General features: G+C 38.7%; 92 protein-coding genes, 7 tRNA genes, 3 rRNA genes, 1 other RNA gene and 1 pseudogene (2 of these 104 running past the window's edge). 89 read left to right on the top strand and 15 right to left on the bottom strand.

Annotated features, from left to right (window positions below; translation table 11 throughout):
• The 3 genes from trmB to BV60_RS0117040 all read left to right on the top strand — a co-directional run.
• A protein-coding gene (gene trmB / locus BV60_RS0117050; protein WP_029323674.1) for a tRNA (guanosine(46)-N7)-methyltransferase TrmB crosses the window boundary here: on the top strand, positions 1–189 show its 3' end. 450 nt of this gene lie to the left of the window's left edge; only the last 189 of its 639 coding nucleotides appear in the window; its start codon lies off the left edge, out of view; it ends in the stop codon at positions 187–189.
• A gap of 55 nt (positions 190–244) precedes the next feature.
• A complete protein-coding gene (gene trxA / locus BV60_RS0117045) occupies positions 245–568 on the top strand; it encodes a thioredoxin (RefSeq protein WP_029323672.1) in 324 nt (107 codons plus the stop codon).
• A 163-nt stretch (positions 569–731) separates the two neighbouring features.
• Positions 732–1,673, top strand: a complete 942-nt coding sequence (locus BV60_RS0117040; protein WP_197029588.1) for an SH3 domain-containing protein — start codon at positions 732–734, stop codon at positions 1,671–1,673.
• Here the strand turns inward: BV60_RS0117040 and BV60_RS0117035 are convergent.
• Positions 1,664–2,116, bottom strand: a complete 453-nt coding sequence (locus BV60_RS0117035; protein WP_029323670.1) for a hypothetical protein — start codon at positions 2,114–2,116, stop codon at positions 1,664–1,666. The two genes, BV60_RS0117040 and BV60_RS0117035, sit on opposite strands and share 10 nt — an antisense overlap.
• A gap of 31 nt (positions 2,117–2,147) precedes the next feature.
• Here BV60_RS0117035 and murI point away from each other — a divergent pair, with 31 nt between their 5' ends.
• From murI to nrdG, 3 genes are all read left to right on the top strand, one after another.
• Complete coding sequence (gene murI / locus BV60_RS0117030) at positions 2,148–2,978, top strand: glutamate racemase (protein WP_029323669.1); 831 nt, start codon at positions 2,148–2,150, stop codon at positions 2,976–2,978.
• Between the two features lie 132 nt (positions 2,979–3,110).
• Complete coding sequence (gene nrdD, locus BV60_RS0117025; RefSeq protein ID WP_029323668.1) at positions 3,111–5,327, top strand: anaerobic ribonucleoside-triphosphate reductase; 2,217 nt, start codon at positions 3,111–3,113, stop codon at positions 5,325–5,327.
• Between the two features lie 85 nt (positions 5,328–5,412).
• Positions 5,413–5,943: an anaerobic ribonucleoside-triphosphate reductase activating protein gene (gene nrdG, locus BV60_RS0117020; protein ID WP_029323667.1), complete on the top strand. Its 531-nt coding sequence runs from the start codon at positions 5,413–5,415 to the stop codon at positions 5,941–5,943.
• Between the two features lie 3 nt (positions 5,944–5,946).
• Here the strand turns inward: nrdG and BV60_RS0117015 are convergent, their stop codons facing one another.
• Together BV60_RS0117015 and rsmA are read right to left on the bottom strand one after the other, a co-directional pair.
• On the bottom strand, positions 5,947–6,711 hold the full coding sequence (locus tag BV60_RS0117015) for a TatD family hydrolase (protein ID WP_029323666.1): 765 nt from the start codon (positions 6,709–6,711) through the stop codon (positions 5,947–5,949).
• 50 nt (positions 6,712–6,761) lie between these two features.
• Positions 6,762–7,628, bottom strand: coding sequence for a 16S rRNA (adenine(1518)-N(6)/adenine(1519)-N(6))-dimethyltransferase RsmA (gene rsmA, locus BV60_RS0117010; protein ID WP_029323665.1), 867 nt, complete (start codon positions 7,626–7,628; stop codon positions 6,762–6,764).
• A gap of 250 nt (positions 7,629–7,878) precedes the next feature.
• Here rsmA and BV60_RS0117005 point away from each other — a divergent pair, with 250 nt between their 5' ends.
• The 22 genes from BV60_RS0117005 (at position 7,879) to BV60_RS0116900 (ending at position 32,704) form a co-directional block, all read left to right on the top strand.
• Complete coding sequence (locus BV60_RS0117005) at positions 7,879–11,028, top strand: tetratricopeptide repeat protein (RefSeq protein ID WP_029323663.1); 3,150 nt, start codon at positions 7,879–7,881, stop codon at positions 11,026–11,028.
• A 57-nt stretch (positions 11,029–11,085) separates the two neighbouring features.
• The gene (glgB, locus tag BV60_RS0117000) at positions 11,086–13,101 is read left to right on the top strand and encodes a 1,4-alpha-glucan branching protein GlgB (protein ID WP_081846736.1); all 2,016 of its coding nucleotides are present in this window, start codon (positions 11,086–11,088) and stop codon (positions 13,099–13,101) included.
• 105 nt (positions 13,102–13,206) lie between these two features.
• Positions 13,207–16,383 carry a DUF6240 domain-containing protein gene (locus BV60_RS0116995; RefSeq protein ID WP_029323659.1) on the top strand — a complete coding sequence of 1,059 codons (3,177 nt, stop codon included), beginning with the start codon at positions 13,207–13,209 and terminating at the stop codon, positions 16,381–16,383.
• A 24-nt stretch (positions 16,384–16,407) separates the two neighbouring features.
• Positions 16,408–18,066 (top strand): flagellin N-terminal helical domain-containing protein, encoded by a 1,659-nt coding sequence (locus tag BV60_RS22290; protein ID WP_051656822.1) that lies wholly within the window; start codon positions 16,408–16,410, stop codon positions 18,064–18,066.
• Between the two features lie 7 nt (positions 18,067–18,073).
• On the top strand, positions 18,074–18,574 hold the full coding sequence (locus BV60_RS0116985) for a flagellar export chaperone FliS (protein ID WP_029323656.1): 501 nt from the start codon (positions 18,074–18,076) through the stop codon (positions 18,572–18,574).
• A gap of 370 nt (positions 18,575–18,944) precedes the next feature.
• The gene (locus BV60_RS0116980) at positions 18,945–19,376 is read left to right on the top strand and encodes a prepilin peptidase (protein ID WP_029323653.1); all 432 of its coding nucleotides are present in this window, start codon (positions 18,945–18,947) and stop codon (positions 19,374–19,376) included.
• A gap of 16 nt (positions 19,377–19,392) precedes the next feature.
• Positions 19,393–20,352, top strand: a complete 960-nt coding sequence (locus BV60_RS0116975) for a hypothetical protein (RefSeq protein WP_029323652.1) — start codon at positions 19,393–19,395, stop codon at positions 20,350–20,352.
• Between the two features lie 40 nt (positions 20,353–20,392).
• Positions 20,393–21,583 carry a CpaF family protein gene (locus BV60_RS0116970; RefSeq protein ID WP_051656887.1) on the top strand — a complete coding sequence of 397 codons (1,191 nt, stop codon included), beginning with the start codon at positions 20,393–20,395 and terminating at the stop codon, positions 21,581–21,583.
• Positions 21,519–22,283 carry a type II secretion system F family protein gene (locus BV60_RS0116965; protein WP_051656821.1) on the top strand — a complete coding sequence of 255 codons (765 nt, stop codon included), beginning with the start codon at positions 21,519–21,521 and terminating at the stop codon, positions 22,281–22,283. Before BV60_RS0116970 ends, BV60_RS0116965 begins: the two co-directional genes overlap by 65 nt.
• Before the next feature lie 12 nt (positions 22,284–22,295).
• Entirely contained in the window at positions 22,296–23,777 is a 1,482-nt protein-coding gene (locus BV60_RS0116960; RefSeq protein WP_029323646.1) for an immunoglobulin-like domain-containing protein, read from the top strand.
• A 66-nt stretch (positions 23,778–23,843) separates the two neighbouring features.
• On the top strand, positions 23,844–24,086 hold the full coding sequence (locus tag BV60_RS0116955; RefSeq protein WP_330376318.1) for a Flp1 family type IVb pilin: 243 nt from the start codon (positions 23,844–23,846) through the stop codon (positions 24,084–24,086).
• Positions 24,064–25,509: a DUF5702 domain-containing protein gene (locus BV60_RS0116950; protein ID WP_197029587.1), complete on the top strand. Its 1,446-nt coding sequence runs from the start codon at positions 24,064–24,066 to the stop codon at positions 25,507–25,509. The genes BV60_RS0116955 and BV60_RS0116950 overlap by 23 nt, the downstream gene beginning before the upstream one ends.
• Positions 25,510–25,562: 53 nt before the next feature.
• Positions 25,563–26,471: a pilus assembly protein gene (locus BV60_RS22285; RefSeq protein ID WP_051656820.1), complete on the top strand. Its 909-nt coding sequence runs from the start codon at positions 25,563–25,565 to the stop codon at positions 26,469–26,471.
• 15 nt (positions 26,472–26,486) lie between these two features.
• On the top strand, positions 26,487–26,963 hold the full coding sequence (locus BV60_RS0116940) for a prepilin peptidase (protein WP_081846734.1): 477 nt from the start codon (positions 26,487–26,489) through the stop codon (positions 26,961–26,963).
• Positions 26,950–27,444 (top strand): TadE family protein, encoded by a 495-nt coding sequence (locus tag BV60_RS0116935; protein ID WP_029323639.1) that lies wholly within the window; start codon positions 26,950–26,952, stop codon positions 27,442–27,444. Before BV60_RS0116940 ends, BV60_RS0116935 begins: the two co-directional genes overlap by 14 nt.
• Before the next feature lie 2 nt (positions 27,445–27,446).
• Positions 27,447–28,787 carry a DUF6382 domain-containing protein gene (locus BV60_RS0116930; RefSeq protein WP_029323638.1) on the top strand — a complete coding sequence of 447 codons (1,341 nt, stop codon included), beginning with the start codon at positions 27,447–27,449 and terminating at the stop codon, positions 28,785–28,787.
• A 62-nt stretch (positions 28,788–28,849) separates the two neighbouring features.
• Positions 28,850–29,851: an SCP2 sterol-binding domain-containing protein gene (locus tag BV60_RS0116925; RefSeq protein WP_029323636.1), complete on the top strand. Its 1,002-nt coding sequence runs from the start codon at positions 28,850–28,852 to the stop codon at positions 29,849–29,851.
• Positions 29,852–29,853: 2 nt separating this feature from the next.
• Positions 29,854–30,567, top strand: a complete 714-nt coding sequence (locus BV60_RS0116920) for a rhomboid family intramembrane serine protease (RefSeq protein ID WP_051656819.1) — start codon at positions 29,854–29,856, stop codon at positions 30,565–30,567.
• Positions 30,564–30,971 (top strand): HIT family protein, encoded by a 408-nt coding sequence (locus tag BV60_RS0116915; RefSeq protein ID WP_029323632.1) that lies wholly within the window; start codon positions 30,564–30,566, stop codon positions 30,969–30,971. The genes BV60_RS0116920 and BV60_RS0116915 overlap by 4 nt, the downstream gene beginning before the upstream one ends.
• Positions 30,972–31,031: 60 nt before the next feature.
• The gene (locus BV60_RS0116910; RefSeq protein WP_029323631.1) at positions 31,032–31,874 is read left to right on the top strand and encodes a fumarate hydratase; all 843 of its coding nucleotides are present in this window, start codon (positions 31,032–31,034) and stop codon (positions 31,872–31,874) included.
• Between the two features lie 52 nt (positions 31,875–31,926).
• Positions 31,927–32,481 (top strand): Fe-S-containing hydro-lyase, encoded by a 555-nt coding sequence (locus BV60_RS0116905; protein ID WP_029323629.1) that lies wholly within the window; start codon positions 31,927–31,929, stop codon positions 32,479–32,481.
• A gap of 135 nt (positions 32,482–32,616) precedes the next feature.
• Positions 32,617–32,704 (top strand) — tRNA-Ser (locus BV60_RS0116900).
• Positions 32,705–33,192: 488 nt separating this feature from the next.
• Here the strand turns inward: BV60_RS0116900 and BV60_RS22280 are convergent.
• From BV60_RS22280 to BV60_RS23540, 4 genes are all read right to left on the bottom strand, one after another.
• Positions 33,193–34,269 carry an IS4 family transposase gene (locus BV60_RS22280; protein ID WP_242841000.1) on the bottom strand — a complete coding sequence of 359 codons (1,077 nt, stop codon included), beginning with the start codon at positions 34,267–34,269 and terminating at the stop codon, positions 33,193–33,195.
• Positions 34,270–34,584: 315 nt separating this feature from the next.
• Positions 34,585–34,782: a mobility-associated LCxxNW protein gene (locus BV60_RS0116890; RefSeq protein WP_026497869.1), complete on the bottom strand. Its 198-nt coding sequence runs from the start codon at positions 34,780–34,782 to the stop codon at positions 34,585–34,587.
• Between the two features lie 12 nt (positions 34,783–34,794).
• Positions 34,795–36,204 (bottom strand): ISL3 family transposase, encoded by a 1,410-nt coding sequence (locus BV60_RS0116885; RefSeq protein ID WP_051656818.1) that lies wholly within the window; start codon positions 36,202–36,204, stop codon positions 34,795–34,797.
• Between the two features lie 242 nt (positions 36,205–36,446).
• Positions 36,447–36,998, bottom strand: a complete 552-nt coding sequence (locus BV60_RS23540; protein WP_051656817.1) for a hypothetical protein — start codon at positions 36,996–36,998, stop codon at positions 36,447–36,449.
• Between the two features lie 596 nt (positions 36,999–37,594).
• Between BV60_RS23540 and BV60_RS0116875 the strand changes: the two genes are divergently transcribed.
• From BV60_RS0116875 to BV60_RS0116830, 10 genes are all read left to right on the top strand, one after another.
• A 16S ribosomal RNA gene (locus BV60_RS0116875) occupies positions 37,595–39,139 on the top strand.
• A gap of 63 nt (positions 39,140–39,202) precedes the next feature.
• Positions 39,203–39,320, top strand: a 5S ribosomal RNA gene (rrf, locus tag BV60_RS0116870).
• Between the two features lie 285 nt (positions 39,321–39,605).
• A 23S ribosomal RNA gene (locus BV60_RS0116865) occupies positions 39,606–42,463 on the top strand.
• The 16S, 23S and 5S rRNA genes sit together here with 6 tRNA genes alongside, the layout of an rRNA operon.
• 70 nt (positions 42,464–42,533) lie before the next feature.
• Positions 42,534–42,607: transfer RNA gene (locus BV60_RS0116860), tRNA-Asp, on the top strand.
• A 25-nt stretch (positions 42,608–42,632) separates the two neighbouring features.
• Positions 42,633–42,705, top strand: a tRNA-Val gene (locus BV60_RS0116855).
• Between the two features lie 30 nt (positions 42,706–42,735).
• Positions 42,736–42,808: transfer RNA gene (locus BV60_RS0116850), tRNA-Thr, on the top strand.
• Positions 42,809–42,817: 9 nt separating this feature from the next.
• Positions 42,818–42,899, top strand: a tRNA-Tyr gene (locus tag BV60_RS0116845).
• Between the two features lie 13 nt (positions 42,900–42,912).
• A tRNA-Met gene (locus tag BV60_RS0116840) sits at positions 42,913–42,986 on the top strand.
• A gap of 9 nt (positions 42,987–42,995) precedes the next feature.
• A tRNA-Phe gene (locus tag BV60_RS0116835) sits at positions 42,996–43,068 on the top strand.
• A gap of 162 nt (positions 43,069–43,230) precedes the next feature.
• Entirely contained in the window at positions 43,231–43,755 is a 525-nt protein-coding gene (locus BV60_RS0116830) for an HD domain-containing protein (RefSeq protein ID WP_051656816.1), read from the top strand.
• Positions 43,756–43,986: 231 nt separating this feature from the next.
• On the opposite strand, the gene pckA is transcribed toward BV60_RS0116830, so the two are convergent.
• On the bottom strand, positions 43,987–45,600 hold the full coding sequence (pckA, locus tag BV60_RS0116825; protein WP_029323623.1) for a phosphoenolpyruvate carboxykinase (ATP): 1,614 nt from the start codon (positions 45,598–45,600) through the stop codon (positions 43,987–43,989).
• A gap of 841 nt (positions 45,601–46,441) precedes the next feature.
• On the opposite strand from pckA, the gene BV60_RS0116820 reads away from it, so the two are divergent.
• The 8 genes and pseudogenes from BV60_RS0116820 (at position 46,442) to BV60_RS0116785 (ending at position 54,190) form a co-directional block, all read left to right on the top strand.
• Positions 46,442–47,899, top strand: a complete 1,458-nt coding sequence (locus tag BV60_RS0116820; RefSeq protein ID WP_029323622.1) for an aminotransferase class I/II-fold pyridoxal phosphate-dependent enzyme — start codon at positions 46,442–46,444, stop codon at positions 47,897–47,899.
• Positions 47,900–48,319: 420 nt separating this feature from the next.
• Positions 48,320–48,916 (top strand): guanylate kinase, encoded by a 597-nt coding sequence (locus tag BV60_RS0116815; RefSeq protein WP_029323620.1) that lies wholly within the window; start codon positions 48,320–48,322, stop codon positions 48,914–48,916.
• A gap of 15 nt (positions 48,917–48,931) precedes the next feature.
• On the top strand, positions 48,932–49,372 hold the full coding sequence (locus BV60_RS0116810) for a YaaR family protein (protein ID WP_029323618.1): 441 nt from the start codon (positions 48,932–48,934) through the stop codon (positions 49,370–49,372).
• 57 nt (positions 49,373–49,429) lie between these two features.
• On the top strand, positions 49,430–50,461 hold the full coding sequence (locus tag BV60_RS0116805; RefSeq protein WP_029323617.1) for a DNA polymerase III subunit: 1,032 nt from the start codon (positions 49,430–49,432) through the stop codon (positions 50,459–50,461).
• Positions 50,462–50,465: 4 nt separating this feature from the next.
• Positions 50,466–51,359, top strand: a pseudogene (locus BV60_RS24390) (PSP1 domain-containing protein); the annotation flags it as partial.
• A 685-nt stretch (positions 51,360–52,044) separates the two neighbouring features.
• Positions 52,045–52,800, top strand: coding sequence for a tRNA1(Val) (adenine(37)-N6)-methyltransferase (locus BV60_RS0116795; RefSeq protein ID WP_029323613.1), 756 nt, complete (start codon positions 52,045–52,047; stop codon positions 52,798–52,800).
• 36 nt (positions 52,801–52,836) lie between these two features.
• On the top strand, positions 52,837–53,703 hold the full coding sequence (gene rsmI / locus BV60_RS0116790) for a 16S rRNA (cytidine(1402)-2'-O)-methyltransferase (protein ID WP_029323611.1): 867 nt from the start codon (positions 52,837–52,839) through the stop codon (positions 53,701–53,703).
• Between the two features lie 22 nt (positions 53,704–53,725).
• Positions 53,726–54,190, top strand: a complete 465-nt coding sequence (locus BV60_RS0116785) for a restriction endonuclease (protein ID WP_035777302.1) — start codon at positions 53,726–53,728, stop codon at positions 54,188–54,190.
• Positions 54,191–54,357: 167 nt separating this feature from the next.
• On the opposite strand, the gene hflC is transcribed toward BV60_RS0116785, so the two are convergent.
• Together hflC and hflK are read right to left on the bottom strand one after the other, a co-directional pair.
• Complete coding sequence (hflC, locus tag BV60_RS0116780) at positions 54,358–55,236, bottom strand: protease modulator HflC (RefSeq protein ID WP_029323607.1); 879 nt, start codon at positions 55,234–55,236, stop codon at positions 54,358–54,360.
• 46 nt (positions 55,237–55,282) lie between these two features.
• Complete coding sequence (hflK, locus tag BV60_RS0116775) at positions 55,283–56,299, bottom strand: FtsH protease activity modulator HflK (RefSeq protein ID WP_035777300.1); 1,017 nt, start codon at positions 56,297–56,299, stop codon at positions 55,283–55,285.
• A gap of 375 nt (positions 56,300–56,674) precedes the next feature.
• Here hflK and BV60_RS0116770 point away from each other — a divergent pair, with 375 nt between their 5' ends.
• The 14 genes from BV60_RS0116770 (at position 56,675) to BV60_RS0116700 (ending at position 73,664) form a co-directional block, all read left to right on the top strand.
• Positions 56,675–57,475 carry an FRG domain-containing protein gene (locus BV60_RS0116770; RefSeq protein ID WP_029323602.1) on the top strand — a complete coding sequence of 267 codons (801 nt, stop codon included), beginning with the start codon at positions 56,675–56,677 and terminating at the stop codon, positions 57,473–57,475.
• A gap of 199 nt (positions 57,476–57,674) precedes the next feature.
• Positions 57,675–58,772 carry a GntR family transcriptional regulator gene (locus BV60_RS0116765; protein WP_029323600.1) on the top strand — a complete coding sequence of 366 codons (1,098 nt, stop codon included), beginning with the start codon at positions 57,675–57,677 and terminating at the stop codon, positions 58,770–58,772.
• A 57-nt stretch (positions 58,773–58,829) separates the two neighbouring features.
• Positions 58,830–60,425 carry a xylulokinase gene (locus tag BV60_RS0116760; RefSeq protein ID WP_029323598.1) on the top strand — a complete coding sequence of 532 codons (1,596 nt, stop codon included), beginning with the start codon at positions 58,830–58,832 and terminating at the stop codon, positions 60,423–60,425.
• 67 nt (positions 60,426–60,492) lie between these two features.
• Positions 60,493–61,188 carry an L-ribulose-5-phosphate 4-epimerase gene (locus tag BV60_RS0116755; RefSeq protein ID WP_029323596.1) on the top strand — a complete coding sequence of 232 codons (696 nt, stop codon included), beginning with the start codon at positions 60,493–60,495 and terminating at the stop codon, positions 61,186–61,188.
• A 201-nt stretch (positions 61,189–61,389) separates the two neighbouring features.
• A complete protein-coding gene (locus BV60_RS0116750; RefSeq protein WP_029323594.1) occupies positions 61,390–62,223 on the top strand; it encodes a transketolase in 834 nt (277 codons plus the stop codon).
• A gap of 13 nt (positions 62,224–62,236) precedes the next feature.
• Positions 62,237–63,178, top strand: coding sequence for a transketolase family protein (locus BV60_RS0116745; protein ID WP_029323592.1), 942 nt, complete (start codon positions 62,237–62,239; stop codon positions 63,176–63,178).
• A 169-nt stretch (positions 63,179–63,347) separates the two neighbouring features.
• Positions 63,348–63,998: a ribulose-phosphate 3-epimerase gene (gene rpe / locus BV60_RS0116740; RefSeq protein ID WP_029323590.1), complete on the top strand. Its 651-nt coding sequence runs from the start codon at positions 63,348–63,350 to the stop codon at positions 63,996–63,998.
• Positions 63,999–64,561: 563 nt separating this feature from the next.
• Entirely contained in the window at positions 64,562–66,118 is a 1,557-nt protein-coding gene (locus BV60_RS0116730; protein WP_029323586.1) for an O-antigen ligase family protein, read from the top strand.
• An 80-nt stretch (positions 66,119–66,198) separates the two neighbouring features.
• Entirely contained in the window at positions 66,199–67,074 is an 876-nt protein-coding gene (locus BV60_RS0116725; protein WP_029323584.1) for a methionyl aminopeptidase, read from the top strand.
• A 31-nt stretch (positions 67,075–67,105) separates the two neighbouring features.
• Entirely contained in the window at positions 67,106–69,163 is a 2,058-nt protein-coding gene (gene metG, locus BV60_RS0116720) for a methionine--tRNA ligase (RefSeq protein ID WP_029323583.1), read from the top strand.
• Positions 69,164–69,331: 168 nt separating this feature from the next.
• Positions 69,332–70,270, top strand: a complete 939-nt coding sequence (locus tag BV60_RS0116715; protein ID WP_029323582.1) for an alpha/beta fold hydrolase — start codon at positions 69,332–69,334, stop codon at positions 70,268–70,270.
• Between the two features lie 149 nt (positions 70,271–70,419).
• Positions 70,420–71,130 (top strand): YesL family protein, encoded by a 711-nt coding sequence (locus BV60_RS0116710; RefSeq protein ID WP_051656815.1) that lies wholly within the window; start codon positions 70,420–70,422, stop codon positions 71,128–71,130.
• 202 nt (positions 71,131–71,332) lie between these two features.
• Entirely contained in the window at positions 71,333–72,442 is a 1,110-nt protein-coding gene (locus BV60_RS0116705) for an ABC transporter ATP-binding protein (RefSeq protein WP_029323580.1), read from the top strand.
• 130 nt (positions 72,443–72,572) lie between these two features.
• Positions 72,573–73,664, top strand: coding sequence for a PucR family transcriptional regulator (locus BV60_RS0116700; protein WP_029323579.1), 1,092 nt, complete (start codon positions 72,573–72,575; stop codon positions 73,662–73,664).
• 87 nt (positions 73,665–73,751) lie between these two features.
• On the opposite strand, the gene BV60_RS0116695 is transcribed toward BV60_RS0116700, so the two are convergent.
• Positions 73,752–74,186 carry an RrF2 family transcriptional regulator gene (locus BV60_RS0116695; protein ID WP_029323578.1) on the bottom strand — a complete coding sequence of 145 codons (435 nt, stop codon included), beginning with the start codon at positions 74,184–74,186 and terminating at the stop codon, positions 73,752–73,754.
• Between the two features lie 165 nt (positions 74,187–74,351).
• On the opposite strand from BV60_RS0116695, the gene tadA reads away from it, so the two are divergent.
• From tadA to ffs, 3 genes are all read left to right on the top strand, one after another.
• Entirely contained in the window at positions 74,352–74,903 is a 552-nt protein-coding gene (gene tadA / locus BV60_RS0116690) for a tRNA adenosine(34) deaminase TadA (RefSeq protein WP_035777297.1), read from the top strand.
• Between the two features lie 39 nt (positions 74,904–74,942).
• Positions 74,943–75,950 carry a radical SAM protein gene (locus BV60_RS0116685; RefSeq protein ID WP_051656814.1) on the top strand — a complete coding sequence of 336 codons (1,008 nt, stop codon included), beginning with the start codon at positions 74,943–74,945 and terminating at the stop codon, positions 75,948–75,950.
• A 106-nt stretch (positions 75,951–76,056) separates the two neighbouring features.
• An RNA gene (gene ffs / locus BV60_RS22845) (signal recognition particle sRNA small type) lies at positions 76,057–76,156 on the top strand.
• Between the two features lie 30 nt (positions 76,157–76,186).
• On the opposite strand, the gene BV60_RS0116680 is transcribed toward ffs, so the two are convergent.
• Positions 76,187–77,053: a helix-turn-helix domain-containing protein gene (locus BV60_RS0116680; RefSeq protein WP_029323572.1), complete on the bottom strand. Its 867-nt coding sequence runs from the start codon at positions 77,051–77,053 to the stop codon at positions 76,187–76,189.
• A 362-nt stretch (positions 77,054–77,415) separates the two neighbouring features.
• Between BV60_RS0116680 and BV60_RS0116675 the strand changes: the two genes are divergently transcribed.
• On the top strand, positions 77,416–78,396 hold the full coding sequence (locus BV60_RS0116675) for a glycoside hydrolase family 43 protein (protein ID WP_029323570.1): 981 nt from the start codon (positions 77,416–77,418) through the stop codon (positions 78,394–78,396).
• A 55-nt stretch (positions 78,397–78,451) separates the two neighbouring features.
• Here the strand turns inward: BV60_RS0116675 and BV60_RS0116670 are convergent, their stop codons facing one another.
• The gene (locus BV60_RS0116670) at positions 78,452–79,927 is read right to left on the bottom strand and encodes a nicotinate phosphoribosyltransferase (RefSeq protein WP_029323569.1); all 1,476 of its coding nucleotides are present in this window, start codon (positions 79,925–79,927) and stop codon (positions 78,452–78,454) included.
• Positions 79,928–80,149: 222 nt separating this feature from the next.
• Here BV60_RS0116670 and BV60_RS0116665 point away from each other — a divergent pair, with 222 nt between their 5' ends.
• The 3 genes from BV60_RS0116665 (at position 80,150) to BV60_RS0116655 (ending at position 83,889) form a co-directional block, all read left to right on the top strand.
• Entirely contained in the window at positions 80,150–81,454 is a 1,305-nt protein-coding gene (locus tag BV60_RS0116665; protein ID WP_051656813.1) for a 5-bromo-4-chloroindolyl phosphate hydrolysis family protein, read from the top strand.
• 75 nt (positions 81,455–81,529) lie between these two features.
• A complete protein-coding gene (locus BV60_RS0116660; protein WP_029323565.1) occupies positions 81,530–82,690 on the top strand; it encodes a toxic anion resistance protein in 1,161 nt (386 codons plus the stop codon).
• A gap of 35 nt (positions 82,691–82,725) precedes the next feature.
• Positions 82,726–83,889, top strand: coding sequence for a galactokinase (locus BV60_RS0116655; RefSeq protein ID WP_029323564.1), 1,164 nt, complete (start codon positions 82,726–82,728; stop codon positions 83,887–83,889).
• A 71-nt stretch (positions 83,890–83,960) separates the two neighbouring features.
• On the opposite strand, the gene BV60_RS0116650 is transcribed toward BV60_RS0116655, so the two are convergent.
• Positions 83,961–84,590: a hypothetical protein gene (locus BV60_RS0116650; RefSeq protein WP_156036144.1), complete on the bottom strand. Its 630-nt coding sequence runs from the start codon at positions 84,588–84,590 to the stop codon at positions 83,961–83,963.
• A gap of 196 nt (positions 84,591–84,786) precedes the next feature.
• On the opposite strand from BV60_RS0116650, the gene BV60_RS0116640 reads away from it, so the two are divergent.
• From BV60_RS0116640 to BV60_RS0116600, 8 genes are read left to right on the top strand one after another with little or no spacing between them, the layout of a single operon-like run.
• Entirely contained in the window at positions 84,787–86,544 is a 1,758-nt protein-coding gene (locus BV60_RS0116640) for a VanW family protein (protein ID WP_081846732.1), read from the top strand.
• A gap of 21 nt (positions 86,545–86,565) precedes the next feature.
• Complete coding sequence (locus BV60_RS0116630) at positions 86,566–87,540, top strand: AIR synthase-related protein (RefSeq protein ID WP_029323559.1); 975 nt, start codon at positions 86,566–86,568, stop codon at positions 87,538–87,540.
• 44 nt (positions 87,541–87,584) lie between these two features.
• Entirely contained in the window at positions 87,585–88,073 is a 489-nt protein-coding gene (locus BV60_RS0116625) for an Lrp/AsnC family transcriptional regulator (protein WP_029323557.1), read from the top strand.
• Positions 88,070–89,230, top strand: a complete 1,161-nt coding sequence (locus BV60_RS0116620) for an aminotransferase class I/II-fold pyridoxal phosphate-dependent enzyme (protein ID WP_029323555.1) — start codon at positions 88,070–88,072, stop codon at positions 89,228–89,230. Before BV60_RS0116625 ends, BV60_RS0116620 begins: the two co-directional genes overlap by 4 nt.
• Before the next feature lie 21 nt (positions 89,231–89,251).
• Positions 89,252–90,637, top strand: a complete 1,386-nt coding sequence (locus BV60_RS0116615; RefSeq protein WP_051656810.1) for a S1C family serine protease — start codon at positions 89,252–89,254, stop codon at positions 90,635–90,637.
• Between the two features lie 2 nt (positions 90,638–90,639).
• On the top strand, positions 90,640–91,587 hold the full coding sequence (locus tag BV60_RS0116610; RefSeq protein ID WP_029323552.1) for a 3'-5' exoribonuclease YhaM family protein: 948 nt from the start codon (positions 90,640–90,642) through the stop codon (positions 91,585–91,587).
• Entirely contained in the window at positions 91,587–93,968 is a 2,382-nt protein-coding gene (locus BV60_RS0116605) for an endonuclease MutS2 (RefSeq protein ID WP_029323550.1), read from the top strand. Before BV60_RS0116610 ends, BV60_RS0116605 begins: the two co-directional genes overlap by 1 nt.
• A gap of 12 nt (positions 93,969–93,980) precedes the next feature.
• On the top strand, positions 93,981–94,679 hold the full coding sequence (locus tag BV60_RS0116600; RefSeq protein ID WP_029323548.1) for a response regulator transcription factor: 699 nt from the start codon (positions 93,981–93,983) through the stop codon (positions 94,677–94,679).
• Between the two features lie 19 nt (positions 94,680–94,698).
• Here the strand turns inward: BV60_RS0116600 and BV60_RS0116595 are convergent, their stop codons facing one another.
• Entirely contained in the window at positions 94,699–95,595 is an 897-nt protein-coding gene (locus tag BV60_RS0116595) for a helix-turn-helix domain-containing protein (protein ID WP_029323546.1), read from the bottom strand.
• Positions 95,596–95,732: 137 nt separating this feature from the next.
• Between BV60_RS0116595 and BV60_RS0116590 the strand changes: the two genes are divergently transcribed.
• The 14 genes from BV60_RS0116590 to BV60_RS0116525 form a co-directional block, all read left to right on the top strand.
• Positions 95,733–98,003: a glycoside hydrolase family 3 C-terminal domain-containing protein gene (locus tag BV60_RS0116590; RefSeq protein ID WP_029323544.1), complete on the top strand. Its 2,271-nt coding sequence runs from the start codon at positions 95,733–95,735 to the stop codon at positions 98,001–98,003.
• 102 nt (positions 98,004–98,105) lie between these two features.
• The gene (locus tag BV60_RS0116585; protein ID WP_029323542.1) at positions 98,106–99,542 is read left to right on the top strand and encodes a HAMP domain-containing sensor histidine kinase; all 1,437 of its coding nucleotides are present in this window, start codon (positions 98,106–98,108) and stop codon (positions 99,540–99,542) included.
• Positions 99,543–99,615: 73 nt separating this feature from the next.
• Positions 99,616–100,107: a tRNA (cytidine(34)-2'-O)-methyltransferase gene (locus BV60_RS0116580; protein ID WP_029323540.1), complete on the top strand. Its 492-nt coding sequence runs from the start codon at positions 99,616–99,618 to the stop codon at positions 100,105–100,107.
• Between the two features lie 84 nt (positions 100,108–100,191).
• Positions 100,192–101,772 carry a 23S rRNA (uracil(1939)-C(5))-methyltransferase RlmD gene (gene rlmD / locus BV60_RS0116575; RefSeq protein WP_029323538.1) on the top strand — a complete coding sequence of 527 codons (1,581 nt, stop codon included), beginning with the start codon at positions 100,192–100,194 and terminating at the stop codon, positions 101,770–101,772.
• A 77-nt stretch (positions 101,773–101,849) separates the two neighbouring features.
• Complete coding sequence (locus tag BV60_RS0116570; protein WP_197029585.1) at positions 101,850–102,941, top strand: substrate-binding domain-containing protein; 1,092 nt, start codon at positions 101,850–101,852, stop codon at positions 102,939–102,941.
• Entirely contained in the window at positions 102,934–104,403 is a 1,470-nt protein-coding gene (locus BV60_RS0116565; protein ID WP_029323534.1) for a sensor histidine kinase, read from the top strand. The genes BV60_RS0116570 and BV60_RS0116565 overlap by 8 nt, the downstream gene beginning before the upstream one ends.
• A gap of 47 nt (positions 104,404–104,450) precedes the next feature.
• Positions 104,451–106,055, top strand: coding sequence for a helix-turn-helix domain-containing protein (locus tag BV60_RS0116560; protein WP_029323533.1), 1,605 nt, complete (start codon positions 104,451–104,453; stop codon positions 106,053–106,055).
• Complete coding sequence (locus BV60_RS0116555; RefSeq protein WP_029323531.1) at positions 106,055–107,134, top strand: sugar ABC transporter substrate-binding protein; 1,080 nt, start codon at positions 106,055–106,057, stop codon at positions 107,132–107,134. Before BV60_RS0116560 ends, BV60_RS0116555 begins: the two co-directional genes overlap by 1 nt.
• Before the next feature lie 210 nt (positions 107,135–107,344).
• Positions 107,345–108,520, top strand: coding sequence for a multiple monosaccharide ABC transporter substrate-binding protein (chvE, locus tag BV60_RS0116550; RefSeq protein ID WP_029323529.1), 1,176 nt, complete (start codon positions 107,345–107,347; stop codon positions 108,518–108,520).
• Positions 108,521–108,733: 213 nt separating this feature from the next.
• Complete coding sequence (mmsA, locus tag BV60_RS0116545; protein WP_029323528.1) at positions 108,734–110,284, top strand: multiple monosaccharide ABC transporter ATP-binding protein; 1,551 nt, start codon at positions 108,734–108,736, stop codon at positions 110,282–110,284.
• Positions 110,284–111,474, top strand: a complete 1,191-nt coding sequence (mmsB, locus tag BV60_RS0116540; protein WP_330376316.1) for a multiple monosaccharide ABC transporter permease — start codon at positions 110,284–110,286, stop codon at positions 111,472–111,474. Before mmsA ends, mmsB begins: the two co-directional genes overlap by 1 nt.
• A 192-nt stretch (positions 111,475–111,666) precedes the next feature.
• Positions 111,667–113,064: a GGDEF domain-containing protein gene (locus BV60_RS0116535; protein ID WP_029323523.1), complete on the top strand. Its 1,398-nt coding sequence runs from the start codon at positions 111,667–111,669 to the stop codon at positions 113,062–113,064.
• Between the two features lie 147 nt (positions 113,065–113,211).
• Positions 113,212–114,315 (top strand): galactose ABC transporter substrate-binding protein, encoded by a 1,104-nt coding sequence (locus tag BV60_RS0116530; protein ID WP_029323521.1) that lies wholly within the window; start codon positions 113,212–113,214, stop codon positions 114,313–114,315.
• 259 nt (positions 114,316–114,574) lie between these two features.
• Positions 114,575–115,343: the 5' portion of a DNA-3-methyladenine glycosylase family protein gene (locus BV60_RS0116525; RefSeq protein ID WP_029323519.1), read on the top strand. The gene runs 80 nt beyond the window's last position; 769 of the gene's 849 nt are visible here — the first part of the coding sequence; it begins with the start codon at positions 114,575–114,577; its stop codon lies off the right edge, out of view.

Raw genomic sequence — 115,343 nt, 5'->3', positions numbered from 1 at the left:
AAGACAGACAACAGAGACCTTTTTGATTTTTCGCTTATGGAACTTAATACAGCAGGGTGGCACGCTGAAGCTGTTACATATGATCTGCATAATGAACCTTTAATGAATGAAGGTAATATAATGACAGAATATGAGGAGAAGTTTTCCTCAAAAGGAAATCCAATCTTCAAATATATTATTAAGCGGTAGGGTTGTTACTTTAATAATGCTTAGCGATATTGTTTATCGCAGAAAGAGGTGGACGATGGCTGAATACACATTTACAACAGACAACTTTGACGAAGAAGTTCTCAACAGTAAGCTTCCGGTACTTATTGACTTCATGGCTGATTGGTGTGGACCATGTAAAATGATGGCTCCCATGATCGATGAATTTGCCAAGGAATATGATGGTGAGCTCAAGGTTGGTAAGATAAACGTGGATGAACAGCCGGAGATTGCTCAGAAATATGGTGTTATGTCAATTCCGATGTTTGCTTTTATTAAAGATGGAGAGGTTGTTGATCAGGCAGTAGGTGCACAGAGTAAGTCCAAACTACAGAGCATGATAGACAAGGTTGTTTCCTGATTTGTTACTAATTAGATAGTGTGATATTATTAATTCGGGTGAGCATTTGCTTACCCGAATTATTTTGCTTTGAGTAGAGCACTTGGTGAGGTTTCTTACGAACTTAGTGCGAACTATACAAGTCAACTTGGTGAGGCTTTGTTGTGACTAGTTGATTTTGTTTATGCAAACTTCAGGGGGAGATGTTGACCAAGGGATTTCCGGAGGAGAAGTCATGACGGACAATATCAGAAACTTTAACGACTATAGAAAAAAAATAAATAAAGATGATCAGTTTACTGAAGAAATAAATATTGAGATACAGGATCCACTGGATTTTTTAAGTGCTGAAGAGAGAGAAGAATACTATAGAACCCAACATGAGGCTATGGACAGAGAGAGAGAAAGCCTTAAGAAGGATTCACCGGAATTCTATCTTGATGAGGACGAGGATTACTATACTTCACGGAAAAACTCAAAAGAAGAAATAATAGCTGATTCGTTAAAATCGAGTGAAGAAGAAATTATTTCAAGAAAATCTGCCAGGGAAGATAAAAAGGTAATTTCAAGAAGAACAGAAAAAAAGGTCAAAAGTTCAAATAGCCATACTGCTTCAAACGAACCATTTGATCATACTTCTGACAAGAAAAAGAAATCAGAAAAGATAAAGGAAGAAAAACCAAAGGCCATAAGAAGAAAAACAAGAATAGAAGATATAGATGACTTTGAGGATGAGGAAGTAAATGGCAGAGGAATAAATCCTCTCCTGATAGTCAGAATATCTTCCATTATCACAGGTATAATAATCCTTGCTCTTATAGGAATGATTTTTAAGGCAAAGTTTTATGACCGATATCTTGTTCCTGATCCGGATGAAGATACAACCAAAGTAGAAGTAGGTGAACTTGCTGGTTATACAAGGACTGATGACAAGGTTATAACAACATCTGACTTGAACCTTAGAAATACACCCTCCACAGCAAGCAAAGACTTTGTAGTGGTTCAGGTTCCTAAAGATACAGTTCTGGACAGAATCGCAGTAAGTGATGACGGAGAATGGGCTCAGGTAAAATATGAGGACCAGTTACTCTTTTGTGTTATGAAATATCTTACTGTTCAGGAATAAAAAGTATGCAGCCATGAATAAAAGGGGTCAAGTGCTTCACAAAGGTCATCATAGCTTAAGCAAAGATTTTCAACTTTTTGATATATTTCTTCTGATGTAACTTTGTTTTCAAGAGCTTTGACCAGTCTGCTTTCACATTTTGACTCAAGAATTCTTACATCCATATTGATCAGAATATCCTCATAAAGCTGTTCTATACTTGAGAACAGGTGAGGATATTTTTTACGGATATAAGATAATTCATCCAGCATGGTTTCTCTTCGTTGAAGCAAAAAAAGAGTGTAAACAGGCTCAACTATTTCCCTTGGTTCTATTTCATCCTGATAAGAGCCGTCTTCATAGCCATAGCCTGAAGCATAGTATTCGCAAAGTTCCTGAATAAAAGGACTAACATGCGAGTCGTCATATAATTTTTGAAGTTCAGTAGTAAATGATTCTTTCATAATTAATAATGATACAACAAGGAGCGTCGATATGCGAATAGGAATTTTTGATTCCGGTATTGGTGGGCTTTCTGTTTTAAATGAAGCTTATCATAGATTTCCGGATGAAGAATATATTTTTTATGCAGATATAAAGCATGTACCGTATGGAACTAAATCCGAACAGGAAATAAAAGGCTTTGTAGATGAAATAGTAAGATTTCTTATAGATAAAAAGGTGGACGCTGTTGTGATCGCATGCAATACTGCTACCAGTGTGGCCGTCGAAATGCTAAGAGGAAAGTATGATCTTCCGATTCTAGGTATGGAACCCGCCGTAAAGCCGGCTGTAGAATGCCCTGGCGATAAAGACAAAAGAGTTCTTGTGATGGCGACTCCTGTTACTATAAGAGAAAAAAAGCTTGCTAATCTTCTTACCAAAGTAGATATACAACATAGGGCAGACCTTTTGGAGATGCCGGGACTGGTTAATTTTGCAGAGCACGAGGAGTACGATACAGACGAAGTCAGAGATTATATAAAAAGCAGATTTTCCGGGATTGGTGCTTCTAATGAAAAATATAGTTCACTTGTTTTGGGATGTACACATTTTAACTATTTCAAGCCTTTATACAGGGAAATTCTCGGAGATAAGATAAATCTTATAGACGGAAATTACGGAACAATTCATCATTTGGGAGAAGTCTTGGGCCTTAAGATGAATAAAGATCCAAATAGGGAGATTATTTTTAATCAACCACAAGATATAGTGGTTAAATATAAAACAACCTACTACGAGTCAGGAGACGAAATAACGGATACCGTCGACCTGTCAAAATACCTTAGAATGCTGAACAGGCTTGAGTTTGTTAGGAAAGTTTGATAACGATAAATTGTTACTTGATTTATACAATATAATGTATTATATTTTATATATAGCCACAAGATATAGTTTCGGGTGGCTATTATTTATCTAAAAAATTAAATTTCATGTATATTACTAGGGGGTTAACCAGTGAAGATTATTAAGAGAAGCGGTAAAGAAGTTACTTTTGATGGCTCAAAAATATTGGCAGCTATAGAGAAAGCTAATAAGGAAGTGACTCTTGATCAGAGCTTGTCTGAAGATCAGATAAAGGATATTGGAGCTCAGGTAGAAGAGAAATGTAACAAATTAACCAGAGCAGCAAACGTTGAAGAAATCCAGGATATGGTCGAAGATGGACTTATGCAGTCCGGAAAATTCGAGGTTGCCCGTAAGTATATTACTTATCGTTACCGCCATGCTCTTGTTCGTAAATCAAATACAACAGATGAACAGATCATGTCTCTCATAGAGTGCAGTAATGAGGAAGTTAAACAGGAAAATTCAAATAAAAATCCCACAGTAAACAGTGTTCAGAGAGATTATATGGCAGGAGAAGTAAGCCGTGATATTACACGCAGATTTCTGCTTCCTGAGGATGTTGTAAAAGCTCATAAGGATGGAATAATTCATTTTCATGATTCTGATTACTTTGCCCAGCATATGCATAATTGCTGTCTGGTTAATCTTGAGGATATGCTTCAGAACGGTACAGTTATATCTGAAACCATGATAGAACGTCCCAAGAGCTTTTCGACAGCTTGTAATATTGCTACCCAGGCAATAGCACAGATTGCCAGCTCACAATACGGCGGACAAAGCATAACATTGTCACATCTTGTACCTTTTGTGGATGTTAGCAGACAGAAATTCAGAAGAGAAGTCCGTCAGGAGTTTATCGATGCGGGGATGGAAGCAACAGATAAACAAATAGATGATATCGCAGAGATGCGTGTGCGCAAAGAAATCGAACGTGGAGTCCAGGTTATTCAGTATCAGGTAATTACATTAATGACTACTAACGGACAGGCTCCTTTCATTACAGTCTTCATGTATCTTGATGAAGTTCCTGAGGGCCAGCTTAGAGATGATCTTGCCCTTGTTATAGAAGAAATGCTTAAACAGAGAATAATAGGTGTAAAGAACGAAAAAGGAGTATATATTACACCTGCTTTCCCTAAACTTATATATGTTCTTGATGAAGATAATATTCATGAAGGAACACGTTATTGGTATTTAACTCAGTTAGCTGCAAAGTGTACGGCTAAGAGAATGGTTCCTGATTATATTTCCGCTAAGAAGATGAAGGAATATAAATCGGGAGATGTTTATCCCTGCATGGGCTGCAGAAGCTTTTTGACTGTAGATAGTGAGGAAAATGCAGAGGGTCTGTGTAACAAAGGTAATATTTCTAAGGCTCAGAATTATACAGAAGGTGAGCACAAGTACTACGGACGCTTTAATCAGGGAGTAGTTACAATAAATCTTGTAGATGCCGCATGCTCTTCAGGCGGAGATGAAGAAAAATTCTGGGAAATAATGGAGGAGCGCACAGAGCTTTGCAAGAAGGCATTAATGTGCAGACATAATCGTTTATTGGGAACACCTTCCGATGTTGCACCTATACTTTGGCAGAATGGAGCTCTTGCACGACTTAAAAAGGGAGAAACCATAGATAAATTATTGTATGGAAACTACTCAACTATTTCTCTTGGATATGCCGGACTTTGTGAATGTACAAAATTTATGAAAGGTGTTACACATACAGATCCTGCCGGAAAAGATTTTGCACTCAGAGTAATGCAGTTTATGAATGATAAGTGCTCAAAATGGAGGAAGGAAACCAATATTTCATTTAGCCTTTATGGGACTCCTCTGGAATCTACAACATATAAATTTGCCAGAGCACTTCAGAAACGATTTGGAATTATCGATGGAGTAACTGATAAGAACTACATTACAAACAGTTATCATGTCCATGTTACAGAGAAAATAGATGCATTTACAAAACTCAAGTTTGAGTCTGAATTTCAGGCACTTTCTCCGGGAGGAGCTATAAGCTATGTTGAAGTTCCGAACATGAATGACAATATCGAGGCCGTACTCTCAGTAATGCAGTATATTTATGAAAACATTATGTATGCTGAGCTTAATACAAAGAGTGATTACTGTCAGTGCTGTGGATATAATGGTGAGATACAGATTGAAACAGACATAGATGGTAAGCTTATCTGGAAATGTCCCAATTGCGGTAATACAGATCAGGATAAGATGAATGTGGCAAGACGTACATGTGGTTACATAGGCACTCAATATTGGAATCAGGGACGCACACAGGAAATAAAAGAAAGGGTATTACATCTTTGATGATGCATACGGGGATGAAAAAGTTTTTATAAGAAAGGGGAGCTACTGGTACTGGTAGCTCCTTTTTCACTAATGAGGATAAAATATGAATTATGCAGAAATAAAAACTACAGATATAGCAAATGGAACCGGAGTACGTACTTCACTTTTTGTTTCCGGGTGTACTCATCATTGCAAAGGCTGTTTTAATGAAGAAACATGGGACTTTAACTTTGGAAAAGCGTTTACAAAAGAAGTAGAGGATGAAATCATAGAAAGTCTACGACCGACATACATAACAGGGATTACAATCCTTGGGGGAGAGCCTATGGAGGTAGTAAATCAGAAAGCTTTGCGTCCATTTATTGAGAGAATAAAAAAAGAGCTTCCCGGGAAGACTATATGGGTTTATTCGGGATATCAATGGGAAGAAATTAATGATAAAAACAATAAAAGATGCAATGGAGAAGACACAGAAGCGATTCTTTCCAATATAGATGTGTTGGTTGATGGTGAATTTAACCTTGAATTAAAAGATATTTCACTAAAATTCAGAGGATCATCTAATCAAAGAATCATAATGGTTCAGGAATCTTTGAAAGAAGGAAGAATCGTTCTGTCTGATTTGAATGGATAATAATTATAAACGGTAAAGCCTCTTAGCGTTATTTTCGGTTATTTCAATTACCTGTTCAGCAGAAATACCTTTGATTTCGGCTATTTTTTGAACTATATAAGGTAGATTAAGTGAGGAATTACGTTTTCCTCTAAATGGTTCGGGTGAAAGATATGGAGAGTCGGTTTCTATAACAAGCTGTTCAATGGGAGCATATTCAACTACTTCACGCAGCTTTCGCCCGTTCTTGAAGGTAATCACACCGCCAACACCAATGAAAAAACCCATATTCAGATATTCTCTTGCTACTTCACGAGAGTAGGAATAGCAATGGATATCGCCCCCTATTTCCTCAGCTTTTAATCTTTTCATTATATCCAGAGTATCTTTTGCAGCATCACGGGAGTGAATGATCATTGGCAATTTAACTTTTCTTGCAAGCTCAATTTGAGCTTCAAACCATTTTTTTTGTAAATCTACAGAAGGCTCATCATAATGATAATCAAGACCAATTTCACCTACAGCTACAGCTTTTTCATAGGAACACATTTGTTCAAGCCAATTTAGTTCAGCTTCATCCATTTCATCGCAATCATTGGGATGAACCCCGATTGTAGTGTAAATAAAAGGATATTTTTTTGATAGTTCCACAGATTTTTCTATTGTATATTTACTGGCAGTAGCATTTACTATAGTACCAATTCCGTTAGACTGCATGGATGACAAAAGAGAATCTCTGTCGGTATCAAAGGCCTCATCATCGTAATGAGCATGCGTTTCAAAAATCATTTTTTCTCCTAAACAATAAGAATAATTAGATTCATTTAAATAAAATACTGCTATTTTATAAAAGAATACAGGATATTGGAAAGGGTTGCAAAATCCTGCAAACTGAGTTTTTCACCTCGTATAGATGGATTTAAATTCATCTGTTCCAGTGCAGCTACAACCTGATCCCTTGTAATACCTATATTACCGTTTGCCACACCATTTGATAATGTTTTCCGTCTTTGTGCAAAAGCAGATCTTATAACTGAGAACATAAATTTGGAATCAATAACATCAACAGGAGGATTTTTGTGACATTTTAAATGTATAACAGCAGAATCGACACCGGGTTGTGGGATAAAACAGTGAGGTGGAACAATCTGTACCATAGTTGGCTCTGTATAAAACTGTACAGCAAGAGAAAGAGCACCATAATCCTTAGATCCGGGAGACGTTGCTATTCTGTCAGCTACTTCTTTTTGAACCATTACAGTTATGCTTTCGATCGGAAGCTCGTTTTCGAGAAGATTCATAATAATTGGTGTAGTTATATAATATGGAAGATTAGCAACAACTTTTATTGGTTTACCATCATTCTCTTCCTGAACAATCTTGTTTATATCAACTTTCAAGACGTCTTCATTAATAACTTTTATATTGTTGTAGGAAGATAAAGTGTCTGAAAGAATGGGAATTAGCATTTTGTCGATTTCTATGGCTATGACCTTCCCGGCTTTTTCTGCAATATATTGTGTCATAGTACCAATACCGGGGCCTATTTCAAGAACTGTATCATCTTTACTTACGCTAGCAGCTTCCACGGTTTTTGACAAAACAGAATCATCAATAAGAAAATTTTGACCGAATTTTTTTTGTATACATAAATTATATTTTTCTATAACAGCCCGTGTTCCGGACACACAACCGAGTGTAGGCATTTGTGATTCTCCTTTGTAAACGATAGATTATAAAAAATAAATCTCCATATAGTAATATAAAAAAGGCTTATAAATCAGGTATAGCTTAGATATTTTACCAGTACAATTAATATTTTGCCACATAATAGAATTAAATACGAGAAAAACCGCACAAATAAGCGGAATTTTAACAGTTGTTTTTTGACATCAAAACTCCACTATGCTAAAATTTCACTAGATGTAGTGTGAAAAAGTTTTAGAGGACAATATTTTGGATAAAACAGAATATAAAATTCGAGCAGAAGAGATAAAATCGCTGATTAGAGCACAGCGCTTTGCAGATGCAGTAAAAATTGCCGACACAATTGACTGGAAAAGGGTTAAGAGTGTCGGTATGCTTTGTGCAATCAGTGATCTGTATAAAGTAAACAGGAGACTGGAAGAGAGTAGGGACATACTACTTCTTGCTTATGACAGAAGTCCTACAAGAAGAGAAATAGTATATTCGCTATGTGAACTTGCCATTGCTATGGGAGAGTTTGTACAGGCTGTTGAGTATTATAAAGAGTTTGTAAGACTTGCTCCAAGAAATACAGCAAGATATATTTTGCAATACAAGCTATATGAGGCTCAGGAAGTTAGTTTGGAAGAGCGTATAGCTGTATTAGAGGAATATAAAAAGCATGATTACAATGAAAAATGGGCATATGAGCTTGCTTATTTATATCATAGAGTAGGACTGACTACAGAATGTATAGAAGAATGTGATGAGCTTTTCTTATACATGAGAGAAGGTCGATATGTAATAAAAGCACTTGAACTGAAAGCACTCCATGAGCCGCTTTCACCTGAACAGAAAGCGGTATATGCAAAGTACAAAGCAGAAACCAGTGGAAGTTTGTATGCACCAAGTATGCAGGATGCGGTTCCCGGTAAGGACGAAGTTGATGGAAGTAAAGCACCTACACGTGAACTTCCTGTCATTACAGAGGAACAGCTCAGAGATGCGGCTAATGTAAATGCACAGAATAGCCAGGTTTATAATACACAGAACTATTCTCAGCAGACTGCTATAAATAACAACTATGAAGAGCAGGGACAGGGGCTTATTTATGAACAGCCGGCTTACCAGCAGGAGACGAGAACTGTACCGCTTAATGAGTCTGTATCGCAGAATACTCTTATATATGAAAAGCCAATTGAGGAACCTCGATATGAAGCTCCTATTGATGATACATATTCCGTACCTACAATTAACGTAGATACTTATAATACTGTAGATCTTCAAAAAGAGATTGCAGAGAATTTAAAAGAAGTACTTACAGAAAGCCCGGAGGCGGCACTATTTGCCGATGCTCATGGACCTCAGGTTGTAAGAGAAGGTGATGAAACGGAAAGCCTTGACACCGGAGACATGTTTGACACTACAGGTGATATAGCAAGACCTTCTATGTCTGAACTTTTTTATGAGGATAAGGAAGAGCAGACGGAAAGTATTCCAATTGAAGAACCTGTTTATGAGCCTGAAGTGCAAAATGAGAATGTACCCGAAGATATGGGAACTGATACAAAGGTGTGGAATACTGAGGCAATTGAGCAGGTTCGTGAGATGGCCCCTATTCCAGTTCAAAAAGAGACCCATATAGCCGAGGAATTAAGGGATAAAGAAATAGCTGCGAATATTGCGGCAGAAGCTATGCATGATCAGCCTATGTATAAAGGCGTGGTTTTTGCTGATGAGCCGCTGCAGGATGAGGTTCCCGGAGCTGTAATAAAGCCTAATGTAAGATATAGGATAAATAATAATTTTGATAAGATGTTGTCCCAGGAATACGATGGGCAGATAAGTCTTGCTATTGATGACGCCAAACAGGTTGAAAAGCAGATTACAGGCCAGATCAGCATAAATGAATTTATGAGTGACTGGGAAAAATATAAAAAAGAACAGCAGGACAAGCAGTATAAAAAGGTAAAAAAACAGGCAGCATCAGAAACAGGAGAGCTATTCAAGGAGTTTGATCAAAATCTTGTAGGACCTATGCTTGATGGGGATATTTCCATTGATGAAGCACTTTTAAAGAAGGATCAGCCTGACAACAATGAGGTATTACCTACAGAGACAGAGTATGTTCCTGAAGAAGCTCCTGTAGAGGAGATTAATTATGAACAGGAATACATTCCTGAAGCCGAGCTTCCACTAGAAGATACGAAGCAGGATAACTCATATCCATCTGATGAGGATAATACTGAAGAAGATATTATTTCAAAAGAAATAAAGCCTGAAACTTCAGAAATAATAAATGAGTCAGAATCTGAAACAGAAGATGAGGATTCAGAAATAACTACAATCGATGATCTTCAAAATACTACTTCTATGGTAGCAATAACAGGAGAAGATCTGGAAACAGCAGAATATCTTGGTGTTAATGAACCGGATGAAGAGCCTGATGAAAATGTTAAGGCAGCAGATGTAGATTTAGGTGAGACAACAGAAATTAGCAGTGAAGAAATTGAAAAGGCTGTTAGTATATCTGAAGATTCCACTGAGGATAAGGATGAGCATTCAGAGGAAGAGACTTTACCGGAAGATAAAGCTGACACTGAAGAAAAAACCGTCACTGAAGCTGAAGACGAGGATGACGATAATGATGACGTTGGTATAGACGAGAGAGTCAGAGTCATGACTCCTGAAGAAAAAGGACTTTTTGGACCGTATATTCATTACAAGAAGTCAAGGAGACAGATTGTTCGAGCTATTGATAACCTTAGCATGGCTGCGTATACAAACAATGCTATTGTTACAGGTGAACAGGGAGCAGGTACTGTTAATCTTGCGAAAGGTCTGATAAAAGCAGTTCAGTCTACAGATGACAACTTTTCAGGTAAAGTTGCTATGATAACTGCAATTAAGCTGAATAAGAGCTCAGTTAGTTCTATTTTGGATAAAATTGTGAACGGTGCTCTTATTATCAGAAGGGCTGCAGATCTTAAAGAGGATACTGTTATTACGCTGCTTAAACAGCTTCAAAGTGAGAATAAGGGATACATAGTTGTAATCGAAGATACTAAGGATGATATAGACAGGTTACTGGATAAATATCCTGAAATGAAAAAATGCTTCAATGTACGTGTTGATATAGAAGCACTTGATGATGATTCACTTGTTGCCTATGCTGAGCAGTATGCACTTGAGAAAGAGCATGTTATAGACAATCTGGGGATACTGGCGCTCCACCAGAAGATATCTGAGAGACAGACACTTGATCATGAAGTTACGGTTTCAGAAGTAAAAGAAATGGTAGACGATGCCATTTATTATGCTGATAAGCATTCAGTTGGACATTATTTTGACGTCTTATTGAGAAAGCGCTTTGATAAAGAAGACATGATTATACTAAGGGAAAAGGATTTTCTTCATTAAGTTTTCTTTTATGCTATAATGTGAATACATTTAAATTTTTCTAAAAGGGGATTTGATATGGGTCAGACAGTTTTTATTTCAGATGCAGATGAGTATTTATTTGGACAAGGGACTCATTATGATATTTATAAAAAATTAGGTGCACATGTTTCGGAAGAGAATGGCGTTAAAGGTATGTTTTTTGCCGTATGGGCGCCGAACGCAGCATCTGTGCATGTGATAGGTTCCTTTAATGGATGGGATGAAGAAATGTATCCGATGGAAAGAATCGGAAACATGGGGATTTACCAATTATTCATACCGGGAGTAGGAACAGGAGAATTATATAAATATCTTATTCATACACCCGATGGAAGAAAGCTATATAAGGCTGATCCATATGCAAATTATGCTGAATTGAGACCGGGTAACGCTTCCAGAACCACGGATCTTTCAAAATTCAAATGGAACGATGAAAAATGGTATCAGGGCAAAAAAGGAAAAGACCTTAATAAGCAGCCCATAGCAATATATGAATGCCATATCGGATCATGGATGAAGCATCCTGACGGAACAGAAGATGGATTTTACAGTTATAGAGAATTTGCGGATCGAGTTGTGGAATACTTAAAAGAAATGAAGTATACACACATTGAACTTATCGGTATTGCTGAGCATCCTTTTGATGGATCATGGGGATATCAGGTAACAGGATATTATGCACCTACATCAAGATATGGTGAGCCTACCGATTTCATGTATCTTGTAGATCTGTTACATAAAAATAACATAGGAGTAATTCTTGACTGGGTTCCTGCGCATTTTTGTCCGGATGAATTTGGTCTGGGATGTTTTGACGGAACTTGTATTTATGAAGATCCTGATCCGAGAAAGGGAGAACATCCTGATTGGGGAACAAAGATCTTCAATCTTGCAAAAAATGAGGTTAAGAATTTCCTTATTGCCAATGCACTATTCTGGATCAAGGAATTCCACATTGACGGACTACGTGTGGATGCAGTTGCATCAATGCTTTACCTTGACTATGGAAAGAGAGACGGACAATGGGTTCCTAACAAAGATGGTGGAAATAAGAACTATGAAGCTATTGAGTTCTTTAAACATCTTAACAGTGTAATTAGAGGAACCTATCCTGACGTTATGATGATTGCTGAGGAATCGACTGCATGGCCCAAGATTACAGCACCGGTTGAAGATGATGGACTTAATTTCAGCTTCAAATGGAATATGGGATGGATGCATGACTTCTGCGAATATATGAAGCTGGATCCATACTTCAGAAAAGGTGCTCATCACATGATGACGTTTGCCATGAGCTATAATAATGCAGAGAATTATATTTTGCCGTTATCACATGATGAAGTAGTTCATCTTAAATGCTCAATGGTCGAAAAAATGCCGGGTTATAAGGTTGATAAATATGCTAACCTTAGAGCAGGATATGCATTTATGTTTGGACACAGCGGCAAGAAGCTTCTTTTTATGGGACAGGATTTTGGACAGGAAAGAGAGTGGAGTGAAAAAAGAGAACTTGACTGGTTCCTGCTTCAGGAGGACCTTAACCGTGGAATGAAGGACTATGTCAGAGATCTGCTGGAAATATATCGCAAGTATCCGGCTCTTTATGAAGTAGATAATGATTGGGGCGGATTTGAATGGATCAATGCAGATGATGCTGATCATAGTATTTACAGCTTTTACAGAAGAGCAGCTAATGGGAAGGACAATATCCTGTTTGTAATTAATTTTACACCCATGGAAGTACAAAATTATAAGGTTGGAGTACCATTTGCCGGCACTTACAAACATATTTTGGACAGTGCTGATAAGAAATACGCAGGATGTGGAACAGGAATACCTGAAAGTATAAAAGCTGAACCTGGATTATGTGATTATAAGGACTATAGTATCACAATGACACTTCCGCCTTATGGTGCTGAGCTTTTTGTATTTCAGACATCAGAAGCAAAATCCAAGAAGGTAGATGAGAAAAAAGCTGAGGAAAAGAAAGTAATTGAGAAGAAATCAGCTGCGAAGACTTCTAAAAAGACATCTGCAAAGAAGTCAAAATAACAAAACATAAAGATTTAGAATAATTATTCCGAAATAAAAGGTGATAAACACAGAGAGTGTTTATCACCTTTTTTAATAATTCTGTATATAAAATCGGAGAATTATATGAGCGTGAATTTTAATGTGATAAACGGAATGGAATCCGATTTGGAAAAATCAAGGAAAAGCACGGAAGCAGGGAATATATATACAAAACCATATCAGAAGAGTACAGGTACAAAGAGTGCCGTATCTGTGGATTTAAATGGCTCTCTTATTAATAATGAGGCATATACAAATCAGGGTAAAAGCAAGAATGACATAATGATGGAAGCAAGTAACACAGATGCTGCACTTCGCCATAACTATATGTCGATAATGGCAAATAATATGTCAGCAGAGGACTTTGCAAGGGCCAGGGAAGACGGATTTAATCTATCTGATATGAAGCCTGAAGAAACAGTGACAATCCTTGATAAGATTAAAGCAACTTTGGCAATGTCAGGAACAGAGGTAATTGGTTATACAGATGATATTACAGCTGATCAGCTGACAAAAATAACAGGCAGCAGTAGTCTGGCAAATGAGATTATTTCATCATTTCATAATAATGATATCCCTCTTACAAAAGAAAATATAGATGATGTGATCTTGGCCAATGATAAAATGAAATCCATTACTGAGTTAAGTGATGGGGCTATTAAATATATGACTTTAAATGATCTTGCTCCGACCATAGAAAATTTGTATATGTCGGAACATGCAACAAACGGACAAAATAGAAATGGCGGTACCTTTATTTTACTTGAGACAGAAGGATACTATGCAAAAAAGGCAGACCGGCTTGACTGGAATACTGTAGAGGACCAGGCAAAGAGAATAATTGCAGAGACAGGATATGATCCGGAAGATAGCGAAATATTAGAACAAACAAAGTGGATGATCGAGGAATCAATTCCACTTACAAAAGAAAACCTTGAAAAAGTAAGCAGCCTTAAGATGCTTAACCTTCCAATGGATGAGGAAAAAATCGTTAATCTTACCGCTTTGTCAATTGCAAACAGGGGAATGGTATCAGCGGATGGCTCTGATAATATTGAGAATAATATAAAAAAGGCAATAGAAATAGCAGGTAGAGTAGAGAAAATTTCCGATGATGCTGTAGATAAAGTTATTGAAGACAATAAAGTAGTAAACCTTGACAACTTGTACAGATCACAGCTGGAACTGGATAAAGAAAGATTTTTTTCTAATAAAGATAGCTTACCTAAACCGGTTAAAGAACAAAAAGAAGAGATGTCAGCTACCTTAAAAAAGGAGCAGCCTGAAGAAAATAATACCTTAATTGATGAATATACCGAAAAAAAAATGGAGGTACTTACAGCAAGAAAACAACTTGAAGAAATTAGGCTGTCTATGACAGTAAATGCAAACTTAAGATTGATTGACAAAGGAATAAAGCTTGAGACAGAACCGATTAATAATGTTATTGAAGCTTTGACAAAAGAAATAGAAGACATAAATAAAGAAATATTTAATGAAGGCGGAACTGAGAAATATCAGCTTTTTGAAGAAACAACAGCTAAAATTTCAGAGTTTTGGACTCTTCCGATAGCAGTTGTGGGACGACACAGTCTACCTGATAATGATAGCTTTGAAAACTTATATGATGATGCTAAATCATTAAAAGTCAGATATGACAAGGCAGGTGTTTTGTATGAAGCAGTCGGAACACAGGTAAGAGGTGATCTTGGAGACAGTATCAGGAAGGCATTCAGAAATATTGACGAACTTTTAAGGGAAGCAGGACAGGAGATAAATGAAGAAAACAGAAGAGTTATAAGAATCCTTGGTTATAACCGGATGGAAATAAATGAAGAGAATATTGTCAGGGTCCTTGAAATGGACGAGAAACTCATGAGAACAGTAGAAAAACTTAAACCGGGAGCTGTTCTTAATATGATAAAGGAAGGGCATAATCCTCTCAAAATGACATTACAGGAATTAGGTAATGAACTTTCCAGACAGGATAAAGATACCTCACAGCAGTATGAAAAGTATTCAAAGTTCCTATATAAAATGGAAAAAAATGACGAAATTACGCCTGAGGAAAAGGAATCATATATAGGGATATACAGACTTTTTAATACATTGAAGGTGACAGATAATGCGGCTATTGGTGCTGTATTGCAAACAGGAGCAGAGATGACAATTGAAAATCTCCTGACAGCAACAAGAACTGCAAAAAAAGAAAAGAAGGGGATAGATTTTAAAGTAGATGATTCCTTTGGAGGAGTTACAACAAAAGTTTCAGGTTCAAAATCAATTTCAGAACAAATAGAAACTGCGTTCAGACATTATAGTGAAAAAGCCGATTTAGTATATGAGAATCTGGAACCGGAAAAGCTTCATAATATAAATGCGAAAGAAGAAATGCTACTTGATGAACTCTCAGATAGATTAAAAGAGCAACAGGATAAAATTGCTAAAGACAATATTGAAGCTGAGTATTTAAACGAAAAAGTAAATGATATAAGAAAGGTTGCTTCATCTCAAACATCCGAGGATGCAATAAAAGAATTAACTAAGATGGGTATTGAAGCAAACACGGATACAATTCTTGCTTTTCTGAATCTGAAAGCGGGAAGAAAAGGTAGAGATTCATCTGTCTGGAATCTTGCTGAAAAAATGGCAACTCTTGCATTTAAGGAAGTCAGACAGGATATGCTGGATGATCTGATAAGAGAAGAAGATTATTCTAAAGCATATGAAGAAAATCTTTTAAATCTGTCGGATAGCCTTAATGAAATGCTTATAAATGAAGCAGATACTTACATAGATGTAAAGACAATACATTTAATGCAAAAGCAGCTGTCTGTAGCTTCAAAAATGTCAAGAAATGAGAGCTATGAAATACCTGTAGAGATAGATGGAAAAATAACTTCGATGTATGTCACGTTTAAAGAAAGTGAAATGGATGGAAGCAAGGTTGAAGCGGAGATTGAAACTGAGTACTACGGACATATTTCTATGGGAATGACAATTGATGAGGGAGAGGTAAGAGGAGCTTTTGCAGCATCTCTAAAGCAAACAGATGATTTAGCCGAATATATGGATGGTGTAAAAGATAGATTTATACGGGAGCTCTCGGAAAAAGAGGCCAAACTGACTATAGAGAAAGAAAATATTGGAATATTGTATCGCAGGCAGGAAGCCGGATCAGCGATACAAGGCTCGGAAAAAGGAATTTTCGATAAGCGAACATTGCTAAGGATGGCAGAGATCTTTGTTCACTCAGTATAGTTTTAATAAGAATCGGAGGTCATCATGCAGGTAAATTATAATATTTCAGCAATGATCGCTAACAATGCACTTGTAGCGAATGACAACAAGCTTGCAGCGTCAATTGAAAGATTATCAAGCGGCTTGAAAATTGCGAACGCTAAGGATAATCCTTCAGGACTTGCAATTTCAAGACGTATGAATGCTCAGATAAAAAGTCTGGGAGTCGCCGGTGGTAATTCAGGGGATGGAATCTCAGTCATTCAGACTGCAGACGGAACTTTGTCGGAAGTTCATGATATATTGCAGAGAATGAGCGAGTTGGCAATTCAGGCAGCCAATGGTACAAACAGTAAAACAGACCTCAGCATTATTCAGGATGAGATTGGCCAGCTCAAAGAAGAAATTACCAGGATTTCAGAAGCAACTGAGTTTAATGGACAGGTCCTCCTTGATGGAACTTTTGATTTAAGGGGATATGCAACAATCAAAGGAGAAACTGATCCCGAAATTACGGTCAATAGTTACAGTGATGTAATGGACTTTGGAAATTATTATATTGATGGCATCTATTGCGAATATGATAAAGAAACGGGGAAAGTGACTTTACTTGATGAAGAGGGCTATAAGATTAATACTACCAGGGTAGACGTTCATAGAATAACAGAAGCCCAAGGCCGCAAAAGCGATGAAACATATATGTATCAGGCAGATGTAACAGTTGATGGAGATATTGTCAAAATTGCCACCAGAGATGGCAGAGAGATTGAAATAAAGATCAATAGAGATTTTTATGAAAAAGATGAAAACGGTAAGCCTAAGAAAAAAAATGATAAACTTGTAGGAGAAAGAATTTCATTGGATCTTACAAGTAAAGGGGCCATGACTATGCAGGTTGGAGCTAATGAAGGCCAGACTCTGGATATCAGAATTCCTAAGGTTACCCTAACAAATCTTGGGATAGCATATACTGATGTGAGCAGGACCTACGAGGATGATCTTAATGATTTTACAACCTACATAAAGAGTAATACATATATTGATGATGCAGATAAAATGGAAATTCTCGGATTAACTTATTATGAATGGGAAGAAAATGATTGGGAAAACGGTAAAATAAATATAAACAAAGACATTAAGGATGAATACGGATATAGCTTTTTGAATGCAGAAGACGGAAGAAAAATAGTTGAAGCTTACAGGAAAGTGAAGGAAGGTAAAGAAACAGAGCGTAATTTTGATGCAGAAGAAGCAGCAGAGATAGCTGCTATCGATCCTCAAAATGTATTGGATGTCGATACAGAAAAAGAAGCAATTCATGCAAAATACGAAGCTCTTAGAAATGGGCCCGATCCACTTAAAAAGAAGGGAGTATCAGATATCATAGATGCTGCCAGGGAGCGAACAATAGTTGCTCCGCATTCCGGTGCTGATCAGGCTATTGAGGATATAGGAACTGCTATTCAAAAGGTATCTGATATCCGAAGCAGACTTGGAGCATACCAGAACAGATTGGAACACACTGTTAACAATATAAATGTGACAAGTGAAAATATGACGGCAGCTTATTCCAGAATAATGGATGTGGATATGGCTGAAGAAATGACAGTTTATACAACTCAGCAGGTTCTTTCTCAGGCGGGAACAAGTATGCTTGCACAAGCAAACGAGAGACCACAGCAGGTGTTACAGCTCCTTCAGTAACAAATTTATGAAAGAAAATGAGGTTCCGGGTATGATGCAGGATAAGATACAAGAATATACACGCAGAATTACAATGGCAAATAAAACACAGATGATAACTATACTGTATGAAATGGTTCTTGAATATATAAGCGAAGCGGAAAGCAGCTTAGCAAGAGGTGATGAAAAGGCTTTTTCCGAGGGATTATCAAGATCTATGTATTGTATAGATGAACTAATTCATTCGCTGAATATCAAGTATGAGCTTGGAAAAAACCTTTTAGGTTTATATCTGTTTGAAAAAAAGCAGATGATCATAGCAATAGCAAAAAAGAGTAGTGACGAATTGGTACATGTAAAAAAGACCTTTAGCGCACTTCATGAAGCTTATGTACAGTTGGAAACCATGAATGATGAAGAAGCAGTAATGACAAATGTACCCAAGGTATACGTAGGACTAACATATGGGAAAGGACAGTTAAAAGAGAGTATTGCAGACAATATTTTATTAAGAGGTTATATGGCATAATAATTTCAATAAAATTTAATATTTAAAAACATGTTGAAGAGTTTCTTCCTATATTAATAACATTTGGCCGAATGGAGCTTTAGATAGATTTCCATTCGGCTTTTTTTCTGTGTTTGGACTGGATTTAAAAAAGTCTTAAGAAAAAATTTGAAAGAAAAACAGCATTTTTTTAAGGTATTGATTGTTACAAATCATGATGGTAATATCGTCACCGTTGCTCGCGAAATGGAGCGAAGCAATGGATCAGTTGTAAAAATATAAATATGTCGGTGCTGGCATTCGCCCTCCCTGTCTATCTGAGTTCTTCAATGCGTTCGCATACACACCGACATATTTATTATTCTCAAAGAAAGGATGACAAATAATCAAAATGACAATTCCGATTTTATATTGTCTGGTTACCGGATCAGCAATTACGGATATTTTAAAAAATAAAATTTATAACTTATGGATGATGTCGGGGCTTATATGCGGTATTGCAGTTAACCTTCTGGATCATAATCATGGTACTTCTTTTAGTAATGTGGTAATGAAATTACTAATTGCTATTTCAATACTTACACCAATCTATTTTGTAAAAGGAATAGGAGGTGGAGATCTTAAATTGCTAATTATTATTTCAATGTTTATTTCAGTTGCAGAACATATATGGATTATTATCATTTCACTAATACTTGGAGCAATCTTCGGATTAATGAAGGCTGTTTTGAGAAAAGATATTCATCAGACGGTATGCTTTGCAGTTCCGATAATGATAAGTACCATTTTGGTAACAGGAAAAAGCGTTCTTTTATGTATTTAGATGTGAGGAAATAAAAATGAGTAAAAATGTAATGATAATTTGCGATAAGGATAAGAACTATTGCAATAAATTAGACAGTTTCATAAGGGACAATCTTGGTATTCCGTTTAATATATACGAAATTACCGATGCTAACAGGCTTTATGATTTTTTGGATGATGCAGAAAATGCACTTCTTTTGATTTCTGAAGCAATATTTGAAAAAAATGTCCCACATGGGTTTAAACATATATTGGTCCTAAGAGAAAAAGAGATATCTATTTCCGAGGAAAAAATAACTTACGGAAATGATGATTTAAACATCAGATACACGGATAAATATCAGAAAAGTGAGAACATAACTGACAGTATCCTCAGCATGTGTCTGGACATTCCGGGGATAACAATAAAGGGAAAAAGTAAAGAGCCAAATAAAAAAATCAAGGTGATCGGATTTTATACACCCGAAAGAGATGTTGACCAGACAGTTGAAGCCATCAGATTTGCAAGAAAGCTTTCGGATAGAGAAAAAACACTCTTTATAAATACAGACAGCTTTTGTACAAACGAACTGCTGAGGAATAGTTCTTATGATGAAACCATTGTGGATCTGATATATTTTTCAGAATGTGCAGCAGATAAATTTGGAATATATCTCGAAAGAGTAGTAAAACATGACAAAAATCTTGAGTTTGTTCCGTCCTCATTATCTCCGTTTCAATGCAGGATGATAAAAAGCAAAGAATATAAGCAGTTTATTAAGTGTGTTGAAGACACTGAAAAGTATTTAAATATTGTTTTGGATATTTCAGAAGGAATAAATGAATTATTCGAGATTCTTCATATATGTGATGAATTATATGTTTTGCAGGATAATCGGGGTAATGACCATCAAAGAATAGGTCTTCTGATAAATGAACTTCAAAAGGATGAAGAGTTTGATATGAAGAAACTTCACAGAATTGAAAAGGCGGGAGGTGAAATTATTGGAGCATGATGAAGTAAAAAGTGCTATACGTGAAAAGATACTATCAGGAATGGATTTCTCAAAAGATGTTGACGACGAGGAAATGCTTGAACGCATAGACAGAGGTATTCTTGAATATAGCAGGGGTAAAAATCTCTCACTTGATGAAAAACTCAGACTAAGAAAGGAATTATTTTATTCAATCAGAAAGCTTGATGTGTTGCAGTTACTTGTTGATGATCCTGAGATAACAGAAATTATGGTGAATGGAACCGATCATATTTTTGTTGAAAAAAAGGGAAGTCTTTTTCGACATGAAATGAAATTTGAATCAGTACAAAAGTTAGAGGATATCATACAGCAGATAGTCAGTAAATGTAACAGAGTTGTCAATGAGGCATCTCCTATTGTGGATGCAAGACTTGAAAATGGGTCACGAGTTAATATCGTATTGCCACCCGTTGCACTTAACGGGCCAATACTGACAATAAGACGTTTCCCTGACAGTCCGATAACAATGGAGAAACTAATAGAGTTTGGTGCTTTAGAAGAAGATCTTGCAGAATATCTCCGGACACTTGTAAGAGCAGGTTACAATATTTTTATTTCAGGTGGAACGGGTTCCGGAAAAACAACCTTTTTAAATGCATTGTCCGACAGCATTCCTAAGGACGAACGTGTGATAACCATAGAAGATAATGCTGAGCTTCAAATAAAACATGTTCCGAACATAGTTCGTATGGAAACAAGAAATGCAAATGTCGAAGGTTGTAAGCCGATTTCAATAAGAGATCTGATTAAATCATCTCTTAGAATGAGGCCTGATCGAATTGTAATAGGTGAGGTCAGAGGAGATGAATGTGTGGATATGCTTCAGGCGATGAATACAGGGCATATATCCATGTCTACAGGCCATGCAAATACTGCAAAAGATATGTTATCGAGGCTTGAAACAATGTTCTTAATGGGAATGGATCTTCCGCTTTCGGCTGTAAGAGGACAAATAGCCTCTGGGATAGACATTATTGTTCAATTGGGAAGGTTAAGAGACAAATCAAGAAAAGTATTGGAAGTATGTGAATTAACAGGAAGGATACAAGAGATGACAGGTGAAATAGAAATCAAGACGCTATTTAAATTTAATGAAACATCAACTGATGATAATGGAAAAATCATCGGAGAATGGAGGTGCGAAAATGAACTTGAATGCTTATCAAAGCTGGAAGCAGCGGGTCTTAAGCTTAAGAGTTACGGCATTTGATATACCGCTGATCGCAAGAAATATTTTTATATTATCTATTATCGGGAAATTATTTTATGGAAATTTCGCAGCATCAATTCTGATGTTTCCGATATCAATCCCCTGGTTTGTAATTCAAAAGGAAAGAAAACAAAGAAAAGAAAATCATGATCTTGGTATACAGTTTAAAGATGCAATGATGTCTGTCATGGCAGCAGGAAAAGCAGGATATTCAATGGAAAATGCGTTTTCGGAAGCAATACATGATATGCGTCTTCTTTATGGTAGAAGTGCACCTATATGCAGAGAACTTCAGAGAATAGAGCAGGGAATCAGAAACAGTATATCTATAGAAGAAATGATACTTGAACTTGGAAAACGCAGTAATAACAAGGATATTGAAGAATTTGCAGGAGTTTTTGCAGTGGCAAAAAGAAGCGGCGGCAATATGACAGATACTATCGAAAGGTGCGTGGATATCATAGGGAAAAAGATGGAAGTCGAAAACGAGATAGATGTACTTATTGCTGCTAAGCGTATGGAAGCGCAGATAATGCAGGTTGTCCCGTTTGGAATCATGGTATATGTTGGACTGACCAATCCGGGATTTTTTGATTCATTGTATGGAAATGCATTTGGAATAGTAATAATGACGGTATGCCTGATTATCTATATTGCAGCTTATATACTTATACAGAAAATTGTTGATATAGAGATATAACGGAGAATACAAATGAAATATCTAATTGTACTTTACCTGATAATACCATTTTTTATGCTTATTATGACATTTGTGTCAATTAATGAAGAAATACCGGAGGAATTGTCAAAGGATGAGGGGCTTGAAAAAATTTTCCATAAAATCTCCGTGTATATATATAGGAATTTTCTTGGAAACAACAAGATTTTTTTAAGATCGCCCGGCAGGAGGCATGTACGTGATAACCTGCAAAAGCTTGATTCTGAAGCAGATATAGGCAGAAAGCTGGCAATATACTTCATAAAAAAGATTAGTACAATGCTTGTTCTTTCTTTTGTGGGATCATTACTTGCACTTCTTTCATATTTTGTAGCAGTAAGAAATTATTCCCTTAATACTAATGGAGAGATTGTGAGGAATGATTTTGGCGAAGGCGAAAAACAGGCAAAATTGACAGCTATAGATGAAACAGGAGAAGCCATCGGTGATTACGACCTTACTATCAATGAGATGGAATATTCAAAGCATGAAACAGAACGGTTATACAAAGGATTACTTGAAAAATTGCCGGAAACAATGCTTCAAAATAACGAAGATTTTAAGCACGTTAATAGTACACTAAATCTTCCCATGGCTGTTGATGGATATCCCTTTAACATATCATGGGAGTCAGATAATATAGACGTTTTACATTCAGACGGAAAAGTTGAAAACAATGACATTAAATTTAAAGAAACTTCAGTGATACTTACAGCGAAAATCACCTATAAGGACTATAAATGGGAGCATATTTTTAACATTATTATAACGCCCAGAGAGTTTTCAGAGAATGAAGCAGTGTATCAGGAAGTTGAAAATATGCTTAAAGAAAAGGAAGAGACATCAAGGAGAAAGGACAGATTTGAGCTTCCTAAAGAGGCAGGAGGAAATACTTTAACATGGAAAGAAAAAATAGACGAAAGCAGTCTGATTATATTGCTTATATCTTTGACGGTATCAGCATCGGTGTTTGCACTGGGAGATAAAGATCTTATGAAGCAGGTCGAGGAAAGAAAGAAACAGATGATTTTGGAATACCCGAATTTTGTTTCAAGACTTGTCCTTTATATGGGCAGTGGTATGTCAGTGAGAGGAGTTTTGACTAAATTTTCGGTTGAATATAAAAAGCATGTGCGAGAAGGAGGAAAGCGGAGCTTTTTGTATGAAGAAATATGCAAAAGCTGTAACGAAATCCAAAGTGGTGTACCTGAAATTCAGGTTTACGAGAGGCTGGGAGCAAGATGCGGATCACAGCAATATGCACGGTTGGTAACGCTTCTTTCTCAGAATCTAAAGAAAGGAAATTCGGAAATGATGCTCCTTCTTAGAGAGGAATCAGATAAAGCTACCATGGAGAGAATGTCATATGCAAGAAAGCTAGGGGAAGAAGCCGGTACAAAATTATTGGTACCAATGGTAATGATGCTATTTATTGTAATGGTCGTGATAATGGTACCGGCATACCTGTCATTTTAATTAAACATGTAATCACCATAAGGTGTTACAAAATATATTTTATTATAAATTTTTTAGGAGGAAAAAATGAAATCAATTATTACAAACAAAGTAACTTTATTAGGAGCACAGGCAAGGTATTTCGCAATGCGTGCAAAGGAAAAAATCAAAGATCTTATCAGGGATGAAGACGGAATGGGAACGGTAGAAGTTATATTGATCATCGTTGTGCTTATCGGTCTTGTAATCATATTTAAAAAGGAGATAGACGGCCTTGTTAAAGAAATCTTTAATACAATCAATACGGATGCGGCTAAAATTACAGGCTGATGCGTATATGACCGTATATCTGTCATTGTCGATGACAATAATAATGTCACTTATTCTTGCACTTCTACAGAGCGCAAGGATAAGTGCAGTAAAAATGAAAACGGAGCTTACGGTAGATATTGCTATGAACTCGGTACTTGGAGAGTACAACAGAGAGCTGTTTAGAAAATATGGACTTTTATTTATTGATACTTCATATGGAAATGAAAATAGCTCGGTAATGAATACAAGAGAACATCTTTCGAATTACTTTTCAAAAAACTTTGAAATTACTCCTATAGGTAAGCTGACACAAAGAAGTACTCTTATTCCTGCAAAACTTTCAAATGTAGATATTACGGGGTATTCATTGGCATCCGACGGGAAAGGAGCTGTTTTAAGGAGACAAATACAATCATATATGGAAGGAGCAGCTATAGACTCAGTAATAGGAAAAATACAGGACAACGCAGAAAAACTACAGAATGCCGGATTGGACAAGGACGATGTAGAAAATATGGCTAACAGCAATTTGCAGGAGATGTCAAAAGCACATAATGCGGACCTGGATGGTGACGGTACTGCTGAACCATATTATGTGGATAACCCCGCAGGAGCAGTGACTGCTCAAAAAGGAATAGGGATACTTCCATTGGCAGCTCCGGATTTGGATGCTATATCTGATGCTGCTGTTGATTCTTCTGTTTATGCATCGAAGAGAAAACTTAAAACAGGAACCGGATTGGACGAATCTGAGAAAACCGGAATCGGATCCGATGTTTTATTGGAAAAATATATTTTTGAAAAATGCGGATGCTATGGAATGGAAAAAGCAAATTCCAAATTAAAATATGAGCTTGAGTATATATATGCGGGAAAAGACAGTGACTACGCAAATTTGGAAAAAGTAGCGGAAAAGCTGTTTCTCTGGAGAGAAGCGTCAAATTTTGCATATATTATCAACGATGCAGATAAAATGGCGGAAGCAGATGCTTTGGCACTTACTGCATCAGTACTGTTAATACTTCCAGAACTTCAGGAAGTAATAAAGATGGCAATTGTTTTTGCGTGGACATTTGCAGAAAGCATATCTGATCTTAGGATCCTTTTGACCGGAGGAAAAGTGCCTATTATAAAATCAGCAGAAGATTGGAATCTTTCGTTGGAAAACATGCTTGAATTCAGAGAGCATTTAGTAAACGGTGGAGGATCAGGACTTAGTTATGAGGACTATCTAAAAATACTTATTCTTTTAGAAAAGAAGGGAAAGAAAACCTTAAGACTTATGGACATTATTGAAATGAACATAAGAGGAACCAAAGGGAACAGTAATTTTAAGATTGATAACTGCATAGATATTTTAAGTGCAGAATTTAGTGTAAACAGTGTTTATAACAGTAAAATAACGATAGAGCGCACATATGGCTATGAAATGTTTGACTGAATAAACAGAAGTAGCCAGTGATGGCCTTTTTCAAAATGATTTAAAGGAAAAAAATGAAAAACAACAATATAAAAGGTAAAAAAATGGATTATCGTCTGAAGGAATTCATAGTTTTTGTAAATATAAAGGATATGCTTCTTCGGGTAAACAGAAAAAGGCTGTCACTGGCTGCTTCTGTGACAGTGGAAGCGGCAATAGTACTTCCGATATTTTTATTCTTTTTTGTAAATCTTTTGGCACTTTTCGATATTCTAAAATTCCAATGTGATTTAGAATGTGCACTTCATCAAACAGGAAGACAGATAATGGCAGATGAAGTTACATTGGAAATCATTGCCGGAAAAAGTACAAAAGAAATGATGGGAGGAAAAGTAGCGGGGGTTGTGGATGCTGCATACGCCAGCAAAAAAGTAAAGACTTATCTGGGAGAAGAGTATCTTGAACATAGTCCAATAAGTGGAGGTTCTTCAGGACTTAAATTTTTGGAAACGGCTTTATATTCCGGAGGAGACATAATTGATATTGTGGCAGCATACAAAGTTCATCCTTTGTTTAAAATTGCTGCATTTACTGATTTTTCACAGGAAGGGAGATTTTATGGACATGCATTTACAGGATACAGCATAAATGGCGATGGATGGGAAGATGAGGCTGAAACAGAAGAACTTGTATATATAACGGAAACAGGAACGGTATTCCACAGGAGTCTTAACTGTACACATCTTAAACTTTCCGTGAAAAAGATTGCAAAGTCGGAGGTTTCTGCTAAACGAAATTTGGACGGAGCAAAATTCTATCCCTGTGAGAGTTGCGGCAAACTAGCAGGGAAAACAGTCTATATAACAAATTACGGAAACCGATATCACAGCGAGCGAACCTGTAAGAATATAAAAAGAACAATAAAGACGGTGAAAATATCAGAAGTAGGCGGAAAAAGCGCTTGTAAGGAATGCGCAGGTTAAGAAATAAAAGGAGTAATGATGGATTTTTGCGAAATAATCAATAATAAAGAAAACACGGAAATGATTTTCAGAATTTTGACATTGATCATTATGATACTTACTTCTGTATATGATATACGGGATAAAAAAATACCGGTGTCAATTCCTGCAGAACTTAGTATTTTATCAATAATTCATGAATTGTATTTATGGTCAATCAATGCATTTGATATAAAAGAGATGCTGTTATCTTTTATGCCGGGAGTTATACTGATTGCTGTCTGCATGATATCGCAACAAAGCGTGGGATTAGGGGACGGACTTATTGTTTTTGCAATTGGACCGGTATTTGGAATGCTGGATCTTGTGCTGATGATATTTATAGCGCTTGTATTATCGGGAATCATAGGAGGAATACTTCTTGTTTTGAAAAAAGTTAACGGGAGAAGTACCTTGCCGTTTATTCCATTTTTATCAACAGGAATGGGGGTGATGTGCTTTGCGTTCTTATAAAAATTTCAGAATTGATGGCTATATGACAGTTGAAGCAGCACTGGTAATACCCTCGGCAATTTTTGGAATAGTACTGATAATCTACATGGCGTTTTGGGTATATGGACGATGTATCTTATCCCAGGACACATATCTGCTTGGATTCAGAGCATCGCTCTTTTACGAGGAAAAGGGATACGGGAATGCAGGTGAATACGTAAACGAACATCTTGATGAACAAATGGTAAAAAATTATTTTGGCAGCAGAAAGCCTAAAATATCGGCAAATCAGAGCAACAAAGAAATAATTATGGATGGAAATATAATCACAAACCATAATGCTTTATACGGCTTTTTTAAGGGTATACCTGATTTATGGAAATCGGAAGCAAAGGCAACTATTAAGATTCAGAAACCTGCAAAAACATTAAGAAAAATAAAACGGATTAAGGATGTTGCAGCTAATCTGAGTAAAAAAAAGAAAGATCAAGAGGCTGATTAAAAATGGAAATAAAATATTATAAAGATGCGAAACATAACTATTTGATAGTGGATGTTAATATAAATGATGATAATCTGTTTCAATACAGAATGCTTGAAAATAATGAAATAGAAGGACTTCTCCCTTTCAGTTTGCGGAATATGGATGGACAGTATAAGCTGTATTACGAGATGGACTCCAAACAGAGCATAAAGAATAAATATATCAGGCAAAAGATGGATTATGAGAAATTAAAATCTTTTCTGGGAGATTTTATTCAGACTGCTAAGAATCTGGGGGATTACCTCCTTGATCCGGGGCATATAGTACTTTCGCCTGAAACCATATTTGAAGAGTTTTCCAGCGGAAAATATTACTTTACATATGATCCTTCAATTGAAAAGATGTTTGATAGAAGCTTTATAGAATCATTAATGGAATATGTGGAAATGAAGGATGACAGGGCACAGGACCTTTTATATAAACTTTTGGATTCGTTTTACGATGAAGGTGTTATTGATTATAACTATCTTAAAAGCCTTATTTCAGTTGATGATCAAAAAATACAAGATAAGGATTGCTATGAAGATAACAGAATAGTTACAGCTACTGATATTAATGATTTTGAAAACGATTATAAAGATGAAGACTTTACAGAAGATAAAGCTGATGTAGAAAAGAAGAAAAAAATAAGATTACCAATAAACGGAAATATTGTGATGGGAATACTTTTTGCGATTGTTGCAGGTATCTTATGGTATTTCAGATATGCATATAATCTTACGTATGAAGAAAATCTTTTGGATATAGCCGTATTTATGGTGTCTGTTATGATGTCTCTCACTTCCTTTCTTCTATTTATAAGAAAGAGCGATAAGTGTCATTTAAAAAATCAAACAAGTAAAGAAAAATCCGGTAATAATATAATTCCTGAAATAGCAGAAAATAGAGTAGAAAAAGCCAAAGAATATCGTCGGATAGCAGAAAAAAAATATGAAGATTTTCCGGAATATGATGAAGAAGGTGAAGAAACGGTTATGCTAAGTCTTGATTTTGGAAAACAGACTCATAAATTATATGCTATAGATGATACTGAGCATGAAAGTATAAGTCTTGGAAAACTTCCTATAGTTATTGGAAAATTAGCATCATGTTCAGATGTTGTGATAAAGGATAAGACAATTTCAAGAATGCATGCGAGAATATACAAACCTGAACCTGGTAATGACAATGTCTGGATTCAGGATTTGAATTCCACAAATGGCACCTTTATCAACGGAAGAAGAATGATGCCGAATGAAAAGATAAAACTTTGTGAAGATGATGAGATATCTTTTGGAAAATGTGTATTTGCGTACCGCTAAAATGAGTGAGAACTATGATATAATAAGCATTAGTTTGATTCATTTAACGTGGAGAGTACGGTATGAAAATCAATATATATTATGGCGGACGCGGAATAATAGATGATCCGACACTTATGGTTTTATCCAAAATGTCAGAGGTTTTTAAAGAACTCAATGTTCAAGTGGAACAAATAAATCTTTTTGAGCAGAAAAATGGAATTACAGCACTTCCCGGCACATTAAAAAATGCTGATGGAATAATCCTTGCCTCAACAGTGGAATGGTTTGGCGTGGGCGGATATATGCACCAATTCCTTGATGCTTGCTGGCTTTACGGGGATAAAGACAAAATCAATGGATTGTATATGGCTCCAATAGTAATGTCAACAACGCATGGAGAGCGTGAAGGAATGATGGAGCTAGCTTCTGCGTGGGAGATACTTGGAGGTATCCCGATTGATGGTATATGCGGGTATATAGCTGATACATCTACTTTTGAAAGAAATGAAAGCTATCAGAACTTGATAGAGAAAAAGGCAGAGTATATATATCGAAATATAAATCAGAAGATACAGTCTTTGCCAACCAGCAATCAGGCAGTAAAGAACAGAGTTTCAATAACAAAGATTACGGATCTTACACCTCAGGAAACAGAACAGCTTTCAAGGTATATTTCAAATGAAGAATATGTTCAGAAACAAAAAGAGGATATTCAGGAGCTGAGTAATATTTTTAGGGATAAGATGGATAAAGATAATGCAGCCCAGCATGCTGAAGATTTTGTAAAAAGTTTGAAAGAACATTTTAAACCTGTTGCAGGATTGCATGCGGTTTATCAGATCTCACTTCTGGATCAGACAAGAGATAGAGATATTTTTGTTCGAATTGATAATCATGAAATCGAATGCAGGCTTGGAGAGGCAAGTACATGTAGTGTTCATGCATCTATGAATACGTCTGTATTCGAGCAGATTGTATCGGGAAGAATGACTTTCCAAAGAGCATTTATGGAAGGCAATCTCAAAATGAAGGGAGATTTCAAACTGCTGAGAAGTATGGATCAGCTGTTTGATTTTAAATAATCTTGAAAGATTTTGATAATGATCATGGTATAGATAAGGCTTCTGAAACAACTAATGAAGACGTTAAAAAGATAAATAATGAAGACTTCACAGAAGCGTTTTGGGACAAACAGAAAAATATTCTAATAAGTTCGTATATTAATACAATAATAATTATCCTCAATATAATCATTTTTATTATCAGCCTCATATTGGGAGAGCCGTTTGTTCAGAGATTCGAACAACGTGCGGATTATATAATGGCAGGATCTCAGTACTACAGGCTTGTGACATCTATGTTTCTGCATGCAGATGCCGAGCATTTATTTAGTAATATGTTGATTTTGATGTTTGTAGGTGCGAATGTTGAGTATGATATAGGACATATCTTTTATCTGATACTATATTTTCTATCCGGTATTGGTGGAAACATACTGAGTATAGCTTATGATTTTTTCAAGGCAGAATTTATACCTTCCATCGGAGCAAGTGGGGCAGTGTTCGGAATTATAGGAGCTGTAATAGTAATAGTTTACTATGGAAGGAAGAAACTGAAAAAGGGGTCAAACCTGATGATAAGACTGGCTCTAATGGTGGCATTGTCTGTATATACCGGCTTTAGGACTGAGAATGTTGATAATGCAGCACACATCGGGGGGCTTCTTAGCGGGATAATAATAGTTTTACTGATTACAATTATAAATAAAAAAGAATACACAATGGAGGAATGGTTATGAAGGATTCAAATTGTATTTTCTGCAAACTAGCCAATGGAGATATTCCGACAAATTCAATTTATGAGGATGACATGTTTAACGTAATTCTTGATAATGGTCCTGCAACAAAAGGACACTGTCTTATATTACCAAAGGATCATTATGAGAATTTGTTTGAACTACCGGATGAAACTGCAGCAGAAGCAATAAAACTTGCAAAAAAACTTGCAACAAGACTTAAAGACAAATTATCGGCAGATGGAATTAATCTCGTCCAAAATAATGGTTCGGCAGCAGGACAGACTGTTAATCACTTTCATCTTCATATTATTCCAAGATATGAAAATGATGGACAACATATTTTATGGAAGCCAACGGAACCATCTTCGGAAGAACTGAAAAACCTTTGTGAAAATCTTAAGTAATAAAAGATATTATATTTATTTTCTTTAATCATAAAAAAGTAAAGTTTATGGAGGAATAACTTGAGAGAAATAGATGTTTCAGAGATATCAAAAGCTGTAAAGAATTTATGCATTGATGCTAATTACAGACTTTCTTCTGATATGGAAAATGCTATTCAAGATGCGTGCGATAAAGAAAAATCAGTACTTGGAAAACAGATTTTTAAACAGCTACAAAAGAATCTTCAAATTGCAAGAGAGGAAGATATCCCAATTTGCCAGGATACAGGAATGGCTGTGTTTTTTATAAACATAGGACAGGATGTGCATTTTACCGGCGGAAATCTGACGGAAGCAGTAAATGAAGGTGTACGACAGGGGTATACAGACGGATACTTAAGAAAATCAGTTGTAAGAGACCCTATTATCAGAGAAAACACAGGTGATAATACACCGGCGGTAATACATTACAATATTGTTTCGGGTGAACAGGTTGAAATAACAATTGCGCCCAAAGGATTTGGTAGCGAAAATATGAGCAGAGTATTCATGCTTAAACCAGCTGATGGCGAAGAGGGTGTTAAGAATGCAATAGTACAGGCTGTTAAAGATGCCGGACCAAATGCGTGCCCACCTATGGTTGTAGGAGTAGGAATTGGTGGAACTTTTGAAAAATGTGCGATTATGGCCAAAGAAGCGCTGACTAGAAAGGTTGGGGAACACTCTGAAATACCATATGTAAAAATGATGGAAGAAGAAGTGCTTGATAGAATAAATAGTACAGGTATAGGCCCTGGAGGACTGGGAGGCACGGTTACTGCACTTGCCGTAAATATTATTACTTATCCGACACATATAGCAGGGTTACCTGTAGCCGTAAATATTTGCTGCCATGTGAACAGACATCGCAGTACTGTGATATAACCCCATTTATATGCAATAGTTTTATTAAAACTTATAAATGAAAGGATATTATATGGAAAAGAAAATCACAGCACCATTTGATCAAAACACAATTCAAGATTTACATAGTGGGGATATGGTGTATATAACAGGTACAATTTATACTGCAAGAGATGCTGCGCATAAGCGAATGAAGGAGGCATTAGATAACAAGCAGGCTCTTCCCATAGGAATAAAAGGTAACGTAATTTATTATATGGGACCTTCTCCTGCCAGAGAAGGAAGAACTATAGGCTCAGCGGGTCCAACAACTGCCAGCAGAATGGATAAGTATGCCCCACAGCTGCTTGACATGGGTCTTTGTGGTATGATTGGAAAAGGAAAAAGATCAAAAGAAGTTATTGAAGCGATTGTCAGAAATAAGGCGGTATATCTTGCTGCAATTGGTGGAGCGGGGGCGCTTCTTTCAAAAGCAATAAAAAAGTCTGAGGTTGTGGCATACGATGATCTGGGAACAGAAGCGATAAGAAGGCTTGAAGTGGAAGATTTTCCAGCAATTGTAGTTATAGATTGCGAAGGAAAAAATCTTTATGAAACAGCGATTAGTCAATTTTGTACTATAAATTAAGAAAAAATGATTAAAATATATAATTAATAAAAAGACTTGTTGACAATACCCATGCTACTTTGTATAATAACATTTGCGTTAACGATATTTGTTAACGCAAAAAACCAAATACCGTTTGGTAGAGGTTTCAGACTTGGAGAAATACTCAAGTGGCTGAAGAGGCGCCCCTGCTAAGGGTGTAGACCGTTCACGCGGTGCGAGGGTTCAAATCCCTCTTTCTCCGTTAATCAGATCCCAGCTTAGTGCTGGGATTTTTTGGGTAATCGATATGGGTAATCGATATTCGTGAGGGTTTCCCAAAGTTTATGAGGGTCAGTCCTGAGGGCAATGTCATTAAGTTAATGAACTAGAAGTAAACAAGTGTATTTCCAAGAGAGACTGATATCATTATCTCAGTCTCTCCTTTGTTGTTTATGGCATGACTAATAGGCAGACGTCATCTGCCTTATCCTTATTATGTATTTTTAACTCAGTTATGCTACTCTATATAAGAAACCACGGAAAACTCTTGGTGCAAATTTTCGCTCTCGGCTCCTATCCGGGCGAATTGGCAAGAGGTTCTTCGAAATAACGGTTTCCAGAACTTGTAGCGTTGTTTTTCTGCTGTAGTATAGTCTGCACATATGGACTGCTACTGTAAAGTTTGCTTTATATGTATGTTTCCTTTGCTTTTTGCGGATGGATACCTGCGAAGTGACCGTTTCCGCAAAGTTATACATTATTAGATGCGCATATATTTCCTGCAGAATACACGCTACTTTTTTTGAATGAAAAAACCATTCCAAGAGTGTATTTTAATGCTCTGAAGGATGATTCTATTCCCCATCGAGCTGCATAAAGCCTTTTTATTTCTGACGGGGGATAATCATTTGAATCTAGATTTGTTATTACTGTTTCATAATCATTTGACGAAATAGGAAACCTAACAACCCGAAATCCAATCTTATAGAACACCAGAGGATCTGCTTTTCGTGACTTAGGTGGAAGATAATCAAGAGGTGTTGTGTGTGATATGTATTTGTAATGATTTTTATCCTTAAATAATTCCTTTGTTTCTTTGGTATTCTTCTTGGTTAACTTTAAATTGAATTCAACATCATAAGTGTCTGTTGTTGGAAGGTCCAAACCATCTTTTATACCATGTATTCCATCTTTTATGCGAATAAGAAAAAACCACCCCTTTTCCTGAATATGCGCCATGTTGTTGTAAGATTCATATCCTCGATCGGCTATCAAAAGTGCCTTTGGTATTGTTGATCTATCGACCATCGATATTAACGCTAAATGTTCGTTGTAATTGTGCTTTTTCTGAATGACAGAATCCAAGTATATGTTTTGATTAAGGTCATAGAGAGCATTAAGATGCAAAAGATTATAAGGATGTTGACCATTCATCCCCGTGAAAAATGACTCTGTATCTGCGGGAATTGTTGCTATCTGAACATCAGAACCATCGACTGCAAGGATAGGCATTTGCTTCACTGAGCTAGCTAACAATTTAATAGAAAATGATTTGAATATAGTCTCTAACGCCTCAGGTTTAAGTTTGTCTCGCTGCTGTACAAAAGCGGAAGCTGTAGGCGTATCTGGAGAAGTATCATAAAAATCTAATAATTCATTTGTGATATTTCTGCTCCCCATACCAATGATTGTCAAAATGAGTTTTTCAATCGGCATTTTTCTGTTTCTTACAAAATCCTTTCCTGGAGAGACACAGAACTGTTCAATGGACTTACAAACAGTGCGTATCTCCTTTAGTAAAGTGTCTCTAACCTGTTTTGCTTTCATGTGCACCTCCTTGAAATAAAGACTTTTGCCTCTAATTTCAAGGGCCGCTTTCGCTACTTCTTATAATAATCTGTAGCGAAAGCGGCCGCACTTTTATGTTTATCTGTCAACTACTTTTTAGAAAAAAAGACCCCTACACCATTTCTGATGTAGAGATCTTTATAGTGTCATCTTAACTTAATGACATTGGTCCTGAGGGGCTGGCTCTTTTTTAGTGGAGTTCGTGAGGGTTATTCGTGAGGGTCATTCGTGAGGGTCATTCGTGAGGGGCAAACTTGAGGGTCTGGAGTTATAGCCCCAGACCCTCTGATTAGATTACAGCAGCACAGGATAATCAATACCATGTTCATCAAGGATTTTCTGTAGTTCCAGGATGTAGTTGTATTGTTTTTCTATTTCAATCCAGTTACCATGGCAAAGTGAGTCTGCTTCTTCTATCTCTTGAAGCATTATCTGATAATCTTCCCATTTGATGCATTTATGGTCTTTGCTGAAAGCACAATAATCAAGCATTAATTAGTCCTCCTAAAAATCATCTTCTTCAAAGTAATCAACAGGGTTATAGTCAGTTACGCCATTGAGCACAGGAGCGGATCTGGTTGAATAAAGGAACCGGTTGCGGAAGTGCTCAAAGTTCCTTAAGCCTCTGCCCATGCGCTTCAGATCCTTTATTTTCCTGTTTATTGATTCAATAGGGCCGTTAGAAAGCCTGCTGTTGTAGATTTTTCCATTTCCCATTTTTTCAACCATTATGAAAGAATTGATTATGGGATCCTCAAATTTTTCAAGAAGTGAGGCAAAATCGCGGAATATATCATGCCTGGAGCTTCTGTATTCTTTTATCAGCGTGTACAGTTCCAACCTTGCTGAATGCGGATCGCCGTTGTTGCGAGAATTGAACTGCACATACTTTTCTTTGAGATCCCTGAATTCCTGAAGATTGGGATCTATCCTGAATAGGGCATCTTCATAATCAAACGTGTTCATAAGCCGGTGGAAATGCGGATCCATACGAAGATCTTGATGATAACGGATATTTGATAGATTGGACAGGACCAACCAACGGTACTTCTGTAGAATGTATACCTCATCAGAGACCGGAAGAGTGACAGGTTCATGACGTTCCATAGAAAGCTTGGCCTGGAGCTCACGGTCACGCTGGCGGTATTTCTTTATCAGCTGACGGATATGATTGTCTATCAGGCGAGTTATCCATTGAATTACGTGAAAGGAATCTACAACGGGGATTGCATTGGGGAAATATTTCTCTACATAAGCGATATAGGGCTTGTACATGTCAGAAATAAGGTATCTTACAGATAATCTCTCCTCAATTGGAATTCCAGTGAAATAGGGCTCTGTGACATCATTTCTTCTACTGCGCAGCAGGTCAATCGGGTCACCGGTATGGAAGTCCTGTATGACCAGGGCGTACTTACAACGTTCATCCATATCTATGCAGACCTCATCAATAGAAATGGCATCTGTCAGAGGAAGACGGTCGAGTTTGACATACCTGCCGAAGACTTCGTGAGCATGGGAATCTGAAACATGAAACTTCTTGGCAATAGAGACCGATGTTTCCATAAGATTTCTATACGCGTCTACAATCAGCATATCCGTAGCGTTGGATGTGCGCCTGCGCTTGTTTACAAACTTGAAATTTTCGCTGATGTCATAAAGACACTCGGGATTAGTACAGCGCCATCGCCGCTGTTTCAGAATAATGATAAGCGAGTAGTTGTCCTGAAGAATAGGATGATTAACTTTTCGCTTTTTGACACCTCTTGAATACATCCTGTAGCCGCAGTTAGGGCAGTAATGAGCCACAGGTTTGGTTTCGATGGTGATAGTTTTAGTCTGACCTTGAATCTGGGTTTCTGTGATACAGAGGTCGCCATCTTCAAGGTCTAATAAATCTGTGATACTATTCATGTATCCTCCTTCTTTAGTGTATTTTCCGCAAAAAGTATCATACGAGAAGGAAGAAAGAAGGACAATGATCCTTCGAAAAAAAGAAACAGGATTAACCAACAGACTATGTTGATCAATCCTGTTTTTTTTGCTATTTAAGGCTAAACCCTCACGAATAACCCTCAAACCAGACCCTCAAGTTTGCCCCTCACGAGCAACCCTCAAGAAAGACCCTCACGAAGGTAGCCCCTCATTAAAATCGATTACCCAAAATGCTCTGCAAGGGATGAGCGCGAAAAAATATAACTGCTAAAGCAATCGCGTTTACGTTTCACTTTGGTAGTTGCAAGATGCCCCCCGGACAACTTGCCTCGGCTCGAGAATGTTGCAAAAAGGTATTCTTTCTTATATAGGAAAATGCCAGTCGTTTTATACGAAGTTAAAAGAAACTTTATGATGTAATGAATTTTTGTGGATTTTTGAATAGCATAACGAGCATCATAATTAACAGGAAAGGCCTGCTCCAAGTAGCTTATACACTGAACCAAAGATTCTGGCATCTTTTTAGGCTTTCCCTTAGTTCTTTTATCCTGAGTCCAAAATAACTGAGCAGCTTTCTTAACAAAACCATCAGCCACTTTATCCACAGAATTACCCAAAACGCTAGTTAATGGATCGCCAACAAAAAACACATCAACAAGACCTGCTGTCCCACCGCAAAAAGCAGCGATTAAATAATCATATTTATCACATTTAGCGGTCGCCCACTCATCTTCAGACATCATATCCGGTTGATACTTATGGGGATCAATCATTCAATCTTTAGAAATCCATTGCAACATCAGTAAGAAATATATTTAGCATTCCTTTAAATATGTTAATCTGGATTCTGTGAATATGTACATAGCAGGATTCTTTTAAGTTTAAGATCTATTTGTGTACACTTTATGGGGTGCATACCCGATTACTTTGTGGGTTAAATGCTTTTTGATTGTTCAATTAAGATTTAAAGACTAATGAAAACGTGCAAATTATTGTAAAAAAATAAGCTTTGATAAATATTTATAAAATTTTTAAAAAAATGATTGACACAATATAGGCGCAGTGATATATTTATATTCGCTCGCTGCGGGTGATATGTAGATGATTTGAGAAATATCTTACAAAGCCTCAGTGAGAAAAAATAAAAAGTTCTTGACATAAGGTTTGCAACATGATATATTAAATGAGTTGCGGACGACAAGCCAAGACAAAGCACATTGACAATGAAATAGTAATGCAACCCTGAAAATTCCAAAAAGAATATTCAGAGAACAAAACAAACCTAACAAGGTAAAAACGGACAGAACAAAAGCTAAGCTTAAGTTCTGGTCAGACGAACGAGATCAGGAGAGATCCTGATAGAACATTTAAACGTGAGAGTTCGATCCTGGCTCAGGATGAACGCTGGCGGCGTGCCTAACACATGCAAGTCGAACGGAGAATATACGCTTCCGAGACTTCGGTCAAAGATTGTATATTCTTAGTGGCGGACGGGTGAGTAACGCGTGGGCAACCTGCCTCGTACCGGGGGATAACAGTTGGAAACGACTGTTAATACCGCATAAGCGCACGGTGTCGCATGACACAGTGTGAAAAACTCCGGTGGTACGAGATGGGCCCGCGTCAGATTAGCCAGTTGGTGGGGTAACGGCCTACCAAAGCAACGATCTGTAGCCGGACTGAGAGGTCGGACGGCCACATTGGGACTGAGACACGGCCCAAACTCCTACGGGAGGCAGCAGTGGGGAATATTGCACAATGGGCGAAAGCCTGATGCAGCGACGCCGCGTGAGTGAAGAAGTATCTCGGTATGTAAAGCTCTATCAGCAGGGAAGAAAGACCCTTCGGGGAGATGACGGTACCTGACTAAGAAGCCCCGGCTAACTACGTGCCAGCAGCCGCGGTAATACGTAGGGGGCAAGCGTTATCCGGATTTACTGGGTGTAAAGGGAGCGCAGACGGTGATGCAAGTCTGAAGTGAAACCCCACGGCTCAACCGTGGGCTTGCTTTGGAAACTGTATGACTAGAGTACTGGAGAGGTAAGCGGAATTCCTAGTGTAGCGGTGAAATGCGTAGATATTAGGAGGAACATCGGTGGCGAAGGCGGCTTACTGGACAGCAACTGACGTTGAGGCTCGAAGGCGTGGGGAGCAAACAGGATTAGATACCCTGGTAGTCCACGCGGTAAACGATGAATACTAGGTGTTGGGGGACGAAGTCCTTCAGTGCCGACGCAAACGCATTAAGTATTCCACCTGGGGAGTACGTTCGCAAGAATGAAACTCAAAGGAATTGACGGGGACCCGCACAAGCGGTGGAGCATGTGGTTTAATTCGAAGCAACGCGAAGAACCTTACCAGATCTTGAGATCCTGCTGAATACAGAGTAATGTCTGTAGGCCTTCGGGACAGTAGAGACAGGTGGTGCATGGTTGTCGTCAGCTCGTGTCGTGAGATGTTGGGTTAAGTCCCGCAACGAGCGCAACCCTTGTCCATAGTAGCCAGCAGTAAGATGGGAACTCTATGGAGACTGCCAGGGATAACCTGGAGGAAGGTGGGGATGACGTCAAATCATCATGCCCCTTATGATCTGGGCGACACACGTGCTACAATGTCGTAACAAAGAGAAGCGAACCCGCGAGGGGGAGCAAATCCCAAAAATAACGACCCAGTTCGGACTGTAGGCTGCAACCCGCCTGCACGAAGCTGGAATCGCTAGTAATCGCAGATCAGCATGCTGCGGTGAATACGTTCCCGGGTCTTGTACACACCGCCCGTCACACCATGGGAGTCGGAAATGCCCGAAGCCGGTGACCTAACCGCAAGGAAGGAGCCGTCGAAGGCAGGTCGGATGACTGGGGTGAAGTCGTAACAAGGTAGCCGTAGGAGAACCTGCGGCTGGATCACCTCCTTTCTAAGGAAGAGGAAGAAGTAGGGAGTTGCATTACTGTTTTGTTGCCGGTGGCAACAGAAAAATTCCGGTGGCGATGCGAAAAGGGGAAACACCCGTACCCATCCCGAACACGACGGTTAAGACCTTATCGGCCGAAAGTACTATGCTGGAGACGGCATGGGAGGATAGGTGGCTGCCGGATATAAAAAGAAGAAGTTTTAACAGTGATGAGGGAACAGAGGAAGATCCGTTTCCTGATGACTGGTAAAACAGTCAGAAGTCTGTACCTTGAAAACCGAATACTGAAGAAAACATTTTAATCAGAGAATCCGATTAAAAGACATCGAACGGATCTGCGATCATATGATCAGGATCCGAGATCCAGAAAAAACAATGTAGCAATACATAAACGAGCATATATCGATAACGCTATATCAGATATATGCGGGAACGTGGTTATTAAATGGACCAAAAGTTCTATATAGCTGGTCAAGCTATGTAGGGCGCAGGGCGGATGCCTTGGCACTAAGAGCCGAAGAAAGACGTGATAAGCTGCGAAAAGCTGCGGGGAGTGGCAAATACACTGAGAGCCGCAGATATCTGAATGGGGCAACCCGGCAGGAAGAACTCCTGTCACTGCATGCTGAATACATAGGCATGTGGAGGGAACCCGGTGAACTGAAACATCTAAGTAGCCGGAGGAAGAGAAAACAACCGTGATTCCGTAAGTAGCGGCGAGCGAACGCGGAAGAGCCCAAACCGGGTGCTTGCACCCGGGGTTCGGACTGAATGATCGATGGAGGACGATAGCAGAAAGGTCCTGGAAAGACCTGCCAGAGAGGGTGAGAGCCCCGTAAGCGAAATTGTCCGAAGCGAGTCAGTATCCAGAGTAGGACGAGACACGTGGAACCTTGTCTGAAAGAGCGGGGACCACCCCGTAAGGCTAAATACTCCTTAGTGACCGATAGCGCATAGTACCGTGAGGGAAAGGTGAAAAGGACCCCGGGAGGGGAGTGAAAGAGAACCTGAAACCCTGTGCCTGCAAACTGCGAAAGCTCCTTATGAGAGTGATCGCGTACTTTTTGTAGAACGGTCCGGCGAGTTATGTTATGCGGCGAGGTTAAGGGCCATAGGTCCGGAGCCGGAGGGAAACCGAGTGTGAAGAGTGCGAGAGTCACATAACATAGACCCGAAACCGGGTGATCTATCCATGTGCAGGATGAAGCGGCCGTAAAAGGCTGTGGAGGTCCGAACTCACATCCGTTGAAAAGGGTGGAGATGACGTGTGGATAGGGGAGAAATTCCAATCGAACCCGGAGATAGCTGGTTCTCCCCGAAATAGCTTTAGGGCTAGCCCTGTAGCATGCCATTTGGAGGTAGAGCACTGAATATCCGCGGGGGCTTCACCGCTTACCAAAGATTATCAAACTCCGAATGCCAGTATGGCTGAGCGCAGGAGTCAGACTGTACGAGATAAGTTGGACAGTCAAAAGGGAAAGAGCCCAGATCCACGGCTAAGGTCCCAAAGTGCGTGTTAAGTGGAAAAGGATGTGGGATTTCACAGACAGCTAGGATGTTGGCTCAGAAGCAGCCACACATTCAAAGAGTGCGTAATAGCTCACTAGCCGAGAGGTCCTGCGCCGAAAATTACCGGGGCTGAAACACGACACCGAAGCCTGGGGATTGCAAGTATCTACGGGTACTTGTGATCGGTAGGGGAGCATTCACAGCAGCGTCGAAGTCGTACCGTAAGGAGCGATGGAGCGCTGTGAAGAGAGAATGCCGGAATGAGTAGCGAGATGGAGGTGAGAATCCTCCAGGCCGAATATCCAAGGATTCCAGGGTAAAGCTGATCTGCCCTGGGGAAGTCGGGACCTAAGGCGAGGCCAGACGGCGTAGTCGATGGACAGCAGGTTGATATTCCTGCACCTGATGATATCAGAACTGTGGGGACGCAGGACGAAAGTGTGAGCCGGGAAAGGAAAGACCGGTCCCGCAAGGGGGAACGAAGTAAGAGTAGTGAAGCACATGGACGTACTGCCAAGAAAAGCCACTATTGCGTATCATCAGCCCGTACCGTAAACCGACACAGGTGGATGAGGAGAGGATCCTAAGGCCGGCGGGAGAAGCATTGTTAAGGAACTCGGCAAAATGTCCCCGTAACTTCGGGATAAGGGGAGCCTGCGAGAGCAGGCCGCAGAGAAGAGGCTCAAGCAACTGTTTAGCAAAAACACAGGTCTATGCGAAACCGAAAGGTGAGGTATATGGGCTGACGCCTGCCCGGTGCTGGAAGGTTAAGAGGAGAGGTCAGGGCAACCGAAGCTTTGAATTTAAGCCCCAGTAAACGGCGGCCGTAACTATAACGGTCCTAAGGTAGCGAAATTCCTTGTCGGGTAAGTTCCGACCCGCACGAAAGGCGTAATGATTTGAGCACTGTCTCGGCAATGCACCCGGTGAAATTGAAGTACCAGTGAAGATGCTGGTTACCCGCGCCAGGACGGAAAGACCCCATGGAGCTTTACTCCAGGTTGATACTGGGATTCGGTACTGTATGTACAGGATAGGTGGGAGACTGTGAAGTGATGACGTCAGTTGTCATGGAGTCGCTGTTGGGATACCACCCTTATAGTACTGGGTTTCTAACCAAGGACCGTGAAACCGGTCCGGGGACAATGTCTGCCGGGGAGTTTGACTGGGGCGGTCGCCTCCGAAAGGGTATCGGAGGCGCTCAAAGGTTCCTTCAGAATGGACGGAAACCATTCGCAGAGTGCAAAGGCAGAAGGGAGCCTGACTGTGACACCGACGGGTGGAACAGATACGAAAGTAGGACTTAGTGATCCGGTGGCATGAAAGTGGGATTGCCATCGCTCAACGGATAAAAGCTACCCTGGGGATAACAGGCTTATCACTCCCAAGAGTTCACATCGACGGAGTGGTTTGGCACCTCGATGTCGGCTCATCGCATCCTGGGGCTGTAGCAGGTCCCAAGGGTTGGGCTGTTCGCCCATTAAAGCGGTACGCGAGCTGGGTTCAGAACGTCGTGAGACAGTTCGGTCCCTATCCGGCGCGGGCGTAGGATATCTGAGAGGAGCTGTCCTTAGTACGAGAGGACCGGGATGGACGGACCGCTGGTGTATCAGCTGCATCGCCAGATGCATAAGGCTGGGTAGCCAAGTCCGGAAGGGATAAACGCTGAAGGCATCTAAGCGTGAAGCCCCCCTCAAGATGAGATATCCCTGCTTATTGCAGTAAGACCCCTTAGAGACTATGAGGTAGATAGGCACAAGGTGTAAGCACGGTAACGTGTTCAGCTGATGTGTACTAATAGGTCGAGGGCTTGTCCAAAAAAGGATATAGAACAATAACGGATTGAAGATGAAGTATTCAGTGTTCGGTTTTGAAGGTACAACTGTTTGGCCCGGTGGCTCAGCTGGTTAGAGCGCCGCCCTGTCACGGCGGAGGTCAGGGGTTCGAACCCCCTTCGGGTCGCTCATTATCTAATATTTGTTAATATGGGGTCTTAGCTCAGCTGGGAGAGCATCTGCCTTACAAGCAGAGGGTCATAGGTTCGAGCCCTATAGGCCCCATCATTTCTGAAAAGGTGTTTTCAGAAATAAGCCGATGTGGCTCAATTGGCAGAGCAGCTGATTTGTAATCAGCAGGTTAACGGTTCGAGTCCGCTCATCGGCTCTTTTATTTGGATGGCTTCCCGAGTGGCCAAAGGGGACAGACTGTAAATCTGCTGCAAATTGCTTCGGTGGTTCGAATCCACCGCCATCCATTCAATTAAATATCGCGGGGTGGAGCAGTCTGGAAGCTCGTCGGGCTCATAACCCGAAGGTCATAGGTTCAAATCCTGTCCCCGCTACTCAAGTTTGCCTAGATAGCTCAGTTGGTAGAGCAGAGGACTGAAAATCCTCGTGTCCTTGGTTCGATTCCGAGTCTAGGCATCTTTTTAATTAATTTCCCAATTTAGAAACATAAAAACAAATGACTTATAAAAAAATGAAATATTAGATTGTTCTTTATATAATTCTTTATATATGTAATTGCTAAACAATAAAAAGATGCGTAAAATAAGTCTTGGATTAATATAAAGGCGGGGATGATCAATGAATTTAGAAAAAAGAATTGAAAATCATAAAAAGATAAAAGCATCTCTTCGTAAGCATGGAGAAGCAATACTTTCTTCACATACATTTAGAAAGTCACATGGTTTTATTCAACATGGTGATATGTCCGTATATGAACACAGTATTAACGTGGCAGAAAGAGCTCTTAGGATCAATAGATTTTTGAATGCAAAGTGCAATGAGCGTGAGCTTGTAAGAGGAGCTTTGTTGCATGATTATTTTCTATATGATTGGCATAAGGATGGCAAGGATAAGGGAAACGTTCACCCTAAATTACATGGTTTCTTTCACCCTGGAACAGCACTGAAAAATGCAAGTAGAGATTTTATACTTACTCCCAGAGAAAAAGACATAATAAAGAAACATATGTGGCCGCTTACAATTGTTCCTCCTCTTTGCAGAGAAGCCTGGATTGTAACATTAGCAGATAAATATTGTTCAACAATGGAAACATTTGGGATTCATAAAGCAAAAGTGAAAGCTCATTATATTGATTTACCATAATTTAATTGTGAGCAAATTTCGTATAGTATAATAGATTATTACAGAGACATTTCGAATACATAAGATATAATAAAAATATCTATGAAGCAATAAATATAGCTAATCAAGCTTTTTTGAGGGTTTGCCAAGCGTTATGAGGGTCTGACTAGAGAGTTAGGCTCTTTTATTATGGATTAAGCAGAAAAAAGGGTGGTCGTTTGACCACCCTTTAATTATTAAGATATTGATTTATTAAAGCTGAGGACCAGCAGCTACGAGAGCTTTACCAGCGTCATTACCTTCGTATTTCTTGAAGTTCTTTGTGAATCTATCAGCAAGATCCTTAGCCTTTGCTTCCCATTCAGAAGCATCAGCATATGTATCACGAGGATCAAGGATTGCAGGATCAACACCAGGAAGAGATGTAGGAACTTCGAAATCGAAGATCGGGATCTTCTTTGTTTCTGCTTTGTTTACATCACCATTAAGAATAGCATCAATGATACCGCGAGTATCCTTGATAGAGATTCTCTTACCAGTTCCATTCCAACCGGTGTTAACAAGGTATGCCTTAGCACCTGACTTCTGCATCTTCTTAACAAGTTCTTCACCATACTTTGTAGGATGAAGCTCAAGGAATGCCTGACCGAAGCAAGCAGAGAATGTAGGTGTGGGTTCTGTTATACCACGTTCTGTACCAGCAAGCTTAGCTGTGAAACCTGAAAGGAAATAATACTGGGTCTGCTCAGGTGTAAGGATTGATACAGGAGGAAGAACACCAAATGCATCAGCTGAAAGGAAGATAACATTCTTAGCATCAGGACCTGCAGAAATCTTGTTAACCTTAGAAACGATGTTTTCAATATGATCGATAGGATAAGATACACGAGTATTCTCTGTTACACTCTTATCTTCAAAATCAATCTTACCATCAGCTGCAACAGTAACGTTCTCGAGAAGAGCGTTTCTCTTGATAGCATTGTAGATATCAGGCTCGGCGTCCTTATCAAGGCCGATTACCTTTGCGTAGCATCCACCCTCGAAGTTGAATACACCATTATCATCCCAACCATGTTCATCATCACCGATGAGAAGTCTCTTAGGATCAGTTGAAAGTGTTGTCTTACCTGTTCCGGAAAGACCAAAGAAGATAGCAGTATTTTTACCTTCCATATCTGTGTTAGCAGAGCAGTGCATGGAAGCCATGCCCTTAAGAGGAAGATAATAGTTCATCATGGAGAACATACCCTTCTTCATTTCACCGCCATACCAAGTATTGATGATAACCTGCTCACGACTTGTGATGTTGAATGCAACACATGTCTCAGAGTTGAGACCAAGATCTTTATAGTTTTCAACCTTTGCCTTTGAAGCGTTATAAACAACGAAATCAGGTGTGAAATCAGCAAGCTCAGCAACTGTAGGCTGAATGAACATATTCTTTATAAAGTGTGCCTGCCAAGCAACTTCAACGATGAAACGTACAGCCATGCGAGAATCTTTGTTAGCACCGCAGAAAGCATCTACAACAAAAAGTCTCTTATCGCAAAGCTCTTTCTTAGCGATTTCCTTAACAGTATTCCAAGTATCTTCTGTCATAGGATGGTTGTCGTTTTTGTACTCATCAGATGTCCACCATACAGTATCCTTTGAGTTATCATCCATTACGATATACTTGTCTTTAGGAGAACGTCCTGTATAAATACCTGTCATAACGTTAACAGCACCAAGCTCTGTTTCCTGACCTTTTTCATAACCTGTGAGATCAGACTTCATCTCTTCTTCATATAAAAGCTCGTATGAAGGGTTGTGAACAATCTCAGTTGTGCCTGTAATGCCATACTGTGTTAAATTGATTTCTGCCATTTCTTAAACTCCTTTTCTTTTTCTATTATGATAGCTGATTGTCTGATAAAACATCAGCTAAACGCTCATACACTACATTATACAATATTTTGTTAGAAAAATAACTTGTAATATAGAAAATTTACAAATAATTAAAAATTATATGCAGATAAATGTTTATATTATGAAAAAATAGATTTATTAGAGCTTTTGCTAGATAATTACAATATAATTATATAATCTTAATATAATAAGATTACTACAACAATTTTTATAGTGAAAATATTGTAATTGAACAAAGGCAGACTAAGAGAAATAGATAATTCTTTTTTAGATGATAATAAAATAGTTATTTATGTTTTTCTTTGGATAACAATAGTATAAATGCAAATATAAAAAATTATTGTTATTTCAAAATAACTGAGAAAAACAAATAGTATATAAAAACAAAAAATATAAATGTTGAAATTATAGTGATTATTTAGATCAGTAATTTAATAAAAAAATTAAGAATATAAAAAGGATGCGGAAATAAGAATATACGTAGAATGCATAAATAAGAATGTAAAGAGGATGCATAAAATAAGAATATAAGTAGAATACATAAATTAAAATGAAAAGAGGATGCATAAAATAAGAATATAAGTAGAATACATAAATTTAGAATGTAAAGAGGATGCACAAAATTAGAATATAAGAAGAATACATAAATTAGAATGTAAAGAGGATGCACAAAATTAGAATATAAGAAGAATACATAAATTAAAATGTAAAGATGATACATGAAATGAGAATATTATGAGAAAATATAAAATAAGAATGTAAAGAAGACGTTTAAAAAAATATATAGAGGCTTAAGAATATGGAATCTTTAAAAAAAGAGTTAGAGAAATTAAATAGAAGCAAATTATACCCTTTTCATATGCCTGGACATAAGAGAAATCCTTGTGCCGGAAGTATGGCTGGATATATGGATATAGATATAACTGAGATAGATGGTTTTGATAATCTTCATGACGCTGAAGGCATTTTGCTAGATATCGAAAAAAAGGCAAGCAGATTATATGGAGTAGGTGAAACACATTTATTGGTAAATGGTAGTACATCAGGTATTTTAGCTGCTATCTCTGCTGCTATACCGGCAGGTGGAAAGCTTCTGGCAGGTAGAAATTCGCATAAAGCATTATATCATGCAGCTTATATAAGAAGACTGGAACTTAGCTATTTGAAACCGGTAATGCTTAGGCTAGATAATACTTCATTTGTATGGGGAGGAATTGATCCAGAGTGTGTAAAAGCGGAATTAGAGAAAGATAATAGTATTGAAGCTGTATTTATTACTTCTCCGACTTATGACGGAATATGTTCAAACATTCGAGAAATATCTGAAGTATGTCATAGGTTTAGTATACCATTGATAGTTGATGCTGCACATGGAGCACATTTTGGATTATTTAAAGATTTACCCGAAAATGCAATTACACAATGTGCAGATATTATTATACATAGTGTTCATAAGACTCTGGCGTCAATGACACAGACAGCTTTAATTCATGTTCAGGGAAACCTGATAAATAGAGAAATGCTAAGAAGGTTTCTTAGAATTTATCAATCAAGTAGTCCATCGTATGTCTTAATGTCATCTATTGATTCATGTATAAATGATATTTTAGATAGAGGAGATGAGATATTTGGAAGGTTAATTGAATATAAGAAGAGAATTCTAAGAGAAACAATTAATTGTAATTATCTTTTTATTCCGGGAGAAGATTGTATAAAGGATCCATGTAAGGTGCTTGTTTTCGTGAGAAACAGAGCTATTACGGGACAACAGATATATGATATACTTCGTTTAGATTATGATTTGCAGCCTGAGATGGCAGGTGATGATTATGTGTTATTGATCATTACAGGATATGATTCTGATGACGGAATTGATCGGCTTATTAAGGCAATAAATGAAATAGATAATAAGCTGAATTTTAAAATAAATAATAAAGATGTAAATAATAGTACGAGTGAGAATATATGTAAGGAATTTACAGTAAGTGACAATTATCCTAAAGCACTGCTTCCAATCTATAAAGCATGGGATTCAACACGGGAAGAATTGGATATTTCACTTGCAACAGGAAGAATATCCGGAGAGTTTGTTAATTTATATCCACCGGGTATACCATTAATTGTACCTGGAGAAGTGTTTACAAAAGAACTTATAAATAGTATAGGCCATTATATTAATGATGGAAGAAATATTCAAGGTGTCAATATTTTGCAAAATGGGGAAAGGAAAGTCAGTATTGTTTTACCTGATAGATAATGTGATAAATGATACTGATATCGTCCGAGAATGCTTAGCATAATCAAGTAACAACAAATACAGCAGCTTGGTATGTATCATCTAAAAATATTCGTTTAACCCGGAAATATGAAACTATTTGTATAAAGAAAATATAGAATAAAAATAATATGGATTACAATAAAAATAAGTAGCATATTCATAAAGATGAAGGAAAGACAGTTCCCGCAAGGTGGAAAAAGATAAAGTAGTTAAGCACATGGAAGTACTGCCAGGAAAAGCCACTATTGCGTGTCATCAGCTCGTACCGTAAACAGACACAGAGAGAAAATATACTTTTTACGATAATAAGAAATATAGAGAAAAATAAGAGTTATGGAAAAATAAGAGTTATAGAAAAATAAGAGCTGTAGAAAAAATAAGAAAGTAAGAAATTGTTTTATGGGAAAAATATTTGAGATAATGGGCAGAAGCTCATGTGGAAAGGATACAATTTATAAAAGCCTCCTTGAAAGAGGAAAAGTTGATCTTAAAAAGGTAATTATTTACACAACCAGACCAATGAGAGAAAAGGAACAAGACGGAGTTCAGTATTTCTTTTGTAGTATAGAACGTTACGAGAAGTTCAGAGAGAATAGAAAGATAATTGAGGAACGCACATACGAAACTATGTATGGACCCTGGCATTACTTTACGGTAGATGATGGACAGATAGATCTTTCGAAGGGGAACTATCTTATTATTGGTACTGTTGAAATGTTTAAATCAATGAGAGAGTATTTTGGAAAAGAAAATGTTGTACCATTGATGATAAGTGCAACGGATGGATCTATTATGCAAAGGGCCATGCATAGAGAATTGAAGCAGGAGGAGCCAAAATATGATGAAATGTGCAGGAGATTTTTGGCTGATAAGTCTGACTATGCAGATGAAAAGCTAAAGGAAGCCGGTATAATGAGAACTTTTAACAATGACGGCGATCTTATAGACTGTATTGAAGAGATAGAAAGTTTCATTATTCAAGAAACAGGTAACTGATTTAAGAGGTTTTTTATGGATATAAGGATAGACAATATTCAGCAAACTACACAGGTACAGCAGACACAACAGTCTCAGGAGGTGAGTGGAGACTTCAAATTTACTCTCACCAGCAAGATTGAAGATTCTACTTTGGCTGAGCGCCTTAACATGATGATGCAGGATATTGTTCAGCAGGGGAAACAGATATCCAAAAAAAATGACATACGAGACATGCAGAGATATCGGATACTTATCAAGGATTTTTTGAATGAGATTGTAACCAGGTCTCACGCTTTTTCCAGAGAAAATTTTCTGGATAGGAGAGGAAGGCATAGGGTCTATGGAATTATAAGACTAATTGATGAAAATCTGGACGAGTTGGCAAAGGAACTTGTAAAGGATGAAAAGGACAATATTAATATTCTTGCAAAGATAGGTCAGATAGAAGGATTATTATTGGATATTTTTACATAATAAAAATCTGTGTTAAAACGGCTTTATTTTTTTGTAGTATGGGAGGAATAGGCGCTAATGGCGCATTTTTTAGATATAATTGATCAGGATCAGATAAAGGAACATATGCAAAATGCCCTTAAAACAGGGAAAATATCACATGCCTATATTATTTCAGGGGATGCTGGAAGTGGCAAAAAAATGATTGCGGGGGTTTTTGCACAAACAATTTTATGTGAAGACAAGAAGGATGTAGATGGAGTTATTGAAAACTGCGGAGAATGTCATTCGTGTAAACAGGCACAAAGTCAGTCACATCCTGATATAAGAATAGTAAGACATGAAAAAGCGACTTCTATCGGTGTAGATGAGATAAGACAGCAGGTTTGTGACGATGTCTATATAAAACCATATTCAGATCATAAAATTTATATTATTCCGGACGGGGAATTGATGACACAACAGGCACAAAATGCTCTGTTAAAAACACTTGAGGAACCTCCGGCATATGCGACTATCTTAATACTTACTTCAAATATAGATGCTTTTCTTCCGACAATTCTCAGCAGATGCATAGTATTTAACTTAAAACCTGTAAGAGATGACCTGATACAAAAATATCTTATGGAGAAGAGGCAGGTCGTGGATTATAAAGCACAACTGGCAGTTTCTTTTGCTCAGGGAAATGTAGGAAAAGCAATTTTATTGTCAGAAAATGAAGATTTTGAAAGATTAAAAAACGGTGCGATCGATCTGGTTTCAAGACTTGGAAGAACCCAGATTTCAGAGCTTATTGAAAGACTACAGACACTTTTATCACCAAAAGAAGGGTCTGAGAAAAAAATGGATGTAATATTAACAAATGACTTTCTGGATGTCCTTTTATTTTTTGTGAGGGATATACTTGTTTATAAAGCGGAGAACAGTGCGGATCACTTGATTTTCGCTGATAAACTGTCGTATATTAGTAGTGTTACGGAAAAATGTTCGTATAAAGAAATTGATAATATATTAATGGCAATTGAGAGGGCAAGAGCACGAATTCGTGCTAATGTGAACAGCTTAATGACTCTCGAAATGCTGATGCTTGATATAAAGGAGAATTTATAAATATATGACCAGAGTTATCGGCGTAAGATTCAGAACAGCCGGCAAGATCTATTATTTTGATCCGGGTAACTTTGATATAAAAAAAGGTGATCACGTTATCGTTGAGACAGCAAGAGGCGTCGAATACGGAACTGTGCTTTCAGACCCCAGAGATGTTGATGATGAGGAAGTCACAAAACCCTTAAAAGCAGTTCTTCGAATGGCTAATGAGAAGGATGATGAACAAGAAAAAAGCAACCGTATAAGGGAGAAAGAAGCTTTCAAAATCTGCAAGGAAAAGATCATTAAACATGGCCTTGAAATGAAGCTGATAGATGCGGAATATACTTTTGATAATAACAAGGTGTTATTCTATTTTACAGCTGATGGAAGAATAGATTTCAGAGATCTGGTTAAGGATCTTGCATCTGAATTTAAAACAAGAATTGAGCTGAGACAGATTGGTGTCAGAGACGAAACCAAAATTATTGGAGGATATGGAATATGCGGAAGACCTTTATGCTGTCATTCATATCTTTCCGATTTTATTCCTGTGTCAATAAAAATGGCAAAGGAGCAGAATCTGTCGCTTAATCCTACAAAGATTTCCGGAGTTTGCGGCAGGCTTATGTGCTGTCTTAAAAACGAAGAGGATGTTTATGAAGAACTGAATCGGAAAATGCCAGGGGTTGGTGACATAGTTCATACTAATGATGATCTTGAAGGCGAGGTTGCAAGTGTAAATATTCTTAGGCAGACGGTAAGAATACTTGTTGATGTGGATGATGAGAAGGAAGTTCACGAATATAATGTGGATGATTTGACTCTTGTAAGAAAAAGACAAAAACACAAGCAGAATGCGCCTAAGGAAAAGGATGCAGATGAAGAGGCAGCTAAGGCTCTGGAACAGCAGGACAAGGATATTAGTATGCCTGAAAGGCCTGCAAAAAATAAGAATCAGAACAGACAGAATAAACAGAATAATAATCAAAACAATAACCAGAATAAAAACAATCAAAATAAGAATAATCAGAATAATAAACAGTATTCAGAAGATAAAGTGGCTGCTGATCAGGAAGATAAGAATCAAAACAGTAGAACTGAGAATGAATCTGGACTGAAAAATAATCAGTCTTTTGCACAGGATAAGGAGCAGTCTACAGGACAGAATAATAAGCCATCAGACCAGGATAAGAATCAGGGTACGCGACAGAATAATAAGTTCTCAGACCAGGATAAGAATCAGGCTGCAGGACAGAATAATGTTCCGGACGAGGACAGGATACAATCTGTAGGGTATAGCGATAATCAGTCTTCTAATACGAAAGATAAACAGACTATCGTGCAAAATGCAGGTCTGACGGATGATCAGGCTAATAGCCATACTGAGGAACAGGATAATAAAAAAACAGAAGGCCAAAATAGCAACCAGTCATCGGGTCAAAATGGCAACCAGAGTAAGGGGCAAAAGAACTTCGAAAGAAGAAATAATAAAAAGAAAAATTTTAATAGAAACAGAAACAACAAGAATCAGGACAAAAAAGGACAGGATAGAAGAAACCAGGATAACAGAAATAAAAAGCAGAACCGTAACGAGGGGGCAAATGAGCAGGGATGATGACAGAAACAATCTCTTAAAATCCGGTGAGCGACTGGATGATCTTCAAAAAAACGGATTGATGATAATTCAGGATCCTGAGAGGTTTTGTTTTGGAATTGATGCTGTGCTGCTTTCGGGGTTTGCTTTTGCTGCATCAGGTGACAAGGTGCTTGATCTTGGAACCGGAACAGGAATTATTCCGCTTCTGATGGCAGCAAAAACAGATGCTGATTCTTTAATAGGTCTTGAAATTCAACAGGATAGTGCGGATATGGCTATGCGCAGTGTGAAGTATAATGGACTTGAAGAGCGCGTGCAAATAGTACATGGCGATATAAAAGAGGCGGATAAGATATTTGAACCTGCCTCTTTTGATGTTATAACGACAAATCCTCCATATATGATAAAGGGGCATGGGATTACAAATGAGGAAAGTCCCAAGGCAATTGCAAGACATGAGATTTTGTGTGATCTAAATGATGTAATGCTTGCGGCAAAAAAACTGCTACATCCGGGCGGGAGATTTTATATGGTGCACAGACCATTCAGATTGGCAGAAATTTTTTTGTGTATGTGCAAAAACAGAATTGAACCAAAAAGAATCAGGATGGTTCATCCGTATGTGGATAAGGAACCAAGTATGGTTCTGATTGAAGGATTAAGAGACGGAAAATCAAGAATTAAGGTTGAGCCACCTCTCATAATTTATGATGCACCGGGAAAATACAGCAAAGAAATGGCAGACAACTATGGTTTTTGATTGCAGAGGATACAATCCTGTTATGAGGATAAATTTATGAGTGACAATAATAGCCAGGGAATGCTTTACCTATGTGCAACACCTATTGGCAACTTGAACGATATCACAGCCCGTGTATTGGATACATTAAGGGATGTTGATATTATTGCTGCTGAGGATACAAGAAACAGTATAAAGCTTTTAAATCACTTTGATATTCATACAGAGCTGACAAGTTATCATGAATATAATAAGGTTGAAAAAGCAGAGTACCTGATAGAACTGATGCAGAACGGAAAAGATATAGCGCTTATTACTGATGCAGGGACACCTGCAATATCAGATCCGGGTGAGGTACTTGTCAGAATGTGTCATGAAGCAGGGGTACGGGTAACATCTCTTCCCGGTCCGGCAGCCTGTATTACAGCACTTACGTTGTCAGGATTAAATTCAAGACGATTTGTATTTGAGGGATTTCTTCCGGGGCAGGATGATAAAAAGGAAAGAAAACGTATATTGGAACTATTAAGGACTGAGCACAGGACTATTATCCTGTATGAAGCTCCTCACCACTTAAGAGCAACATTAAAAGATCTATTTGAATTTCTTGGTGAAAGGAAGATAACCATCTGCAGAGAGATCACAAAGAAATTTGAGGAAATTATTCCTACAACTCTAGAAGGTGCAGTTTTACATTATGAAGAAAACGAACCAAGGGGTGAGTATGTTCTGGTTGTTGAAGGAGTAAGTCTCAAAGTTCTTGACAGACAGCAACAGGAAGAGTGGGCAAAGATGAGCATCGAAGACCACATGGAACATTACGAGAAAAATGGAATGAGCCATAAAGATGCCATGAAACAGGTTGCTGCTGACAGAGGTGTCGGTAAACGAGAGATTTATCAGGCTCTTTTAAATAATAAATGATTTGTGAAAAAGGAATTGGAAAATGGGACAGGCTGATAATTTAACATGGGGTGTTACGATAATGATAGCAGTAGTCATTGTAGTGATACTCTCTGTTAGCATAATCATTATACGCATCCTTAAGAGCCGACATCTTCCAATGGATGAACTGGATGGTCATGAATTCGAATACTATTGTGCAGATCTTCTAAAAGAATGGGAATTTACAGATGTTGAAGTGACAAGAGGCAGCGGAGACTTTGGCGCAGATATCCTGGCTGAAAAAGATGGTATAAGCTATGCGATTCAATGTAAATGCTATGATAAACCTATAGGTGTAAAGGCGGTTCAGGAGATATATGCCGGAAGGGATTATTACGATCGAATGGTGGGGGTGGTAATGACAAACCAGTATTTTACTGATCCTGCACAGAAGCTTGCAAGAAAATTAAAGATAATGCTATGGGACAGGGATTATATTGATAGCATGGCTTGTAATGACAGATAATATCTCGATAAGCGTTTTGATTGAATTAAAATTGGGGATCAGCATGTCTGCTGTATCCCCATAAATTTTTTCTATGTATAATTTTTTCAATTAGATATAGATTCCTAAATTTCCACAGAAATTCGTAAAATTGTGCCGGGCTAGCTCCTTAAAAAACATTGCTGTTTTCAGGGAGTCATACCATAGAGTAATCTTGCAATCTCGGAGTCTTTGTCCAAAATAATTGTTTTTTCTCCACCCTTTAATGAATTTTCGAGAGCATCAAGTGATCGCATGAAATTATAAAACTCTGCTTTTTCAGGTGTATTGTATGCTGCGGAAAGAGTTTTCATATATTCGGCTTCTCCTTCGCCCTGGAGGGCAGCAGCCTGTTTTTCTGCGTCTGCTTTTAGGATTGTTACAGTCTTATCGGTTTCATTTTTTATTTTCTGAGCTTCGGCTTTACCTTCTGCCTGATAGGAAGCTGCAATGTTGTTCCTTTCGGATGTCATTCTTTCATATACAGCAGTTCTGTTATCGTCGGGTAGATCCAGGGCTTTAATCTCGGCTGTAACGATTGAGACACCGTAGCTTTCCATATCGGAATTAGCATCCTCGGTTATAATCTTTGTCAGTGCTTCACCGCGGGCTTCAATAACTTCATCCTGAGACATGGATGAAATTGCTGTTTTGGTGGCATTATAAACAGCAGCTTCGATTCTCTCCTGGGCTCTGACATCCAGGGCGTTTAGGGATTGTATATATTTTACGGGATCTGTTACACGCCACAGAACATAGGTGTCTGTAATCATTGATTTTTTATCCTTTGTTATTACATCAGAAGCGGGAATATCATAGATTTTTGTTTGGGCACCTATTATCTGAGTATTTTGTATGAAAGGTGTAATCAGTTTCAAACCTGGTTCAGATTCCACTTTTACAATTTTTCCAAATTGTCTTACTGCTACAAACTCTTTTTGGTGTACTGTATAAAATGAATTACTTGCAATAATGAGCGCTGCTACGCCAATAACTGCGGCGACAGTGATCAATACCTGTTTCTTCATATAAATTCCTCCAGTATTCTATGTTTATGATCTAATAAATGAAAATTTAATTGTTGTTGCTGCTTGAATCGACATCAGTAGATGAAGAACTATCATTAGCTGCTTCCATGGCTGCACTTGCGATACCGGAATTGTAGTCAGTAAAGCTTTCTATAGGCATGACTTCCTGCGTCTTTCCATCTGTGATAATAAGCTTTGTTCCGGGGAGAACATTTTCAATTGTCTCATAAAACATTCTTTGCTTTGTAATAAGAGGATACTTACTGTATTCCTCATACATGCTGTTAAATTTGGTGACTTGTCCTTCTGCTTCTGCGATACGTGATGCTTTTTCAGCTTCTGCATTTTGGATGATTCGGTCTGCTTCTGCTTCTGCTGCGGGGACCTGTTCACTCTGATATTTTTTGGCGTTGTTGACAGCTGTCTCTTTTCCCTGCTTGGCAGTCTCTACTGCTTTAAAAGCCTGCTTGATTTCGTCCGTCGGGGGCTCGGCATCCTGTATGGATACATTAACTGCCAAGAGACCTACATTTTCATTCTGAAGTTTAGTCTGAAGCTTTTCCTTAACGTCTGATTGAATCTGTCCTTTTGCTGTCGTTATTACCTCATCGACAGGGTAATTAATGACAGTAGATCTGATACAGGAAAGCGCCATGTTTTTCATAATATCTTCAGGATCGCTCGTATTATAAAAATATGCAACAGGATCACTCACCTTGTATTCCAGATAAAAATCAATGTCAACAAAATTAAAGTCGGAGGTAATCATGATTCCTTCGTCATCAATTGTTATGTTTTGGCCGTTGTTATCAATAACATACCCGATTCCTATACCGTGAGTAGTCATATCTACCTTATGTACGGCCTGTATAAAAGGAATTTTGAAGTATAGCCCAGCAGAATTTGTTGCGATTACTTTACCGAACTGGGTAACAATTGCCTGTTCCTGTTCACTGACATTGTAAAATGACCCCATGGCGACCAAAATGATAAAAATGCCAATAAATGCTGGCAAAATCATTTTGCCTATGTCGCTTGCTTTTTCTTTTAGTTTACCTGACATATAGATGTCCTCCTAAATTTGTGAATGTATAATAAAAATAGTTTTTGTAATAAAAATACTAACATATATATTGAAATTTTATTACAGATATTTGTGCAAAATGGAACTCTATAATTGGTGAAATATGAATAATTCGTTTTTGAACAATACATAAGCATGGGAAACAAGCGGCCTATTTGATAGAATATACATATAAGAAGTATTATTTTTTTCGAGAGATAAAACAACTTTGTAGACAGTATTAAATAGCTTGTGAAAATAGTGGAATGACTTAAGGAATCCACTGCAGCGGGGACGTTTAGCTTTCTGTTGTTGCTAAGCATAAATCCCTTTGATTTTTAGCAACCCTTAGGTCGGAATAGAGAGGGAAAACATATGATAAATACAGTCAGAATTGAGGACATGGATTCTCTTTTCAGAATGATATCCGAGCAGGAATACAGGGAGGATCTTGGGAGAAACAGAAATCTGTATATATACAGAGGGCAGCCCAATTCCGAATTTCCACTTACAACAAGCCTGATGCGTAATTGCAAAAATAAAAGGAAAGAGCTTGAGCCTTGCATACTTCGCAATTTTACAAAATACGCCGCACTGGAAGTTCCTACTATTGAGAGATCGGTATGGCGTCAGATGATTTTCGGACAACATCATGGCTTGCCTACAAGACTACTTGACTGGTCATATTCTCCATTAATGGCTCTTCATTTTTCGGTAACAGAAAATGATATGGATGAGATGTCTACGCATGACAGCGTTGTATGGCGAATAGATATTCATGAGCTTCATGATATTTTGCCTCAAAAATATAAGGACATAGCAAGCAAATTCAATACAACCGTGTTTACAGTAGATATGCTTCAGGACGTTTGCGGATCTCTTGAAGAGTACGACGAAGACATGGGAGATAAAGCCATGCTTATTATTGAACCACCTTCAGTAGATCTTCGTATTGTTAATCAGTATTCTTTTTTCTCTGTAATTCCAAGTAAAATGGAGGATATACAGGGATTTCTTGACGCAAATACAAATCTTACAACCAAGTATATCATTGATAAGAATCTTCGTTGGGAGGTTCGAGATATGCTTGATCATCAGAATATCTCAGAAAGAATCGTGTACCCGGGCCTTGATGGCATTTCAAAATGGCTGGGACGTCACTACTTTGTCAAATGATAAAGGTCAACTTGTACATATACAACTTTGAAAACTTGTACAAAATCACAATACAAATTTGATTGACCAGTCTATACAACTTGGATATGATATATGTAATCACCGGACATAATTATGAATGTCAGGTGTAATAGTATGTTCGTAGTTCATTGAATTATTATCAATGTTAATGCAGAACATCCTTTTCGGAGGGGAATACGTGGCAAAATATCAGGAGGTTGTAGACTGGATCACTAAGCAGGTGAGTAGTGGTACGTTATCACCGGGAGATAAGATACCGTCAGAGAATGACCTTTGTGTACAATTTAATATAAGCAGACAGACAGTCAGGCATGCTATAGGAATACTTGTACAGGAAGGTATTCTTACTGCAGAGCGCGGAAGCGGAACTTATGTCACGGATGAAAGAGTAAGAAGCGGAGAGCGTAACAGAATAGCAGTTATAACAACTTATGTGGATAGTTACATATTTCCAAAGACAATACAGGGAATAGAGAATAAGTTGCGAGAACTGGGTTATTCTGTACAACTTTTCTTTACAAACAATTCGTCAATAAGGGAACGGGAGATACTTTCGGAAATTATAGAAAAGGATGAAGTAGCGGGAATTATACTGGAGCCTACAAGAAGCGCTTTGCCTACACCCAATACGGATCTTTTGCTGAAGATATCGGGTATGAGAATCCCGATTCTTTTTATGAACAGCTATTATCCGGAGCTATCGGGTATATGGGACCCTGAGAGCAATAGAAATATACCGCATGTTTCAATGAATGATAAAAAGTGTGCTTACAAAGCGGTAAAAAGCCTGTTGGATAACGGACATACGAAAATTGGCTGTGTTTTGAAACTTGATGACAGACAGGGGTTCGACAGATACAGCGGATATCAGGAGGCGATTTCCGAGAGAGGTATTTCACCGGAAGATGCAAATATTATCTGGCTTGATACAGAGGATTTGAAAAGAGAAGAGCTTATAAAGGATAAGATCTGGGCGAGACTTTCAGGATGCACGGCAGTTTTTTGCTATAACGATGAAATGGCTTCCATGGTAATGGAGATTCTTAAGGAGAATGGAATAAGGATTCCGGATGAAATATCAATTGTCAGCATGGATGATTCCGATTTGGCAAAGTATACCAGACCTCCGTTAGATTCTATTCCGCATCCTAAGGAGAAGCTTGGTGAGAGGGCAGCAGACAATCTTATCAGACTTATTCATCATCCCGGTTTTTCGGCTACATATGAATTTGATGAGGAAATAACTGTCAGAGGTTCAGTAAGAGCAATAAAATAGCTCAGAATTTATAAAAATACTTAATCGCCCCGGGCGAGGAAAAAAGGAGAGACTAGTATGGGAAATGCAAAACAGGCCATCGCAGATGGCAAAACACTATTGGGAATTGAGTTTGGATCAACAAGAATAAAAGCTGTTCTTACAGATATGGACAATAATCCGATCGCACAGGGTTCACACAGTTGGGAAAACAGACTTGATAATGGCATTTGGACATATACTTTGGATGATATCTGGAACGGTCTTCAAGACTGCTATAAAGGTCTGGTTGAAGATGTGGAAAAACAGTATGGTGAAAAGCTTACCACAATCGGCGCCATGGGATTTTCTGCAATGATGCATGGCTACATGGCTTTTGATAAAGATGGAAATCTTCTCGTTCCTTTCCGAACATGGAGAAATACTATTACAGAAAAAGCATCTGATGAACTTACAGAATTGTTTGGTTATCATATTCCTCAGCGTTGGAGTATTGCTCATCTGTATCAGGCAATGCTTAATGGGGAAGAGCATGTGGAAAAAGTTGATTTCTTTACAACTCTTGCAGGATATATTCATTGGCAGCTTACCGGCGAGAAGGTGCTTGGAGTGGGTGATGCATCAGGAATGTTCCCGATTGATTCAGCTACATGCGACTATAACGAAAAAATGGTTGGTCAGTTTGATGAACTTACCAAAGAGAAAGGCTTTTCCTTTAAACTTCGTGACATTCTTCCAAAGTCACTTCCAGCAGGTGCAAAGGCAGGTGAACTTACAACTGAAGGTGCTAAAAAACTGGATCCTACAGGAACGCTTGAGGCAGGTATACCGGTTTGTCCTCCTGAGGGAGATGCGGGAACAGGCATGGTTGCTACAAACTCCGTTGGGGTGAGAACAGGTAATATCTCAGCCGGAACATCAGTATTTTCAATGGTTGTACTTGAGCATGATCTTTCAAAAGCATATCCTGAGCTTGATCTTGTAACAACACCTTCGGGTGAACAGGTAGCTATGGTTCACTGCAACAACTGTACATCTGACTTAAATGCTTATGTTGGACTTTTCAGAGAATTTGCAAAGGCTACAGGCTCAGATATAGACGATGATACATTGTATGGAACACTTTACAGAAAAGCAATGGAGGGCGATGCGGATTGTGGCGGACTTCTTGCATACAATTATTTTTCCGGGGAGAGTATTACCGGTTTCAATGAAGGAAGACCACTGTTTGTCAGAAGACCTGATGCTAAGATGAACCTTGCAAACTTTATGAGAACACATCTTTACACTGCGCTTGGAGCATTAAAGGTTGGTAATGATATTCTTATGAAAGAAGAGAATGTTAAGGCAGATTTCTTCTTTGGACAGGGTGGCTTCTTTAAAATCCGAGGTGTTGGTGACAGGGTAATGGCAGCAGCACTTGACACACCAATAAAACTTATGGAGACAGCAGGTGAAGGTGGTCCTTGGGGTCAGGCAATTCTTGCAGGCTTTATGCTTAATAAGCAGGATGGAGAGACACTTGAACAGTATCTTAACAATAAGGTTTTCAAAGAAGGAAAAGTGGAAACCTGCGATCCTGTAGATGAGGACGTTAAAGGCTTTGATAAATTTATGCTGGATTATAAGGCAGGTCTTGAAATTGAAAGAGCTGCAGTAAATGCGATTTCTTAAAAGCAGCAGTTTTGCTGTGACATTATTAGCTTAAATGAAACAGGGGATTTTCAAAAAGGAGATAAAAATGTTAGAAGAACTTAAAAAGAAAGTATACGAAGCGAACATTTTGCTTCCTAAATACGGGCTTGTAACATTCACATGGGGAAATGTGAGTGCTATTGACAGAGAATCAGGTCTTTTTGTTATTAAGCCAAGCGGTGTTGATTATGAAACAATGACTCCGGATGATATGGTTGTCATGAACCTTGATGGAGAAAAGGTTGAAGGAAAGCTCAATCCTTCCTCCGATACACCAACCCATGTAGAGATTTACAAGGCTTTTAAAGAGGTTGGCGGTGTAGTGCATACACATTCGTCCTATGCAACAAGCTGGGCACAGGCAGGAAGATCAATTCCGTGCTATGGTACAACACATGCAGATTATTTTTATGGAGAAATTCCTTGTGTCAGATGCCTTAACAAAGATGAGATTGAAGATGCGTACGAGGAGAACACAGGACATCTTATTGTTAACGAATTCAACAGAATGGGTAAGGATCCTATAGCGGTTCCCGCTGTTCTGTGTAAAAATCACGGAGTCTTTTCCTGGGGCAAGGATGCACATGAAGCTGTTCACAATGCTGTAGTAACGGAAGAGGTTGCAAAAATGGCATACAGATGTGAAGTTATTAATCCAAGAGTTATGCCTGCACCTATGGAACTTCAGGATAAGCACTATTACAGAAAACATGGTGCTAATGCTTATTATGGACAAAAATAGAAATATTTATATAAAAGCATTTTTTAACAAAAACACCGCAAAAAATGCGGTAGACTCATATTTTTAATTATGCTAAATTAGTAATCGCCGGGCTGGAAATTACCCCGCCCGGCATACTTCATGGTTCAAATACGTTATGCCGCATTATGCGGAACATAACTTCAAATTTTAAAGATATTGTAAAAAGGAAGTGGAGGAATTATGACGAACAAAGAATTGCAGAAAATTGCAAACGAAGTCCGCAAGGGCATAGTCACAGCGGTTCATGCAGCAGGTGCCGGACACCCGGGCGGATCACTGTCAGCAGCAGATATTTATACATATCTGTATTTTGAAGAAATGAACATCGATCCTAAGGACCCTGTAAAGGCAGATCGTGATCGTTTTGTACTTTCAAAAGGACATACAGCACCCGGTCTTTATTCAGTAATGGCTCAGCGTGGATATTTCCCGGTAGAGGAGCTAAAGACACTCAGAAAGCTTGGCTCAAGACTTCAGGGACATCCCAGCATGCAGTATCTTCCCGGACTGGATATGTCATCAGGTTCACTCGGACAGGGTATTTCAGTTGCTTGCGGTATGGCTCTTTCTGCAAAGCTTGATAATAAAGATTTCAGAACATATACCCTTTTGGGTGATGGTGAGATTGAAGAGGGTCAGGTTTGGGAAGCAGCAATGTTTGCCGGTTTCAGAAAGCTTGATAACCTTGTTGTTATTGTAGATAACAACGGTCTTCAGATTGACGGACCTGTTGATCAGGTTTGCTCACCTTATCCTATTGACAAAAAGTTTGAAGCATTTAACTTCCATGTAATCAATATAGATGCACATGATTTTGATGCTATCAGAGCAGCTTTCAAGGAAGCCAGAGAAACAAAGGGTCAGCCTACTGCAATCATTGCACACTCAACAAAGGGTAAGGGTGTATCCTTTATGGAAAATCAGGTTTCATGGCATGGTGTAGCACCTAATGATGAAGAGTATGCAAAGGCTATGGAAGATCTTGAAAAGATCGGACAGGCACTTGAAGCGTAAGTAGGAGGTTAAAATGAGCGAAGTTAAGAAGATAGCTACCAGAGATAGCTATGGTAAAGAACTTATAGAGCTTGCAAAGGTTAATGACAAGGTGGTTGTACTTGATGCAGACCTTGCAGCAGCAACCAGAACAGGCTGGTTTAAAAAGGAATTCCCCGATCGTCATATCGACTGTGGTATCGCAGAGTGCAACATGATGGGTATAGCAGCAGGACTTGCAACAACAGGAAAGATTCCTTTTGTCAGCACATTCGCAATGTTTGCAACCGGACGTGCTTTTGAGCAGGTTCGTAATTCAATCGGATATCCCCATCTCAATGTAAAGATTGGTGGTACACATGCCGGAATCACAGTTGGTGAAGATGGAGCAAGCCATCAGTGTAACGAGGATCTTGCGCTTATGCGTACAATCCCGGGTATGGTAGTTATGTGTCCTGCAGATGATATTGAGGCAAGAGCTTGTGTTCGCGCAGCAGCTGAGCATGAAGGTCCTGTATATATCCGTTTCGGACGTGCAGCTTGTCCTGTAGTTAATGACAGACCTGATTACAAGTTTGAACTTGGTAAAGGAACAGTTCTTCGTGAGGGTACAGATGTAAGTATTATTGCAACCGGCATCGGCGTTGGTTCAGCTCTTGAAGCTGCTGAGAAGCTTGCAGCTGAAGGTGTAAGCGCAGAAGTTATAAACATCTGCACAATAAAGCCTATTGATAGAGAGCTTGTTGTAGCAACAGCGAAGAAAACCGGAAAAGTTGTTACAGTGGAAGAGCATTCTGTAATCGGCGGACTAGGTAGTGCTGTATGCGATGTACTTGCAGAGGAATGCCCTACAGTTGTAAAGAAGATCGGCATGCAGGATCGTTACGGTGAGTCAGGATCAGCAGGTGATCTTGTTAAGAAGTATGGCCTTGATGGTGAGGGCGTATATAATTCTGTTAAAGAATTTTTGAAATGATTAGCTTAAGATTTATTCTTGCGAAAGCATATGTCAAACAGATATGACAGCGTATCCATTTGGCTTGACTCGCAGCCCACATATATGGTATATGTGGGCTGTTGCTTGTTTTGAGATTATAAAACAGATGATAAGAAACATTTTTATCATTTACGGAGAATTGCAAAATATGAATATTTTAGCACCATCCATTTTATCAGCGGATTTTACAATACTGGGGGAACAGATAGCAAAAACAGAGGAAGCAGGAGCGCAATATCTTCATTTTGATGTTATGGATGGCATATTTGTCCCTTCAATATCATTTGGATTGCCTGTACTTAAATCTATCCGTAAAGCATCAAATCAAATCTATGATGTTCATTTAATGATTGAAGAACCGATACGTTATATAGAAGAGTTTGCTGAAAGCGGAGCAGACATAATTACTTTTCATGTTGAGGCTGCTTCTGACCCGAGAGAAGTTATCGACAAAATTCACAGTTGCGGAAAAAAGGCCGGAATGTCAATTAAACCTAAAACATCAGTTTATGCACTAAGGCCGTATCTTGAACATCTGGACATGGTTCTTATAATGACAGTTGAACCGGGATTTGGCGGGCAAAAATATATTGATGAATGTACTGAGAAAATTGTTGCTACCAGAAAAATGATAACCGAGATGGGATTAAATACTGATATTGAAATTGATGGCGGTGTGACAATAAACAACATTCATGTACCTGTTGAGGCCGGAGCTAATGTAATTGTAGCAGGTTCAGCAGTGTTTAATGGAAATATTACAGAGAATGTAAAAGCCCTGATTGGTGAAATGAGATAATATTAGTATCGGATGTCTAAGGAACAGCAGATATATCCATGAATAGTAATGATAAACTTAACTTTCTATAAACTTTCTCTAAATACTGATTATAGATAAGTTGAATATCTTATAATATGGTTGTAGTAATGTGGCTGTTTAAGTGATTTCATTTCGGATTATCTGCAATTTAGGCAGGGGTGATACTATGGCTCACAATGTAAGGAATATTTGTATGAATTGTGGCAGAATGTTTACGGCAAGAGAGAGTAACCATGCATTCTGTTCGCTTGAATGCAAAAAAATGTATTCAAATCATTCCGGTTACAGATGTAGGGATTGCAGAAATGCCGCTTGTAAAGTGAGAAATGATTCACTGGTAAATTCACCTCCTGATTGTGAAAATCTTCAATTACATAAGTCATATAAGATTCCGGGAGGAAAATAATAATACATAAGTTTTTGAATAAAAACTAATTGAACTTATATAATTATAATGCAGGTAGAGAGTAATTCTTGCCTGCATTTTTCTGTGTAGTTATAATATTTTTGCATGGAAAAAGAGAAATACGGGGTGATACACATTGAAACAGACTAAGAATTCTACAGAACAGGTAATTCATGATTTTGGAGCTGATATTACACATATTTATTTAATTTTATTGTTTGTATTACTTCCGTTATATAAACAGAACGGATATGCAGATATAGCAAACGCCAAATATTCGGTATTCAGATTTTTATCAGTGGCATTTATTATACTGTGCGGAGGTGTTTTTTTTACATTTGAAACCATCTGCTTAAAGGGCAGAAATATAAGGAAAAAGCCTGACATTCCTTTAACATTCATTCTCTTGCATCTGCTTTTTAATATAGTTACTTTTGTATTTTCTATAGATCGAAAAACATCTTTTGAGGGAAATGGCAGCTGGCACATGGGGGTCTTTTCGCAACTGCTGATACTGTTTTCAACGCTGTTGGTTTACTACTATTATAAAGAAAAGAAAATAATCTGGTGGGCAGCTCTCTTTGGCATAAGTACGACAAGTCTCCTTACAATTCTGAACAGGTTTGATATATACCCGATTGACATGGGAAACAAGTACCCCGGATTTATTTCCACACTAGGACAGACAAACTGGGCAACAATGTACGTAGCATGTCTTATGGGATGCTGTATGGGTATATACATTTACGAAAAAAATAAAGTAGTAAGAGGGATTGTTTTTGTCGTAAATATGATTCTTTTTATTTCCTTATGGATGATAGGGAGTGATACTGCATTTCCGGTTATGATTGCGGAATTCTTTGTTTTACTGGGGATTTGCATAAGAGACAGGGATCTTTTAAAAAGATATTCTGAAATACTCTTAGGTTGGGGAATAAGTGCGGAAATAACGTATGTAGCTGTTTTTAGGTTATATCATGAAAGATTTGTGTTTGTTGATGAAAATGATGCCGTAAATACTTTAATAAAATCTCATATTGGTATTTTGATAATTGTAATGGCAATTCTTACGTATGCATACATTTTCTTTTCAAATAAAAGAGAATGGAATAGTCACCTTGCGGTAAACATTTTTACGGTTGTTTCAATATTATTGGGAATGTCGCTTGTGGCTGGTATAGTAATGATGGTCATTGTAACTATGGCTCCCGAAAAGGCAGGACCCCTGGTAAATATAAGAATGCTTAGATTTGACGATGACTGGGGAACACACAGAGGTCTTAACTGGAAATGTGCCGTTACAGGATTTATGCGAATGAACCCGGTCCGAAAAATAGTAGGCCTTGGGCAGGGGTGCTTTGAAAAAAATATATACTCTTTTGAAGACCTTAAGGATAGGCTTATTCTTATGTACGGGAATTTTTATCTAATGGTTGCTCATAATGAGTATTTAAACATGCTTATTGAAAATGGGATAGTTGGTTGCATCTCATACATGGGAATTATTATCACATCCTTTGCAAAATTATGGAAAAATGCAGGAAAAACAAGGCTTGCACTTATGGCTCTTTTGTCGCTTTCAGGGTATGTGGCATGCAGTATTTTCTTTTTTCAGCATGTTTATGCCACTACTTTTATGTATTTACTTACAGCAATGGCCTTATCGGAGATTGGAAAAGAAGCTGCTCGTTGACAAGAACAAACCTAAAAGGCATACTAAATAATAGACTTTAAACGTGAACTTTTAAGGATGAGAAAGGTCGAATACTGAAAATGTATAAAAAAATGGATAGAAATGCACCTTGCTGGTGTGGAAGCGGAAAGAAATACAAATCCTGCCATGAAGCTTTTGATGAAAAAATTATTAGTCTGCAGAGAGAAGGGAAAATAGTTCCAAAACGTTCTCTTTTAAAGACTGAAAAAGATATAGAAGGAATAAAGGCAAGTGCCAGGATTAATATGGCATGTCTTGATGAAGTTGGTGACAGAATAAAAGCAGGTATGTCAACTCAGGATATAGATGATATCGTTGCTGATGTTACAAGAAAAATGGGAGGTATTTGTGCGCCTCTAAATTATGAGGGATTTCCTAAAAGTGTTTGTACATCCATTAATGATATGGTATGTCATGGTATCCCGTCTCCCGATGATATTTTACAGGATGGAGATATAATTAATGTTGATTGTTCTACTATATTGAATGGCTATTTTTCGGATTCATCACGAATGTTTTGCATAGGAGATGTGGATCCGGCATGGAAAAAACTGGTAGATGTAACAAAGGAAGCTGTTGATATCGGGGTAAAAAATGTAATACCTTGGACTCCCCTAGGAAATATGGGCGATGCTGTTCATCAGCATGCTTTAAAAAACGGATATACAGTTGTGCGTGAAATCGGTGGACACGGCTGTGGTAATGAATTCCATGAGGAGCCGTTTGTAAGCTTTGTAAGTAAGCCTGGAACAGAGATGATCATGGTTCCGGGAATGGTATTTACAATAGAGCCCATGATCAATATGGGAACGGATAACATTTTTGTTGACGAAGAGAATGACTGGACAGTTTATACAGAGGACGGTGCTCCTTCAGCACAGTGGGAAGTTGAGGTTCTTGTTACCGAGACAGGCTGCGATATACTCTGTTATTAAGAACGTAAATATATTAAGGAGATTTCAATAGATGCAAAACAAAGGAAAGTATTATATTACAACTGCGATAGCATATACATCAGGTAAGCCTCACATAGGCAACAGCTATGAGATAGTGCTTGCTGATGCTATTGCCAGGTACAAGAGAAAAGATGGCTATGATGTTCATTTTCAGACAGGTTCTGATGAACATGGCCAGAAAATAGAAACAAGAGCAATTGAGGCAGGATGCAGCAGCCCGAAGGAATTTGTAGATGGAGTTGCCGGAACCATTAAGAGTCTCTGGGATATGATGGATACTTCTTATGACAGATTTATCCGTACCACAGATGAGGATCATGTACAACAGGTACAAAAGATCTTTAAGAAATTCTATGACCAGGGTGATATTTATAAAGGATCCTATAAGGGAATGTACTGCACTGAATGCGAGGCATTTTATACCGAATCTCAGCTTGTAGACGGTAAGTGTCCTGAATGTGGATCTGATGTTCATCCTGCAGAAGAGGAAGCATATTTCTTCAAAATGAGCAAATATGCGCCTAAGCTTATTGATTACATAAATGAACATCCTGAATTTATTCAGCCCGTTTCCCGTAAAAACGAGATGATGAATAATTTCCTTCTTCCGGGACTTCAGGATCTTTGTGTATCAAGAACATCGTTTAAATGGGGTATTCCTGTAAGTTTTGATGAAAAGCATGTAGTTTATGTGTGGCTTGATGCTTTGACAAATTATATTACAGGTATTGGCTATGATGTTGATAACAGTAGTGAAGACTACAAAAAGTGGTGGCCTGCAGATCTTCATCTTATAGGAAAAGATATTATAAGATTCCATACAATTTATTGGCCTATTTTCCTGTTGGCACTCGGTGAACCGCTTCCTAAGCAGGTATTCGGACATCCATGGCTTCTACAGGGCGGAGAAAAGATGAGTAAGTCAAAGGGCAACGTAATCTATGCTGATGACCTTGTAAGTCTTTTCGGAGTAGATCCGGTTAAGTATTTTGTTCTGCATGAAATGCCTTATGATAATGATGGTGTTATCACATGGGAACTCATGGTTGAGAGATACAATTCAGATCTTGCAAATACACTCGGAAACCTTGTAAATCGTACTATTGCTATGTCAAACAAGTACTTTGACGGCATTGTTGCAAACAAGGATGTTGAAGGCGGAGTGGATGCTGATCTCAAGGCTGTATGTACAGGTGCTTACGATAAGGTAGAGAAGAAGATGGAAGAGCTTAGAGTTGCTGATGCTCTTACAGAGATTTTTACAGTATTTAAACGCTGCAATAAATATATTGATGAGACAGAGCCTTGGAATCTTGCAAAGGATGAGGCTCAGTCAGACAGACTTTCAACAGTTCTTTACAATCTTGTTGAGGGTATTACGATCGGAGCAAGTCTTCTGGAGCCTTTTATGCCCAGAACAGCTGAAAAAATATTCGGCATGCTCAATACAAAGAGCCGTGATTTTGATACATTATCAACATTCGGAATTTATGAGAGTGGCACAAAGGTAACGGATGCTCCTGAGCAGTGCTTTGCCAGAAAAGACCTAAATGAAGTTCTTGCTGAAGCTGCCAAAATTACAGAAAAGCAGAAGGCTGATTTTATGGAGTCTCAGAAAAAAGCAAAAGAAAATCTTACAAAGGCCGGAATGCTTAAGGAAGCTAATGCAATAGTTATTGGCACAGCTGAGGAAAGTACAGCAGATGAAAAGTCTGATGAAGGTATAGATATTCCTGCAAAGGATGAGATTACGTTCGATGATTTTATGAAGATGCAGTTCCAGGTTGGTGAAGTGATCGCATGCGAAGCTGTACCCAAGTCCAAAAAGCTTCTTTGCTCACAGGTAAAAATAGGCAGCCAGACAAAGCAGATCGTTTCAGGTATTCGCAAATATTATTCACCTGAGGAAATGGTTGGAAAGAAGGTAATGGTTCTTGTCAATTTAAAGCCTGCTAAGCTTGCCGGTGTAGAGTCTGAAGGAATGCTTCTTTGTGCAGAGGATGCAGAGGGCAATCTTGCGCTTATGACTCCTGAGAAGGCTATGCCATCCGGAGCGGAGATTTGCTGATCAATTTAATTATTTGCTAAAGTTTTGACCTGTTCCTTTATGGGAACAGGTCTTTTTTGAAAAAAATTTACTATTTAACGAATTTTTAAGAATATGAATGACGATATTATGCTAAAATGTAAATATAAATTTTAGGTAAAAAAGCAGGTTATTGCTTAAGGGGGTATTATGGCACGTAAAGAGGAACTTACCTACAAATCGAGAGATCGTGAAACCACTATTCATGCTATAAGATGGATTCCGGATGAAAAGCCGATAGCAATTCTGCAGATTATTCATGGTATGCAGGAATATATAGACCGTTATGATGAATTTGCGAATTATCTCGCTAATAATGGAATTATGGTTATTGGAAACGACCATCTTGGTCACGGTGATTCTGTATCTACCAGAGTACCTTATGGCTATTTTTGCAAGAACGATCCTGCTACGGTAATTTTGCGTGATGCCCATAGACTTAAGAAAATGACACAGGAGGATTACCCGGGTATACCTGTTATTTTATTGGGACATAGTTTTGGTTCATTTGTTGCAAGAGAATATCTGACCAGATATGGAACCGGTATACAGGGTGCTATTATTCAGGGAACCGGATGGCAGTCGCCCGGTACAATTAAGTCGGGTAAGACAATGTGCGCTATTCTGGGTGCGTTCTTTGGCGAAAAACATCGCTCAAACTTCATGAATAACATGGCGTTTAAGGCATATAATAGTAGAATATCCAGTCCCAGAAGTAAATTTGACTGGCTTTCTCATAATGAAGATAGCGTAAAGAAATATGAAAGTGACCCTAAAGATAACTTTGTATTTACAATAAATGGATTTGAAACACTTTTTGAACTTCTTACACGAGTTCAGGATTTAGCAAAGATGGATGATATACCCAAAAAGCTTCCGATTCTTCTTACTGCTGGCAAGGAGGACCCTGTCGGGGAGTACGGAAAGAGTGTAGAGCATCTGTTTAGTATTTGGAAAGACCAGATTGGATTGCAAAATCTGGAAATTAAACTTTATGACGGAATGAGACACGAGCTTCAGCAGGAAATTGGGCGAGAGACAGTGTTTGCTGATCAACTTGCCTGGATAAAAAAGACTATAGCTATGTAATTTTTCAAAATTAAAATGCAATAAGCGCTCAAGCATGATATAGTAATGCTTGAGCGTTTTTTTGAGAAGAAAAGCCGGCAAGGAAAAAAATGAATAGCCGGTAAAGATCGGAAAATAAATAATTTTTACTTATATAGGAGAGTGATATTATGGGAAAATTTTTTGACTTAGACAGCCCTTTTATGAGGGTGCTTAACAGGGTTGCCGATCTCATGATTTTAAATCTTGTGGTTTTGGTATTTATGATTATTCCTTTTACAGGTGGTGCAGCGCTTACAGGAATGCATTATGTGCTTTTGAAGATGGTAAGGGAAGAGGAAACATATGTTGTTAAAGGCTTTTGGAAGTCATTTAAGCAGAATTTCAAGCAGGCTACAATCCTTTGGATAATCGTAGTTGCCATTGCGGGAATCATTGGGGTGGATGTTTTGTGGATAAGAGCAAATGCAGGTAATATTCCCGGAATATATGTATATATATTGCTTGGCATATCTTTAATTCTTTACATGGTTTTTCTTTATATATTCCCGCTTCAGTCAAGGTTTGAGAATCCAATAAAGAATACCTTGAAAAATGCGTGTATGTTTTCAATCCTAGGACTTCCAAGAACGGTTGGAATGGCATTGGTTTCTCTTATTCCGATTTTGCTTTTATATTTCTTTGACGTACGAATTGTGCCTATCCTTGTGATGTTCGGATTTACCGGACCTTCATATCTTATGGCTCTTATGTATAATGGTCTGTTTAAGAAATTTGAGCCTAAAGTTGCTGAAGCTGATGAAGAAGTAAGAACAGAAGACGATGATGAAGAACTTCAGGCAGCTATTAAGCGTATGCAGGAAGCAAGAGATAAAAAGTAAAAGGTCAAATTGCACACAAGAATTTATAAAATTTGTGCATTAATTCCTAAAGATTTTATAAACAAAAAGTAAATAAGCAATTTTGACAACGATTGTTGAAATCTTTGTATAATAGTTGCATAGCCAAAGCAAATCGCTTTGGCTATACTTTTTTATGTCAGGGACATTGTCCCACTTGTTTGCTAAGAGGAGGAAAATAAAAATGGCAAGTTTGACACTTGAGAATGTATGCAAAGTATATCCTAACGGTTTTGAAGCTGTTAAGAATTTCAATCTTGATATCCAGGATAAGGAGTTCATCATTTTCGTTGGACCTTCAGGATGTGGTAAGTCAACAACACTTCGTATGATCGCTGGTCTGGAAGATATCTCTTCCGGTACACTTAAGATTGGTGATCGCGTAGTTAACGATGTAGAGCCTAAGGACAGAGATATCGCAATGGTATTCCAGAACTACGCTCTGTATCCTCATATGACAGTATATGATAACATGGCATTCGGACTTAAGCTTCGTAAAGTTCCGAAGGCTGAGATTGACAAGATGGTTAAAGATGCAGCTAAGATCCTTGATCTTACAAACCTTCTTGATCGTAAGCCGAAGGCTCTTTCCGGTGGTCAGAGACAGCGTGTTGCTATGGGTCGTGCTATCGTTCGTAATCCTAAGGTATTCCTTATGGATGAGCCTCTTTCAAACCTTGATGCTAAGCTCCGTGTTCAGATGAGAACTGAGATTGCTAAGCTTCACCAGAGACTTGGTACCACAATCATTTACGTTACACACGATCAGACAGAGGCTATGACACTTGGTACAAGAATCGTAGTTATGAAGGATGGTGTTGTTCAGCAGGTTGATACACCTCAGAACCTTTATGACAAGCCTACAAACCTTTTCGTAGCTGGATTCATGGGATCACCTCAGATGAACTTCCTTGATGCAGAAGTTGAAGTATCAGGCGACAAGGCTTGCCTCAAGATTGCAGGTCAGTCAATCGAGCTTCCTCCGGCTAAGGCTAAGAAGGTTATCGATGGCGGTTATGCAGGAAAGACAGTTACATTTGGTATCCGTCCCGAGGATGTTGATGATTCAGAGATGGTTGTTAGCACATCTAAGGCTGTATTTGAGTCAACAATCAACGTATACGAGCTTCTTGGTGCAGAAGTTTACCTTTACTTTGATCTTGCAGGATTCCCTGTTACAGCACGTGTTGATTCACGTACAACAGCTCGTCCTGGTGATAAGGTTAAGTTTGCATTCGATGTTGAGAAGATTCATGTATTCGACAAAGAGACAGAAAAGGTTATCACAAACTAATTTGATTTATGAAGGGAGATGCATTGCATCTCCCTTTTTTTTATTTTATTATTAGTTCAGAACCGGGCATGTTATGCATACTTAGACCCCGATTCCTACAAAGATTTTTAATTCCCGGAGGCAGAATTATATGATAACAGCGCAGATTATTCAGAATAGTATTGATGAACTTTCTGCAATTACGAGAGTGCAGCTTAGCGTTATGGATCTTAAGGGGAGAGTTGTAGCTGCAACTATTGAAGCCCCTACTTTTGATATGGAATTTGTTTCGGATTTTGCGAATTCACCAATTGACTCCCAGGTTATAGGAGGAATGCATCTATTAAAAATTTTAGATGAGGGTGAGCTTGTTTACGTTCTTCTTGCATCCGGTCATGGTGAAGATGCATATATGGTTGGCAAAATATGTGTCAGCCAGTTGCAGAGCCTTATAGTGGCATATAAGGAAAAATATGATAGAAACAATTTCTTCCAAAATCTCTTATTGGATAACCTGCTTCTGATCGATATCTACAATCGCGCAAAAAAACTAAGGATAGATGTAACGGTTCCAAGAGTTATTATACTTGTTGAGACCAGAGCAGAGAGAGACAGTGGTGCTGCTGAGCTTCTTGGGAGTATGTTTGCAACTCAGAACGGAGACTATGTAACAGCGGTTGATGAAACAAATGTTATTTTGGTTAAGGCACTTAAATCCGATGAGAAATATGAGGATATAGAAAGTATAGCAACAACAATTGTTGATATGATGAATACGGAAGCTATGCTTGATGTCAGGGTTTCATACGGAACCATTGTTAATGAATTAAAGGATATAAGTAAATCCTATAAGGAAGCCAAGATGGCGCTTGATGTTGGTAAAATCTTTTATGCGGAAAAGCATGTAATTGCCTATAATACGCTGGGGATTGGAAGATTAATATATCAGCTGCCTATCAATCTGTGCAGAATTTTCATCGATGAGATATTCGGAGGTCGGGAGATTCCGGACAATCTGGACGAGGAAACATTAAACACAATAAATAAGTTTTTTGAAAACAATCTGAATGTATCAGAGACTTCAAGACAACTGTTTGTGCATAGAAATACTCTTGTATACAGAATTGAAAAACTTGAAAAAGCAACAGGGCTTGATATAAGAACTTTTGATGAGGCTTTGACATTTAAAATAGCACTCATGGTACTCAGCTATATGAAATACGTTGACTCAAATCAATTTTGAGGAGAGTAGAGTATATATCGAGGTATTGCCGAACTTAATGTTTGTCATGAATGGTGGTGGGACCGTCTTTTTAGGCGGCCCCATTTTTTAAATTATAGTTTGATCCTGAAGGCTCTTTGTCTGTTTCACAAGATCCTGCAAAGTATAGCTGTTTACATAATCATTGACTACTTTGTCGAGTCCCACCCAGAATTCTATGGTTGGACATTCGTTGACTTTGGGGCAAGAGACTTCTTCACCCTGTATACATCCTATAGGGGCAAGGCCGCCTTCCATAGTTCTCAGAATATCCCCGATTCGAATGTCGGACGGATTCTTTGCCAATCTGTGTCCGCCGCTGTTTCCTCGCATGCTTTGCAGAAATCCTGCTTTTCCCAGTGAAGAAACTATCTGTTCCAAATATTTGACAGTTAGATTCTGTCTTGCGGATATGTCTTTTAAGGATATGTATTCACCTGTGTTGTGAAGGGCAAGATCAATCATAACCCTTAAAGCATATCTTCCTTTTGTTGATATTTTCATATATTATATTTGATACCGACCACTGCAGTTTTTGTTATATTTTGAAAAACACATAAGATATAGTATTTGTGGTCGGAGTTGTCCTTTCAGATTCAAATTGATATGTTAACAGTAATAATAACAAAAATAGAATTCAAATACTAGTAAAATGGTAGGAATTAAAATATGAAGAATTACCCTGAACTAAAAGTGAAGACGGAAGAAGAAAAACTTGATGAAAAATATATGAGAGCAGCACTGAAACAAGCCAGAAAAGCAATAGATTTAGGTGAAGTTCCGATAGGTTGTGTGATTGTATATGAAGGAAAAATCATAGGAAGAGGTTACAATCGAAGAAATACGGATAAATCCGTCCTTTGCCATGCAGAGATAACTGCGATAAAAAAAGCATGCAAAAAGATGGGTGATTGGAGACTTGAGGAGTGCACGCTTTACGTTACGCTTGAGCCGTGCCAAATGTGTGCGGGTGCTATAGTTCAGTCAAGAATTCCCAGATTGGTTATGGGAGCTTCAAGTCCAAAATCAGGATGTGGAGGCTCAATACTGAATATATTGGAGAATCCTGAATTTAATCATCAGGTGGATGTGAAAAGAGGGGTTCTTGAAGAGAACTGCAGCGATATATTGAAGGAATTTTTCACAGAGCTAAGAAAGAGGAATAAAGCTGAAAAGGAAGCCAGAAGAGAAGCTCAAAAATTAGCGGAAGAATCGGAGTAGGGTATTGGTCCGGGGACTGTACAAATACAGATAAGAAAAATGATTAAAGAAATATACAGTAGTAATGCAGAAAAATTATTTAGAAAATGTGCTATATGCCCAAGAAAATGTAATGTAAACAGGATGGATGGAGAGATGGGCTATTGTGGTCAAACGGCTCATCTTACGGCGGCAAGAGCGTATCTTCATGCTTGGGAAGAGCCTTGTATATCGGGAGATAATGGCTCGGGAACGGTGTTTTTTTCAGGGTGTAATATGCGCTGCGTTTTTTGCCAGAATGAGAGTATTGCTTCGGGGAAAATAGCAAAGAAAATAACACCTGAGCGGCTTGCGGAAATTTTTCTGGAACTCCGGGAACAGAAAGCATCAAATATAAATCTTGTGACGCCAACACATTTTGTACCGATAATAATTTTAGCTTTGGAGAAAGCGCATGATCAGGGACTTGATATTCCAGTGGTATACAACACGAGTGCTTATGAAAATGTTGACACATTAAAAATGCTTGAGGGACTTGTGGATATATATCTTCCTGATTGCAAGTATTATTCAGATACTCTTGCGATTCGATACAGTAATGCCCCTATGTACTTTGATATAGCAATGGATGCAATTGAAGAAATGTTAAGACAGGTGGGAGAACCGGAATTTGCCAAGGCGTGTGGAAATGGACATAATAAACGCATCAATGCGGTGCAATATAATGCATTAATGGAAGAATCCGATGATGACTACACAGGACCGCTTATGACAAGAGGAGTTATAGTAAGGCATCTTATGCTTCCAGGTCAGCTTCAGGATTCCAAAGCGGTTATAAGTAAACTGATCGAACGATTTGGAAATAAGATTTATATCAGCATTATGAACCAGTTTACCCCTTGCGGCAATCTTGAGAGTTATCCTGAATTGTTATCCGGAATAAAGGCTTCCGAGTATGATAAATTATTGGATTATTCTATTGATTGTGGAATAGAAAATGGCTTTTTCCAAGGAGAAGGTACCGACTCGGAAAGCTTTATTCCGGCTTTTGATTATCGTGGGTTGTAAAAATACTTTATTCAACGGACAGTAATGGAATGAATAGTTGACAACTGCGCAACAACTGCGTATTATAAACAAATGACGGTCTTGTAACGGGTGCACGCTCGTGCGGGATTGGGTCTTATGCAATGAGAGCCTGCGAACCGTGTCAGGTCGGGAACGAAGCAGCACTAAGCGGAATCTCTCATGTGTTGTAAGGTAGCCTGGTTTCGCCTTGCGTGTGTCCATTACAGGATCGTTTTTTATTTACCACACCAGTACATGTTCCTGAATTCTGTTGGTGTGCATCCCTTAATGATCTTAAACATGCGAATAAACGAAGATAATGATGGAAATCCGCAGCTTAACGCAACATCGGTAACGGAGTTGCTGGGGTCTGTAAGAAAAGATTCTGCTTTCGCTATTCTTTTTTGATTCACATATTTATAAAAAGATACATTTGTAAACTGTTTGAATCTTCTTGAAAAATAGAATTTACTGAAACCGCTTCTGTTTGCAATATCATCCAGACTAAGATCTTCAGAACAGTGCTCTTGGAGGTAATCGCAGATTTCTATAAATTTTCCGAAATACTCATCTCCTCTGGAATGATCCAGGGTGTCGTCAACACTGCGCGTGTTGACATAATTTTTGCCAATGCATGACAAAAAATCAAGAAGCTTGCAGAAAATATCAACTTCCGAAAATGAATAATTTTCTTTGTATATAGTGTTTATTTCCAGAAGCAGGGATTTTGCATGCTCATAAATGCAAGGGTAGTCCTCAGGGGTAACAATTATATAAGGTGACATGATATTGATCAGACTTTCAACCTCGTGCATGAATCTTAGCTCTGTTGTGTCAGGCTGGAAAATAATACGCTTGCCTGCTTCCGGCGCTTTTATGGAATGGATGCATCCCGGACATATAATTATAATATCGCCCTCTCTTAAAACGATATCATCTCCTGCGCAGTTAAGGAAATAAAGATTATCGGTGGGCATGATTATTTCAATTGCTGCATGCCAATGAGGGGGATAATCCTCATACTCATCATTGTCATATAGCTTTATTGATGTACTATGCTTAAAGTTGACTGTTTCTACCAATCCGTTCAGAGTTTCGATCATGGTATTACCTCTTTTAAATAATATATTTTATCAAATGTTGCTTTAGCAATATTTGTAAACTGCAACAATTATTTTATTATAAAAAGGTGCTTTTTAGATTATCAAATATTGCCTTTCACTTGATAATTGTTGCTTCTAAAGAGGTGGCACTTGTGACTGATTTACAAAAATGTGTTTAATAAACAGTATGTTTTTTACAAAGTGTATATTTTGACGAAAAAATAAAGAGCAATAATTAATAACCAACACACAATTATTGAAAAGAATAGATTATCTCAATATGTTATCTTAAATTGGCAATAAAAAATAATTAAGTGTCAATGACACTGAGAATATTATGAGGGTAAGTGAGAGGAGAAAAAATGAGCAAAGAAAGAGAACCCTTAGTTACACATATTTTTACAGCTGACCCGTCAGCACATGTTTTTGACGGAAGGATTTATGTATATCCTTCACATGATGTTCCTCACAACGGTGAAGACAATGATAACGGAGATGAATACCAGATGGAGGATTATCATATTCTCTCAATGGATAAGCTTGGTGGTGATGTCACAGATCATGGTGTTGCACTAAGCATGCATGATGTTCCGTGGGTGAGAGATCAGATGTGGGCTCCCGATGCTGTTTATACAAACGGTAAATATTATCTTGTTTTTCCCGCAAGAGACAAAGAGGGTAATTTCAGACTTGGAATAGCAGAGAGTGATAAGCCGGAAGGTCCCTTTAAGCCGGAAGAAAATTGTATAGAGGGAAGCTTTAGTATTGATCCTTGCTCATTTAAGGATGATGACGGAAAGGTTTATGTTTACTTTGGAGGCCTTTGGGGAGGTCAGCTTGAAAAGTACAGAACAGGTAAATTTGATCCTGAAGGAACAGAGCCCGAAAAGGATGAACCTGCAGTATGCCCTAAATGTGCGCTTATGAGTGATGATATGAAATCTTTTGCCCAAAAGCCTGTTGATATTCAGATTCTTGACGAGAATGGAAAACCTCTTCTTTCAGGTGATGAGGATCGTAGATATTTTGAAGGCCCATGGATGCATAAATTTAACGGAAAATACTATTTCTCATATTCCACAGGAACAACTCATTATCTTTGCTATGCGGAGAGTGACAGCCCATACGGTCCTTTCACATATAAGGGAAGAATAATGGAACCTGTTATCGGTTGGACAACACATCATTCTATAGTTGAAATTGATGGAGAGTGGTATCTTTTCTATCATGATTGTGAATTCTCAGGTGGAATCAACCACAGAAGATGCGTAAAATATACAAAATTAAATATTTCACAGGATGGAACAATTGAAACAATTCATCCTTATGATCATAAAAAATAAGGAAAAGAAAAACCCATTTGTCAAATATGGTTTTGGCAAATGGGCTTTTTCCGATTTAGTTTTCAATATTGGTCATATCGAGACCGCTCATCTGATCGAGAAGCTTCATTTTTGTATCATAAAGTCGTCTTGAAAGGTCCACATGTACTTCGTGAGGATTAAACAGACGTCTGGTTTCTTCCCAAAGAGTATCCTGCTCTTTTAAGCAGTAATCACGAATTTCCATCGTCTTTGGAGATGTGTAAACACACTCGCCGTTTTTGAATACAGGAACCATGATCTCGCGAAGAGTAAAGCTCCCTGCAGGAAGAAGAGTCTTTTTCCAAGGCTCCTGAGGATCAAAGAGAAGGAGCTGCTTGTCTTCGGTGAAGGTTTCATTTTCAAGGCAAATAAGATCAGCCTTAAGCTTTCCACTGGCTTTCTCATAGATTCTGTATATTTTTTTGTTTCCGGGATTTGTGACTTTTTCGGAATTCTCGGAAAGCTTGATTTTAGGGATGAATTCACCATCTGAGCCTTTTATGGCTGCAAGTTTGTATACACCACCGAAGGATGGATTGTCTTTTGCTGTGATAAGGTGGGTACCAACACCCCAGGAGGTAATAGCTGCACCCTGGGTTTTGAGTGAAGAAATCAGATATTCGTCAAGGTCGTTAGATGCAGAAATGATAGCATCCGGGAAACCTGCTTCATCCAGCATTTTTCTGGCTTTTTTGGATAAGTAAGCAAGGTCACCACTATCGAGACGTATACCATAGAAGGAAAGATCAATGCCTTCTTCCTTCATTTCCTTAAATACTCGGATGGCATTTGGAACACCGGAATTTAAGGTATCGTAAGTATCAACAAGAAGGATGCATGCTGATGGATAAAGCTTTGCATAAGTCTTAAATGCAGTGTATTCATCCGGGAAACTCATGATCCAGCTGTGAGCATGGGTGCCCTTAACGGGAATATCAAAAAGCTGTCCGCAAAGAACGTTACTTGTTCCGATACAACCTCCGATAACAGCAGCTCTTGCACCATAAGTTCCTGCATCGGGACCCTGAGCACGGCGAAGACCGAATTCCATGATACCGTCCCCCTGTGCTGCATAACAGATTCTGGCAGCCTTTGTTGCGATAAGAGACTGGTGGTTGATAATATTGAGGATTGCGGTTTCAACAAGCTGAGCTTCCATTATGGGAGCGATTACCTTTACAAGAGGCTCGCGAGGGAAGATAAGGGTTCCTTCAGGGATTGAGTAAATGTCACCACTGAACTTGAAATCACTTAAATACTCAAGAAAATCTTCATCAAAGATTCCTACGCTTCTTAAATAATCAATATCTTCTTTATCAAAATGAAGCTCTTTGATATAGTTGATAAGTTGCTCAAGACCTGCCATGATTGAGTATCCACCACCAAATGGATTTGTTCTGAAAAAGGCATCAAAGATAACAGTCTCATTCTGAGATTTGTTTTTGAAATACCCCTGCATCATTGTGAGCTCATAGAGGTCTGTTAATAGTGTCAGATTTTGTCTGTCCATAAACGCACCTTCTTTATAGTATTATTTTGGGAAATAGCTTCAAAAACAATAATACCACAAATGAAGCGTCAATATTATGCAAAATGTGCAAAATAGAGAGTGCGAAGAAGCGCTTAGCGTCATTGTCTTTTGACGAATCTTATTATAAAATGAAAACGATTGATTTACTGAGTCATAACTGTAATTTAAGTATGTATTTTATTTGATAATAGGCGGTTAACTATGGGAGATTACGATAAAATCTATAATGCTGGCAATAAAATATTGAAAGAAGTTACTAAAGCGGTTGAGACAGGTGATTATAACAATCTCAGTTCTTCGCTTAAGAATTCCTTGGAAGATGCAGTCAATGCAGCAAAAAGCAATCCATCACAGAACTTTAGAGGAAGTGCGTCTGCTGTCAGAACAGTTCATTATGCGGGAGCAGCAAAAAGAACTCCTTTTTTTACCAGAAAAGTTGGATTTAATACCGGTGTAGGAAAAATTGTTTTTGGAGTTTTGGGAGCAACATTTTTTGGACTTTCAGCACTCGGAATGATCATGGATGCAACTATATGGCCTGCAGTTGTTTTGTGCGGTATTACGGCGGCGTTCGGATTTCTTATAAAAAAAGGGTCTGATGAAAAGAAGCTTGCAAGGCTATTCAATAAGTATGGAAGGATTCTGGGAAATGCTGAGTATTTTGCGATCAGTGATCTTGCCATAGCAGCAGGAGAGCGATCCGAAGACGTTTTAAAGAATATCAAGAAAATGATCGACAAGGATTTTCTTCCTACAGCAAGACTTGATAATAATGAAACTACGGTAATGCTTTCGGAAAGAGCTTTTGCGCAGTATTTGAAGGCTGAAAAATCAAGACAGGAAAGAGAATATGAAGAGAATCAGAATATTCTTAAGCAGGCAGCAGCCAAAAACGAGAGATTCCAGGCAGAAAGCATGGACGGAGTTACAGACAATAGTGTCAGGTCAATTATTCAGGAAGGAAATGATTACCTTGAGACAATAAGAAGAATAAACGACGCTATTCCGGGCGAGGAAATGTCTGAAAAGCTTTATCAGCTTGAGAATATTATGAGAAAGATTTTCAAGCAGGTAGAAAAGGAACCTGAATGTGCAGATGAGCTTAAGAAATTTATGAATTACTATCTGCCTACAACAACAAAGCTTTTAAATGCTTATGTTGATCTTGATAAGCAGCCGGAAGCCGGAAACAATATCAAACAGACAAAAAAGGATATAGAGGATGCCATAGAAGTAATAAATGAAGCATTTGAAAACCTTTTAGACAGTCTGTTCCAGGATATGGCATGGGATATATCTTCAGATATTTCTGTTATGAAGACTATGATGGCACAGGATGGGCTTACACCTGACGGCTTTGGACAACTTCAGGGGAGTCAGCAGGGGGCAGCTGCTTTCCAATCGGCACCTGAATTTCAGGCGGCTCAGCTTGCTCAGACAGCAGAGACGTTGCAAGCAGGACAGGCGCAGGCTTCTGAAGATGACAAAGTTCAGCTTAAATTTTAATGGTATGAATTTTTAGTCGGAAATGTATGTTTTTTGCAACATTTTGAAAATATTTTTTTAGTTGGAGGAAGTAAAATGGGAGACGAGTTTAAAGAATTTGAGAATGCCGCACCGACATTATCATTTGATATGCCTGCGGATGAGGGGACAGGAGCTGCTGCAGCTGCAGTGCAGGAAGCACCTCAGGCTGAACAGGTTCAGCCCAAAGAGACACAGCTTACAGAAGAAGAGATGAAGCAGGTTGATGCTTTTGTACAGCAGATTGACATTACAAATTCTCAGGGTGTCATGAACTATGGTGCAGGCACACAAAAGAAGATGGCTGATTTTTCAGAAAAAGCTATTGATAATGTTCGTACTAAAGATATGGGAGAGGTTGGCAACATGATCGCCGGTCTTGTAACAGAACTTAAGAACTTTGAAGTTGATGAGGATGAAAAAGGAATAATGTCCTTTTTCAAAAAGAGTACCAATAAAGTTACAGCTCTTAAAGCAAGATATACAAATGTTGAGAAAAATGTTGAAACTATCAGCAATGAGCTTGAGCGTCACCAGGTTCAGCTTATGAAGGATGTTGCCACACTTGATAACATGTATAAGCTTAACCTGAATTATTACAAAGAATTATCAATGTATATCATTGCCGGAAAGAAGAAGCTTGAGCAGGTAAGAGCTAATGAACTCGTAGAAGCTCAGAAGAAAGCAGAGCAGTCAGGACTTCCTGAGGATGCACAGGCAGCTAAGGATCTTGCATCACTTTGCGACAGATTCGAAAAGAAGATATATGATCTTGAGCTTACCCGTACAATTGCTATGCAGACAGGTCCTCAGATACGTATGGTACAGAGTGCGGACACTGCAATGGCTGAGAAAATTCAGTCAACAATTGTTAATACTATTCCTCTTTGGAAAAACCAGATGGTAATTGCTATCGGGATTGAGCATTCCGCACAGGCAGCAAAAGCTGAGCGAGAGGTTAATGATATGACAAATGCTCTCCTCAGAAAGAATGCAGATATGCTTAAGGTGGCATCTGTTGAAGCTGCAAAAGAATCAGAGAGAGGTATAGTTGATATGGAGACACTCAAGCATACTAATGAAACTCTGATCTCAACTCTTGATGAGGTTATGAAGATACAGACAGAAGGAAAAGAAAAAAGAAAGAATGCGGAAGCAGAGCTTGAGCAGATTGAAGGACAGCTCCGTGAAAAACTTCTGCAGGCTGCAAAAAACTAATTGCTTTTGAAAGGTAGACTAAAATGGAACAGAAAATGAAAGAAGAAGTACTTAGGGGCTTTGAGGAGCAGTATGGAAAGAACGATAATGTAAAAGCATATTTTGCTCCAGGTAGAGTTAATCTTATCGGAGAACATACTGATTACAACGGAGGACATGTCTTTCCCTGTGCACTTACAATAGGTACTTATGGTGCTGCTGCAAAAAGAAATGACAGAAAAATGCGTTTCTTCTCAATGAACTTTAATAATGCCAAGGTATTAGAGGCTTCTCTTGATGATCTTGAAGCATCTAAATCCGCAGGCTGGATTTCCTATCCTGTGGGAGTAGTTTGGGCTTTTGAGAAGAGAGGGCTTAAGCTGGATACCGGTTTTGATATGGTTATATTTGGCAATATTCCTAACGGTTCAGGACTTTCATCTTCTGCTTCACTGGAGGTATTAACCGGTTTTATTTTGCGTGATCTTTATGGATTTGAGGTTACAAACCAGGATCTTGCATTGATCGGACAATATTCCGAGAATAACTTTAATGGTTGTAACTGCGGAATTATGGATCAGTTTGCTGTCGCCATGGGTAAGGAAAATAATGCAATTTTCCTTGATACATCCGACCTTTCATTTGAATATGCTCCTATAAAGCTTGATGGTGCTAAGATTATTATCAGTAATACAAATAAGAAGCATAAGCTTACGGATTCTGCATATAATGACAGAAGAAGTGCTTGTGAGAAGGCTTTGGCCGAGTTACAGCAGGTGGTTGATATTAAGACACTCGGTGACCTTACTGAGGAAGAATTTGAAGCACATAAGGATGCTATAAAAGATGATGACAGAAGAATAAAAGCTAAACATGCAGTTTATGAAAACCAGAGAACTATAGCAGCTGTATCCGCGCTTAAGGAAGGCAATCTTGAGAAGTTTGGGGAGCTTATGAAGCAGTCACATATCTCATTGCGTGATGATTATGATGTTACAGGTGTTGAACTTGACACCCTTGCAGAAGAAGCATGGAAAATTCCCGGAGTGATCGGCTCAAGAATGACCGGAGGCGGCTTTGGAGGATGCACGGTTTCAATTGTAAAAGATGAGGCAATTGATGACTTCAAGGATAAAGTAGGAAAAGCATATCGCGATAAGATAGGATATGATGCGACTTTTTATACAGTTTCAATAGGTAATGGTCCGGAAGTAATCTGATTTATTATTAAGCCAGAAAAGCAGCCGATTGCGTTAAGTCAGCAATCGGCTGCTTTATATATGTTGCAGGTTCAATACTCTATGGAAGTTTGAATGATATTTACGATATTATCCCTGCTTAGTGAATTAAGTGATTCGGCTATAGGAAGAAGTGCTTCAATTTTTTTTCGAATTTCACTATTTTCAAGAGACAATTTGTTTTTATACATATCGCAAATAAGCTTATAGCTTGCGGTCACATCACTCTTTGTAGAAATTGAAAATTCAAGAACTTCGGTTGCTTCATGATAAAATTTGGCATCATATAGTTCTTTGGCCCACTTATGAAGAACAGTTACAAGTGTGGTGTAATTCTGATCATATGTAGTAAGAAGAGTTATGTTAGGGGCACCGTATTCCAGCTTTAAATCGGTGTTGGTGATTCCGGTAAAATTAACAATTTTTTCTGTGGAGAGCTTTTGAATGCTCTTTTCACAATAATCAATTTCGTCATTGTCAGGTATTACACCAAAGGGAAGCTTGTCCATTGGTATTGTTATATAGTTTAAGGAGTCAAGACTCTTGCGCCGTGTACCGTTTGCTCTTAGTTCTTTGTTCCAGAAGTTTTCATCATCCTTTCTGGCCTTTGAATTGCTCCGGTGTATGGCGATATTGGTAATGATTACAAATAGTATGAAACTTGATAAAAAGGGTAATCTCATTTATAATATCCTTTCAGAAAATGAGGAGAGTAATATTATGTTAAAATTTTTTAATTCCGGTAAGAACAGAAAAATAATTTCTGCCGCAATAATAATCATTTTGATACTTGCACTGGTTGTTCCGCTTGCAAGCAGTATTTCATTTTGATTATATAACACCGGTATTTGCCAGAAAAGTGGCGAAATGGAGAAGTTTATGAAAAAAATTATGTTTCTTTGTCTGATGGCGCTTTTACTTGTTCTTGTATTTCCGGCAGGTAGAGCAGAGGCTGCTTCAGATACTATTCATCAAGGGGTTTTTATTGGTGATGTTGATGTTTCAGGCATGACAACTGCGCAGGCGACTGAGGCTGTAGATCAGTACATTGAGCAGCTGCGAGCAAAGAACGTAACCCTTAGGGGGAGGGATGAAGGGCAGAGTGTCCAGGTGAACATGGCTGACTTCGGACTCGGCTGGGCTAACACAGAGGTTGTTGATGAAGCTTATGCTCTTTGCAGGGAAGGTAATATCATCCAACGCTACAAAGCAATAAAGGATCTTGAGCACAGTACCAAACGTTACAATATCGAATATTCTTTTAATAATGATGCTATTTATCAGATTCTGGAAGTTAACTGTGCACCATTTAATGTTTCAAAGCAAAACTATAAGCTTTCAAAAACATCAAACGGATTTGAAGTCACAGATGGACAAGTGGGATATATCCTTGACGAGCAGACTTCACTTAAGAATATTGAGAATTTTGTGCAGAATGAATGGAATCATGAGGATTGCACGATTGATGTAGTCATTGAAGAGGACCAGCCTCAGGGAAGTTATGAGGATTTAAGTAAGGTAAGGGATGTCCTCGGAACATATACTACAAGTTATTCCAGTTCGGGAGCAGCAAGAAGTGCAAATGTAGCTAACGGCTGTAAGCTTATTAATGGTACAACTTTGTATCCCGGGGAGGAATTTTCGGTCCTTGAGACGATAACTCCTTTTACTGAAGCAAATGGATATTTTCCTGCAGGTTCATATTTGAATGGTGTTGTTGTAGAAAGTGTTGGCGGTGGTATTTGCCAGGTTTCAACAACTTTGTATAATGCAGTTCTTTTATCAGAGCTTGAGGTTACGGAACGTCATAACCACTCGATGATAATCAATTATGTAAAGCCATCGATGGATGCTGCCATAGCAGAGAATGGAGGTAAGAACTTCAGATTTGTTAACAGCACGGAATATCCTATTTATATAGAAGGTACAACTACCTCTGACAAGCATATTACTTTTACCATTTATGGAGTTGAAACAAGAGATTCATCACATAAAGTAGAGTTTGAAAGTGAGGTTCTTGAAACAACACAGGCAGGACCAGACCAGATTGTTGCTGACGGAGCGTCACCCATAGGTGCGATCAATACGCAGTCAGCACATATCGGATACAAGGCACAGCTTTGGAAGATTACATATGATAATGGGGTTGAGACAAACAGGGAAGTAATAAATAAAAGTACTTATAAGATGGTTCCCCGCATTATTACAGTAGGAACCGCTACAGGTGATCCTACAGCGGCAGCACAGATAGCAACCGCTATAGCAACCGGAGATATAAATCAGATCAGAGCCGTATCCGGAGCGATTGTAGCGGTGCAGCAGGCAGCAGCCAGCGGTGGTGATGTGGAAGGTGCACAGGCAGCAGCCGCAGCACAGGCCGCATCAGCGCAGGCACAGTTGCAAGCACAACAGGAAGCAGCGGCACCGGCTGCACCAGAGCAGACACCGGCTCCTGCAGAAGCTGCGCCCGCTCAGGAAACAGCGCCAGAAGCTTCTGCTCAGGAAGCAGCACCCGCAGAAACACCTGCAGCCCCTGCTCAGGAAGCAGCACCCGCAGAAACACCTGCAGCCCCTGCTCAGGAAGCAGCACCTGCAGAAACACCGGCCCCTGCAGAAACACCCACCACAGAAGGATAAATCCGGGAGAAAAATAATATAATGAGAATCGGTAAGGTTACAGAGAGCGTTCTTAAGCGCTCAGTGTTAAAGCTTATTAAAAATGATTCTAATAGAGAGAGCGCAGCTGCTAAATCAGACTGCGCTTATTCTATAGATGAATTTGGAAGAATGACGTTTTCGTCAGTTGATACGATTACATTTAGATGTAAGGAATCAGGATATCTTGCAGTTATAAATGCAGCAAATAATATTTTCTGTTCCGGAGGTAAACCACTAATGGCCAGCCTTAATATTATGCTCCCTACGGAAACGGAGGAAACTGAGATTAAGGAAATTATGAAAAATGCCATCAGTGCAACAAATGAGCTCGAAATAGCCATAGAAGGTGGACATACGGAGGTCACGGATGCTGTTAACAGACCCCTTATCAGTGCTGTGGTTGTGGGAACTGGGACAAAAATTACAGAGCAGGGAAAGATAAAGGACAGCTGTGATGTTATAATGACAAAATGGACAGGTCTGGAAGGGACGGCTATTCTTGCTTCAGAGAAGTCTGAGGAATTGGATAGAAGACTTCCTGCTTATATGATCAGAGAAGCTGCAGAATTTAAGCGATATGTATCGATAAAACAAGATGCTGCCGTGGCAATGGATGCAGGGGCACTGTTTATGCATGACGTATCAAGAGGTGGGATTTTTGCAGCCCTTTGGGAAATTGCTGAACGAGCAGGCTGTGGTATGGATATTGATCTGAAGAAAATACCAATAAGGCAGGAGACAGTTGAAATCTCAAATTATCTTGGAGTAAATCCGTATCAGATGATGTCTGGAGGGTCACTTCTTATAATCGCTTCAGACGGTGAAGATATGATAGCAAAACTGGAAGAAGCGGGGGTATGTGCGACAAAAATCGGAATTACTACTGCAAAGAATGACAGAATAATCAGAAATGATGACGAAATCAGATATCTTGATAAACCGCAGGCAGATGAAATTGTAAGAATTATGGTATAATAAATGGAATATTGCTATTTATAAAAAAGTTGGAGGAGAAGATCATGGTAAACAGAGAAGAATTACTTCGTACAATTGACAAAAACAGCCGAATTGGCATTTCAGAACTGGCGGTATTACTGGCGGCCTCTGAGATTGATGTTGCGAATGAGCTTCGGGCACTTGAGGATGAAGGAATTATCTGTGGTTATCATACCATGATTGACTGGTCTAAGACATCAATCGATAAGGTAATGGCTCTGATAGAAGTTAAGGTAACACCTCAGAGAGGTATAGGCTTTGACTCTATAGCTGAGAGAATCTATAAATATCCAGAAGTTACAAGTGTATATCTTATGTCAGGCGGTTTTGATCTCATGGTTATGCTTGAAGGAAAAACTCTTAAAGAGGTAGCAAGCTTTGTTACCAATAAGTTATCGCCTCTTGATACTGTTCTTAGTTGCTCAACACATTTCATTTTACAGAAATATAAAGAGCACGGGACAATTCTTGCAAAAAAATTTGATGATACAAGGGAGAAGATCACGCCATGAGGAATCCGCTATCTGAGAAAATTGTAGACATAAAGCCCTCGGGAATTCGTAAGTTTTTTGACGTTGTAAAGACTATAGACGGAGCAATATCACTTGGTGTGGGCGAACCCGATTTTGACACGCCCTGGCATATTCGCGATGAGGGCATATATTCTCTGGAAAAGGGACGCACTTTTTATACATCGAATTCCGGACTCAGAGAACTTAAAGTAGAAATTTGTAATTATTTACAGCGCAGACAAAACACATCATATGACCCGGATACACAAGTTCTTGTAACGGTAGGTGGTTCAGAGGCGATTGATCTTGCTATAAGAGCAATGGTGAATCCCGGAGAAGAAGTACTGATACCACAACCAAGTTATGTATCATATGAACCATGCGCCATTCTTGCAGGTGCTACTCCGGTTATTATTGAGCTTAAAGAGGAAAATGAATTCAGACTTACAGCAGATGAGATTCTGGAGCATGTTACCGATAAGACAAAGCTTTTGGTGCTTCCTTTCCCTAATAATCCTACCGGAGCAATTATGGAAAAGGCAGATCTTGAAGCCATTGCCAAGGTGATAATTGAAAAGGATATTTACGTTATTTCTGATGAGATCTATAGCGAACTTACATATACCGATAAGCATATTTCAATAGTTGAGATACCGGGAATGTATGAGCGTACTATACTGATAAATGGTTTCTCTAAGGCTTATGCCATGACAGGATGGAGACTTGGATATGCATGCGGACCGGAAATTATTATTGAGCAAATGACAAAAATTCATCAGTTTGCCATAATGTGTGCGCCTACAACCAGCCAGTATGCTGCGGTCGAGGCTCTTAAAAATGGTGATGACGATGTGGCGATGATGAGAAATCAGTACAATCAGAGACGAAGATATCTGATCCATGAACTTAGAAATATGGGATTACCGTGCTTTGAACCATTTGGTGCTTTTTATATATTCCCTTGCATAAAGCAGTTTGGAATGTCAAGTGATGAGTTTGCTACAAGATTATTGCAGGAAGAGAAGCTCGCGGTTGTTCCCGGAAATGCGTTTGGTGATTGTGGAGAAGGATTTATCAGAATTTCCTATGCATATTCACTTGAGGATCTGAAAAAGGCTATGGAAAGGCTTAGAAACTTTATTCAGAAGTTGGGATAAGTATCCAAGTCAGAGGGGAATATGGAATATAAAAATAATAATTCGGAAGAAGTAAAGCTTGATCCGGAGAAGAGTCCTATAAAAAGAGCTGATTTTATGAGGGAGAAGATAAAGCAGCGCCCCATAAACAAGAAAAAACTTTTGCGTAGGACTCTTATTACCGTGACCATGGCTATAGTTTTCGGAGTAGTTGCCTGTCTTACATTTGTTTTTCTTTCACCTGTGATAAACAATAAATTGTATCCGGAGGAAACACCCGCACCGATAGCGCTTACGGAAGAGACAGTTACCGATGAGATGCAGCCTGAGGACATGTATGCTGATGATAATGCAATTGCGGCAGAGGCTGCCAGTGTTGCAATAGACATGGCATCTTCTGAGCTTTCAAGGATGCAACAGGAGATGAGTTCATATCATATAGACTCATCGGACTACATTGAAATGTATGCATCACTTAGATCTGTAGCTACCAATACCGCAAAGGGTGTAGTAACTGTCACATCAATACAATCTGACACGAACTGGATCAATAATCCATATGAGAGCAAAGGACAAAGCTCAGGTGTCATAGTGGCGGATAATGGTGCAGAATACATGATTCTTGCGCTTACTTCCGCAATAAGTGATGCTGAATCACTACAGGTTACTTTTTTTGACGGTAATAAGGCTGATGCATATCTGAAGATGAGTGACTCTGTTACAGGATTATCCGTATTAGCAGTAAAAAACACTTCCGTACCTGACAAGACAAAAGAAAAACTCATAGTAGCACCGCTGGGAAGCTCAAATTCCGGAGTAGTTACAGGAACACCGGTTATAGCAATTGGCAGCCCTACAGGAATACAGGGATCCATAACCTATGGATTTATCACTTCCGGAAATTCAGCCCTGGATCTTGCGGATTCTAATTATATGCTGCTTACTACAGATATGAATGGAAGTAGTAATGCAAGTGGAGCTATCATTAATCTGGCAGGAGCGGTTGTTGGAATAATTGATATGAATTATAACAACTCGAGTATGCCAAATGCACTTTGTGCGGTTGGTATTACGGAGTTGCGTTCTCTTATAGAAGATCTTTCCAACAAAAAGGGGCGTGTATATCTGGGGATACATGGACAGACTGTACCAAAGGAACTTCAGGAAGGTGAGAATATTCCTGCGGGAGCATATGTAATACGAACAGATATGGATTCGCCTGCAATGGTTGCCGGGGTACAGAGCGGAGATATTATCACAGCTGTAAACGGTGAAGAAGTGACAGGCTATGATGTATTCATATCAAAAATAAGATCAGTAAAACCGGGTACAACTATAAGCCTTAATCTTATGAGACAGGCAGCAGAGGGGTATCTTGAGTTATCGATAGAAATAGAAACAGCTAATTCGGCTGTAGGCGAGGAGTAAGAATGAGATTTATCAAGGATTTTAATTCCGGAGACAGAGTTGCGGATATTTATTTTTGCAAGCATATTCAGGCTGCAACGACAAAGAACGGAAAAACCTATTATTCTGTTATTCTACAGGATAGAACAGGAACAGTAGATGCTAAGGTCTGGGATCCCAATAGTGAGGGAATAGATGATTTCGGATCGCTGGAATATATTGACGTTTATGGTGAAGTTACAAGTTTTAATGGTGCACTTCAGGTAAATATAAAAAGAGCACGTTTATGCCATGAGGGCGAGTATGACGAGTCTCTTTATCTTCCTGTGTCTTCCAAAAACAATGATGAAATGTTCAATGAACTTCTCGGAATTATTAATACAGTAAAAAATCATTATTTGAAAGAACTATTGGATGCACTATTTGTTAAGGACGAGGAATTTATAAGATCATTTCGCAAGTCATCGGCTGCAAAGTCTGTTCATCATGGTTTTGTAGGTGGACTTTTGGAACATACCTTAAGCGTGACCAAGATGTGCGATTATTTTTCAAAGTCATATCCTGCAATTAACAGAGATCTTTTAATTACTGCCGCTATTTGTCATGACATAGGAAAGACAAGAGAACTTTCGCTGTTTCCCTTAAATGATTATACAGATGAAGGACAGTTTATAGGGCATATTGTAGTGGGAAGTGAGATGATAGCAGAGAAGGTAAAGGATATTAATGATTTTCCTGTTCTTTTGAAGCAGGAGCTTCAGCACTGCATATTGGCTCATCATGGTAAATATGAGTATGGATCCCCAAAGATGCCGGCTATTATTGAAGCATTGGCGTTGCACCTTGCTGATAATACTGATGCCAAACTTGAAACTTTTACAGAGATACTTAACAATACAAATGAAGTAGGTTGGCTCGGATATAACAGACTAATGGAGAGCAATCTATTTGATACCAGGGTTGAATCATAATGAATGAAAAGGTTTTACACGTATTAGAGTACGACAAAATTATTGAACAGCTTTCAGAACATGCAACCTCTGAGCCCGGAAAAAGAATGTGCAGAGAACTGCTACCTTCCTCTGATATAAGAGAAATACAGAGAAATCAGAAAAAGACAGAGGCTGCAATAGCAAGAATATTTAAAAAAGGATCTGTTTCCTTTGGAAGTAACAGGGATATATCGGGATACCTTAAGGCACTTAAAATCGGTAGTTCCCTGGATGCACCACAGCTTTTGAACATTGCAGGCTTTTTGGATAATGTAAACAGGGTAAAAAGCTATGGAAGATCAGATAAGGATGAAGAATCAAGAGATGTTCTTTCTGATCTTTTTGACGGACTAGAGCCATTGACACCTGTTTCGGCAGAGATAAGGCGCTGCATTATTTCTGAAGATGAGATTTCCTCTGATGCAAGTCCTGCACTCAGACACATAAGAAGAGATATTCAGATTACAGGTGACAGAATTCATGACCAGCTTGGAAAAATGGTAAATGGATCACTGCGCACCTATCTTCAGGAAGCGGTTGTTACAATGAGAGGTGACCGCTATTGTATACCAATCAAGGCAGAATATAAGAACCAGGTTAACGGAATAGTTCACGATCAGTCATCTTCAGGATCCACCTTATTTATTGAGCCTGCAGTTGTGGTTGAATTAAACAATAAAATAAGAGAACTGGTAGGTTTGGAAAAGGCAGAGATAGAGGTGATTCTTGCCAGAATTTCCGCAGAAGTAGGTGGATATCTGACGGCATTGTCAGATGATTCTGCTATTATGACGGAGCTTGACTTTGTTTTTGCCAAGGCATCGCTTGCCCTTTCACAAAATGCGATAACTCCGATATTTAATGAGAACCATTATTTTAATATCATTAAGGGAAGACATCCTCTTCTTGATAAAAAGAAGGCAGTTCCCATTGATGTTTATGCCGGGAAAGATTTTGATATGATCATAATCACCGGTCCTAATACCGGTGGTAAGACCGTAACACTTAAGACTGTGGGATTACTCACACTAATGGGACAGGCAGGACTGGCTATTCCTGCAGGAGACAGATCAGAGCTTTCTGTTTTTAATGAAATTTATGCTGATATCGGAGATGAGCAGAGTATAGAGCAAAGCCTGTCTACATTCTCATCACATATGACTAATACCGTACATATTCTGGAGAATGCTGATGAGAATTCACTGTGTCTGTTTGATGAGCTTGGTGCCGGAACAGATCCTACTGAAGGTGCCGCATTGGCAATATCTATTCTTAATTTCCTTCATGAGCGTGGGATCAGAACAATGGCAACAACGCATTACAGCGAATTGAAAGTGTATGCTCTTACGACGGATGGAATTCAGAATGCCAGCTGTGAGTTTGATGTAGAATCTCTTAGACCTACATACAGATTGTTAATAGGCATACCCGGTAAAAGTAATGCTTTTGCTATTTCCAAGAGATTGGGACTTTCACAGGAAATAATTGATGCTGCAGGTGAACAGATCAGTCAGGATAATCGTAAATTTGAGGATCTGCTAACAGATCTTGAACGCAGCAGAGTAACTATTGAAAATGAACGTCTTGAAATAGAAAAATATCGTAAAGAAGTAGAGAAGCTTAAAGAGGAATTGCAAGGTAAGCAGACAAAGCTTGAGGAATCCAGGGACAATATTCTTCGTAAAGCACATGAAGAGGCACGTGCAATCCTTCAGGAGGCTAAGGATTCTGCAGATGAAACTATAAGGACAATTCGTAAAGCAGAGGCCGGGATTCCGATGCAGGAGCTCGAGAAGGCCAGACAAAGTATAAATAAGCAGATATCCGACAAAAATCAGAAGTTATGGGATAAGAATAAGCCAAAAACTGTAAATCATAAGAAGCTTAAGCCTACCCAGATCCATATTGGTGATGCAGTACGAATTATTTCTATGGGAATGAAGGGAACTATCAGCACAAAACCCGATAAAGATGGGAATGTCATGGTTCAGTGCGGAATTATGAAATCCAGAGCCCATATTGATGATCTTGAGCTTATAAAAGAAGAGAGCGGTAAAGATCAGATGAAGAAGTTCTACGGACAACATAAGATGGATCTGTCAGGGGCAAAGAACATAAAGACCGAGCTTAATCTTATAGGCTTGAATAGTGCGGATGCTATTGCAGAACTTGATAAATATCTGGATAATGCATATGTTTCTCATCTTCCTTCGGTCAGAATTGTACACGGAAAGGGATCGGGAATACTCAGGAAGGCAGTTCATGATCATCTTAAGGCAGCTCCTTATGTCAAATCATTTAAACTTGGAGAATTTGGCGAAGGAGACTCCGGAGTAACTATAGTGACATTTATTAAATAACATGAGGGTGTAATGGTAGCAAAACAAAAAATACTAATTGTAGATGATGATAACAACATAGCAGAGTTAATATCACTCTACCTAATCAAGGAATGCTTTGATACATTGATAGTCGGTGATGGTGAGTCGGCACTTGAGGCATTTGATACTTTTCAACCTAATCTGGTTTTGCTTGATCTTATGCTACCGGGAATAGACGGATACCAGGTATGCAGGGAATTAAGAACCAGATCTCAGACACCAATAATTATGCTTTCTGCAAAAGGAGAAGTGTTTGATAAGGTATTGGGACTGGAGATGGGGGCAGATGATTATATGGAAAAGCCCTTTGATTCCAAGGAGCTTGTTGCAAGAGTGAAGGCAGTCCTTAGACGATATAAGCCGATTGTTACCGAACCAGAACCGTCAGATGATAAGGTTGTGAAATATCAGGATCTGGAGATTAACATGACAAATTATTCTGTTAATTATCAAGGTTCAAGAGTAGATATGCCTCCAAAGGAACTTGAGCTTTTGTATTTTCTTGCTTCTTCTCCAAATCGTGTATTTACAAGAGAACAGCTTCTTGATCAGATATGGGGATATGAATATGTGGGAGATACCAGAACGGTCGATGTTCATATTAAGCGTCTCCGCGAAAAAATAAAGGATCATGAGACCTGGAGAATAGCAACAATTTGGGGAATTGGTTATAAATTTGAGGTCTCATGAATAAAATAATCATTAGTTATTACACGGAACTGCTCCTGCTGCGATATTGCAGAGGGGTGGTTCCGTATTTTTTTCTAAAGTAAGTTATGAAACTACTGGTGCATGGAAAGGCCAACAGATCAGATACGGCGCTGACAGGCAGATCTGTGGTTTCAAGCATTGCTTTAGCATATTCGAGCTTTTTATCTCTAATGAAAACTGTGGGCCTGACACCAAGTTCCTTTTGGAAAAGATCGGAAATGTAATTGGATGAACGATGGGACACTTCCGACAAAGTACTCATTTTGATATTGTCATGCAGATGGCGGAGAATATAGTCGCAGCATGTCTTGGTAATAAGACTGCAATTACGAAAATTATAGTCATGTACAGCATAAGTTAAGGTCCGTAGAGCCTTATTGCTAAGCATGTTGATTTTCTGGATATTCGTAAGTCTGTCCATGTGACGTAAGAAGCCATCACTTATAGCATAGGCGATATGCTCTGCAAGTCCTCCGTCTATTGCAGCTCTCGTAGCAAGTGTAACACTGGCAATCAGCATATATTTTGAATAAAGAACGGGATCATCCGATACATCACCGTAGATAGAGCTGTCAGGACCGGGAAATCTGTCTGTGGATTCTATGGAGGTGGCTATTATTTCATCTATTTTTGTTATATCTCCGGAAGAAACATAGTAATACAGAGCCTTTTCCTGAATTCGTCTGGTTCCGTTATCAGCTCCGGGCGTATCCTGAGTCATGAAAATATGACTGTCTACTGAGGAAATTATTTCTCTGTAATCGTCTCTTATGGTTTTCTCAAGAAATGACAGATTTTTTTGCAGATTTCCGGCATCAGTAATGTCAGTAACGCCAGAAATATCCTGCATTACTGAGACATTATTGCCAGTTATATCAGTTAGTTTCTTTGCCATGATAACCTCAAATTTTATATGTGATATCTTATATTTTTTGGTGATTTATTATATCATTGCTTGTCTTTGAATACTATATTTATATTGTTGGATTTTTACTTAGATAGATCGGATTTTACAGAGGAGAGGAAGGAATAATGGCTACAGACGTAAAGAAACTTGTATCTGAAATGACATTGGAAGAAAAAGCCGGACTTTGCGGAGGTGCGGATTTTTGGCATACAAAAGCAGTTGAAAGATTGGGAATACCGAGAGTTATGATGTCTGATGGACCTCATGGTCTTCGTAAACAGGATGAGGAAGGCGATCATCTTGGAATAAATGACAGTATCAAGGCAGTTTGCTTCCCTGCTGCATGCGCTACAGCATCAAGCTTTGATACTGATATGATAAAAAAGATGGGAGAAGCAATCGGTGATGAGTGTCAGGCTGAGAATCTTTCAATAGTTTTGGGACCTGCGGTAAATATCAAAAGAAGTCCGCTTTGCGGAAGAAATTTTGAGTATTTTTCAGAAGATCCTTATCTTGCAGGAAAAATGGCAGCAGCCTATATCAATGGTGTTCAAAGCCGTCATGTAGGTACAAGTATTAAGCATTTTGCTTTAAACAACCAGGAGTATTTCCGCATGAGTAATTCCTCTGAGGTTTCAGAGAGAGCTATGAGAGAGATTTATTTCCCTGCTTTTGAGATAGCAGTTAAGGAAGCTCAGCCCAAGACAGTAATGTGCTCCTACAATAAAATTAATGGCACATATTCTGCAGATAACGAATGGCTTCTTACAAAGGTTCTCAGAGACGATTGGGGATTTGAAGGCTATGTAATGACAGACTGGGGCGCAGTTGATGACAGAGTGCAGGGAATAAGAGCCGGACTTGAACTTGAGATGCCAGGTGATTCCTCAGTGAATGATGCCAAGATTGTAGCAGCGGTTAAGGACGGAAGTCTTGATGAAAAGCTTGTTGACAGAGCTTGTGAGAGAATCCTTAAGGTTGTATACGATTACCTTGATAATAAAAAGGACGATGTAGTTTTCGACAGGGATGCGGATCATGAAAAGGCAGTTGAAGCTGCAGTTGAGTGTGGTGTACTTCTTGAGAATAACGGAATATTGCCACTGGATCCTTCCAAAAAGATTGTTTATATCGGTGAATATGCAGAAAGCCCAAGATATCAGGGCGGTGGATCAAGTCATATAAATGCATCAAAGGTGACAAGCGCACTTGATTCAGCTAAAGCTAAGGGAAGAAATGTAAAGTATGTTATGGGATTCCCCGGACAGAAGGATGAGCCGCTTGACAAGGGAGAGCTTGAGAAGGCAATTGCAGCAGCAAAAGAGGCTGATGTGGTAGTTGTTTTTGCAGGACTTCCCGATGTCATAGAATCTGAAGGCTATGATCGTGCGAATATGAATATGCCTGCTGCACAGAATGAGTTAATTGAAGCAGTAGCAGCTGTTAATGAGAATACGATGGTTGTACTTCATAACGGAAGCCCTGTAGAGACTCCATGGGCTGACAATGTTGCGGGTATCCTTGAGATGTACCTTGCAGGACAGGGTGTCGGAGAAGCTACGGATCAGCTTCTTTACGGTGAAAAGAATCCAAGCGGACATCTTGCTGAGACATTCCCCTTAAGAGTTCAGGATAATCCGTCATATCTCAACTTTAATACTGATCCGGAGAAGTGCCATTATGCAGAGGATATCTATGTAGGCTATCGTTATTATGATAAAAAGATGATGCCTGTAAGATGGGCCTTCGGATATGGACTTTCTTATACGACCTTTGAACTTTCAAATATGAAGCTGTCATCAGATAAAATGACAGATGATTCAAAGATAAAAGTATGCGTAGACGTTAAAAATACCGGAAATGTCACAGGTAAAGAAGTTGTTCAGCTTTATGTCGGAGATCTCAACGGAACCTTTGACAGACCTGTTAAGGAGCTTAAGGGATTTGTAAAGGTTGAAGTAGCTCCCGGCGAAAGCAAAACCGTAGAGATGGAGATTGATGCAAGAGCACTCTCATATTTTGAAGAGTCAATGGGTGACTGGTTTGCTCCTTCAGGAAAATATGAACTTCTTGTTGGTAATTCCAGCGATAATATTACTCTTCGAGAAGAGATTAGCTTTGAAACAAACAAAGTTAAACCCATGAGATGTGATTCCTCACTTACCATCGGTGAACTTATGGCAAATCCGGCAACAAAGCCTATCATTGATGAAATGATGAAAAAAGCTGCTGAAAATTCACCTTTTGGAGATCCAAATGAAGCAGTGGGCGATGAGATGATGGAAGCTATGATGAGATTTATGCCACTTAAGTCTGTAATGTCATTTGGCATGATGAGCGAAAAAGATATGGAGCAGCTTTTGTGCGCTATAAGCGCTAAACTCGGCCAAAAGTAAGGAGCTCTGTATTCTTAATATTAGCGGGCAGGACAAAAAAGTCCTGCCCGTTTTTTAGCTAAGTGTAGCAGAAATAATCGCATAGTTGTTATAATGAAGGTTATGAAACGAACATTATATCTTAAATTTTTAATTGCATATCTACTTTTTGCCATATTTGGATTTATTATGGTTGCGACATTCGTGTCAAATATGACAATGGAGCATTGTAGAAGGGAGAAAGCCGAGAGCCTTTATGCGGAAGCAACACAGATAGCAAATACGTATGCTGCGGATCTGTATAACAGTGAAACATCTCTTGATACTGTTCAAAGACAGTTATATGCACTTTCAAAGTATATGGATGGTGCAAGAATATGGATTGTCAATCCGTCAGGAAGACTGGTGCTGGATTCTTCAAATGTTATTGAACAGGGAGAAGAGATCAAAATTGAAGGCTTTAATCCGTCTGTTACTGCCGGTACCTATTATACAATAGGTAATTTCTGGGGGAACTTTGATGAAGACAATCTAAGCGTGTTTGCACCTATAACAGCAAGCTATAAGGTTCAGGCTTATGTTATAATACATACCCCAATGAGTCATATCAGAAAAACGGCAGATGAATTTTTAAACATTTCATATCTGATGCTTATAGTTCTGTTTCTGCTCTCGCTGATCATTCTGATATTCTTTACTGAGCTTGTATACATACCGTTGAGACGTATAACTACGGCTACAGAAGAATACGCAGCCGGAAATATGGACTACGAATTTTCAGTTGAATCCGAAGATGAGATGGGATATCTTGCAGCTTCTTTGTCCTACATGGCAGGAGAAATTGCAAGGCAGGAGGATGACCAGAAGAAGTTTGTAGCGAATGTGTCACACGATTTCAGATCCCCTCTTACCTCCATAAGAGGATATATTGAGGCTATGCTTGACGGGACAATTCCTCAGGAACTACATGAAAAGTATCTTGGAATAGTACTAAATGAAACAGAACGTCTGACAAAGCTGACTAACGGTCTATTAACCTTGAACAATCTAAATGCCAGAGGAATGCTTTTGGAAAAAACCGATTTCGACATTAATCAGGTGATAAGAAATACTGCAGCTTCATTTGAGATGACTTGTCTTGAGAAAAAAATTGCTATAGAGCTTGTGCTTACGGATGATAAAATGCTTGTTAATGCTGATATGAGTAAAATCCAGCAGGTGCTCTATAATCTTTTGGACAATGCTATTAAATTCAGCCATCACGACTCAGTTATAAAGATAGAGACTACAGAAAAAAAGAGTAAGGTATTTATATCCGTAAAAGACAGTGGTATAGGCATACCTAAAGAAGATCAGAAGATGGTATTTGAGAGATTCTATAAATCCGATGCTTCCCGTGGAAAAGATAAAAAGGGAACAGGACTTGGTCTTTCTATAGTCAAAGAAATAATTAAGGCGCATGGTGAAAATATCAACTGTATTTCCACTGTCGGAGTCGGAACGGAATTTATCTTTTCAATTCCTAAAGCAGCAGCAATGGACAGGGATGAGGAAGTATGATTGGATAGCATTACCGGTTACAGACCGGTATGTGTCAGATGATATAAGTTTATAGATGAGGAGTAATTTATAAATGCACATAATTTTGCATCAACCTGAAATACCGCAAAATACCGGAAATATTGGAAGAACATGCGTGGCTACGGGAAGCTCGCTTCATCTGATAGAGCCTTTGGGATTTGCATTGCACGGGAAGGATATTAAGCGTGCGGGTATGGATTATTGGGACAGACTGGATTACACAAGATACACTAATTATGAAGATTTTAAGGAAAAACATCCCGGAGTAAAAATCTGGTTTGCTACTACAAAGGCTAAAAGATCATATACTGATGTTTCATTTGGAATGGATGACTATATAATGTTCGGAAAAGAGAGTGCGGGTATTCCGGAGGAAATACTTGTTGATAATGAGGAAAGCTGTATAAGGATTCCTATGGGACATGATATAAGATCACTTAATTTGTCAAACTCAGTAGCAATAGTGTTATATGAAGCTCTGAGACAAAATGATTTTCCGGATATGGAGGAAGAAGGAGAACTCCACCGACTACATTGGAAGTAATATCTAATAATCTTCTTAGTGATATAAAAGTCTTTTTCCATAAGATTAGGATACAAAGTGCGGAAGAAGACAATAGGAGTAAAAATGGCAAAAAAAGGAACTGAGAATACCGTTTATAAAAAGGGCGATAGATTTCAAATAAGAATAGATGATATAGGAAATGACGGGGAGGGTATTGGCAAGATAGACGGCTATACCCTTTTTGTAAAGGATGCAGTAATTGGAGATCTGGTCAGTGCTTCTATTATGAAAAGCAAAAAAAATTATGCATATGTGCATCTTGATGAAGTAATAGAACCATCAAAGTACAGGATTACTCCGAGATGTCCTGTGTCAAAGGCTTGTGGAGGATGTCAGATACAGAATCTTGATTATGAAAAACAACTGGAATTTAAGAAAAACAAGGTAAGGAACAACCTAATAAGACTTGGTGGTTTTGATGAGAACTTCATAGATGGGATAATGGAGCCTGTTTTAGGAATGAATGAAGTTTTAAAGGATGGGATGTCAGGAAAAAAAGGCTGTGAAAATGAGATACCTTCCTTTTTCAGATATAGAAATAAAGCACAATTTCCTATAGGAACAGATAAAAACGGACAGCCGATAGCGGGATTCTATGCAGGAAGGACCCATGCCATTATACCGGTGGAGGATTGTCTTCTTGGGGTGAAAGAAAACAGAATAATTCTGGAAACAGTTCTGAATCATATGAAGAAATACGGGATAAAGGCATATGATGAGACAACGGGAAAAGGTGTTTTTCGGCATGTATTAATTCGTAAAGGCTTTACAAGCGGAGAAATAATGGTCTGCTTTGTTATCTGCCATGATAAGAAGAAAAAGGGGAAAAATTTACCCGGTAATAAAGCTTTTGATACAGAAAATAGCTTTATTTATAAGCAGGATGAGTTAATTAATAAAATCGCTTCTATTAATGGTGTTAAGAGTATTACTGTTAATATCAATAATGAAAAGACAAATGTGATTCTTAGTAGCGAGCTTCATACATTATGGGGGAGGGATTACATAAAGGATACACTATGCGGAATTGAATTCAGTATTTCTCCTTTGTCCTTCTTTCAGGTAAATCCTGTACAGACAGAGAAACTGTATAGTACAGCTGTAAATTATGCATCGCTTACAGGTGGTGAAACCGTATGGGATCTGTACTGTGGGATAGGAACTATCAGTCTGGCCATGGCAAAGAAAGCGGGACATGTTTACGGAGTTGAGATTATTCCGCAGGCGATTGACAATGCCAGAGAAAATGCAGCGGAGAATAAGATAGATAACGCTACCTTTTTTGTGGGAAAAGCAGAGGAAGTGCTTCCCGATTTTTATAATGGAAGAATAAATGCTTCAGAAGAACAAGGCAGTGCTGTTAATACTGAAAAGGAAGCAGGTAGAAGGAGCAAAGCCTTAAACCCGGATGTTATCGTGGTAGATCCTCCGCGTAAGGGCTGTGATATAGCGTGCCTTGAAACTATGCTCAAAATGGGACCTGAGCGCATAGTTTATGTAAGCTGTGATTCCGCAACTCTTTCCAGAGACTTAAGGATACTTGTAGATGGTGGATATGAACTAAAAAAAATTCGTCCATGTGATATGTTTCCCAATACGGTTCATATAGAAACGGTTGCAAAATTGGAAAAAATCAGTGATTGATATCATCAGTAAACTAGCGACTTCCGATAAGGATAAAATGATTGAGCAAGACCTTTTTATCTGATAAAATTCATCCTATGGGGACACAGGATTCATCTTTAAAATCAACAAAAAAATTTCATAAACAAAATATCTTACTGATAATGACTGTGCTCTTTACCCTGGCTACGCTAGTGGTGGGAGCACTTGTTTTTCGCTTTTATATGGAAGATTTCAGGAAACCGTCGGAGGCTTTTATATATGATAAGTATTACGTCATGATAACCGACAACTATAAATCCGATTTCTGGCAGTCTATATATAAAGGCGCTTTTGAAGCTGCTAAGCCACAGGGCATATATGTGGAACTCCTCGGACAGAATATGGAGGGAGACTATTCCTGTGAGCAGCTTATGAAGGTTGCAATAGCATCACAGGTCGACGGAATCATTGTTTTTGCAAATGAAAATGATGAGATGACTCAGCTCATAAATGAAGCTATTGAAAAGGAAATACCTGTTGTGACATTGTATGGTGATTGTACAAAGTCGGAGAGACTTAGCTTTGTGGGCGTCGGAAGCTACAATATAGGAAGAGAATACGGCAGACAGATTTTTAATATCATTAAGGAAAAGAGAAGAGAAGACTTTATCGATTCAAAAACCATGAGTCAGCGAAAAACAATGCAGATTGCTGTACTCGTAAATACTGATTCTCAGGATAGCGGCCAGAATATCATCATATCGGGACTCCAGGAGACTCTTGATCAGGAAAATGCCACTAATTCAGAGTTCAATATTTCAATGGTTCCTGTTGATAATAAAAATACGTTTTCAGTAGAGGAATCAATAAGAGATATCTTTTTAAGTGATGAAATACCCGATGTCATCGTGTGTCTTAATGAGCTTAATACTGTATGTACATATCAGGCGGTGGTTGACTTTAATAAGGTAGGAGAAGTAAACATTCTCGGTTACTATAACTCTGAAGCTATAGTCAGTGCCATCAAGAAAAATATAGTATATGCGACAATCCAGATAGATACGAGACAGATGGGGCAATATTGCATAGATGCTCTTAACGATTATTATGAGTACGGTAATACCAGTCAGTATTTCACTGCAGATATAACACTGATAAACAGGCATAACGTTGACAGTATTCAGGATATGGAGGAAAGCGATGAATAAATTTTTTAATCTGCCCCTCCAGCAAAAGATTGTAAGTATATACATGCTTGCAAATTTTATAATTTTTATAGTCAATATTTTTCTGATACTCGGAATCAACAGTATGGCTATTGATATGGGTATGGTTTATCAGGATAACAGGATGCTTAATGAACTATCGGATTCACTGACCGAGGTTCAGGATAATATGACGCTATATCTCAGCTCAAAGACATCTGACTCGCTTGAAAACTACTATAAAAGTGCGCAGAGTCTGCAGACATTGTCTGAGGAGCTTGGCGGACAGGTTACGGATGTTACATTCAGCAGAATGAAGCGTAATATAAAATTCATGTCACAGAATTATCTGGAAGAGGTATCTCAGACTGTTGAGGCAAAGCGCGGAAGAAATGTTGAAAAGTACAGAACATATTATGAAAGATCAACAGAACTTTATGAATATATAAATGCGTATATAGACAGGCTGAATAATGAGCAGTTTATCAGTAACTCGGACCGCTATACCGAGATTGCCGCAGCATTCCAAACCTTCGAGAGTATAAGTATCTTAGTACTGTCACTTGTGACGGTAGGAAGTATTATCAGTATCATTATTATAGTAAGGATGATGATAAAGCCTTTGAAAAACCTGGCAATTTCTGCGGACGAAGTTGCCGACGGGAATTTTGATACCATACTTCCGGAAATCAGATATCATGATGAGATAGGCATAGTTATCGGTGCTTTCAATAAGATGATAGTCAGTATTAAGGAGTACATTATAAGACAACGAGAAAGCATGGAGAAGGAACGTCTGATGCAGGAAAAAGAACTGACGATGGAAGCTCATCTAAAAGATGCCCAGCTAAAATATCTTCAGGCTCAGATAAATCCTCATTTTCTTTTTAATACTCTGAATGCGGGTGCACAGCTTGCGATGATGGAGGGGGCCGACAAAACCTATGAGTATGTCCAGACAGTGGCTGATTTTTTCAGATATAACGTAAAAAACCATGAGACAGAAGTCAGTGTAAGAGAAGAGGTTACACTAGTAGATAATTATATAAGAATATTGAATGTCAGATTTTCCGGCGATATTAAATATGAGAAACAGGTAGATGAAAGGCTTCTTTCAATAAATATGCCCACTATGGTACTGCAGCCGATTGTTGAAAACGCTGTTAATCATGGTATAAGGGAAATGGGAGATAAGGGCATTATTACCCTTAGGGTTTACAGGGAAGATAATAATGTCTGCATAAGTGTAAGGGATAACGGAAAAGGGATAGAACAGGAAGATATAGACAAGATTTTAAGCGGTGACTGGAGTAAGGAAGACGGTCAGTATGATAATAACGGAATCGGAATGGATAATGTAGTATCAAGACTTCGTATTTTTACCGGAAGGGAAGATGCGGTTATGATAAGAAGTGAAGGAAAAGATATGGGATGCGAGGTTATTATCAGACTCCCTTTGGAGTGACCGTATATTTTTAGTAAAGAACAAATGCAGGGTAGAATTGGGGTAATATGTATAGAATAATGCTTGCTGATGACGAGGGGATTGTCATCGATTCAATGAAGTTCATAATTGAAAAAGAATTTGGCAATCAATGTGAAATAGAATTTGCAAAGACCGGAAGGAGTGTAATAGAGCTGGCAGAGCGCTTCAGACCGGATATTGCCGTGATGGATATTCATATGCCGGGTATTAATGGCATAGAAGCCATGAAAGAGATAAAGAAGTTTTCGGCAGGAACTATTTTTATAGTCATGACAGCTTACGATAAATTTGATTATGCAAAAGAAGCAATAAAGCTTGGCGTACTTGACTATATAAATAAGCCGGTTGACAGGATGAAGATAATCGAAGTCCTGAAAAAGGCAATGAATCAGATAGACAGAGAAAGGGAAAAGAGGAGCAGCGATCTTCTTATAAGAGAAAAGCTCGAGACTGTCGAGCCGATTATTGAAAACGGTCTAATATATGACATCCTGCTTCAGGAACATTTCGAAGAAGACATAGACAACTACAAAACCATTCTTGGAATAGAAGAAAATTACGGATATATGATGGCAATAGTCTGCGGAGATTCCCAGGAGGGAAACCATATGACAAATGCTATCGGAAGTTCGGTAAAGATTTCCGGAAAATATCAGGAAATCAGGGAGAGTGTAAAAGAATTTTTTAGCTGCAAAATCGGTAATGTCATGGCCAACAAAATTGCAGTCCTTGTGCCTTCGGGGGGGCAGAAGATGGATTATTCCACCAGAACGGAGGTTGTGGACAGGGCAAGGGATCTTGCAAGGTATCTTCGGAAAAAGACTGATATAAAGTTTCGAATAGGTATAGGAAAGATCAAGCCTTTAAGAGAACTTGGCGATTCATATCATGAAGCATTAAATGCACTCATAGCTACAACCGGAACAGTGGCACATGTAGAGGACCTTCCCATAAGCTGTGATTATGATGAGGGATATCCCATAGATCTTGAAAAGCCGCTGTTTGAAGCGGTTTCAAAAGGTGACCTGGATGAAGCTGTGACACTTGCAAATAAATACGCTGATTGGATGAGTGCTTCGGGCGCCGATAGTGATATCATGGCGATGCGTCTAAAGGTTCTTGAATTTTCTCTCTATGCAGAGCATTTGATGTATTTAAACGGAGGACAGACATATCATTATGCGGGAAGAAATCATTATCTTCCTGAGATAATGGTTTTGGAAACTACTGATCAGCTTAGGGAATGGTTTATTGATAAGATTTCATCCGCATGTAGAAATGTTTTCCTAAAGAGGGAAGAAAAATCTACTGATGCGATAAAAACTGCGAAAAGATATATAGAGGATAATTACTCTAAGGATATATCTCTTGATGATGTATCAAGGATTGTAAACATATCTCCTTATTACTTCAGCAAGATATTTAAAGAGGAGAGCGGATGTAACTTCATAGAATATCTGACCGGAATAAGAATAGAGAAGGCGAAGGAGCTTCTTACAAATTCAGACAAGTCCATGAAGGAAATCTGCTTAATGTGCGGATATACAGATCCTAATTATTTTAGCAGAAGCTTTAAGAAAAATGTTGGGGTTACTCCGACCGAATATAAGGATGGAAAGACGGGAAACTGATGAAAACAAAGAGAAAAGGACTATTCATATCCGTATTATTGATTATTACAATACTGCTGACATGCTTATCCGGCTGCGAAAAAGAGGAAAAATCCCAGAATTCTCCGGGTAAGGAGGATGACAAGAAAATCCAGATAGGAATGACTTTCGATTCCTTCGTGATTGAAAGGTGGCAAAGAGACAGGGATGTATTTGTTTCAATGGCAAAGGAGCTCGGCGCAGAGGTAAATATCCAGAATGCCAACGGAGATGTTGCGGAACAAAAAAAGCAGATAGAATACTTTATAAAAAAAGGAATGGATGTCATAGTAATTGTTTGTATTGACTCTCCATCCATAAAAGCAAATATAAAAAAGGCAAGAGATGCGGGAATAAAAGTAATAGCTTATGACAGACTGATAAGTGATTCCGAGGTTGATCTTTATATATCCTTTGATAACAGGATGGTCGGGGAGCTGATGGGACAGGCACTGGTGGATAGCGGTCTTAGGAACGGAGAAGTGATAATGCTGAACGGCTCTGTAAATGACAACAATGTTCCTATGGTCAGTGAGGGATTTACCGCTGTTATGGAGGAAAGTGATAATGAGATAATTGATACTTTCTACGCAGATAGCTGGAAGGCCGAGCTTGCAGGAGATTACATTTACAATAATATGTCAAAGGTTTTAAAATGCGATGCGATAATGTGTGGAAATGATGACCTGGCAAGCAGGGTTGTGACGGCGCTTTCCGAAAAAAGACTTGCGGGAAAGATAATGGTAGTAGGACAGGATGCAGACCTTGAGGCGTGTCAGAGAATAGTTGAGGGAACTCAGCTGATGACAGTTTATAAACCTATAGAAAAACTTGCTCAGAGAGCTGCTGAGTGTGCAGTCAAAATGGCTAAAGGAGAAGAGATAGAAGCCGGAGACAATGAGCTTACTACAATCGATGTTGAAGGTCATGAAATCCCATACCTGAAGATAAATCCTGTGAGTGTAACTGCTGAAAATATGGATGACGTAATAATCAAAAGCGGATTTCATATAAAGGAAGATGTATATCTTAATGTTCCATCAAAAATGCCGCTGAATTGAGTTGTCGCAAAAACGTATATAATAGCACAATTTTAAACAAAGAGATTCTGATAGCAAAAAAATGCTAGAAGGGTCTCTTTTTCGTTTGACTAAACAATAAAAATTTGAAGAAGTTCGTAAATTATTCCTAATAATTCTGTGTTAAAGTCTAAACTGTAAACGACGGGAACAAAACCCGGAAACAATTTCTCATTAGGGAGGGAAACAAAAATGAAAAGAAAACTGGTTAGTACTTTTCTGACAGTAGCAATGGCAGCTTCATTACTTGTAGGCTGCGGTGACAGTACAGCACCTGCTACAACTACAGACACAGAGAAAACTGAGGCTACAACAGAAACATCTACAGAGACAGCTACAGAAGCTGAGGCTACTGAAGAAACAGCTGAGGCAGAAACAACAGCATCAGGCAGCGGTAAAGTCGGTGTTGCAATGCCTACAAAGGATCTTCAGAGATGGAATCAGGACGGCGAGAACATGCAGAAGCAGCTCGAGGCAGCAGGATACGAAGTTGACCTTCAGTATGCATCAAATGATATCGCTACTCAGGTTTCACAGATTGAGAACATGATCAGCTCAGGTGCTCAGGTTCTCGTTATCGCATCTATCGATGGTGATTCACTCGGAACAGTTCTTGAGCAGGCTAAGGAACAGGGCATTCAGGTTATCGCTTATGACCGTCTTATCATGAACTCAGACGCTGTTAGCTACTATGCAACATTTGATAACTACATGGTAGGTACAAAGCAGGGTCAGTACATCGAAGAACAGCTTGATCTTAAGAATGCTGAGGGACCTTTCAATCTTGAGATCTTCACAGGTGACCCTGGTGACAACAATGCAAGATTCTTCTACGGCGGTGCTTATGACGTACTTAAGGAATACATTGATTCCGGTAAGCTTGTAGTTAAGTCAGGCCAGGTAGACTTCGACGAAGTTGCTACAGCAAACTGGGCAACAGAGACAGCACAGTCAAGAATGGATGCTATTATTTCAGCTAACTATGCTGATGGCACAAAGCTTGATGCAGTTCTTTGCTCAAACGACTCTACAGCACTTGGTGTTACAAACTCTCTTGAAGCTAACTACACAGGTGATTGGCCGATCATTACCGGTCAGGACTGTGACGTTGCAAATGTTAAGAACATGATCGCTGGCAAGCAGTCAATGTCAATCTTTAAGGATACTCGTGACCTTGCAGCTAAGACTGTTGAGATGGTTGACGCTATCATGAAGGGCTCAGATGCTCCTGTAAATGATACAGAGACATATGACAACGGCACAGGCGTTATTCCTTCATACCTCTGCGAGCCTGTATTTGCAGATGCAAACAACTATAAAGAACTTCTTATTGACTCTGGTTATTACACAGAGGATCAGCTTCAGTAAATGATTTAAAAGTCTATTGTCGGAGCGGGCCTTTACATAGACCCGCTTCGCTATGCGAAAAATATCCACAAAAAATTTCGGGTAAGAGAAAAATAAAAAGTGCAAATAAAAATTTGTATTCTCCTTTGGGAGAAGATGGCTGCAAAGCAGTCGGGAAAAGGGTTATGACTATAATGGAACACAAAAGACAAATTATGAAAAGGAGGGGTTAACTTGGCGAAGATATTACTTGAAATGAAAAATATCACCAAAACCTTCCCCGGTGTGAAAGCCCTGGATAATGTTAATCTCCAGGTTGAAGAAGGCGAAATTCACGCGCTGGTAGGTGAAAATGGAGCAGGTAAATCTACATTGATGAATGTACTTAGCGGTATTTATCCGCATGGAACCTACGAGGGCGCTATTATATATGACGGCACCGCTTGTCAGTTTAATGATATCAAGGACAGTGAAGGAAAAGGTATCGTTATTATTCATCAGGAACTTGCACTTATTCCGTATATGACAATTGCGGAAAATATGTTCCTCGGAAATGAGAGAGGACAAAAATTTAAGATTAACTGGAATGAAACCAACGAACTTGCACGCAAGTATCTTGATATAGTCGGATTAAAAGACAGCCCACAGACCTTGATAAAGGATATTGGTGTTGGTAAGCAGCAGCTGGTTGAGATTGCGAAGGCTCTTTCTAAAAATGCAAAATTACTCATTCTTGATGAGCCCACATCATCTCTTAACGAGACAGATTCCCAGGCTCTGCTTGATCTTATGCTCAAGCTTAAAAAGGAGCAGGGACTTACTTCAATCATTATTTCCCACAAGCTCAATGAGGTTTCTTATGTTGCAGATAAGATCACAGTTATTCGTGACGGATCAACGATTGAAACCCTTACTAAGGGAGTGGATGATTTCTCAGAGGACAGAATCATCAAAGGAATGGTTGGTCGTGAAATAGCAGACCGTTTCCCGAAGAGAGAACACCATGTTGGTAATGAGATAATGATGGAGGTTAAGAACTGGAACGTTTATCATCCTCTCTATAATGAAAGAAAAGTAGTTAATGACGTAAGCATCAATGTTAAAAAAGGTGAGGTACTCGGCATTTCAGGCCTTATGGGTGCAGGACGTACAGAGCTGGCAATGAGTATTTTTGGTAAGAGCTACGGCGAAAATATTTCAGGAAAGCTATTTATTAAGGGTCAGGAAGTTCATTTGAATACTGTTCAGGATGCTATTAAGCATAAACTTGCTTATGTAACTGAGGACAGAAAAGGAAATGGACTTATTCTTTCAAATCCCATCAAGATCAACACGACTCTTGCTAATCTTGATGCGGTAAGTACAAATACAGTTATAGATAAAGATAAAGAATACCGTGTTGCGGTAGAATACAAGGAGAAGCTCAAGACTAAGGCTCCCACAGTAGAACAGAACGTTGGAAACCTCTCCGGTGGTAACCAGCAGAAGGTACTTCTTGCAAAGTGGATGTTTGCAGATCCCGATATACTCATTCTTGACGAGCCTACAAGAGGTATTGATGTAGGTGCAAAATATGAGATTTACTGCATCATAAATCAGCTGGTTGCTGAGGGAAAATCAGTCATCATGATTTCCTCCGAGCTTCCTGAAGTTCTCGGAATGTGTGACAGAATCTATGTCATGAACGAGGGCAGAATGGTCGGAGAACTCGATGGTAAAGAAGCAACTCAGGAAAAGATTATGGCAAAGATTTTACAGTCGTCCGGAAATAAGGAGGTTAAATAATGAATATGGAACAGGCAATGGCCTTTTTAAAGAAAAACACTATGATTATTGTTCTTGTCATAGTTGTTGCATTCTTCTCTTGGAGAACTGGCGGAGCGATACTTCTGCCTATGAACGTTAGTAACTTGATTTCACAGAACGCATACGTTTTCGTTCTTGCAACAGGTATGCTGTTATGTATTTTGACCGGTGGTAACATCGATCTTTCAGTCGGTTCCGTTGTCTGCTTTGTCGGAGCGGTTGGTGCCACACTTATGGTAAATATGAACGTTCCGATACCGGTTGCAATAATTCTTATGATCGTTCTCGGTACTTTGATCGGTGCTTTCCAGGGCTTTTGGATTGCCTTTGTAAGAATACCTCCTTTCATCGTAACTCTTGCAGGAATGCTTGTGTTCAGAGGTCTTTCCAACGTAGTACTTAATGGTCTTACAGTTTCAATCAAGGATAAGACAAGCTTTGTTAATCTTTTTGGTGGCGGTGCTGACTGCTATATCAAGGATATCTTTGGAAATGGAACACTTAATCTTACATGCCTTTTCGGTGGTATTCTTGCAACAGCTGTTTTCATTTTCCTTCAGGTAAAGAACAGAGTACAGAGATCACAGAAGCATTATGAAGTGGAGAATTTCGGAGCATTTATCCTTAAGCTTGTTGTAATATCAGCCGTAATTGTACTGTTTGCTTACAAGCTTGCTCAGCACAAGGGTATTCCTACAGTACTTATCTGGGTATTGGTAGTAGTTCTTGTATACGCTTACATTACAAATAACACAACAGTTGGTCGTTATTTCTACGCAGTAGGTGGAAATGAGAAGGCTACAAAGCTCTCAGGTATCAATACAAATAAGGTATATTTCCTTGCATACACAAACATGGGATTCCTTGCTGCACTTGCAGGTATGATCACAATAGCAAGACTTACATCCGCTCAGCCTACATACGGCCAGAACTACGAAATGGATGCTATCGGTTCCTGCTTCATCGGTGGTGCATCAGCTTACGGTGGAATCGGAACAGTTCCCGGAGTTATTGTCGGTGCGGTTCTTATGGGTGTTATCAACCTTGGTATGTCACTTATGGGTGTTGATGCAAATATGCAGAAGGTTGTTAAAGGTGTCGTTCTTCTTGCTGCAGTTATCTTTGACGTAGTTTCAAAGCGTGGCGGTAAGATGATCGTAAAGAACTAAATGAGGGGATCCTGAATTATTTATACGAGGGATTTAAACATAAGAAATCGGTGTACTGAATAATCAGTACATCGGTTTCTTTATTTTATTTTTACTATTTCATATATTTTTATGTGGTAAAATAATCATAGTTATTGAGCTGGCTTTGTATAATCAGTGTTTATATGTCCTTAGACCCCAGGAGGAAAGTTGATGAATCCGGAATTTTCAACATATGACAGATATAAGATCATAGCACAGTCATCCGAAAATCCATGCGCTATCATTTCAGTAAAAAAGAATGATGACGGAACTATCGGAGAAATCAGACTTTTTGCCACTAATGAAAAATTCAGCATGACCGGGGAAAATGTAGAGGGCGAATTGTATACGAAGTATTTGCCTAGAGAACCTGAATTTGAGGATATGTGCGTTCGGGCTGCGTTTAATGGTGAGAGGCTACATATTTACGTGGATACAACAAAGATGCTCGGTGCCTGGTCTGAAAATCTTTTCCTGCCTTTAAAGGCGGATGATGACGGCAAAACGGGTTATTGCCAGTTTGTTTATGAACTTACGAAGGATATGGATGCAGGTAAATTTTCGGCTATTTCTCCTAAAATAGCAGGCTTTGTTATTAAGAGCTGCCTTGAACTGAGAAGTGATAATGATTTTAAAACTAACTTAAAACAGGTCCTTGATAATATAAGGGAATTTACGGGAGCATCTGCTGCATGTGTTGTCTCCATTAACAAAGAAGATGAAGAGGCAGAGATTATTAATCAGAGTAATAAAGGTGATATTTTTTCGGCTGCAAATCTGACTATGAATGTTCCATATAATATAGCTTCTAAATGGGTTGAGCTTGTAGGCGAAAGCGATTGCTTTATCATGCGTGACAAAGCGGAATTGGAATATATAGAAGAAACCATACCTGATTGGGCGAATAAGCTTAAGGTGGAAAATGCAGAAAGTCTGTGTCTGATGCCCATACAGCAGAGAAAAAATATTTTAGGTTATATTCTGGTTACAAATTTTAATGTGGATGATGTCTTTACAATAAAAGAAACGTTGGAAATTCTTTCACTTTTCCTTTCTGCTGAGATGGCCAACAATCAATTCTTAAAACGTCTGGAATGGCTTACCAGCGTTGATATGCGGACAGGCGTAAGAAACAGATCGTCAATGAACAGAGTTGTAGATGAGTATGCTGAACAATTAAAGTGGCATAAAACATCATTTGGAGTAGCATTTTGTAAATTGAACGGGCTTAAGTTTTTGAATGCAAAATATGGTCATGATGCCGGAAACAAAGTACTCGAAGAAGCAGGCGAAATCCTTCTGGATATTTTTGAAGAGACGGAGGTATTCAGATCCGGTGGTGAAGAATTTGCCGTAGTATGTGAAAATGCCGATGAAAAAGAGTTTACTGAAAAAATAGAAAGACTCAGGAAGAGGGGAAGTAATCCCGAAGGCGTATATTTTGCGATCGGATATTCATTTGATAATGATGAGGGCGATCTCAGAAAGGCACTTAGGCTTGCTAACCAGCAGACGTTGGAAGAAAAAGAGGCTTTTTACGAAAAATATCCGGAAAAAAAGAATATATAAAAGAATACATATGCACTGGGACTTTGTAATATGAGTTCCGGTGCTTTCTTGAATAAATACTGTTCTACTGATAGAATATCCACTATAAACAAAAAACATGTGCATTTTGAATAACGGATGCATAAAAATAGGAGGAAAAAATTTTTTATGAAAAAGAAAATAGTAAGTGTTTTGACAGTAGCAATGCTTTCAATGTCAATGCTTGCAGGCTGTTCATCCGCCGGTAATAATGCTAAGGATGCAGTAAACACAACGGAAAATGAGGCAGTAGCAGACGTTGCCAAGGAAACGGCAAAGCAGGCTGCGGATGCAGGGAATGGCAGCCTTATTGATAAGAAGGTCGGGGTTTGCATTTATCAGTTCTCTGATAACTTCATGACACTTTTCAGAAATGAGCTCCTTAGTTATTTTGTAGCACAGGGCTTTTCGGCTGATAACATTACAATTGTTGATGCGGCCAATGACCAGGAGACTCAGACAAAACAGATTGAAGAATTTATAGCAAACGGTGTAGATGTGCTCATCATTAACCCTGTTAACTCTTCATCAGCAGATGCAATTACGGATCTTGCAGTCGGAGCGAATATTCCTCTTGTTTATATAAATCGTGAGCCTGATGCGGACGAAGAGCAGAGATGGGAAGATAATGACTGGAATGTATGCTATGTTGGATGCGATGCCCGTCAATCAGGTACATATCAGGGCGAGATTATTGTAGATCTTGGGCTTGATACAGTTGATCTTAATGGTGACCGTAAGGTTCAGTATATCATGATTGAAGGCGATCCTGAGAATATTGATGCTCAGTATCGTACAGATTTCTCAATAAAGGCTCTTGAGGATGCAGGTATTAAAGTTGATTGCCTTGAGGATGAGGTAGGTAACTGGGATCAGGCTACAGCACAGCAGATAGTTGCTAATGCACTTGAAAGTCATCCTGAGACAGAAGTAGTATTCTGCAACAATGATGCTATGGCTCTTGGTGCGCTTAAATCAATTCAGGCAGCAGGCAGAACAGTAGGCTCTGATATTTATCTTGTGGGTGTTGATGCTCTTTCAGAAGCACTTGAAGATGTTATTGCAGGAACAATGACAGGTACAGTATTTAACGATCACTTCTCACAGGCACACAGTGCAGCTGATGCTGCTATTAACTACCTTACAGGTGGAAAAAATGATCGTTATATAGGATGTGATTATATAAAAGTTACTGCAGACAACGCACAGGAAATCCTTGACGCAGTTAAGTAATCACTTGGCGAGGTTTTTTCGAGCTTAGTGCTGGCGAGTTTTCCAGATAAAAATGGGGGTAAAAATTATAACCGGGGTGAGTCCTTCAATATGAAGGTGTTCATCCCGGTTTTTAATTACGTTAAAAGCATCATGTACAGCTTGTATGCAGGGAACTTGAAAGCAAAAGCCTTTTTTGTTTACCGGGCAGCTGATATGATATAATTCTAAGAATCAGAAATCGTTATGAACGTATATATATAAGGAATGACAGGGATAAATGCAAGTAAGAATTGATGATGATTTTGATTTAAAAAAAATACAAATCAGTGGACAGTGTTTTAGGGTAAAAGAGATTTCTTCCGGAGTCTTTATGTTCATTACCGGAGATAATGTAGTTTTTATAGAAGAGGAAAAAAATCCCCTTTTTGACAACGGAAAAACCATAGAGGTTTCCTGTTCGGAAAATGAGTGGAAGACGATATGGAAGCCATATTTTGATCTTTCCAGAAATTATGAAAGTATTTGTAAAAAAGAGTACGGAAAGCATGAATTTACCGACAGGGCAATCGATTTTGGACGTGGCCTTAGAATTTTAAAGCAGGATAAATGGGAGATGCTGATCTCATTCATTATTTCACAGAGAAAAAGTATTCCTGCAATTTCAAGTGCTGTAAATTCATTGTCTGTAAAATTCGGAACAAAAATAGAACAGGATAGAACTGTTGATGAAATATTTGCATTTCCTACTCCCGATCAGATGGCAAAGGCGACGCTTGATGACCTTAAGGAGTGTGGACTCGGATATAGAGCACCTTATGTGTATGATGCGATAAAAAGAGTAACAAGTGGGGACATTGACCTTGAAAAAATAGGACTGTTAAATGACGATGAGCTTTTTGAAGAGCTTATGAAAGTGCAGGGAGTCGGAAAAAAGGTATCAAACTGTGTATGTCTTTTTGCTTATTCAAGGATGGGAAGAGCTCCTGTTGATGTGTGGATTTCAAGGGCGATAGATGAGGAATACGGCGGCGTAAATCCATTTACTG

It is taken from the genome of Butyrivibrio sp. AE3004, from assembly GCF_000703165.1.
Taxonomy (GTDB): Bacteria; Bacillota; Clostridia; order Lachnospirales; family Lachnospiraceae; genus Butyrivibrio.
This window is presented reverse-complemented; position numbering and strand designations above follow the sequence as displayed.

Coding starts and splice junctions, on each gene's coding strand:
- trxA (WP_029323672.1), top strand. CDS start 245: ATGGCTGAATACACATTTACAACAGACAACTTTGACGAAGAAGTTCTC.
- BV60_RS0117040 (WP_197029588.1), top strand. CDS start 732: ATGCAAACTTCAGGGGGAGATGTTGACCAAGGGATTTCCGGAGGAGAA.
- BV60_RS0117035 (WP_029323670.1), bottom strand. CDS start 2,116: ATGAAAGAATCATTTACTACTGAACTTCAAAAATTATATGACGACTCG.
- murI (WP_029323669.1), top strand. CDS start 2,148: ATGCGAATAGGAATTTTTGATTCCGGTATTGGTGGGCTTTCTGTTTTA.
- nrdG (WP_029323667.1), top strand. CDS start 5,413: ATGAATTATGCAGAAATAAAAACTACAGATATAGCAAATGGAACCGGA.
- BV60_RS0117015 (WP_029323666.1), bottom strand. CDS start 6,711: ATGATTTTTGAAACGCATGCTCATTACGATGATGAGGCCTTTGATACC.
- rsmA (WP_029323665.1), bottom strand. CDS start 7,628: ATGCCTACACTCGGTTGTGTGTCCGGAACACGGGCTGTTATAGAAAAA.
- glgB (WP_081846736.1), top strand. CDS start 11,086: ATGGGTCAGACAGTTTTTATTTCAGATGCAGATGAGTATTTATTTGGA.
- BV60_RS0116995 (WP_029323659.1), top strand. CDS start 13,207: ATGAGCGTGAATTTTAATGTGATAAACGGAATGGAATCCGATTTGGAA.
- BV60_RS22290 (WP_051656822.1), top strand. CDS start 16,408: ATGCAGGTAAATTATAATATTTCAGCAATGATCGCTAACAATGCACTT.
- BV60_RS0116985 (WP_029323656.1), top strand. CDS start 18,074: ATGAAAGAAAATGAGGTTCCGGGTATGATGCAGGATAAGATACAAGAA.
- BV60_RS0116980 (WP_029323653.1), top strand. CDS start 18,945: ATGACAATTCCGATTTTATATTGTCTGGTTACCGGATCAGCAATTACG.
- BV60_RS0116975 (WP_029323652.1), top strand. CDS start 19,393: ATGAGTAAAAATGTAATGATAATTTGCGATAAGGATAAGAACTATTGC.
- BV60_RS0116970 (WP_051656887.1), top strand. CDS start 20,393: ATGGATTTCTCAAAAGATGTTGACGACGAGGAAATGCTTGAACGCATA.
- BV60_RS0116965 (WP_051656821.1), top strand. CDS start 21,519: ATGAACTTGAATGCTTATCAAAGCTGGAAGCAGCGGGTCTTAAGCTTA.
- BV60_RS0116960 (WP_029323646.1), top strand. CDS start 22,296: ATGAAATATCTAATTGTACTTTACCTGATAATACCATTTTTTATGCTT.
- BV60_RS0116955 (WP_330376318.1), top strand. CDS start 23,844: ATGAAATCAATTATTACAAACAAAGTAACTTTATTAGGAGCACAGGCA.
- BV60_RS0116950 (WP_197029587.1), top strand. CDS start 24,064: ATGCGGCTAAAATTACAGGCTGATGCGTATATGACCGTATATCTGTCA.
- BV60_RS22285 (WP_051656820.1), top strand. CDS start 25,563: ATGAAAAACAACAATATAAAAGGTAAAAAAATGGATTATCGTCTGAAG.
- BV60_RS0116940 (WP_081846734.1), top strand. CDS start 26,487: ATGATGGATTTTTGCGAAATAATCAATAATAAAGAAAACACGGAAATG.
- BV60_RS0116930 (WP_029323638.1), top strand. CDS start 27,447: ATGGAAATAAAATATTATAAAGATGCGAAACATAACTATTTGATAGTG.
- BV60_RS0116925 (WP_029323636.1), top strand. CDS start 28,850: ATGAAAATCAATATATATTATGGCGGACGCGGAATAATAGATGATCCG.
- BV60_RS0116915 (WP_029323632.1), top strand. CDS start 30,564: ATGAAGGATTCAAATTGTATTTTCTGCAAACTAGCCAATGGAGATATT.
- BV60_RS0116905 (WP_029323629.1), top strand. CDS start 31,927: ATGGAAAAGAAAATCACAGCACCATTTGATCAAAACACAATTCAAGAT.
- BV60_RS22280 (WP_242841000.1), bottom strand. CDS start 34,269: ATGAAAGCAAAACAGGTTAGAGACACTTTACTAAAGGAGATACGCACT.
- BV60_RS0116890 (WP_026497869.1), bottom strand. CDS start 34,782: ATGCTTGATTATTGTGCTTTCAGCAAAGACCATAAATGCATCAAATGG.
- BV60_RS0116885 (WP_051656818.1), bottom strand. CDS start 36,204: ATGAATAGTATCACAGATTTATTAGACCTTGAAGATGGCGACCTCTGT.
- BV60_RS23540 (WP_051656817.1), bottom strand. CDS start 36,998: ATGATTGATCCCCATAAGTATCAACCGGATATGATGTCTGAAGATGAG.
- BV60_RS0116830 (WP_051656816.1), top strand. CDS start 43,231: ATGAATTTAGAAAAAAGAATTGAAAATCATAAAAAGATAAAAGCATCT.
- pckA (WP_029323623.1), bottom strand. CDS start 45,600: ATGGCAGAAATCAATTTAACACAGTATGGCATTACAGGCACAACTGAG.
- BV60_RS0116820 (WP_029323622.1), top strand. CDS start 46,442: ATGGAATCTTTAAAAAAAGAGTTAGAGAAATTAAATAGAAGCAAATTA.
- BV60_RS0116815 (WP_029323620.1), top strand. CDS start 48,320: ATGGGAAAAATATTTGAGATAATGGGCAGAAGCTCATGTGGAAAGGAT.
- BV60_RS0116810 (WP_029323618.1), top strand. CDS start 48,932: ATGGATATAAGGATAGACAATATTCAGCAAACTACACAGGTACAGCAG.
- BV60_RS0116805 (WP_029323617.1), top strand. CDS start 49,430: ATGGCGCATTTTTTAGATATAATTGATCAGGATCAGATAAAGGAACAT.
- BV60_RS0116795 (WP_029323613.1), top strand. CDS start 52,045: ATGAGCAGGGATGATGACAGAAACAATCTCTTAAAATCCGGTGAGCGA.
- rsmI (WP_029323611.1), top strand. CDS start 52,837: ATGAGTGACAATAATAGCCAGGGAATGCTTTACCTATGTGCAACACCT.
- BV60_RS0116785 (WP_035777302.1), top strand. CDS start 53,726: ATGGGACAGGCTGATAATTTAACATGGGGTGTTACGATAATGATAGCA.
- hflC (WP_029323607.1), bottom strand. CDS start 55,236: ATGAAGAAACAGGTATTGATCACTGTCGCCGCAGTTATTGGCGTAGCA.
- hflK (WP_035777300.1), bottom strand. CDS start 56,299: ATGTCAGGTAAACTAAAAGAAAAAGCAAGCGACATAGGCAAAATGATT.
- BV60_RS0116770 (WP_029323602.1), top strand. CDS start 56,675: ATGATAAATACAGTCAGAATTGAGGACATGGATTCTCTTTTCAGAATG.
- BV60_RS0116760 (WP_029323598.1), top strand. CDS start 58,830: ATGGGAAATGCAAAACAGGCCATCGCAGATGGCAAAACACTATTGGGA.
- BV60_RS0116755 (WP_029323596.1), top strand. CDS start 60,493: ATGTTAGAAGAACTTAAAAAGAAAGTATACGAAGCGAACATTTTGCTT.
- BV60_RS0116750 (WP_029323594.1), top strand. CDS start 61,390: ATGACGAACAAAGAATTGCAGAAAATTGCAAACGAAGTCCGCAAGGGC.
- BV60_RS0116745 (WP_029323592.1), top strand. CDS start 62,237: ATGAGCGAAGTTAAGAAGATAGCTACCAGAGATAGCTATGGTAAAGAA.
- rpe (WP_029323590.1), top strand. CDS start 63,348: ATGAATATTTTAGCACCATCCATTTTATCAGCGGATTTTACAATACTG.
- BV60_RS0116725 (WP_029323584.1), top strand. CDS start 66,199: ATGTATAAAAAAATGGATAGAAATGCACCTTGCTGGTGTGGAAGCGGA.
- metG (WP_029323583.1), top strand. CDS start 67,106: ATGCAAAACAAAGGAAAGTATTATATTACAACTGCGATAGCATATACA.
- BV60_RS0116715 (WP_029323582.1), top strand. CDS start 69,332: ATGGCACGTAAAGAGGAACTTACCTACAAATCGAGAGATCGTGAAACC.
- BV60_RS0116710 (WP_051656815.1), top strand. CDS start 70,420: ATGGGAAAATTTTTTGACTTAGACAGCCCTTTTATGAGGGTGCTTAAC.
- BV60_RS0116705 (WP_029323580.1), top strand. CDS start 71,333: ATGGCAAGTTTGACACTTGAGAATGTATGCAAAGTATATCCTAACGGT.
- BV60_RS0116700 (WP_029323579.1), top strand. CDS start 72,573: ATGATAACAGCGCAGATTATTCAGAATAGTATTGATGAACTTTCTGCA.
- BV60_RS0116695 (WP_029323578.1), bottom strand. CDS start 74,186: ATGAAAATATCAACAAAAGGAAGATATGCTTTAAGGGTTATGATTGAT.
- tadA (WP_035777297.1), top strand. CDS start 74,352: ATGAAGAATTACCCTGAACTAAAAGTGAAGACGGAAGAAGAAAAACTT.
- BV60_RS0116685 (WP_051656814.1), top strand. CDS start 74,943: ATGATTAAAGAAATATACAGTAGTAATGCAGAAAAATTATTTAGAAAA.
- BV60_RS0116680 (WP_029323572.1), bottom strand. CDS start 77,053: ATGATCGAAACTCTGAACGGATTGGTAGAAACAGTCAACTTTAAGCAT.
- BV60_RS0116675 (WP_029323570.1), top strand. CDS start 77,416: ATGAGCAAAGAAAGAGAACCCTTAGTTACACATATTTTTACAGCTGAC.
- BV60_RS0116670 (WP_029323569.1), bottom strand. CDS start 79,927: ATGGACAGACAAAATCTGACACTATTAACAGACCTCTATGAGCTCACA.
- BV60_RS0116665 (WP_051656813.1), top strand. CDS start 80,150: ATGGGAGATTACGATAAAATCTATAATGCTGGCAATAAAATATTGAAA.
- BV60_RS0116660 (WP_029323565.1), top strand. CDS start 81,530: ATGGGAGACGAGTTTAAAGAATTTGAGAATGCCGCACCGACATTATCA.
- BV60_RS0116655 (WP_029323564.1), top strand. CDS start 82,726: ATGAAAGAAGAAGTACTTAGGGGCTTTGAGGAGCAGTATGGAAAGAAC.
- BV60_RS0116650 (WP_156036144.1), bottom strand. CDS start 84,590: ATGAGATTACCCTTTTTATCAAGTTTCATACTATTTGTAATCATTACC.
- BV60_RS0116640 (WP_081846732.1), top strand. CDS start 84,787: ATGAAAAAAATTATGTTTCTTTGTCTGATGGCGCTTTTACTTGTTCTT.
- BV60_RS0116630 (WP_029323559.1), top strand. CDS start 86,566: ATGAGAATCGGTAAGGTTACAGAGAGCGTTCTTAAGCGCTCAGTGTTA.
- BV60_RS0116625 (WP_029323557.1), top strand. CDS start 87,585: ATGGTAAACAGAGAAGAATTACTTCGTACAATTGACAAAAACAGCCGA.
- BV60_RS0116620 (WP_029323555.1), top strand. CDS start 88,070: ATGAGGAATCCGCTATCTGAGAAAATTGTAGACATAAAGCCCTCGGGA.
- BV60_RS0116615 (WP_051656810.1), top strand. CDS start 89,252: ATGGAATATAAAAATAATAATTCGGAAGAAGTAAAGCTTGATCCGGAG.
- BV60_RS0116610 (WP_029323552.1), top strand. CDS start 90,640: ATGAGATTTATCAAGGATTTTAATTCCGGAGACAGAGTTGCGGATATT.
- BV60_RS0116605 (WP_029323550.1), top strand. CDS start 91,587: ATGAATGAAAAGGTTTTACACGTATTAGAGTACGACAAAATTATTGAA.
- BV60_RS0116600 (WP_029323548.1), top strand. CDS start 93,981: ATGGTAGCAAAACAAAAAATACTAATTGTAGATGATGATAACAACATA.
- BV60_RS0116595 (WP_029323546.1), bottom strand. CDS start 95,595: ATGGCAAAGAAACTAACTGATATAACTGGCAATAATGTCTCAGTAATG.
- BV60_RS0116590 (WP_029323544.1), top strand. CDS start 95,733: ATGGCTACAGACGTAAAGAAACTTGTATCTGAAATGACATTGGAAGAA.
- BV60_RS0116585 (WP_029323542.1), top strand. CDS start 98,106: ATGAAACGAACATTATATCTTAAATTTTTAATTGCATATCTACTTTTT.
- BV60_RS0116580 (WP_029323540.1), top strand. CDS start 99,616: ATGCACATAATTTTGCATCAACCTGAAATACCGCAAAATACCGGAAAT.
- rlmD (WP_029323538.1), top strand. CDS start 100,192: ATGGCAAAAAAAGGAACTGAGAATACCGTTTATAAAAAGGGCGATAGA.
- BV60_RS0116570 (WP_197029585.1), top strand. CDS start 101,850: ATGGGGACACAGGATTCATCTTTAAAATCAACAAAAAAATTTCATAAA.
- BV60_RS0116565 (WP_029323534.1), top strand. CDS start 102,934: ATGAATAAATTTTTTAATCTGCCCCTCCAGCAAAAGATTGTAAGTATA.
- BV60_RS0116560 (WP_029323533.1), top strand. CDS start 104,451: ATGTATAGAATAATGCTTGCTGATGACGAGGGGATTGTCATCGATTCA.
- BV60_RS0116555 (WP_029323531.1), top strand. CDS start 106,055: ATGAAAACAAAGAGAAAAGGACTATTCATATCCGTATTATTGATTATT.
- chvE (WP_029323529.1), top strand. CDS start 107,345: ATGAAAAGAAAACTGGTTAGTACTTTTCTGACAGTAGCAATGGCAGCT.
- mmsB (WP_330376316.1), top strand. CDS start 110,284: ATGAATATGGAACAGGCAATGGCCTTTTTAAAGAAAAACACTATGATT.
- BV60_RS0116535 (WP_029323523.1), top strand. CDS start 111,667: ATGAATCCGGAATTTTCAACATATGACAGATATAAGATCATAGCACAG.
- BV60_RS0116530 (WP_029323521.1), top strand. CDS start 113,212: ATGAAAAAGAAAATAGTAAGTGTTTTGACAGTAGCAATGCTTTCAATG.